This window comes from Micromonospora coxensis (genome assembly GCF_900090295.1).
Lineage (GTDB): Bacteria > Actinomycetota > Actinomycetes > Mycobacteriales > Micromonosporaceae > Micromonospora > Micromonospora coxensis.
Genome location: NZ_LT607753.1, coordinates 1,025,159 through 1,137,312 on the forward strand (window position 1 = coordinate 1,025,159; position 112,154 = coordinate 1,137,312).

The 112,154-nt window shown below is 76.1% G+C and carries 101 protein-coding genes, 2 pseudogenes and 1 riboswitch (1 of these 104 cut by a window edge); of the genes and pseudogenes, 36 read left to right on the forward strand and 67 right to left on the reverse strand.

Annotation, left to right across the window (positions count from 1 at the left end):
* Positions 1–355: 355 nt before the first annotated feature.
* The 7 genes from GA0070614_RS04560 to GA0070614_RS04590 all read right to left on the reverse strand — a co-directional run bounded on the left by GA0070614_RS04560 (position 356) and on the right by GA0070614_RS04590 (position 8,417).
* Positions 356–2,005, reverse strand: coding sequence for a ribulokinase (locus tag GA0070614_RS04560; RefSeq protein WP_088974782.1), 1,650 nt, complete (start codon positions 2,003–2,005; stop codon positions 356–358).
* A 68-nt stretch (positions 2,006–2,073) separates the two neighbouring features.
* Positions 2,074–2,334: a hypothetical protein gene (locus tag GA0070614_RS04565; protein ID WP_088974783.1), complete on the reverse strand. Its 261-nt coding sequence runs from the start codon at positions 2,332–2,334 to the stop codon at positions 2,074–2,076.
* Positions 2,335–2,395: 61 nt separating this feature from the next.
* Positions 2,396–3,715 carry an aminotransferase-like domain-containing protein gene (locus GA0070614_RS04570; protein WP_231933529.1) on the reverse strand — a complete coding sequence of 440 codons (1,320 nt, stop codon included), beginning with the start codon at positions 3,713–3,715 and terminating at the stop codon, positions 2,396–2,398.
* Positions 3,716–3,718: 3 nt separating this feature from the next.
* Entirely contained in the window at positions 3,719–4,858 is a 1,140-nt protein-coding gene (locus GA0070614_RS04575; RefSeq protein ID WP_088974784.1) for an alpha-hydroxy acid oxidase, read from the reverse strand.
* Positions 4,851–5,846 carry an alpha/beta hydrolase gene (locus tag GA0070614_RS04580; protein WP_088974785.1) on the reverse strand — a complete coding sequence of 332 codons (996 nt, stop codon included), beginning with the start codon at positions 5,844–5,846 and terminating at the stop codon, positions 4,851–4,853. Before GA0070614_RS04580 ends, GA0070614_RS04575 begins: the two co-directional genes overlap by 8 nt.
* Before the next feature lie 8 nt (positions 5,847–5,854).
* Complete coding sequence (locus tag GA0070614_RS04585) at positions 5,855–7,072, reverse strand: cytochrome P450 (RefSeq protein WP_088974786.1); 1,218 nt, start codon at positions 7,070–7,072, stop codon at positions 5,855–5,857.
* 61 nt (positions 7,073–7,133) lie between these two features.
* Positions 7,134–8,417 carry an SGNH/GDSL hydrolase family protein gene (locus GA0070614_RS04590; RefSeq protein WP_172892556.1) on the reverse strand — a complete coding sequence of 428 codons (1,284 nt, stop codon included), beginning with the start codon at positions 8,415–8,417 and terminating at the stop codon, positions 7,134–7,136.
* Positions 8,418–8,773: 356 nt separating this feature from the next.
* On the opposite strand from GA0070614_RS04590, the gene GA0070614_RS04595 reads away from it, so the two are divergent.
* Both GA0070614_RS04595 and GA0070614_RS04600 read left to right on the forward strand, forming a co-directional pair.
* Positions 8,774–10,327 (forward strand): class I adenylate-forming enzyme family protein, encoded by a 1,554-nt coding sequence (locus GA0070614_RS04595; RefSeq protein WP_088974788.1) that lies wholly within the window; start codon positions 8,774–8,776, stop codon positions 10,325–10,327.
* Positions 10,324–11,547 carry an MFS transporter gene (locus GA0070614_RS04600; RefSeq protein ID WP_088974789.1) on the forward strand — a complete coding sequence of 408 codons (1,224 nt, stop codon included), beginning with the start codon at positions 10,324–10,326 and terminating at the stop codon, positions 11,545–11,547. Before GA0070614_RS04595 ends, GA0070614_RS04600 begins: the two co-directional genes overlap by 4 nt.
* A 211-nt stretch (positions 11,548–11,758) precedes the next feature.
* On the opposite strand, the gene GA0070614_RS04605 is transcribed toward GA0070614_RS04600, so the two are convergent.
* The 3 genes from GA0070614_RS04605 to GA0070614_RS04615 form a co-directional block, all read right to left on the reverse strand.
* A complete protein-coding gene (locus GA0070614_RS04605) occupies positions 11,759–12,109 on the reverse strand; it encodes a hypothetical protein (protein ID WP_088974790.1) in 351 nt (116 codons plus the stop codon).
* 42 nt (positions 12,110–12,151) lie between these two features.
* The gene (locus GA0070614_RS04610) at positions 12,152–12,628 is read right to left on the reverse strand and encodes an SLOG cluster 4 domain-containing protein (RefSeq protein ID WP_088974791.1); all 477 of its coding nucleotides are present in this window, start codon (positions 12,626–12,628) and stop codon (positions 12,152–12,154) included.
* Positions 12,629–12,742: 114 nt separating this feature from the next.
* A complete protein-coding gene (locus GA0070614_RS04615; protein WP_088974792.1) occupies positions 12,743–13,738 on the reverse strand; it encodes a S1 family peptidase in 996 nt (331 codons plus the stop codon).
* Between the two features lie 169 nt (positions 13,739–13,907).
* Between GA0070614_RS04615 and GA0070614_RS04620 the strand changes: the two genes are divergently transcribed.
* A complete protein-coding gene (locus GA0070614_RS04620; RefSeq protein WP_088974793.1) occupies positions 13,908–14,588 on the forward strand; it encodes an SGNH/GDSL hydrolase family protein in 681 nt (226 codons plus the stop codon).
* A 121-nt stretch (positions 14,589–14,709) separates the two neighbouring features.
* Here GA0070614_RS04620 and GA0070614_RS04625 read toward each other — a convergent pair whose 3' ends face one another.
* The 12 genes from GA0070614_RS04625 to GA0070614_RS04680 all read right to left on the reverse strand — a co-directional run bounded on the left by GA0070614_RS04625 (position 14,710) and on the right by GA0070614_RS04680 (position 26,039).
* Positions 14,710–16,068 carry a hypothetical protein gene (locus tag GA0070614_RS04625; RefSeq protein ID WP_172892368.1) on the reverse strand — a complete coding sequence of 453 codons (1,359 nt, stop codon included), beginning with the start codon at positions 16,066–16,068 and terminating at the stop codon, positions 14,710–14,712.
* Positions 16,065–17,039 carry an alpha-ketoacid dehydrogenase subunit beta gene (locus GA0070614_RS04630; RefSeq protein WP_088974794.1) on the reverse strand — a complete coding sequence of 325 codons (975 nt, stop codon included), beginning with the start codon at positions 17,037–17,039 and terminating at the stop codon, positions 16,065–16,067. The genes GA0070614_RS04625 and GA0070614_RS04630 overlap by 4 nt, the downstream gene beginning before the upstream one ends.
* Entirely contained in the window at positions 17,039–18,010 is a 972-nt protein-coding gene (locus tag GA0070614_RS04635) for a thiamine pyrophosphate-dependent dehydrogenase E1 component subunit alpha (protein ID WP_088974795.1), read from the reverse strand. The genes GA0070614_RS04630 and GA0070614_RS04635 overlap by 1 nt, the downstream gene beginning before the upstream one ends.
* Positions 18,007–18,804, reverse strand: coding sequence for a DUF3050 domain-containing protein (locus tag GA0070614_RS04640; protein ID WP_088974796.1), 798 nt, complete (start codon positions 18,802–18,804; stop codon positions 18,007–18,009). Before GA0070614_RS04640 ends, GA0070614_RS04635 begins: the two co-directional genes overlap by 4 nt.
* Before the next feature lie 2 nt (positions 18,805–18,806).
* Complete coding sequence (locus GA0070614_RS04645; protein WP_088974797.1) at positions 18,807–19,730, reverse strand: phytanoyl-CoA dioxygenase family protein; 924 nt, start codon at positions 19,728–19,730, stop codon at positions 18,807–18,809.
* Positions 19,727–20,836, reverse strand: coding sequence for a 4-hydroxyphenylpyruvate dioxygenase (gene hppD, locus GA0070614_RS04650; RefSeq protein WP_088974798.1), 1,110 nt, complete (start codon positions 20,834–20,836; stop codon positions 19,727–19,729). The genes GA0070614_RS04645 and hppD overlap by 4 nt, the downstream gene beginning before the upstream one ends.
* 70 nt (positions 20,837–20,906) lie before the next feature.
* Positions 20,907–22,166, reverse strand: coding sequence for a beta-ketoacyl-[acyl-carrier-protein] synthase family protein (locus GA0070614_RS04655; RefSeq protein ID WP_088974799.1), 1,260 nt, complete (start codon positions 22,164–22,166; stop codon positions 20,907–20,909).
* Positions 22,163–23,779 carry a class I adenylate-forming enzyme family protein gene (locus GA0070614_RS04660; RefSeq protein ID WP_088974800.1) on the reverse strand — a complete coding sequence of 539 codons (1,617 nt, stop codon included), beginning with the start codon at positions 23,777–23,779 and terminating at the stop codon, positions 22,163–22,165. Before GA0070614_RS04660 ends, GA0070614_RS04655 begins: the two co-directional genes overlap by 4 nt.
* Entirely contained in the window at positions 23,776–24,294 is a 519-nt protein-coding gene (locus GA0070614_RS04665) for a beta-ketoacyl synthase chain length factor (protein ID WP_231933530.1), read from the reverse strand. Before GA0070614_RS04665 ends, GA0070614_RS04660 begins: the two co-directional genes overlap by 4 nt.
* Positions 24,291–25,535 (reverse strand): beta-ketoacyl-[acyl-carrier-protein] synthase family protein, encoded by a 1,245-nt coding sequence (locus tag GA0070614_RS04670; RefSeq protein ID WP_088974801.1) that lies wholly within the window; start codon positions 25,533–25,535, stop codon positions 24,291–24,293. The genes GA0070614_RS04665 and GA0070614_RS04670 overlap by 4 nt, the downstream gene beginning before the upstream one ends.
* Positions 25,528–25,773 (reverse strand): hypothetical protein, encoded by a 246-nt coding sequence (locus tag GA0070614_RS04675; RefSeq protein ID WP_088974802.1) that lies wholly within the window; start codon positions 25,771–25,773, stop codon positions 25,528–25,530. The genes GA0070614_RS04670 and GA0070614_RS04675 overlap by 8 nt, the downstream gene beginning before the upstream one ends.
* A complete protein-coding gene (locus GA0070614_RS04680) occupies positions 25,773–26,039 on the reverse strand; it encodes an acyl carrier protein (protein WP_088974803.1) in 267 nt (88 codons plus the stop codon). The genes GA0070614_RS04675 and GA0070614_RS04680 overlap by 1 nt, the downstream gene beginning before the upstream one ends.
* A gap of 17 nt (positions 26,040–26,056) precedes the next feature.
* Here GA0070614_RS04680 and GA0070614_RS04685 point away from each other — a divergent pair, with 17 nt between their 5' ends.
* Positions 26,057–26,662 carry a 4'-phosphopantetheinyl transferase family protein gene (locus GA0070614_RS04685; protein ID WP_088974804.1) on the forward strand — a complete coding sequence of 202 codons (606 nt, stop codon included), beginning with the start codon at positions 26,057–26,059 and terminating at the stop codon, positions 26,660–26,662.
* 35 nt (positions 26,663–26,697) lie between these two features.
* On the opposite strand, the gene GA0070614_RS04690 is transcribed toward GA0070614_RS04685, so the two are convergent.
* Positions 26,698–28,089 carry a class I adenylate-forming enzyme family protein gene (locus GA0070614_RS04690; protein WP_088979214.1) on the reverse strand — a complete coding sequence of 464 codons (1,392 nt, stop codon included), beginning with the start codon at positions 28,087–28,089 and terminating at the stop codon, positions 26,698–26,700.
* Positions 28,090–28,414: 325 nt separating this feature from the next.
* Between GA0070614_RS04690 and GA0070614_RS04695 the strand changes: the two genes are divergently transcribed.
* The gene (locus GA0070614_RS04695; protein ID WP_172892369.1) at positions 28,415–28,978 is read left to right on the forward strand and encodes a hypothetical protein; all 564 of its coding nucleotides are present in this window, start codon (positions 28,415–28,417) and stop codon (positions 28,976–28,978) included.
* Here the strand turns inward: GA0070614_RS04695 and GA0070614_RS04700 are convergent.
* The 10 genes and pseudogenes from GA0070614_RS04700 to GA0070614_RS04745 all read right to left on the reverse strand — a co-directional run bounded on the left by GA0070614_RS04700 (position 28,956) and on the right by GA0070614_RS04745 (position 38,324).
* Positions 28,956–29,276, reverse strand: a complete 321-nt coding sequence (locus GA0070614_RS04700) for a DMT family transporter (protein ID WP_088974806.1) — start codon at positions 29,274–29,276, stop codon at positions 28,956–28,958. The two genes, GA0070614_RS04695 and GA0070614_RS04700, sit on opposite strands and share 23 nt — an antisense overlap.
* Positions 29,277–30,005: 729 nt before the next feature.
* The gene (locus GA0070614_RS04705) at positions 30,006–30,329 is read right to left on the reverse strand and encodes an antibiotic biosynthesis monooxygenase family protein (RefSeq protein WP_088974807.1); all 324 of its coding nucleotides are present in this window, start codon (positions 30,327–30,329) and stop codon (positions 30,006–30,008) included.
* Complete coding sequence (locus GA0070614_RS04710) at positions 30,326–31,576, reverse strand: beta-ketoacyl synthase N-terminal-like domain-containing protein (protein ID WP_088974808.1); 1,251 nt, start codon at positions 31,574–31,576, stop codon at positions 30,326–30,328. The genes GA0070614_RS04705 and GA0070614_RS04710 overlap by 4 nt, the downstream gene beginning before the upstream one ends.
* The gene (locus GA0070614_RS04715; RefSeq protein WP_088974809.1) at positions 31,573–32,841 is read right to left on the reverse strand and encodes a beta-ketoacyl-[acyl-carrier-protein] synthase family protein; all 1,269 of its coding nucleotides are present in this window, start codon (positions 32,839–32,841) and stop codon (positions 31,573–31,575) included. The genes GA0070614_RS04710 and GA0070614_RS04715 overlap by 4 nt, the downstream gene beginning before the upstream one ends.
* Positions 32,838–33,242: a cupin domain-containing protein gene (locus GA0070614_RS04720; RefSeq protein ID WP_088974810.1), complete on the reverse strand. Its 405-nt coding sequence runs from the start codon at positions 33,240–33,242 to the stop codon at positions 32,838–32,840. Before GA0070614_RS04720 ends, GA0070614_RS04715 begins: the two co-directional genes overlap by 4 nt.
* Positions 33,239–33,988: an SRPBCC family protein gene (locus GA0070614_RS04725; RefSeq protein WP_088974811.1), complete on the reverse strand. Its 750-nt coding sequence runs from the start codon at positions 33,986–33,988 to the stop codon at positions 33,239–33,241. The genes GA0070614_RS04720 and GA0070614_RS04725 overlap by 4 nt, the downstream gene beginning before the upstream one ends.
* Positions 33,989–34,377: 389 nt before the next feature.
* Positions 34,378–35,745 (reverse strand): annotated as a pseudogene (locus tag GA0070614_RS04730) (acetyl-CoA carboxylase biotin carboxylase subunit); the annotation flags it as partial.
* Positions 35,746–35,755: 10 nt separating this feature from the next.
* Entirely contained in the window at positions 35,756–36,250 is a 495-nt protein-coding gene (gene accB / locus GA0070614_RS04735) for an acetyl-CoA carboxylase biotin carboxyl carrier protein (protein WP_231933658.1), read from the reverse strand.
* Between the two features lie 26 nt (positions 36,251–36,276).
* On the reverse strand, positions 36,277–37,989 hold the full coding sequence (locus tag GA0070614_RS04740) for an acetyl-CoA carboxylase carboxyltransferase subunit alpha (protein WP_088974813.1): 1,713 nt from the start codon (positions 37,987–37,989) through the stop codon (positions 36,277–36,279).
* Positions 37,986–38,324 (reverse strand): TcmI family type II polyketide cyclase, encoded by a 339-nt coding sequence (locus GA0070614_RS04745; RefSeq protein ID WP_088974814.1) that lies wholly within the window; start codon positions 38,322–38,324, stop codon positions 37,986–37,988. The genes GA0070614_RS04740 and GA0070614_RS04745 overlap by 4 nt, the downstream gene beginning before the upstream one ends.
* Positions 38,325–38,733: 409 nt before the next feature.
* Here GA0070614_RS04745 and GA0070614_RS04750 point away from each other — a divergent pair, with 409 nt between their 5' ends.
* The 5 genes from GA0070614_RS04750 to GA0070614_RS04770 all read left to right on the forward strand — a co-directional run bounded on the left by GA0070614_RS04750 (position 38,734) and on the right by GA0070614_RS04770 (position 43,175).
* Complete coding sequence (locus GA0070614_RS04750; RefSeq protein ID WP_088974815.1) at positions 38,734–39,543, forward strand: AfsR/SARP family transcriptional regulator; 810 nt, start codon at positions 38,734–38,736, stop codon at positions 39,541–39,543.
* A gap of 185 nt (positions 39,544–39,728) precedes the next feature.
* Positions 39,729–40,076 carry a TcmI family type II polyketide cyclase gene (locus GA0070614_RS04755; protein WP_088974816.1) on the forward strand — a complete coding sequence of 116 codons (348 nt, stop codon included), beginning with the start codon at positions 39,729–39,731 and terminating at the stop codon, positions 40,074–40,076.
* Positions 40,077–40,090: 14 nt separating this feature from the next.
* Positions 40,091–41,440: an FAD-dependent oxidoreductase gene (locus GA0070614_RS04760; protein ID WP_088979215.1), complete on the forward strand. Its 1,350-nt coding sequence runs from the start codon at positions 40,091–40,093 to the stop codon at positions 41,438–41,440.
* Between the two features lie 226 nt (positions 41,441–41,666).
* Complete coding sequence (locus tag GA0070614_RS04765; RefSeq protein ID WP_088974817.1) at positions 41,667–42,674, forward strand: DUF4332 domain-containing protein; 1,008 nt, start codon at positions 41,667–41,669, stop codon at positions 42,672–42,674.
* 294 nt (positions 42,675–42,968) lie between these two features.
* Positions 42,969–43,175 (forward strand): hypothetical protein, encoded by a 207-nt coding sequence (locus GA0070614_RS04770; RefSeq protein WP_088961651.1) that lies wholly within the window; start codon positions 42,969–42,971, stop codon positions 43,173–43,175.
* Between the two features lie 210 nt (positions 43,176–43,385).
* On the opposite strand, the gene GA0070614_RS04775 is transcribed toward GA0070614_RS04770, so the two are convergent.
* From GA0070614_RS04775 to GA0070614_RS04800, 6 genes are all read right to left on the reverse strand, one after another.
* On the reverse strand, positions 43,386–44,906 hold the full coding sequence (locus GA0070614_RS04775) for a right-handed parallel beta-helix repeat-containing protein (RefSeq protein ID WP_088974818.1): 1,521 nt from the start codon (positions 44,904–44,906) through the stop codon (positions 43,386–43,388).
* A gap of 202 nt (positions 44,907–45,108) precedes the next feature.
* Positions 45,109–47,217, reverse strand: coding sequence for an APC family permease (locus tag GA0070614_RS04780; RefSeq protein WP_408630733.1), 2,109 nt, complete (start codon positions 47,215–47,217; stop codon positions 45,109–45,111).
* Positions 47,218–47,316: 99 nt separating this feature from the next.
* Positions 47,317–47,745 (reverse strand): hypothetical protein, encoded by a 429-nt coding sequence (locus tag GA0070614_RS04785; protein ID WP_231933532.1) that lies wholly within the window; start codon positions 47,743–47,745, stop codon positions 47,317–47,319.
* Positions 47,746–48,492, reverse strand: coding sequence for a phosphotransferase (locus GA0070614_RS04790; protein ID WP_088974820.1), 747 nt, complete (start codon positions 48,490–48,492; stop codon positions 47,746–47,748).
* A gap of 72 nt (positions 48,493–48,564) precedes the next feature.
* On the reverse strand, positions 48,565–49,335 hold the full coding sequence (locus GA0070614_RS04795; protein ID WP_088974821.1) for a DUF5995 family protein: 771 nt from the start codon (positions 49,333–49,335) through the stop codon (positions 48,565–48,567).
* A 116-nt stretch (positions 49,336–49,451) separates the two neighbouring features.
* Positions 49,452–52,373, reverse strand: a complete 2,922-nt coding sequence (locus tag GA0070614_RS04800) for a helix-turn-helix transcriptional regulator (RefSeq protein WP_088974822.1) — start codon at positions 52,371–52,373, stop codon at positions 49,452–49,454.
* A 190-nt stretch (positions 52,374–52,563) separates the two neighbouring features.
* Here GA0070614_RS04800 and GA0070614_RS04805 point away from each other — a divergent pair, with 190 nt between their 5' ends.
* Positions 52,564–55,119: an adenylate/guanylate cyclase domain-containing protein gene (locus GA0070614_RS04805; RefSeq protein WP_172892370.1), complete on the forward strand. Its 2,556-nt coding sequence runs from the start codon at positions 52,564–52,566 to the stop codon at positions 55,117–55,119.
* A 142-nt stretch (positions 55,120–55,261) separates the two neighbouring features.
* Here GA0070614_RS04805 and GA0070614_RS04810 read toward each other — a convergent pair whose 3' ends face one another.
* Genes GA0070614_RS04810 through paaI form a run of 3 tightly spaced genes read right to left on the reverse strand, consistent with a single transcriptional unit; the run spans position 55,262 to position 57,489 of the window.
* Positions 55,262–55,837 (reverse strand): dienelactone hydrolase family protein, encoded by a 576-nt coding sequence (locus GA0070614_RS04810; protein ID WP_088974823.1) that lies wholly within the window; start codon positions 55,835–55,837, stop codon positions 55,262–55,264.
* A gap of 56 nt (positions 55,838–55,893) precedes the next feature.
* Positions 55,894–57,003 (reverse strand): nucleotide disphospho-sugar-binding domain-containing protein, encoded by a 1,110-nt coding sequence (locus tag GA0070614_RS04815; RefSeq protein ID WP_088974824.1) that lies wholly within the window; start codon positions 57,001–57,003, stop codon positions 55,894–55,896.
* Between the two features lie 45 nt (positions 57,004–57,048).
* Positions 57,049–57,489, reverse strand: a complete 441-nt coding sequence (paaI, locus tag GA0070614_RS04820; protein ID WP_088974825.1) for a hydroxyphenylacetyl-CoA thioesterase PaaI — start codon at positions 57,487–57,489, stop codon at positions 57,049–57,051.
* A 215-nt stretch (positions 57,490–57,704) separates the two neighbouring features.
* Here paaI and GA0070614_RS04825 point away from each other — a divergent pair, with 215 nt between their 5' ends.
* Positions 57,705–58,787 carry a hypothetical protein gene (locus GA0070614_RS04825; protein ID WP_157744937.1) on the forward strand — a complete coding sequence of 361 codons (1,083 nt, stop codon included), beginning with the start codon at positions 57,705–57,707 and terminating at the stop codon, positions 58,785–58,787.
* A 16-nt stretch (positions 58,788–58,803) separates the two neighbouring features.
* Here the strand turns inward: GA0070614_RS04825 and GA0070614_RS04830 are convergent, their stop codons facing one another.
* The gene (locus GA0070614_RS04830) at positions 58,804–59,766 is read right to left on the reverse strand and encodes a zinc-binding dehydrogenase (RefSeq protein ID WP_088974827.1); all 963 of its coding nucleotides are present in this window, start codon (positions 59,764–59,766) and stop codon (positions 58,804–58,806) included.
* A gap of 312 nt (positions 59,767–60,078) precedes the next feature.
* On the opposite strand from GA0070614_RS04830, the gene GA0070614_RS04835 reads away from it, so the two are divergent.
* The 3 genes from GA0070614_RS04835 to GA0070614_RS04845 all read left to right on the forward strand — a co-directional run bounded on the left by GA0070614_RS04835 (position 60,079) and on the right by GA0070614_RS04845 (position 62,074).
* Positions 60,079–60,549: a FluC/FEX family fluoride channel gene (locus GA0070614_RS04835; protein ID WP_088979218.1), complete on the forward strand. Its 471-nt coding sequence runs from the start codon at positions 60,079–60,081 to the stop codon at positions 60,547–60,549.
* The gene (gene crcB, locus GA0070614_RS04840; protein ID WP_088979217.1) at positions 60,546–60,908 is read left to right on the forward strand and encodes a fluoride efflux transporter CrcB; all 363 of its coding nucleotides are present in this window, start codon (positions 60,546–60,548) and stop codon (positions 60,906–60,908) included. Before GA0070614_RS04835 ends, crcB begins: the two co-directional genes overlap by 4 nt.
* A 221-nt stretch (positions 60,909–61,129) precedes the next feature.
* Positions 61,130–62,074 (forward strand): ATP-binding protein, encoded by a 945-nt coding sequence (locus GA0070614_RS04845; protein WP_088974828.1) that lies wholly within the window; start codon positions 61,130–61,132, stop codon positions 62,072–62,074.
* 70 nt (positions 62,075–62,144) lie between these two features.
* On the opposite strand, the gene cobA is transcribed toward GA0070614_RS04845, so the two are convergent.
* The 13 genes and pseudogenes from cobA to cobN all read right to left on the reverse strand — a co-directional run bounded on the left by cobA (position 62,145) and on the right by cobN (position 80,557).
* Positions 62,145–63,782, reverse strand: coding sequence for a uroporphyrinogen-III C-methyltransferase (gene cobA / locus GA0070614_RS04850; RefSeq protein WP_088974829.1), 1,638 nt, complete (start codon positions 63,780–63,782; stop codon positions 62,145–62,147).
* On the reverse strand, positions 63,779–64,375 hold the full coding sequence (locus tag GA0070614_RS04855) for a precorrin-8X methylmutase (protein WP_088974830.1): 597 nt from the start codon (positions 64,373–64,375) through the stop codon (positions 63,779–63,781). Before GA0070614_RS04855 ends, cobA begins: the two co-directional genes overlap by 4 nt.
* Positions 64,372–65,463, reverse strand: a complete 1,092-nt coding sequence (locus GA0070614_RS04860) for a HoxN/HupN/NixA family nickel/cobalt transporter (protein WP_088974831.1) — start codon at positions 65,461–65,463, stop codon at positions 64,372–64,374. Before GA0070614_RS04860 ends, GA0070614_RS04855 begins: the two co-directional genes overlap by 4 nt.
* Entirely contained in the window at positions 65,460–65,642 is a 183-nt protein-coding gene (locus GA0070614_RS04865) for a 4Fe-4S binding protein (RefSeq protein ID WP_088979219.1), read from the reverse strand. The genes GA0070614_RS04860 and GA0070614_RS04865 overlap by 4 nt, the downstream gene beginning before the upstream one ends.
* An 86-nt stretch (positions 65,643–65,728) precedes the next feature.
* Positions 65,729–67,888, reverse strand: a complete 2,160-nt coding sequence (gene cobJ, locus GA0070614_RS30985) for a precorrin-3B C(17)-methyltransferase (protein WP_088974832.1) — start codon at positions 67,886–67,888, stop codon at positions 65,729–65,731.
* 157 nt (positions 67,889–68,045) lie between these two features.
* Positions 68,046–69,335: a precorrin-6y C5,15-methyltransferase (decarboxylating) subunit CbiE gene (cbiE, locus tag GA0070614_RS04875; RefSeq protein ID WP_172892371.1), complete on the reverse strand. Its 1,290-nt coding sequence runs from the start codon at positions 69,333–69,335 to the stop codon at positions 68,046–68,048.
* Complete coding sequence (locus GA0070614_RS04880) at positions 69,332–70,483, reverse strand: cobalt-precorrin-5B (C(1))-methyltransferase (protein WP_088974833.1); 1,152 nt, start codon at positions 70,481–70,483, stop codon at positions 69,332–69,334. The genes cbiE and GA0070614_RS04880 overlap by 4 nt, the downstream gene beginning before the upstream one ends.
* On the reverse strand, positions 70,480–71,343 hold the full coding sequence (cobM, locus tag GA0070614_RS04885) for a precorrin-4 C(11)-methyltransferase (RefSeq protein WP_088974834.1): 864 nt from the start codon (positions 71,341–71,343) through the stop codon (positions 70,480–70,482). Before cobM ends, GA0070614_RS04880 begins: the two co-directional genes overlap by 4 nt.
* Positions 71,340–72,077 (reverse strand): precorrin-2 C(20)-methyltransferase, encoded by a 738-nt coding sequence (cobI, locus tag GA0070614_RS04890; protein ID WP_088979222.1) that lies wholly within the window; start codon positions 72,075–72,077, stop codon positions 71,340–71,342. The genes cobM and cobI overlap by 4 nt, the downstream gene beginning before the upstream one ends.
* 89 nt (positions 72,078–72,166) lie before the next feature.
* Entirely contained in the window at positions 72,167–73,492 is a 1,326-nt protein-coding gene (locus GA0070614_RS04895) for a cobyrinate a,c-diamide synthase (RefSeq protein WP_172892557.1), read from the reverse strand.
* A gap of 311 nt (positions 73,493–73,803) precedes the next feature.
* Entirely contained in the window at positions 73,804–74,415 is a 612-nt protein-coding gene (gene cobO, locus GA0070614_RS04900; RefSeq protein WP_088974835.1) for a cob(I)yrinic acid a,c-diamide adenosyltransferase, read from the reverse strand.
* Positions 74,415–76,774: pseudogene (locus GA0070614_RS04905) on the reverse strand (putative cobaltochelatase). Before GA0070614_RS04905 ends, cobO begins: the two are co-directional and overlap by 1 nt.
* 114 nt (positions 76,775–76,888) lie before the next feature.
* The gene (gene cobN, locus GA0070614_RS04910; RefSeq protein ID WP_088974836.1) at positions 76,889–80,557 is read right to left on the reverse strand and encodes a cobaltochelatase subunit CobN; all 3,669 of its coding nucleotides are present in this window, start codon (positions 80,555–80,557) and stop codon (positions 76,889–76,891) included.
* A 317-nt stretch (positions 80,558–80,874) separates the two neighbouring features.
* A riboswitch (cobalamin riboswitch) is annotated at positions 80,875–81,004 on the reverse strand.
* A 268-nt stretch (positions 81,005–81,272) separates the two neighbouring features.
* Here cobN and GA0070614_RS04915 point away from each other — a divergent pair.
* On the forward strand, positions 81,273–82,040 hold the full coding sequence (locus GA0070614_RS04915; protein WP_231933533.1) for an MBL fold metallo-hydrolase: 768 nt from the start codon (positions 81,273–81,275) through the stop codon (positions 82,038–82,040).
* A gap of 6 nt (positions 82,041–82,046) precedes the next feature.
* Here GA0070614_RS04915 and GA0070614_RS04920 read toward each other — a convergent pair whose 3' ends face one another.
* The 3 genes from GA0070614_RS04920 to GA0070614_RS04930 form a co-directional block, all read right to left on the reverse strand.
* The gene (locus GA0070614_RS04920) at positions 82,047–82,382 is read right to left on the reverse strand and encodes a hypothetical protein (RefSeq protein WP_088974838.1); all 336 of its coding nucleotides are present in this window, start codon (positions 82,380–82,382) and stop codon (positions 82,047–82,049) included.
* 89 nt (positions 82,383–82,471) lie between these two features.
* A complete protein-coding gene (locus tag GA0070614_RS04925; RefSeq protein ID WP_088974839.1) occupies positions 82,472–83,368 on the reverse strand; it encodes an aldo/keto reductase in 897 nt (298 codons plus the stop codon).
* 80 nt (positions 83,369–83,448) lie between these two features.
* Positions 83,449–84,678, reverse strand: coding sequence for an MFS transporter (locus GA0070614_RS04930; protein WP_088974840.1), 1,230 nt, complete (start codon positions 84,676–84,678; stop codon positions 83,449–83,451).
* 155 nt (positions 84,679–84,833) lie between these two features.
* Here GA0070614_RS04930 and GA0070614_RS04935 point away from each other — a divergent pair, with 155 nt between their 5' ends.
* Positions 84,834–85,820 (forward strand): LacI family DNA-binding transcriptional regulator, encoded by a 987-nt coding sequence (locus GA0070614_RS04935; RefSeq protein WP_088974841.1) that lies wholly within the window; start codon positions 84,834–84,836, stop codon positions 85,818–85,820.
* A 55-nt stretch (positions 85,821–85,875) separates the two neighbouring features.
* Here the strand turns inward: GA0070614_RS04935 and GA0070614_RS04940 are convergent, their stop codons facing one another.
* Both GA0070614_RS04940 and GA0070614_RS04945 read right to left on the reverse strand, forming a co-directional pair.
* Positions 85,876–87,000 (reverse strand): FUSC family protein, encoded by a 1,125-nt coding sequence (locus tag GA0070614_RS04940; RefSeq protein ID WP_088979224.1) that lies wholly within the window; start codon positions 86,998–87,000, stop codon positions 85,876–85,878.
* Positions 87,001–87,048: 48 nt separating this feature from the next.
* Positions 87,049–87,870 (reverse strand): Rossmann-fold NAD(P)-binding domain-containing protein, encoded by an 822-nt coding sequence (locus GA0070614_RS04945; protein WP_088974842.1) that lies wholly within the window; start codon positions 87,868–87,870, stop codon positions 87,049–87,051.
* A gap of 81 nt (positions 87,871–87,951) precedes the next feature.
* Here GA0070614_RS04945 and GA0070614_RS04950 point away from each other — a divergent pair, with 81 nt between their 5' ends.
* On the forward strand, positions 87,952–88,884 hold the full coding sequence (locus tag GA0070614_RS04950; protein WP_088974843.1) for an AraC family transcriptional regulator: 933 nt from the start codon (positions 87,952–87,954) through the stop codon (positions 88,882–88,884).
* Between the two features lie 641 nt (positions 88,885–89,525).
* On the opposite strand, the gene GA0070614_RS04955 is transcribed toward GA0070614_RS04950, so the two are convergent.
* A complete protein-coding gene (locus GA0070614_RS04955) occupies positions 89,526–90,155 on the reverse strand; it encodes a TetR/AcrR family transcriptional regulator (protein ID WP_088974844.1) in 630 nt (209 codons plus the stop codon).
* 67 nt (positions 90,156–90,222) lie between these two features.
* Between GA0070614_RS04955 and GA0070614_RS04960 the strand changes: the two genes are divergently transcribed.
* The 17 genes from GA0070614_RS04960 (at position 90,223) to GA0070614_RS05040 (ending at position 106,483) form a co-directional block, all read left to right on the forward strand.
* A complete protein-coding gene (locus tag GA0070614_RS04960) occupies positions 90,223–91,383 on the forward strand; it encodes an FAD-dependent oxidoreductase (protein WP_088974845.1) in 1,161 nt (386 codons plus the stop codon).
* A 281-nt stretch (positions 91,384–91,664) separates the two neighbouring features.
* A complete protein-coding gene (locus GA0070614_RS04965; protein WP_157744938.1) occupies positions 91,665–92,525 on the forward strand; it encodes an LppM family (lipo)protein in 861 nt (286 codons plus the stop codon).
* A 110-nt stretch (positions 92,526–92,635) separates the two neighbouring features.
* Positions 92,636–92,980: a hypothetical protein gene (locus tag GA0070614_RS04970; RefSeq protein WP_088974847.1), complete on the forward strand. Its 345-nt coding sequence runs from the start codon at positions 92,636–92,638 to the stop codon at positions 92,978–92,980.
* Between the two features lie 14 nt (positions 92,981–92,994).
* Positions 92,995–93,603: a glycine zipper family protein gene (locus GA0070614_RS04975; RefSeq protein WP_088974848.1), complete on the forward strand. Its 609-nt coding sequence runs from the start codon at positions 92,995–92,997 to the stop codon at positions 93,601–93,603.
* Complete coding sequence (locus GA0070614_RS04980) at positions 93,600–94,298, forward strand: carboxypeptidase-like regulatory domain-containing protein (protein ID WP_088974849.1); 699 nt, start codon at positions 93,600–93,602, stop codon at positions 94,296–94,298. The genes GA0070614_RS04975 and GA0070614_RS04980 overlap by 4 nt, the downstream gene beginning before the upstream one ends.
* A 23-nt stretch (positions 94,299–94,321) precedes the next feature.
* Positions 94,322–95,533: a phage tail sheath family protein gene (locus tag GA0070614_RS04985; RefSeq protein ID WP_088974850.1), complete on the forward strand. Its 1,212-nt coding sequence runs from the start codon at positions 94,322–94,324 to the stop codon at positions 95,531–95,533.
* 2 nt (positions 95,534–95,535) lie between these two features.
* Positions 95,536–96,018, forward strand: coding sequence for a phage tail protein (locus GA0070614_RS04990; protein ID WP_088974851.1), 483 nt, complete (start codon positions 95,536–95,538; stop codon positions 96,016–96,018).
* The gene (locus tag GA0070614_RS04995; protein WP_088974852.1) at positions 95,993–97,786 is read left to right on the forward strand and encodes a hypothetical protein; all 1,794 of its coding nucleotides are present in this window, start codon (positions 95,993–95,995) and stop codon (positions 97,784–97,786) included. Before GA0070614_RS04990 ends, GA0070614_RS04995 begins: the two co-directional genes overlap by 26 nt.
* On the forward strand, positions 97,786–98,544 hold the full coding sequence (locus tag GA0070614_RS05000; RefSeq protein ID WP_088974853.1) for a CIS tube protein: 759 nt from the start codon (positions 97,786–97,788) through the stop codon (positions 98,542–98,544). The genes GA0070614_RS04995 and GA0070614_RS05000 overlap by 1 nt, the downstream gene beginning before the upstream one ends.
* Positions 98,541–100,124 carry a phage baseplate assembly protein V gene (locus tag GA0070614_RS05005; RefSeq protein WP_088974854.1) on the forward strand — a complete coding sequence of 528 codons (1,584 nt, stop codon included), beginning with the start codon at positions 98,541–98,543 and terminating at the stop codon, positions 100,122–100,124. Before GA0070614_RS05000 ends, GA0070614_RS05005 begins: the two co-directional genes overlap by 4 nt.
* The gene (locus tag GA0070614_RS05010) at positions 100,124–100,462 is read left to right on the forward strand and encodes a hypothetical protein (protein WP_088974855.1); all 339 of its coding nucleotides are present in this window, start codon (positions 100,124–100,126) and stop codon (positions 100,460–100,462) included. The genes GA0070614_RS05005 and GA0070614_RS05010 overlap by 1 nt, the downstream gene beginning before the upstream one ends.
* On the forward strand, positions 100,459–100,926 hold the full coding sequence (locus tag GA0070614_RS05015; RefSeq protein WP_088974856.1) for a GPW/gp25 family protein: 468 nt from the start codon (positions 100,459–100,461) through the stop codon (positions 100,924–100,926). Before GA0070614_RS05010 ends, GA0070614_RS05015 begins: the two co-directional genes overlap by 4 nt.
* A complete protein-coding gene (locus GA0070614_RS05020; RefSeq protein ID WP_088974857.1) occupies positions 100,923–103,520 on the forward strand; it encodes a putative baseplate assembly protein in 2,598 nt (865 codons plus the stop codon). Before GA0070614_RS05015 ends, GA0070614_RS05020 begins: the two co-directional genes overlap by 4 nt.
* Entirely contained in the window at positions 103,501–104,259 is a 759-nt protein-coding gene (locus GA0070614_RS05025; RefSeq protein WP_088974858.1) for a phage tail protein, read from the forward strand. The genes GA0070614_RS05020 and GA0070614_RS05025 overlap by 20 nt, the downstream gene beginning before the upstream one ends.
* The gene (locus tag GA0070614_RS05030; protein WP_088974859.1) at positions 104,256–105,191 is read left to right on the forward strand and encodes a hypothetical protein; all 936 of its coding nucleotides are present in this window, start codon (positions 104,256–104,258) and stop codon (positions 105,189–105,191) included. Before GA0070614_RS05025 ends, GA0070614_RS05030 begins: the two co-directional genes overlap by 4 nt.
* The gene (locus GA0070614_RS05035) at positions 105,188–105,643 is read left to right on the forward strand and encodes a hypothetical protein (RefSeq protein WP_088974860.1); all 456 of its coding nucleotides are present in this window, start codon (positions 105,188–105,190) and stop codon (positions 105,641–105,643) included. The genes GA0070614_RS05030 and GA0070614_RS05035 overlap by 4 nt, the downstream gene beginning before the upstream one ends.
* An 84-nt stretch (positions 105,644–105,727) precedes the next feature.
* Positions 105,728–106,483, forward strand: a complete 756-nt coding sequence (locus GA0070614_RS05040; protein WP_088974861.1) for a hypothetical protein — start codon at positions 105,728–105,730, stop codon at positions 106,481–106,483.
* A gap of 127 nt (positions 106,484–106,610) precedes the next feature.
* Here the strand turns inward: GA0070614_RS05040 and GA0070614_RS05045 are convergent, their stop codons facing one another.
* Genes GA0070614_RS05045 through GA0070614_RS05055 form a run of 3 tightly spaced genes read right to left on the reverse strand, consistent with a single transcriptional unit; the run spans position 106,611 to position 109,749 of the window.
* Complete coding sequence (locus GA0070614_RS05045) at positions 106,611–107,453, reverse strand: sugar phosphate isomerase/epimerase family protein (RefSeq protein ID WP_231933534.1); 843 nt, start codon at positions 107,451–107,453, stop codon at positions 106,611–106,613.
* Positions 107,450–108,601: a dihydrodipicolinate synthase family protein gene (locus GA0070614_RS05050; protein ID WP_088974862.1), complete on the reverse strand. Its 1,152-nt coding sequence runs from the start codon at positions 108,599–108,601 to the stop codon at positions 107,450–107,452. Before GA0070614_RS05050 ends, GA0070614_RS05045 begins: the two co-directional genes overlap by 4 nt.
* The gene (locus GA0070614_RS05055; protein ID WP_088974863.1) at positions 108,598–109,749 is read right to left on the reverse strand and encodes a Gfo/Idh/MocA family protein; all 1,152 of its coding nucleotides are present in this window, start codon (positions 109,747–109,749) and stop codon (positions 108,598–108,600) included. The genes GA0070614_RS05050 and GA0070614_RS05055 overlap by 4 nt, the downstream gene beginning before the upstream one ends.
* A gap of 155 nt (positions 109,750–109,904) precedes the next feature.
* Between GA0070614_RS05055 and GA0070614_RS05060 the strand changes: the two genes are divergently transcribed.
* On the forward strand, positions 109,905–110,921 hold the full coding sequence (locus GA0070614_RS05060) for a LacI family DNA-binding transcriptional regulator (RefSeq protein WP_088974864.1): 1,017 nt from the start codon (positions 109,905–109,907) through the stop codon (positions 110,919–110,921).
* A 3-nt stretch (positions 110,922–110,924) separates the two neighbouring features.
* Here the strand turns inward: GA0070614_RS05060 and GA0070614_RS05065 are convergent, their stop codons facing one another.
* Together GA0070614_RS05065 and GA0070614_RS05070 are read right to left on the reverse strand one after the other, a co-directional pair.
* Complete coding sequence (locus tag GA0070614_RS05065) at positions 110,925–111,521, reverse strand: bifunctional 4-hydroxy-2-oxoglutarate aldolase/2-dehydro-3-deoxy-phosphogluconate aldolase (protein WP_088974865.1); 597 nt, start codon at positions 111,519–111,521, stop codon at positions 110,925–110,927.
* Positions 111,518–112,154: the 3' portion of a sugar kinase gene (locus tag GA0070614_RS05070; RefSeq protein WP_088974866.1), read on the reverse strand. 425 nt of this gene lie beyond the right edge of the window; only the last 637 of its 1,062 coding nucleotides appear in the window; its start codon lies off the right edge, out of view; the stop codon is at positions 111,518–111,520. The genes GA0070614_RS05065 and GA0070614_RS05070 overlap by 4 nt, the downstream gene beginning before the upstream one ends.

The window sequence follows — 112,154 nt, forward strand, 5'->3', positions numbered from 1 at the left end:
CCCCGCCCGGCCCTGCCGAGCGGGGCGTCGCGCTGTCCCCACCCCGTGCCCCGCCGCCCGGCGTGCCCGCCGACCGGTTGATCCCCGTTGACCCCGCTGACCCGCCCCGCCCCGCCCCCGCCGCCCTGTTGATCAAGAAGTTCTGGGACCGTGGAGCGCTCTCTCCGTGCGCAAACTTCTTGATCAACCGGAGCCGGGTAGAGGCCCGCGCGTCCCGCCGGACACTGGCCGTTGATCAAGACGTTCTGGGACGGTGAAGCGCTCTCCCCGTGCGCGAATCTCTTGATCAACCGGCCGGGGCCGGGGTCGGGCACGCCGGGGCGGGGTGGGGGCGGGTTCCAGGGGTGGGGCCGGGTCAGCGGAGGGCGCGGTGGCGTAGGGCGCGCAGGCGGTGCAGGACCTCGGTGCCGCCCCGGCCGAAGTGGTCGTGCAGGGCGCGGTACTCGGCGTACAGGTCGTCGTAGGCGGCGGCGCGGGCCGGGTCCGGGTGGTAAATCTGGCGGTGCGGGGCGCCCATCGCCGCCGACGCCGCCTCCACGTCCGGGTACGCCCCGGCTGCCGTCGCCGCGTGGATCGCCGCGCCGAGCGCCGCCGGGTGCGCCGCGTCCAGCACGTGCAGCGGCCGGCGCAGCACGTCGGCGTAGACGCGCAGCAGCAGCCGGTTGGCGGTGAGGCCACCCGCCGCGGTCAGCTCGTCCACCGCCACCCCGGCGGCGGTGAACGCCTCGACCACGGTACGGGCCCCGAACGCGGTGGCCTCCAGCAGCGCCCGCCAGATCTCCTCCGGCCGGGTGGCCAGGGTCAGCCCGACCAGCACGCCGCTGAGCTCGTGGTCCATCAGCACCGACCGGTTGCCGCTGTGCCAGTCCAGCGCGAGCAGCCCGTGCCCACCGACCGGCTGGTCGGCGGCGAGGGAGTCGAGCAGCTCGTACACGCTGACGCCCCGGTCGGCCGCGAGCGAGGCGTACCCGGCGGGCAGCGCCCGGTCGACGTACCAGGCGAAGATGTCGCCGACCCCGCTCTGGCCGGCCTCGTAGCCCCACCGGCCGGCGGTCACCCCGCCGTCGACGACGCCGCAGAGGCCGGGCACCTCGTGGCAGCTGTCCGCGTTCATGATCAGGCAGGTGGAGGTGCCCAGCACGGCGAGCATCCGCCCCGGGGCCACCGACCGGGCCGCCGCCGCGGTGACGTGCGCGTCGATCGCGCCGACCGCCACCGGCGTGCCCTCCGGCAGCCCGGTCCAGCCGGCCGCCTCGGCGGTGAGCGTCCCGGCGCGGGCGCCGGCGGGCGCGAGCGGACCGTCCACCTTCGGCAGCAGCCCGGGCAGGTCGGGGTGCACGGCGGCGAGGAAGTCGGCGGACGGGTGGCGGCCGTCCTGCACGAGGCCCTTGAAGCCGGCGGCGGAGACGTTGCGGGTCCGGCGCCCGCAGAGCCGCCAGACCAGCCAGTCCGCCGTCTCGATCCAGCAGTCGGCGGCGTGGAAGACCTCCGGGTCGGCCTGGAGCAGTTCGAGCGCCTTGGCCAGCTGCCACTCGGCCGAGACCCGGCCGCCGTAGCGGGCCAGCCAGGGCTCGCCGCGTTCCCGGGCGACCGTGTTGATCCGGTCGGCCTGGCGTTGCGCGGCGTGGTGCTTCCACAGCTTGGGCCAGGCGTGCGGGCGGTCGCGCAGGCCGGGCAGCGCGCAGAGCGGGGTGCCGTCGGCGCGGGTGGGCAGCACGGTGCAGGAGGTGGCGTCGACGCCGATGCCGATCACGTCGCGCGGGTCGACCCCGGCGTCGGCCAGCGCGGCGGGCACCGCGACGCGCAGCACGTCGAGGTGGTCGGCCGGGTCCTGCAACGCCCAGTCCGGGGGCAGCGGGACGCCGCCGGGCAGCCGGTCGGTGAGCACCCCGTGCCGGTACGCGTGCACGGCGCTGCCGAGTTCCGCGCCGTCGTCGACGGCGACGACCACCGCGCGGCCGGAGAGCGTGCCGAAGTCCACGCCGATGGTGTACCGCCGTGTCACCGCCGACCCTCCCGTCCCCGCCTCCGGCGCTCGCGGGGCGGCCGGGCCACGCTAGCAATCCGGGACGGTCAGCCGATCTGCCGCTTGAGGTGGTACCGGTGCACCTCGGTGCTGCCCTGCACGTTGTTCACGTCCTCGGCGGCGGAGACCAGCTCCCAGCCCTCGCGGCCGGCCCGGTTGAGGTGCGCGATGGCGGTGTCGCCGTACGCCGTGATGTCGGTGCGCGACCCGTCCGGGCCGTACCAGACGAACGAGACGTGGAAATTGCGTCCCTGTCCCTGGTAGCGGCGGACCAGCAGGGCGTACTCCCAAGCGACCATGCGGCCCATTATGACCGTCCGATGGGGACGCGAGTAGCACGGGGGGTGGCGGATCGACGACGGTGTGCCATCAGCGCGCGGGGGCCGGGGCGCGGTCCAGTTCGTCGGCGACGAGGGCGGCGAGCCGGTCCAGGCCGAGGTCGATCTGTTCCGGGGTGACCGCGCTGACCGACAGGCGCAGCGCGTCGACGGGCGTGCGGTCGTCGTAGAAGTGCGCCATCGGCGTCCAGAGCACCCCGTACTCCTCGGCGGAGCGGCGCAGCAGCGCGTCGTCGACCCGGAACGGCACGGTGACCACCACGAAGAAGCCGCCGGCCGGGGCGGTCCAGGTCACCGGCGAGGGCGGCGGGAAGCGCCGCGCCAGGCCGGCGAGCAGGTGCCGCATGTTGCGCGCGTACGCCGCCCGCTCGCGGACGTTCGCGGTCACCAGCGAGCAGTCGTGCTCCAGCAGCGCGCCGCCGATCACCGCCTGGGCCAGCGCGGAGGTGTTCACCGTGACCATGCTCTTGATCTTGGCGAGCTGGTCGGCGAGCAGGCCGACACCGCCGTCGGCGCCGGCCACCCGCTGGTCGGCCACCACGTAGCCGACCCGGGCGCCGGGGAGCACGGTCTTGGCGAAGGAGCCGAGGTAGACCACCCGGCGTCGGGTGTCCAGCGCCTTCAACGTCGGCAGCCGGCCCTGGTCGCCGGCCGGGAAGAGGCCGTACGGGTTGTCCTCGATCAGCAGCAGCTCCTCCTCGGCGGCCAGGTCGAGCAGCCGCCGCCGGTCGGCCAGGCCGATGCTGGCGCCGGAGGGGTTGGCGAAGTCCGGCATCACGTAGCAGGCCCGGGGCCGCAACCCGTCGTCCCTGGCCCGGCGGGCCTGCTCGCGCAGGTCGGCCAGGTCGACCCCGGCCGGTCCGCCGGCCACCGGGCGCACCGGCAGGTCGACCAGGCGGGCCGCGCCGGTCAGCCCGACGTACGTGGGGGCGACGGCGAGCAGCACGTCGCGCGGCCCGGCGCGCAGCGCCCGCAGCACCAGGAACATCGCCTCCTGGCAGCCGACGGTGACCACCACCGCCTCCGGGTCGACGTGCACGCCCTCGTCCACGGACAGGTTGCGGGCGACGAGGTGGTGCACGATGCCCTTGGTGCGCCCGTACTGGAACAGGGTGCGCTGCGCCTGCGCCGGGCTCTGGCCCAGGTCCTCGACGAGGTGCCGGCGGAACCGCTCCAGCCACCGCCGGGGCGCGTCGTCGTCGAAGAACTCCTCGTACGGCCGGCCGGCGGCGAGCGACACCGCGTCCGGCCAGTGCTGCGCGACCTCGTTGAGGAAGTTCATCGAGTTCAGGGCGGGGTCGTCGACCGCCGGGTGCAGGTCGGCGACGGCCAGGTCCACCGGTGCGTCCACGGCTCAACCTCCGGTCAGGGTACGCAGCTGCCGGGCCTCGTCCGGGTCGGCGCAGCCGCTGAGGGTCAACGCGTCGCGCAGCTCGGCGGCGAGCAGGGCCAGCGCGGTCGTGGCCCCGGCCCGGCCACCGGCGGCGAGGGCCCAGAGCAGGGGCCGGCCGAGGAGCACCCCGGTCGCGCCGAGGGCGAGGGCGCGCAGCACGTCGCCGCCGCCGCGCACGCCGCTGTCCAGCAGCACCTCGGCCCGGCCGTCGACGGCGGCCACCACCTCGGGCAGCACGGTGGCGGTGGCCGGGGCGCCGTCGAGCTGCCGGCCGCCGTGGTTGGAGACGACCACCGCGTCCACGCCGGCCCCTACCGCCCGCACCGCGTCGCGCGGGTCGAGGATCCCCTTGACCAGCAGCGGCAGCGGGGTGCGGGCGCGCAGCCACTCCAGGTCGCTCCAGCGCAGCGCCGGGGCGAAGACCGCGCCGGTGTGCGCGGCGATCGCGGAGACCCCCGGGGTGCCGGCGTGCGCCAGGTCGTCCCGGCCCCGGGGCAGGTTGGCGGCGGTGACGTGCGGCGGCAGCGCGAAGCCGTTGCGCACGTCGCGCAGCCGCCGGCCCAGCACCGGCACGTCGACGGTCACCATCAGCGCGGCGCAGCCGGCGGCGGTGGCGCGGTCGAGCAGGTCGGCGACGAGCCCCCGGTCGCGCAGCCAGTAGAGCTGGAACCAGAGCGGGCCGCCGGTGGCGGCGGCGACCTCCTCGATCGGGGTGCTGCTCAGCGTGCTGAGCACGTAGGGCACCCCGGCGGCGCCGGCGGCCGCGGCGAGCGCCGGCTCGCCGTCGGGGTGCAGCAGTCTCTGGTACGCCATCGGCGCGACCGCCACCGGCATGGCCTGCTCGCGCCCGAGCAACCTCGCCCCGGTGCGCGGGCTCTCCACCCCGGTGAGCACCCGGGGCAGCACGGCGACCCGGTCCAGGGCGGCCCGGTTGGCGGCCAGGGTGGTCTCGGCGCCGCTGCCGCCGTCGACGAAGTCCCAGGTGTCCGGGGGCAGCACGGCCCGGGCCAGCGCCGCGAAGTCGGCCAGGCAGGCCGGCGGGGCGTCACCGGCGGGCGGGGCGGCGGTGGGCGGCGGCGGGATGTCGGCCGGGTCAGCCATCGGCCGGTCCGCCCGCCACGGTGACCCCGGGCCGCCCGGCGTCGGTGTCGGCGGGGTCGGGCAGGGCGAAGCGCTCGCGCAGGAAGGCCGCCGCCTCGTCCTGCGCCCGCCGGCCGGCGTCGAAGACACCCGGCATGGCGAAGAAGCCGTGGATCATCCCGTCGTAGCGGCTGGTCCGGGTCGGCACGCCGGCCTCGCGCAGCCGCTGGGCGTAGCGCTCCCCCTCCTCGCGCAGCGGGTCGTACTCGGCGGTGACCACCAGGGCCGGCGGCAGGCCGGAGAGGTCGTCGGCGAGCAGTGGCGAGGCGAGCGGGTGGGTCTCGTCGGCCGGGTCGGGCAGGTAGTGGCCCCGGTACCAGGCCACGGAGTGCCGGTTGAACAGCATCGGGTCCTCGTCGGCGGCCGGCGTCCGCTCGGCCCGCTGGTCGGTGTTCGGGTAGACCAGCAGCTGGCCGGCGAGGCGGGGCCCGTCCGCGCGGGCCAGCAGGGTCACCGCGGCGGCGAGGTTGCCGCCCGCGCTGTCGCCCCCGACGACCAGCCGCCGCGGGTCCGCCCCGAACTCGGCGGGGTGCGCGGCGATCCAGGCGGTGGCGGCGTGACAGTCGTGCACGGCAGCCGGGAAGGGGTGCTCGGGGGCGAGCCGGTAGCCCACCGTCACCACCTGGCAGGGCGTGGCGTTGGCCAGCCGGCGGCAGATCCCGTCGGCGGTGTCGACGCTGCCGAGCGTCCACCCGCCGCCGAAGAAGTAGAGCAGGGTGGGCATCGGGCCGCCGCCGGTCGGCCGGTGCACGCGCACCGGGATGTCCCCGGCGGGGCCGGGGACGTGCGTGTCGCGTACCTCGTGCACCGGCTCGACGTCGCCGCCGCCGGCGCGGATCGCGGCGAGGTCGGCGGCGCGGGCCTCGGCGAGGGTCCGGGTGTACAGCGGCGGGGTGCCGGCCGCCGCCCGCGCGGCCCGGTACGCCACCACCTGGGGGTCGAGGGGCATGTCGGCTCCTATCCGCCGGTCGAGACGAAGAGCTTGTCGATCCCGCGCAGGAAGAGGCTCCCGCTGTAGGTCGGCGTCCGGGTGACGGCCAGGTCGGGGAAGCGGGCGAAGAGCCGGGGCAACGCCACCGTCCCCTCCAGCCGGGACACCGCCGCGCCGAGGCAGAAGTGCAGGCCGACGCCGAAGGCGAGCGAGGGCGGACCGGACCGGCGCGGGTCGAAGCGGTCCGGGTCCGGGAACCGCACCGGGTCGCGGTTGGCCCCGGCGATGATCAGCAGCACGTTGTCCCCCTGCCGCACAGGCACGCCGCCGAGGTCGGTGTCGCGGGGCGCGGCCCGGGCCAGGAAGTGCACCGGGCTCTGCATCCGCAGCACCTCGTCGACGCAGCCGCGGGCCAGCGTGTCGTCGCCGGGCAGCGCCGCGACGGTGTCCGGGTGGGCCAGCAGCAGCGGCAGCCCGTTGCTGAACATGTAGACGGTGGTCACGAAGCTCGCGTTGAACAGCACGATGAGGTTGCTGATCAGCTCGTCCTCGGTCAGGTCGACCTCGCCGGAGTCGAGCGCCTCGACCAGCCCGCTGATCAGGTCCTCGCCGGGGGCGCGGCGACGGTGGGCGATCAGGTCGCGGTAGAACACCCGCAGCTCCTCGGCGGCCCGGTTGGCCAGGGCGAGGCGTTCGGGGGTCTTGCCGGCCACGTCCATGTACTCGTCGATCCACTCGACGCGCTGCCGGTACCAGGTCAGGTCCGCCTCGGGCAGGCCGATGAACTCCGCCATCACCAGCGCCGGGACCGGGTACGCGAAGTCGGCCACGAAGTCCACCTCGGCGCCGCCGGCGCCGGCCTCGGCGATCCGCTCCAGCATGGTGTCGACCACCCGGACGATCACCGGCTCCAGCGCGCCGAGCCGACGCGGGGTGAAGGTCTTCGCGAACACCGCCCGCATCCGGGTGTGCTCCGGCGGGTCGGTGAACATCATCGACGACATGAAGGTGCGCAGGATCTCCTGCTCCTGCCAGCCCGGCGGGGACCCCTTGCGCCACTCGGGGTCGCGCAGCACCGCGTCGACCAGGTCGTACCCGACGGCGACGGCGCCGACGGTGCTGTGTTCGGGCCGGGCCGGGATCGCGCTGATCGGCCCGTGCGTGTGCAGGGCCGCGTACCACGGATAGGGGTCCTGCCGGCCCTGCTCGCTGTAGAGGCCGGACAGGATCTCGTTGACGTCCACGGTGGTGCTTCCTCCCCAGGAATGGACGGTGGGGCGGCGGGTCACCCCGCCGCCCCCGGTGTCACAGGCCGAGCAGGCGTAGCGGCACGGCGTCCGCCATCGCCTTGTTGCCGGCGTCGTTCGGGTGGATGTGGTCACCCGAGTCGTACGCCGGCAGCAGCCGGCTCGGCTGGGCCGGGTCGCGCAGCACGGCGTCGAAGTCGAGCAGGCCGTCGAACTCGGCGGCGCCCTCGCCCCGCAGCCAGGCGTTGACCGCCTGCCGGGTGGCGTCCTTCTCCGGCGTCCACACGCCCGGGTTGCCGTGCCCCTCGTACGGGGTGAGGGTGGCGGCGAGGCTGCGCAGGCCGCGTGCCTTGACCTGCTGGTTGACCTGCCGCAGCGAGGCGATGATGCTCTCGGCGGAGTCGCCGGACATCCAGATGTCGTTGATGCCGAGGTGGGTCACCACGGTCTTCACGCCGGTCTGCGGGAAGACGTCCTCGTTGAGCCGGGCGAGGGCGTTCGGGCCCAGCTCCGGGTAGCCGGGGAAGCCGCCCGCGCCGGGCTCGGGGCCCTCGTGGTTGAGCCGGTTGCCGGCCAGGCTCAGGTTGAGCACGCCGGGGGTGCGCACCTCCGGGCGGGCGTCGACCAGCCGGTCGGCGAGCAGGTCCGGCCAGCGCTTGTGGGCGTTGACGGTGCTGCCGTTGCCGTCGCCGATCGAGTCGCCGAGCACCACGATCGCGCCCGGGCTGTGCCGCCGCTGCACGTCGAGGCCGGACAGGAACATCCAGCAGCAGTTGGGCCGGATGGTGAAGCCGGCGCCGTCGGCGGCGGTGGTCAGGTCGCTGGCCCCGATGAAGTTGGTGACCTTGGACTGGCCGTGGAAGGTGACCGGGCCGGTGAGCACCGGGAAGTGCAGGGTGACGACCAGTTCCTCCTGCTCCTCCACCGGGAAGTCCAGCGGGTCGCTGAGCAGTTCGGCGCCCTTGTTCATGGTGGCCGAGGTGGACCCGCCGAAGGTCAGCTCGCGCAGCGTGGCCGCGTCGATGTCGGAGCGGTCGTCGGGCGTGCCGGTGTTCGGCCGGGCGACGGTGGCGTGGCCGACCTTGACGGCCTGCTCGCCGTAGAGGTTGCTCAGCCGTACCCGCAGCCGGTCTCCGCCGACGCTGGTGCGTACGGTCATCCGGATGCTCTGGTTGTTCAGGCCGGTGTTGGTGAGGCCGACGGTGTTGCCGCGGGTGACGGCGGCGGCCCAGGTGCCCGCCCACTCGGCCCGCGGTTGGCGGGCGCTCTCGGCGTCCGAGGGGCCGGCACTGGCCACCACCGCCGGGGTGCCCACGACCAGCAGCGCGGCCGTGGAAGCTATGACGTGCCATCGTTTCGGGGTCGACATTGAACCTCCATCTGTGGCAGCCCAGGGCCGGCTCCATGATCACCACGGCCCGGGCGATGGACGGAAACCTAGCCGCCGGCTCTGACGGGCGTCAATCGACCCGATCGACATGATCAAATGTCCACTGTGTGGACTCGACCGCCGTTCGGCTCTGTCCGCCGACCCCGCCGCGTGCCTAGGCTCGACGTCGGCGGCGGTGCGGTCGCCATCTCGCGCACCCCGTCGCGTACCGGGCGCTGACCTGCCCGTACGCCTCTCTCGGCCGGTCGCCGCGCGCGTCGCACACCGCCGCCGGCGGCGACCGCCACGCATCGACTGGGGGCTGTGCGATGACCGATCGTCCGACGACCTACGTGCACGACGCGCTGGAGCTGTTCGCCGGTTTCGGCGAGCGGGAGGCACTGGTCGGCGACGGTCGCCGGCTCAGCTACGCCGAGGTCGCCGCCGAGGTGCGCGGCCTGGCCGCGGCGCTCACCGCGCACGGCGTACGGCCGGGCGCGGCGGTGCTGGTGATGCTCGGCAACGCCGTGGAGGGCCCGCTGCTCCAGCTCGCCCTGCACCTGCTCGGCTGCCGGACGATGTGGATCGCCCCGGTCACCTCCCGGCGGGAGATCGACGAGTTCGTCCGGCTGGCCCGCCCCGACGTGTTCGTGCACCACGCCCACGCCGCCGACGGCCTCGGCGCCGAGATCGCCGCCTCGCTGCCCGGGGTGCCGGTGCTGCGTCTGGGCGCGGAGCTGACCCCGGCCGCCGGCGGCCCGCTCCCCGAGGCGGTGCCCGCGCCGGAGTCGTTCCTGCAGACCAGCGGCACCACCGGCACCCCCAAGCTGGTGCACCACAGGGAGAGCTTCTACCGGCAGGTGCTCGCCCTGGCCGCCGACTTCCGCGCGGCCGGCTTCCCGCTGCTGCGCCACCTGTCGCACTCGCCGATGTGGCTGGCCAGCGGTCAGATCACCACGCTGTTCAACCTGTTCACCGGTGGGGTGCTCTTCCTGCGCCAGCAGTGGGACCCGGAGGCGTTCATCCGCACCGTCGACGCCGAACGGCTCACCTCCACCTTCGTCACCCCGCCGATGCTCTACGAGGTGCTCGACCACCCGGCGCTGCCCGGGGCGGACTTCTCCGCCATGTTCATGTTCAACGTGGGTGCCGGGCCCGCCGCGCCCGCCCGGCTGCGGCAGGCGATCGCCCGCTTCGGCCCGTGCCTGCGCATCGTGTACGGCCTCAGCGAGGCCGTGGTGATCTGCGCGCTGCCCGGCCTCACCGACGACCCGGAGCACCCCGAGCGGCTGCGCTCGTGCGGCCGGCCGTACGGCGACGTGACGGTGCAGATCCGCGACGCCGACGGGCGGGTGCTGCCGGCCGGTACGGACGGCGAGGTGTGGGTACGCACCAACCTCAGCTTCCACGGCTACCACGGCCAGCCCGAGCTGACCGCCGAGACGCTCGTCGACGGCTGGGTGCGCACCCGCGACATCGGCCACCTCGACGCCGACGGCTACCTGTACCTGGTGGACCGGTTGCAGGACCGGATCCTCACCCGACAGCGCAGCTGGCCGATCTACTCCCGCCCGATCGAGGACGTCCTCGCCGGGCATCCGCAGGTGCGCGCCGCCGCCGTGATCGGCGTGCCCGACCCGGTGGCCGGCGAACTGCCGTACGCGTACGTGGTCCGCGCCCCCGGCGCGTCGGTCACCGGGGACGAGCTGATCGCGCTGGTGACCGCCGAGCTGAGCGACACCTGGGCCCCGGGCGGGGTGGAGTTCGTCGACGCGCTCCCGCTCAACCGCTCGGCCAAGGTGGACAAGCGGGCCCTGCGCGCCCGGTACACCACCGCGCACCCGGTCACCGAGGAGGTCGCGGCGACCGGCGGGACGCCGTGACCCCGCGCCGGGAGCTGTACGTCCTGGTCTGCGCCGACCTGATCTCCAACCTGGGCAGCCGCATCTCGCTGGTGGCGATCCCCTGGCTGGTGCTGGAGACCACCGGAAGCCCGGCCCGGATGGGCGTGGTGGCGGCGGCGGAGGCCCTGCCGTACCTGCTCTCCAGCGCGCTGGCCGCCCCGTGGGCCGACCGGTTCGGCGTCCGGCGCACCTCGATCGTGGCGGACGCGGCGAGCGCGGCGGCCGTGGCGCTGGTGGCGCTGGCGCCCTGGCTCGGTTTCGGCGCCCTGGTGGCGCTGGTCGCCGTGGCCGGTGGGCTGCGGGGCATCGGCGACCGGGTCAAGCACGTCATGTTCCGCCCGGCCGCGCAGCGGGCCGGGGTGCCGCTGATCCGGCTGACCAGCGCCTACGACGGCCTGGTGCGTGGGGTGTCGCTCTTCGGGGCGGTGCTCGGCGGGCTGCTCATCGACTGGGTCGGGGTGACCCGGGCGATCCTGATCGACGCGGGCACCTTCGCGCTCTGCGCGCTGCTGATCGCCGTCGCGGTCCGGCCGCCCGCCCCGGCGGAGCCGGCGCCCCGGGAGAGCTACCTGCGGGCGCTGCGCGGTGGCTTCGCGTACCTGCGCACCGACCGGACGCTGCTGGCCATGCTGCTGGTGATCTCGGCGTTGAACCTGTTCGCCAACGCCAGCGTCGCGGTCTACATCCCGCTCTGGGTGGCCGAGGTCTTCGGCGATCCGGCCGGGTTCGGCCTGGTGCTGGGGGTCTTCGCCGGGGGCGCGCTGCTCGGCAACCTGATCTTCACGGTCGCCGGACCCCGGCTGCCCCGGCGGACCACCTTCGCGGTGGGCGCGGCGGTCAGCGGCACCCCCCGACTGCTCGCGTTGGCGCTCAGCGACGACCTGGTCGTGGTGCTCACCGTGACCTTCCTGTCCGGGGTGGGGATCGCGGCGGTCAACCCGCTGCTCGGCGCGGCGCTCTACGAGCGGGTGCCGGAGGCGTTGCAGACCCGGGTGATCGGCATCTCCGGCTCGCTGGCGTTCCTGGGCCTGCCGGTGGGGGCCCTGCTCGGCGGCTGGACCGCGGCCGGTCTCGGGCTGGTGCCGGCGCTGTGGGTGATGGCGGCGGCGTGCCTGGTGCTGACCGTGGCGCCGCTGCTGGTCGGCGGGCTACGGGCGGGCGGACGCACCCCGGAGCCGGCGGTCTCCTCCCAGGGTTGAGGGGCCACTCACGACGGGACGTGGGGGATCACGCGGCGTCGTCACCCCGGGCGAGCGTCACAGCCACCATCCGACCCTCGACATGTGGCCACGGCTGATGCCGGGGAGCGGCGGGTGGTGTCGATACTGCGTGGGCACACCGTGCCCCGGACCGCGAACCACTCCCCCGCCGTCCCGGCGGGTGCCGAGGGGTCGCCGGTGGCCGGGGCGTTCACCGGCGCGCCCCGCGCTCGCCGGTGAACCGGGCGACGAGCAGGCCGGTCCGGGCGGGGCCGGGCAGCCAGGTCTCGACGGCATCGGCCTCGGCGCGCAGCCGGTCGTCGTCGACCGGCACCCCGCCGCCCCAGGGGGCCGGCCAGGTGGCGAAGCGACGCACCTCGACCAGCCCGCCGGCCACGAGGCCGGCCAAGGCGTCGGCCAGCGCGGGGACCGCCTGCTCGACCGTGGGTGGGCAGTCTGCGCCGGCCCGCCAGGCGTCCGCGATCTCCGGCAGCGGCGCGTCCCCGTCGGACTCCCGCAGCACGAAGCACTCCACGTCGCTCAGGCCGGTCCGCTCACTCATCCGTCCATCTTCCTACCCGACACCCACGACAGCCGTCCGGGTTCAGTCCCGGTCACGCAGCGCGGCGCGCACCGCCTCGTCGGGGGTGTCCACGTGCCGTGGCCCGTCGACCGGCGCGCCGGAGCCGTCCACCACCCGCCAGCCGCCGAGCACCACCACCGGCACCCCGCCGCGTCGCATCGCCAACGCCACCTCGCTGAGCGTGCCCCAGGACCCACCCACGGCGATCACCGCGTCGGCGCTCCACACCAGCACCGCGTTGCGGGCCTGGCCCAGGTTGGTCAGCAGGGTCGCCGACGCCTCGGCGACCGGACCGGCGCCGGCGCCGTCGTCGGGGCGTACCGCGATCACCAGGCCGCCGTGGGTCCGGGCCCCGGCGGCGACCGCGGCCATCACCCCGCCGCCCCCTCCGCAGAGGACGGTCGCGCCACGCGCCGCCAGCAGCTCCCCCACCCGACGGGCGTGGGCCAGTTCGGCCGGCGTCGCGGACGCCGGCCCGCAGACCGCCACCTGGACCACGTCCTCACCTCCCCCGCCGAGGCTGTCGCCTGGCCGGCCGCCGGCCGGAGGGCACCGTCGCCGGGCGTGGCGCTGCTCCCCGGTGACCGTACCGGGGAGCAGCGTCGGTCGGGATCAGAAGACCGAGACGCGGTACTTGCTCAGGGCCTCCTTGACCGGCTGGAAGAAGGTCTGGCCACCGGTGCGGCAGTTGCCGCTGCCGCCGGAGGTGAGGCCGAGGGCGACGCTACCGGCGTAGAGCGGGCCGCCGCTGTCGCCCGGCTCGGCGCAGACGTTGGTGGCGATCATGCCGCGCACGGTGCCCTCGGCGTACCGGACGGTGGCGTTGAGGCCGGTCACCGTGCCGCTGTGGGTGCCGGTGGTGCTGCCGCGCCGGGTCACCGACTGGCCGACGTACGCGTCACCGGCGCTGGTGATGTCCTGGGAGCCGACGGAGCCGTCGATCGCCACCGAGGTGGTGGTGTAGCGGACGATGCCGTAGTCGTTGCCGGGGAAGCTGGTGCCGGTCCGGTCGCCGAGCCTGGTGCTCTGTGCCGAGTTGGCGTACCAGGTGGCCACCACGTCGGTGCAGTGCCCGGCGGTGAGGAAGTAGTAGGTGCTGCCGCTGCGCACGTTGAAGCCGAGCGAGCAGCGGTACCCGCTGCCGTAGATGGCGTCCCCGCCGGAGATCCGCGTGCTCAGCGTGCCGGCCAGGTCGGTGGTGCGCGCGGCGCCATCGGAGGCGGCGACGGCCGCCCGGATCCGGGCCCGGTCGGCGCCAGCCACCGTGGCGTCGATGCCGACCACGACCTGGTTGGTGACCGGGTCGACGTAGACGGCGGTGCCGGTGACGCCGAGGTCCACCCGGGACTGCGCGCGCTCCAGCGCGGCGGCGCTGCGCTCGACCAGGCGCGCCTGGCCGCCGGCGGCGCGGACGGTGGCGGCGGCGCGGGCGTCGGTGACCGCGACGACGGTACGCCCCGTCCCGTCGACCCAGGAGCCGGCGGTACGGTCGGCGCCGAGGCCGGCCGCGAGGGTGGCGGCGCGCTCGGCGGAGAGCGGTACGGGGGCGGCGTGCGCCGGTGACACGGCGACGACGCCGGTGGTGAGGGCGACGGTGACGGCGGACATCACACCACGTCGAGTGAGTCTCACACGGTCCTCCCGGGATGCTGGCCGGCCAGGGTGAGGCCGATCGATGAATGCTGATGCTCGCACCGGCGTCCGGCCCGGGTCGAGGTCTGCGACGTCCGTTTGTGCACCCCTGGTCGGACCGGGACGGGACCGGTAACGTGCCGGCATGCCATCGACGCTGAGCGAAGCGACGGACCCTTTCTGCCTGCGCGCCGGGGAGAGCACCGAACTGCTGCGCGGCCACCCGTGGCGACGGTTCGCGGTGCTGGGCGACAGCGTCGCCGAGGGGATGTGCGAACCGGTCGACGGGTACAGCGACCTGCAGTGGGCGGACCGGATCGCCGCAGAGCTGCGCGCGGTCGCGCCCGGGCTGGCGTACCTCAACCTGGGCCGGCGCGGCTTGCGGGCGCACGAGGTGCGCGCGGGGCAACTGGACGCGGCGCTGGCCTTCGCCCCCGACCTGGCGCTGGTGGTGTGCGGCGGCAACGACGCGTTCCGCACGTCGTTCGACCCGGCGGCGGTGGACGTCGAGCTGGCCGCGATGGTCACCGCGTTGCGGCAGGCCGGCGCGGACGTGATCACGGTCGGCATGTTCGACGTCTCGCACAGCCCGGCCGTGCCGGCGACGATGCGACCCGGGCTCGGGGAGCGGATGCGTCTTCTCTCATCGCACACGGCGGCGCTGGCGGCGCGGCTGGGCTGCCTGCACGTGCACCTCACCGACCATCCGGCGGTGGCCGACCCGACGCTGTACAGCAGCGACGGCCGGCACGGCAGCGCCCGCAGCGACGCCATCGCCGCGGCGGAGACGGTACGCCGCCTCGGCGCGCATCTCGCCGGCCGCTGACCCGGCCCACCGGGGCGGGTCAGCGGCCGGCCCGTCCGGTGATCGGGTAGCGCTCCGGGGACACCGCCGACGGCGGGTCGGGCCGGGATCCGCCACCCGATCGTGCGGGACGCGGGACCGGTCAGTCGGTGAGCAGGACGCCGGTGAGCAGGACGCCGCGGGCCAGGTTGAGCACCCCCTCGCAGCCGGGGTAGCCGACCCGGGCCAGGGCCCCGGAGCCGGTGCGGCCGAACAGGTACGGGGCGATGCTGTACGGCACGTCGGCGGTGACCACCTCGCCGGTCCCGATCTGCACGAAGTCCATCGCCACCCGATCGGCCGGCATGTACGCCTGCAGGATGTTGCCGCCCCGGGCGATCGCCGCGCGCACCCCGTCGGCCCAGGCGGCCGGGCTCAGCTCCGGGCCGATCAGCACGTCGTGGCCGGCGGAGCCGTCGGCCGGCTTGGCGACCAGGTGCGCCTGCTCGGCGAGGGCCCGGTCCAGCTCGGCGTCGGTCAGCGCCACGGTGTGCGGCACGTAGCGGTGGATCAGCGCCTGGTCGTCGGCGGGGAGCTGGTCGAGGTCCTCGTACAGCCAGGCGAAATTGATCTTGTTGCCGAGCAGCCAGGCGGCGGCGCTGACGAACATCGGCAGGGTGCCGGCCGCCAGCGCCCCGGCCACCGCCTCCAGGCCGGCGCTCGGGGTGACCCGGTTGGGCACGAAGAGCCGGAACAGCGCGTCCACCGGCGCGCCGTCGACCACCAGCCGCTTCGCGTCGTCCAGCCGGGCCGTGGCGACCGGGGCGATGACCAGGTCGATACCGAACCGGGCGGCCTGCCCGACCAGGGGCGACAGGATGCGGATGAACGTCTCCGGGTCGTCCAGGCCCGGGTAGTCGGCGTCGAAGTCCATCAGCAGCGCCACCCGGGCCCCGTCGGCCAGGCCCAGCTCGTCGCGGATCGCCACGAACCGCTGGTCCAGCAGGGACGGCGCGGGCCGGGCCGGCACCCCGTCGAGCAGGCCGCGCTCGCGGTACAGCGCGGCGTACCGCTGGATCACCGTGTCGGCGTCGAAGCCCCCGCCGAGGCTGCTGTCGATGTTGTACTCGACGATCTTCGGCTCGCCGCCGGAGATCAGCACGTCCGGCCGGTACGCCGCCAGCAGCGCCTCGGTCAACGGCTCGTCCTCGTCGAGCAGCCGGGTGTCGCCCTGCGGCACGCCGAGCAGCGCGCGCAGCTCCCCCGCCGTACCGGCCCGCCGCCGGCAGGCGTCCAGGATGAGCTGGGCGATCCGGTCGCAGACCTCGTTGAGTTCCCGGAACGCGTCGGCGGTCAGCACCGGCGGCCGGGCCAGCCGCCACTGCGTGTTGTACGTCGCCCGGCCGTGGAAGATCCGCTCCCACTCCTGCGCGCCGGCGGCGACCATCGCCCGCCGGGTCTGCTCGGGCAGGCCCTGCCACGCCTGCCCGGCCGGCGGCCACGGGTACTTCACGTCGATCATGTTCCGTCCTTGGTGACGAGGTGGATGGCGGCGGTGAGGGCGGCCCGGCCGGGCTGCACGGCCCGGTCCAGCCCGGGGGCGAACGGGAGCACCGCCCCGTCCGGGCGGGTCACCCGCCGGGGCGGGGCGGCCAGCGGCACCCGTTCCACGACGCTGGCGATGATCTCGGCGGCGATGCCGCAGGACCGGTTGGAGTCGTCGACCACCACCAGCCGGCCCGTCCTGGCCACCGACGCGCACAACCCGTCGAGGTCGAACGGGTAGAGCGTGCGCGGGTCGAACACCTCCACCGACACCTGCCCGACCAGTTCCTCGGCGACGGCGAGCGCGTCGTGCACCAGGTGCCCGACGGCGACCACCGTGACGTCGTCGCCACAGCGGCGGACCAGGCCCCGGCCGAGCGGCACCGGGGCGAGGGCGGCGAAGTCGACGTCCTCGCGCACGTCGAGCGCGCCGGCCGGGGCGAAGACCACCACCGGGTCGTCGTGCCGGATCGCCGACACCAGCAGCCCGTACGCGTCGGTCGGGGTGGCCGGCACCGCGGTGACGATGCCGACGTGCGCGAAGAGCGAGTACGGGTGGTCGGAGTGCTGCCCCGCCCAGCCGGTCCGGGAGCCGGAGCCGGGCACCAGGTAGGTGACCGGGGCCGCGCACTGCCCGCCGGTCATCAGCGGGAACTTGTGCGCGTGGTTGACGATCTGCTCGAAGACCAGGAAGAGCAGCGACGGGATCTGGAACTCCACCACCGGCCGCATCCCCGCCAGCGCCGCCCCGGTGGCGAAGCTGGTGAACGCCTGCTCCGACAGCGGGGTGTCCAGCACCCGGTCCGGCCCGAACCGCTGGAACAGTCCGGCGGTGACGTGCGAGGCGGCCACCCGGATGTCCTCGCCGAGCAGGAACACCCGCTCGTCGCGGGCGAGTTCGTCGGCGAGCGCCCGGGTGAGCGCCTTGCGGTACGACAGCCTGGGCATCAGGCACCTCCCGACCGGGCGGTCAGCCCGCTGGCGTACAGGTGGTCGAGCGCCCCGGCCGGGTCCGGTTCCGGGCCGGCCAGCGCGAACGCGACGGCGGCGTCCAGCGTCGCCTCCACCTCGGCGTCGACGGCGGCCCGCTCGGCGTCGGACAGCCGCCCGCCCTGGATGTCGACCGGGTCCCGCAGGCGTCCGGCGGCCACCTCCTGCGGCGGGCGGTAGTCCAGACGTACCGAGTGCTCGAAGGTGTGGTGGGCGTCGAAGCGGTAGGTGCGCGCCTCGATCAGCTCCGGCCCGCCGCCGTCGCGCATCCGGTCGACGGCGGCGGCCGCCGCCGCGCGTACCTGCTGCGGGTCCTGGCCGTCGACGACGACCGCCGGCATGCCGAACGCCTCGGCGCGGCCGGTGATGGTCCCGGCGACCGCGCCGTCGACCGGCATGGTGGTGGCGTAGCCGTTGTTCTCGCAGACGAACAGCACCGGCACCCGCCAGAGCGCGGCCAGGTTGAACGCCTCCAGCAGCATCCCCTCGTTGACCGCGCCGTCGCCGAAGAAGGTCGCCCCCACCACGTCCTCGCCGCGCCGCCGGCGCGCCCACACCGCTCCGGTGAGGATCGCGCCGGCGGCGCCGACGATGGCGTTGGCGCCGAGCACGCCGACGGAGAAGTCGGCGGCGTGCATCGACCCGCCCCGGCCCCGGTTGAGGCCGGTCTCCCGCCCGCACAGCTCGGCCATCATCCGGGCCGGGTCGGCACCCTTCGCGAGCACGTGCCCGTGCCCGCGATGGGTGCCGGTGACCAGGTCCGTCCCGCGCAGCGCGGCGCACACCCCGGCGGCGATCCCCTCCTGACCGAGGTACGGGTGGATGCCGCCGACGATCGCCCCGGCGCGGACCAGGTCGATGGCCCGCTCCTCGAAGCGGCGGATCAGCCGTACCGTGCGGTAGAGCCGGACCGGGTCGGCGTCGGTCACGGGTCGCGCCTCTCCTTCACCGCGGCGAGGATGTCGTCCCAGAGCTTCGCCCGGGCGGTCAGCGCCAGGTTGACCGTGTCGGCGCACTCCTGCCACTTGCCGTCGTCGTCGCCGCAGAGGTCGGCGAGCATCTGCATCGCCATCGGGGTGTGCTGCTCGCCGTCGACCTCGATGTGCCGCTCCAGGTAGTCGACGAACGTGTGCAGCCGGTTGCTGCGCTCGTTGACGGCGACGACCTGGGTGAACATGTCGGGGATCAGGTCCTCCCGGCCGAACGCGAAGGCCGCGGCCTGGCAGTGCACCGGGGTCGACTCGATGATCTTCCAGGTGGTGGCGGCGAACTCGGCCGACGGCCCCGGCACGCCGGCCTCGGCCAGCGCCTCGGTCACCGGCCGGCCGGCCCGCAGCAGCTCGACCAGCCGGTCCACGGCGGTGGTGTCCGCCCCGGCCTCGCGCATGCCCCGCACGTAGAGCTCGAAGTGGCTGATGTACCCCTCGCCCAGCTCGTCGCTCTCCTCCACCATGACGATGTCGTTGATCAGGCGGCGGCTGCCGGTCGGGCCGGTCGGGATCCACGGCACGCTCACGCAGGTGAGCTGCTGCTGCAACGACTTCAGCAGGGACATGAAGTCCCAGACCGCGAAGACGTGGTGCTCCATGAAGGTCACCAGCGCCTGGTGGGTGTCCAGGTTGGCGTAGAGCGGGTGCGTGACGACCACGTCGCGGCGGTCGGTCACCGCCTGCTCCAGCCGCTCGATGCCCGGGTGGGTCCTACCCCAGTCGTACCGTGACATGTTCAGCCTCCCTGTGGGGCGCGCTCGCGCCAGATGACCGGGCAGAATTCGGGGTCGGCGTAGTCCGGCCGCCCGTCGTCGGTGCGGCGGACCAGCACGTCGTGGTTGTAGGACGCGAAGGTGCCGTCCGACAGCGGGAACTCCCGCCAGGCGTTCGCGCCGTCCTGCAGGTGCAGCGAGATGGCGCGGCGGGGGCGACCGCTGACGTTGGCGCCGCTGCCGTGGTAGATGCGGCAGTGGTGGAAGCTCATGTGTCCCTTGGGGATCACCATCGGGATCTTGCGGATCTCCGCGCCGTTGTACGCCGCGTTCTCGGCCAGCATCTCCTCCAGCTGGTCGCGGTCGCGCTCGGCGAAGTGTCGCACCACGGTGTCGTCCGCGCCGATCTCCGACCAGCGGTGCGAGCCGTCGACCATGGTGATGGTGCCCATCTCCGCGCCGCAGTCGTGGAACGGGATGAACGCGGTGAGCATGTCCTCCGACGACGAGGACGCCCAGTAGTGCTTGTCGAAGTGCCACGGCACGATGTTCGACGGCTCGCCGGAGATCGGCGGCTTGTAGATCAGCGTGGACTGGAAGACGCGGATCTCGTCGGCGCGGGCCAGCCGGGCGGCGACCGCACCGATCAGCGGCTTGCGCAGGATCGCGCCGATCGCGTCGTGCTCGTAGTGGACGTAGTCGTTGTGCCGCTGCACCGGACCCTTGGCCGGCTCCCAGTAGGCGAGCTTCGGTGGCCGTACCGGCAGGGTGCGGTCGCGCTCGCCGTCGTAGTAGCGGTCGGTGGCCGCGGTCAGCGCGTCCACCTCCTCGTCGGTGAACAGCTTCTTCGACAGGTACCAGCCGTGTTCGGCGTAGAAGCGCACGTCCTCGTCGGAGGGGAGCAGTGCCTCCTCCTCGGCGGTCAGTGTCGGATGTGTGGTGGTCATGCCCCAACTCCTCGTGCCGTGCCGGCCCCGACGCCGGGGGTCGCCCCCGCCGCGGCCAGCTCCCGTTCCTTGGCTTCGTAGAGCGCCTTGATGTTGCCGCTGCCGAAGGTGCGCGCCCCGCGCCGCTCGATGAGTTCGAGGAAGAGGGTGCGCCGCACGTGCATCGACTCGGTGAAGATCTGCAGCAGCTGGCCGCCGTGGTCGCGGTCGACCAGGATGCCCAGCTCGCTGAGGCGGTCCAGGGGCGCGTCGACCGTGCCGACGCGTCGCTCCAGGTCGTCGTAGTAGGTGGCCGGGGTCCCGGCGAAGCGCACCCCGCGCTCGGCCAACGCGCCGACGGCGGTGACGATGTCGTCGGTGCGCAGCCCGAGGTGCTGCACCCCGGCGCCGTGGTGCTCGGTGAGGAACGCGTCGATCTGCCCGGGCCGCCGGGACGTGTCCGGCTCCAGCAGCACCAGGGTGACCCGCTCGGAGGCGCTCTGCACCACCGTCGAGTTCATCGCCTGCCCGGCGACCTCGATGTGCTCGGTGAAGATCTCCCGGAAGCCGAAGACCCGCGCGTAGTGGGCCACGGTGGTGGCGAGCTGCCCGGGCGGCACGCAGACCGCCAGGTGGTCGACGTCGCACAGCAGCTTCTGCCCGGCGCCGGCCGCCGGGGCCAGCTCCACCGCACCGGGCAGGAACTCCGCCCGGTCACCGCGCCGCTCGACGAGGCGGTGCAGCACGTCGCCGAAGCCGCCGACCTCCGCGGTCACCACCTCGGCGTCCGCGCCGGTCCAGGTGCGCGGCGCGCTCACCCCGGTCGCACCCCGGGCCACCAGCTCCGCGTACGCCCCGGCGGCGTCGTCGACCTCCAGGGCCACCACGGCGATCCCGTCGCCGTGCCGGCGCACGTACTCGGTGGCGGGATGCTCGGCGCTGAGCCCGGTGGTGAGCACCATCCGGATGTCGCCCTGGGTCAGCAGCAGGGAGCGCTGCCCGTCGAGCCCGGTCTCCGGTCCCCCCTGTCCCCGCAGCTGGAAGCCGACGGCGGTGCCGAAGTAGAAGGCGGCCTGCCGGGCGTCCCCCACGTACAGTTCGATGTGGTCTATGCCATGTATGTCCATCTGTCCAGCCCTTCCCCATGTCCCCCCGTGACCGCTGCCCGGGCGCGTGCCGCCCGGGGTGGAGCGTCGATCAGCTGTGCGCCCCGGCCACCCGCGCGCCCGACCCGGCGACGCGCCGCAGCAGCAGGCTGACGTTCTGGCCGCCGAAGCCGAACGAGTTGGTCAGCGCGAACTCCGTGCCGCTCGGCCGGGCCCGCCCCCGGACGTGGTCCGCCGGGCAGTCCGGGTCCGGGTCGTCGAGGTGGTACGTCGGGGGCAGCAGGCCCGCGCCGAGCGCCAGCGCGCAGGCCGCCGCCTCCACCACCCCGGACGCGCCGAGGAGGTGCCCGGTGAGCGCCTTGGTGGAGCTGACCGGCACTCCACCGTCGCCGAAGACCTCGGCCAGCGCAGTCGTCTCGGCGACGTCCCCGAGTCTGGTTCCGGTGCCGTGGGCGTTGACGTAGCCGACGTCGCCCGCCGGCACTCCCCCGGCGGCCAGCGCCCGCCGCATGCACTCGGCCGCTCCCGCGCCGTCGGGGCGGGGCGCGGTCGGGTGGTACGCGTCGGTCGTCGCCCCGTACCCGACCACCTCGGCGTAGCCGGCGACGCCGCGCGCGGCGGCGTGCTCGGCGCGCTCCAGCACCAGCAGCGCCGCCCCCTCGGCCAGGACGAACCCGTTGCGCCGACGGTCGAACGGCCGGCTGGCCTCGGTCGGGTCGTCCCAGCCCCGGGCGAGGGCCCGGGCGTTGCCGAAGGTGTCGGCGAAGGTCGGGAACAGCGGCGCCTCACTGGCCCCGCAGACCACCACGTCGGCCTCGCCGGCGCGGATCAGCCGCACCGCGTCGGCGACCGACTGCGCCCCGGAGGCGCACGCCGTGCCGACCGAGGAGCTGTAGCCGCGGATGCCGTGCGCGATGGCGATCCGCGCCGCCGGCATGTTCGGCAGGATCCCGGTCAGCAGGTACGGGCTGACCGCGGCCCGACCCCGGGCGGTCCGGGCGATCACCTGCGACTCCAGGGTGGACATCCCGCCCACCCCGCCGACGATCACCCCGATCCGCCCCGGGTCGACGTCCCGGCCGACCTCGATGCCGGCGTCGGCGAGCGCGTCGGCGGCGGTGAGCAGGGCCAGCACCACGATCCGGTCCAGCACCTTGGTCTCCGGGCCGGAGGCGACCGTGCGCGGGTCGATCTCCGGCAGCAGCCCGGCGACCTCCAGCGACTCCCGCGCGGGGTGCCCCTCCGGCGGTCGGGTCAACCCCGACTTCCCGCTGGTCAACGCGTCGAAGGTGGCCGTCGCTCCCCGCCCGACGGGGCTGAACAGCCCCATCCCGGTGATGACGGCGCTCATGACGGTGACTCGCTCAGGTAGCGCTCGCGCAGCGCCACCTTGCGGACCTTGCCGGTGACGGTGACCGGGATGTCGTCGGCGCGCACCGGCACCACCCGGCGCAGGGTCGCCCCGACGTCCGCGCCGAGCGCCGCGCGCACCGCCGGGGTGCGGTCGGTGTCCGGGTCAACGCCGGCGGCCAGCTCCAGCAGCACGTCGGTGACCACCGTGTCGCCCTCGCGGACGATGACCACGGTGCAGTCGGTGACGTCGGGGCAGGCGGCGAGGATCCGCTCCTCCGACAGCGCGGTGAAGAACCACCGGCCGTCCCCGGCGTCGACCGAGTCGACCGCCCGGTCCAGGTGGTAGTAGCGGCCGTCGGCGTCGGCGTGGACCAGGTCGCCGGTGAGGTACCAGCCGCGCAGCCGGGACCGGTAGGTGGTGACCGAGTCGTTCCAGTAGCCGCGGAACAGCGACGGCGAGTCGATGCCGAGCCACCCCACCTGCCCGGGCGGCAGTTCGTTGCCCTCGGGATCGAGCACGGCGACCCGGGTGAACCGGTACGGGCGGCCCACGCAGCGGCCGTACCGGTCGGTGTCGACGGTGTGCGTGATGTGGAACATCGAGTGCCCCATCTCGCTGGAGCCGAGCCCGTCGATGAAGACCGAGCCGGGCACCCGGGTCACCCCGTCGCGGGTCATCACGTCCCGGGAGCCGACCGCGACCAGGCGGCGCACGTGCGGCTCGTGCGAGCAGTCTCCGGTGTTGAACCACAGCCGCACCGAGTCCAGGTCGTACCCGGACAGGTCGAAGCGGGCCAGCTCCGCCCAGGTGACGGAGAAGCCGAACACCCCGTCCGGACGCCACCGCTGGATGGCGTCGAGCACCCGCTCCCCGCCCTGCTCGGACAGGAGGAACATCTCCGCCCGGTTGCCCAGCGCCTGGTTGACCATCAGCACCGTCGCGGTGTGCGGGGCGGGCAGCGCGTTGAGGATGCGGCTGGTGCCCTGCGCCTGCGGCATGGACAGCAGGTGCCGGGTGGCGGCGAAGAGGCTGGCGTGCGAGTGCAGCACCGCCTTGGGCACCCCGGTCGTGCCGGAGGTGTGGGTGATGACGATCGGATCGTCGTCGTGGTGGCGGTAGTGCGCGGGGGCGGCTGCCGGGTCGCCGGCGCCGGCCTCGGCGGGCCGGCCGAGCAGCGGCGCGCCCAGGTCGTGGCCGGCGAGCAGGTCGACGTGCGCGGCGTCGGCGAGCACCCCGGCGGCCCGCAGCCGGCGGATGTACTCGGCGGCGATCTCCGGGCGCAGCTTGCCGTTCATCAGCGCCGGGATCGCGCCGAGGCGGGCCAGCGCCAGGAAGCTGAGCACCATGTCGGCGGCGCCGCCGGCCCAGACCGCCACCGGGTCGCGGGGGCGCACGCCCCGCTCGTGCAGCCAGGCGGCCCGGGCGGCGACCCGCTCGTCGAGCTGGCCCAGGGTCAGCGGCTGCTCGGCCGGGTGCCCGTCGACGGCGGTGTCGAAGGTCAACCCCGGCCCCTGCGGATCCGCCCCGTGCGCCAGCACCCGGGCGAGCACGTTGCCGGCGCCGATCTCGGTGTCGGCGGCGAGCGCCCCGCGCAGTCCCTTGGTCCTCATGGACTCGTTCCTCCCCCCAGCAGCACCGCGACCGCCCCGGTGGGGGCGCCGTCGGGTGCCTGTTCGATCAGGACCAGCAACGCCTCGTCGGCGTCGCCGTCGTGCAGCAGCAGTTCCGCCTCGGCGGTGGCGTCGGCCCGCAGGTCCCCCGTCGGGCTCAGGCACACCACCGGGCCGTCCAGTCCCCAGCGCGCCGCGACGTGCCCGGCGACGCTGTTCGGCACCGACTGGAAGAAGAACAGCGGCCCGATCCGGCCCCCGGCGGCGACCGCGGCCCGGACGTGCGCGGCGCTGGGCCGGTCCCCCGCCGCGCTGGCCAGCACCACCGCGCAGCGCACCTGCGGCGGGGCGGGACGCTCGCCGTACCGGCGGGTGAGGCAGCGTTCGGCGACCGCGGCCACCAGCGGGTGGAACGGCGAGTGCACGAACCCGGGCAGCGGCGGCGGATCACCGTCGCCGGGTTCGGGCCAGCGCGCCTCGGCCAGCAGCCGGGTCGTCGCCGACCCCGCGCTCACGGCGCGCCCACCAGCAGGGCGGTGTTCGCGCCGCCGAAGGCCGCGTTGAGGCTGAGCGCGTACGGGCTGCCGACGGGCCGGGGCGCGTCGGTGACCACGTCCAGCGGGCAGGCCTCGTCGGGGCCGAGCCAGCCGGCGTTGACCGGCAGTTTGCCGTGTCGCAGGGCCAGCACGGTGACCACCAGTTCGAGCAGGCCGGAGGCCTCCAGCGCGTGCCCGTGCAGCGACTTGGTGGAGCTGACCGGCACCCGGTCGGCGAGGTCGCCGAGGGCCAGCCGCAGCGCCGCCGCCTCGGAGGCGTCGCTGTACCCGGTGCCGGTGGCGTTGGCGTTGACGTAGCCCACCGCCTCGGCCGGCAGTCCGGCCCGGCCCAGCGCCGCCCCGACCGCCCGGGCCAGCCCGTGTCCGGTCGGATCCGGCTGGCACGGGTGGTACGCGTCCCCGGCCCGCCCCCAGCCGTGCAGGGCCGCGACCGGCTCCACGCCCCGGCGTCGGGCCGCCGACGCGGACTCCAGCACCAGCGCGGCCACCCCGTCGCCGAGCAGCAGGCCCTTGCGCCCGGCGCTGAACGGGCGTACGGCCCCGTCGGCGGCGAGCGCCCGACCGGCGTCGAAGAGCGCGAACTGGTCGGGCTCGACCAGGTACCCGGCGGCGACCACGACCCGTTCCCGGTCGCCCCGGCGGATCATGGCGGCGGCGTCGGCCACCGCCGTGCTCGCCGAGACGCAGGCGCTGGTGTAGGTCCGGGTCGGACCGCCGAGGCCGCAGACCCGGGCCAGGTGCGCGGCGAGCGCGGGCACCGGCGGCCCGCCGGGTACCGGTCGCCCGTCGTCCGGCCCGACGCTGCCGCCGAGGGCCCCGGTCGGGTCGCCGGTGCCTGCGATCCGGCCGACGGGCGTGCTCGCGGTCGTCCCGACCGGCCGGTCGTCGCGGAACGCCACGGGTTGGGACAGCGGGCCACCGTGGGTGGCCAGCAGCAGCCCCGACTCCGCCCGCTGGGCGGCGGTCAGGCCGGCCGCCCGGCAGGCGACGTCGATCGCGTCGGCCAACTCGTCGGGCAGCGTCCCGACGTCGGGCAGGGTCGCCGCGACGGTCACCCGGCGACCGGTGGTGTCGAATCGGCGTACCGGCCGGAACGCCGGTGCTCCGCAGAGCACACCGGCGAGCTGCGCGTCGGCGCCCCTGCCCAGGGCGCTGACCGCGTGCATTCCGGAGATCGGTACGGGCTCCCGCTCACCCATCTGCGGGGCTGGTCAGCGAGGTGCGGAACACCGCCAGGGCGTCGTCGACGGTACGGATCCCGGCGAGCTGGTCGTCGGTGAGGTCCATCCGCCGGTCGTAGCGCTGCTCGACCAGGTGCACGAGCCAGGCGAGTTCCATCGAGCCGACCCGGTGCGGCACCTGGTCGACGGGTTTCGCGGTCAGTTCGGCGAGCATGCTCACCAGGTCAGCTCGCCCCAGGTCGGGCTGACCGGACATCAGCGGTTGTCGCTGGTCGACCCGGCGACCCGGGCGGCGACCATGGTGGTGAACTCCCCGACGGTCATCAGGGCGAGCTTCTCCGACTCGTCGTCGGCGAACTTCACGCCGTAGCGGTCCTCGACCCGGACGGCCAGGTCGGCCAGGGCCAGGGACTCCAGGTCGACGCCGGACGGACCGAGGGTGGTCGTGTCGTCGATCTCCTCGACGTCGTAGTTCATGTCCTCGAGCTGCTCGATGACGAAGGTGCGGACCTCGTCTCGCATGGCTTTAACCTCTCTTCGTGGGCGAGCTACCGGTGTCCGGTCAGGACACCGTGCACGTGTGGGTCGGCCGTACCGCCGGCGGTCGGCCGGAGGTGGCGCGGCGGCTGTTGCGGCGCGCGGGGTCCGCGCTGCTCGGCCAGGTGGAGCGGGAGGTCGTGGTCGGTCACGCGCCGGACGGCCGGCCGTGGGTGCGGGCCGGGGCCGGCGTGCTGCCGGTGAGCGTCAGTCACGGCGACGGCGTGGTGGTGGTCGCCGCCCGCCGGGCCGGAGCGGTCGGGGTGGACGTCGAGCGGCGCCGCCGACTGCCCGCGGTGGCGCTGGCCCGCCGTTGGTACGCCCCGCCGGAGGTCGGCTGGCTGCACGGGCTGCCCGAGGACGACCGGGCGGACGGCTTCCTGCTGCTCTGGACGGCCAAGGAGGCGGTCGGCAAGGCGCTCGGCCGGGGGCTGCGCGACGGCGGGTCGCGGCGGCTCATGCCGGTGCCCGAGCAGCCCCGGTCGCTGCTGCGCCCGGTGCCCGGGCTGGCCGACGTCCGGGTCGGGCACCCGGCGGGCCCGCCGGAGCTGGTGCTGGCCGTCGCGGTCGCCGCGCCGGCCGGCGAGGTGGCCGTGCTCCTGCGCTAGCCCGCCGGTGCTCGGCTGCTCGCCCAGCGGGCCGGTCACGGGACGGCCGCCCGCAGCACGGGCACGGCCCGCACCAGCTTGCCGGTGGTGGTCCGGGGCAGCTGGTCGAGCAGGTGCAGGGTGCGCGGACGCTTGTAGCCGGCGAGCCGTTCGGCGAGCAGCTTCTCCAGCACCTCCTCCGACAGCGGCCCGTCGGGCTGCACGTAGGCGGTGATGCCGTCGTCGAAGACGACCACGGCGGCGGCGACCCCGGGCAGCGCGGCGAGGGTGGCCTCGACCTCGGTGAGGTCCACCTTCAGGCCACCGACGGAGACCTGCGAGTCGAGCCGGCCCTTGATGGTGACCAGGCCGGTGGCCGGGTCGACGATCCCGGCGTCGCGGGTGTGCAGCCAGCCGTCGGCCCACCGGCTGGGGTCGCTGAGCCCGACGTACGGCGAGGCGGGGCAGCTCACCTGGAGTTCGCCGCCGACCTCGCGCACCTCGATGCCGGGGGCCGGCACGATCGAGGGGCGGTGCCGGCCGTACAGGTCGGTGCCGATCACCCCGACCTCGGTCATCCCGTACATGTTGCCCAGCGGGACGCCGAAGCGGTCGGCGAACGCCTGCGCGGTCGCCGCCGGCACCAGCTCCCCGCCGGTGGTCATCCGCTTGAGCTGCGGCAGTGGGCCGTCCGCGCGGGTGGAGGCGAGCAGTCCGATGTGGAACGGCACGCCGAGCACGGTCGCCGGGGTGTCCTGCGCGCGGATCGCGGCGAGGATGGCGTCGCCGCCCAGCCGCTCCGGCGGGACCAGCTCGACGCCGGCGTGCAGGCCGTAGAGCAGGCCACCGACCAGGCCCAGCACGTGCACCATGGACGGCAGCAGGATGATCCGTTCGCCGGGCAGGGCCACCCCGTCGATGCGGGTGTAGCGGTGCACCTCGGCGACCAGGTCCGCGGCGGTGCGCCCGATCACCTTGGACGGGCCGGTGGAGCCGGAGCTGAGCTGGATCACCGCGTGCCCGCTGACGGCGGGGCGCGTCGAGTGCGTGCTGACGCCCTCGGTGACGTCGACGAAGATGCGCAGCGCGCCGCCGCCGCTGCGGACCGGGGCGACGACCACCTGCGGGGTGAGCCGCTCCAGCGCCCGGTCGACCTCGTGGTCGGTGAGCCGGTGGTCGAGCAGGATCGCCTGGGCGCCGCTGCGCCAGGTGGCCAACAGGTTCACCACGTACGCCAGCGAGGGCGGCAGCCGCAGCGCGGCGGCCCCACCGGCACGCAGTCCGGCGGCGGCCAGACGGGTCTGCGCATCGCCGACCAACCGCCGCAAGGTGCCGCGGTCGACCGGTTCCGGAAGTCGCAGACAAATGTCGGCCGCGGGCCCGGCGAGCAACACGTCGTCGACCCAGGACGGGTCCTGTGCCGTAAGATTTTCCGTCGGACGATCCATGGTCACTACCGCCCACCGCTCAGCGTCAAATGGGGCGTTATCCGCCCATCAAGTGCATCTTTCGGAGTGCTGTCGGAACCCTACGACAGCCCCGAGAACCATTGCTAGATGCAAATGGCTAGATCAAAAAAGGCGGCTGGCCGGATTGCCGACGCTCGATCGGACAGGCAGGATCGGGCGCGTACGGTGATCGTGCTGCCACTGTGGATGCATCATGCCCACATGCCCGGGCACGTCGGGTACGCCCGGCCAATACCCGACAGGACGGCCTCCCGGCGACCCGGACCCCGCGCCGCACCGCCGCCCGCGACAGCTTCCGTCCGATGTGGAGGTCGATGGCACCGCCCTGCCGGCGTGGCTGCTCGGCCCGCTGGGCACGCTGCTGGGGGTGCCCCCACCCGGGATCGTCGTGGAGAACGGCGCCACGGACTGCGTCCGCCCGGCGGGCAGCCAGATCGGCCCGGTCCTCACCGGCAACCTCGACGCCTTCGTCCACCCCGACGAGCAGGCAAGCCAGGTGACGCTCGGCGCCGGCCGGGCGGTCCTGCCGCTGACCGTCGCGCCGGCCCCGGCTCGCACGGCTCCGGCATGGCAGCCCACCTCGATCCACCACACCGGTGACGTGCTGTCGCACGGCGGCCACCGCTGGCGGGCCCAGTGGTGGCCGCAGAGCCGGGAGCCGGGCACCACCGGGCAGTACGGCGTCCGGGTCGACCTCGGCCCTGCTGGTCGCACGCCTGCGAGGGGCCCGCGCCGGACGGCCGGCGCGGGCCCACCGGCACCCCGGGCCGGAGGTCCGGCCCCCGGTCGCCGGCTCACCACCGGTCGGCCATCGCCGGTACGGCGCCGGGCGCGCATCCGGGCAGCTAGTGGGCGCCGCCCAGGTTGAGCACCACCACCCCGGCGACCACGAGGCCGACTCCCACCACCTTGGTGACGCTGAGCGGCTCGCCGAGGAAGACCGCGCCGATCGCGACGATCGCCGCCGTGCCCAGCCCCGACCACACCGCGTAGGCCACGCCGACCGGGATGTCCCGCACCGCCAGGGCGAGCATGCCGAAGGCGAACAGGTACGACCCGGCCAGGCCGAGGGTCGGCCAGAGCCGGGTGAACCCGTCGGTCGCCTTGAGCAGGCTGGTGCCGAGGACCTCGGCGGAGATCGCGAGCAGCAGGAAGACGTACGCCATGCCCGTCATCCTCGACGACGACCCACAGCCGGCCGTGCCTGACCAGCCATACCTCCGCCATCGACGCCGCCCGCCACACCGACGCCGACCGCGACGACGGCGACCGCGAGCGCAACGCCGGCGCCCGCGAGGGCACCTGACGCGCCACCACACCACACCACACCGCACCGACCGCACTCACTTTCAGAGAATGAGTGGCCATTTCTCCTCGGATAGCCACTCATTCTCTGAAAGTGCGGCCTCGAAGGCGGCGGGGGCGCGGGGTGCGGAGGCGGGGTGTGGAGGCGGGGGTAGGGGTTGGCGGGGAGGCGGGGAGGCGGCGATGGAAGGGTGGGGCATTGACGCATGTGTCAGAGTCGGCTCGCGCCCTCCCGCGGCCGCACCCGGCTGTGCGGCCCGGCACCGGATGACAGCGACAGTCGCTCACCCGGTGTGACGACGGGGCGAGCGCCGACACCCCCAGCCGATCCGCTTTGCTCTGCACCCACGGACGCGCCGGTCACGGAAAGTAGCACGACAGCGCGGTCGCACCCGACACTCCAACGAGTGAACCCCTGGTGATGGCGTTGGCGCGTCAGTGGGTGCAGAGCAAAGGACGCGCGACGCAGGGGCGGACCCCACCGGGCCGATGACGGGCCGTTACGACCCGGGCGGTGGCGGCCGACAGTGACCAACAGTGACGTCCGCACCGTCGGCCGCCACCGTGCGGAGCGGGGTGGCGGCGGCCGGTCAGACCCGGGCCACCTCCGGGGTCTGCGCGTGGATGACGAAGCGCAACGACCGGGCGTCGCTGAAGCACTCCCGCATCGGCCGCACCAGCTCCCGGTGCTCGGGACTGCGTTCCCACGCCTCGAAATCGGCCAGCGTCTCCCACTCGCTGGTGATCAACCACTGCTCCGGGTCGGCGGCCGAGCGGCACACCTGGTCCACCAGGTGTCCCGGCACGCCCTCGGCGACCAGGTGACGCACCGCCTCGTAGGCGTTCAGGAAGTCCGCCGTGCGGTCCTCGGCGACGCGTACCAGGAAGACGATCCGGGCTCGTTCCACGCTCATTCCGCTGCTCCTCTCGGTGCCGGTGGCGCCCCGCGCAGCACCAGCGCGCTGTTGAAACCGTCGAACCCCCGCGCGCAGACCAACGCCAGCCGGCTGCGCGGCTGCCGGGGCGTACGCAGGAAGTCCAGCTCGCAACCCGGCGCCGGCTCACGGGGGCCGGCGGAGGCGGGCAGCGTGTCGTGGTGGAAGGCGAGCAGCGCGGTCGCCACGTCCAGCGCGGAGCCGCCCTGGTGGGCGCGGCCGGTCAGCGGCTTGTGGGTGCTCACCGGCGGCGGCCGGTCACCGAAGACCGTACGCAGGGCCTCGGCCTCGGCCCGGTCGTAGCGGGGCACCCCGAGGGCGTCGGGCAGGACCACGTCCACCTCGTCCGCGTCGACACCGGAGCGGTCCAGGGCCAGCCGCATCGCCCGGGCGTAACGGTCCGGGTCGCCCGCGCCGTCCGGGCCGGTGTGCGCCGCGTCGTGGGTGGCCCCCCAACCGGTCACCTCGCCGTAGACCCGGGCGCCCCGGGCCAGGGCGTGCCCCAGCTCCTCCACCACGAACACCGCCCCGCCCTCGGCGGGCACGTAGCCCCCGGCGGTGCGGTCGAACGGCCGGTACGCCGACTCCGGATCGGAGACGTCGCTGAGCAGGCCGGAGCGGAGCTGGCAGGCCAGCGCGTACGGGCTCAGCGGGCACTCGGTCGCGCCGGCGAGGACCACCGGCGTGCCCCGGCGCACGGTGCGCACCGCGTGGGCGAGGCTGTCCAGCCCGCCGGCGGACTCGGCGACCAGCACCCCGCACGGCCCCTTGAACTGGTGGTGGATGGAGAGCTGCCCGACGCTTGCCGCGTAGAACCAGGCGATCGACTGGTACGCCCCGACGGTGCGGCTGGCGCCGCCCCACAGCCGTTGCAGCTCCCGCTGCCCGAACAGGTTGCCCCCCGACGAGCTGGCCAGGGTGACCGCCCAGCCGTACGGGTCGGGGGCCCGCTCGGGCAGCCCGGCGTCGGCGAGCGCGAGCCTGGTGGCGGCGAAGCCCAGGTGTGTCCAGCGGTCGGTCTGCACGAGCTGCCGGGCGTCGGCGTACGCCGACGGGTCGAACCCGGGCACCTCCCCGGCCACCCGGGTCGGGTAGCCGGCCGGGTCGAACAGGGTGATCGGCCCGGTGCGCCGGGTGCCCTCGACCACCGTGCGCCAGTGCGCGTCGACGCCGACGCCGCTGGGCGCCACCACGCCGATCCCGGTGACCACCGCCCGGACGCTCACGCGGGCACCGCCAGCCGGCGGAAGACCATCGCGGACTGGAACCCACCGAAGCCGCTGCCCACCGACAGCGCCACGTCCACCGGGGTCTCCCGGGCCACGTTCGGCACGTAGTCCAGGTCGCACTCCGGGTCCCGGGTGGCCCAGTTGGCCGTCGGTGGCACCACCCCGTACTCGATGGCCAGCGCGCAGGCGGCCATCTCGATCGAGCCGATCGCGCCGAGCGAGTGCCCGACCATCGACTTGATCGAGCTGATCGGCACCCGGTACGCCGCCTCGCCGAGCGCCCGCTTGAACGCCGCCGTCTCGTGCCGGTCGTTCTGCCGGGTGCCGGAGCCGTGCGCGCTGATGTACGACACGTCCTGCGGGGACAGCCGCGACTGGCGCAACGCGTCGGTGATGGCCAGCCCCATCTCCACCCCGTCCGGGCGCAGCCCGGTCATGTGGAAGCCGTTGGCGCGGGTGGCGTACCCGGACAGCTCGCAGTAGACGTGCGCGCCCCGGCGGCGGGCGTGCTCCCACTCCTCCAGCACCAGCACCGCGGCGCCCTCGGCGAGGACGAAGCCGTGCCGGTCGGCGTCGAACGGGCGTGAGGCGTGCGCCGGGTCGTCGTTGTCCGGGCTGGTCGCCTTGATCGCGTCGAACGAGGCGACGGTGACCGGGGAGATCGGCGAGTCCGACGCGCCGGCCAGCACGACGTCGGCCTCGCCGTCGACGATGAGCTGGTGGGCGTAGCCGATGGCGTCGATGCCGGAGGTGCAGCCGGTGGAGATCACCTGGGCGGGGCCGTGCAGGCCGTGCCGCACGGCCACGTCGGCGGCGAGGCTGCTCGGCACCAGCGCCGGATAGAGGTACGGCCCGCCGAGGGTGTGGTCGACCAGCCACCGCCGGCCGGAGTCGCTGACCCGCACGTACTCCTGCTCCAGGGCCATGGTGCCGCCCACGGCGGTGCCGAGCACCACCCCGGTGACCTCCCGCTCGGCGTCGGTGAGCTCCAGGCCGCTGTCGGCCAGCGCCTCGGTGGAGCAGGCCAGCGCGAACTGCACGTACCGGTCGGCGCGCTGCCGCTCGGCCAGGGTGATGCCGGCGGCGTCGGGGTCGAAGTCGCACTCGGCGGCGATCTGGGAGCGGAACGGCGACGGGTCGAAGAAGCTGATCCGCCGGGTGGCCGTACGCCCCTCGGTCACGGTCTTCCAGAAGCGGTCCCGGGTGACGCCGCCCGGCGCGACCACCCCGACGCCGGTGACGACCGTGCGGCGCCCGGTCACGACCCGCCCCGCTGTTCGACCAGTTCGGTGTCGACGTGGCCCAGTTCCGGGCGCGGGGCCAGCGGCCCGAGGTGGAAGACCACCTCGGCCGTCGCGTCGCCGGTGTTGCGCAACCGGTGGCGCACGTTGCGCGGCACGAACAGCGCCTGCCCGCCGGCCAGCTCGACCGGCTCGTCGTCCAGGTCGACGGTGATGTCGCCGCGCGCGACGTACAGGAACTCCTCGCTGTAGGGGTGGTAGTGCTCGGCGATCCGCTCCCCGGGGGCGAGCGTCGCCACCCCCATGAACCCGGAGGTGCTGCCGACGGTGCGCGGGCCGAGCAGGACCCGCAGCTCGCCGCCGCGCCGCCGGTCCGCGGCGACGTCGCGGGCGGCCACCGGGCCGGTGGTGATCTCGGTCATCGGGTGCCTCCCGGGTACGCCTGCTCGATCTTGTCCTTGATGACGGCGAGCTGGATCCTGCTGTTGGTGTTGATCCGCTCGGTCATGCCGGCGTCGTCCACCGGCGCGCCCGGCTTCATCGCGAAGTCCTGCACCCAGGTCATCCGGGTGCCCTCGGGCTCCTCGGTGTAGCTCCAGTGGATCCGCATGTACTCGAACGGCCCGGTCTCCACCCGGTGCGCCCGCACCTGCCGGGTCTGCGGGTCGGCGGTGCGTTCGCTGACCCAGCTCCAGGAGATCCCGTTCTCGTCGGGGTGCATGGTGAGCCGGAAGCGCACCGTGTCGCCGTCGCGGTGCAGGATCTCCACCGCGGCGTACTCGGTGAACAGCTGCGGCCAGCCGGCCACGTCGTTGGTGACGTCCCAGACCAGGGGCAGCGGGGCGGCGATGACGATGCTGTTCTCGGTGTGCCCGACGCTGTCCCCGGTGTCGCCGGCGCTCTGCTCGGCCGGCCCGGCCGGCCGGGCGCCCCGGGCGACGAGGTCGGCCACGGCGGGGATGCTGAGCTGCCCGGCCTGTTCGGGGATCTGCACCCGCCACCGGTCGGCGACCACGGCGGAGAGTTCCAGCAGGGCCAGGGAGTCCATGCCCAGTTCCTCCAGCGAGGCGGCGGGCGCGCGGGCGGCCGCGTCGGCGTCCAGGCCGCAGTGCGCCACCAGGATGTCGGTGATCTCGGTGGTGAGTGGCTGGCCGTGCGTGACGGTCATCGTTCCTCCTCGGTCGCGGTCAGGACGGACGGGCGGCCGGCGCCGTGGGTGGCGGCGACCGGACGGGTGGACGGCGGGGGCCCGGCGGGCTCCGGCGCGACGGCGCCGCGCAGCGACGGCACGGCCGGGCGCAGCGGCGGTGGCGCGGCCGGGCGCAGCGGCGGTGGCGCGGCCGGGCGCAGCGGCGGTGGCGCGGCCGGGCGCAGCGGCGGTGGCGCGGACGGGCACGGCCCGGCCGGCGCGGCGGACACCGGCGGCGCGGCGGACGAACGCGCGGCGTCCGCGGGCTCCGATCGGGGTACGGCCGGACGCGGCACGTCGACCGGCCCCGCGAGCACGGACCCCGGCACGTCGGCGGGTTCCGCGGGCGGCACGTCGGCGGGCTGCGGGCGTGGCGCGGGCGGGCGGTCGGCGCCGAGCATCCGGTCGACCAGGGCGGTGGTGTGCCGGGCGGCGCGGAACTCCGGATCGTCGAGGACCCGCTGGACGAAGGGGATGGTGGTGCGCACCCCCGGTCCGGCGATGTCGAACTCGGCCAGGGCGCGGTCCAGCCGGCGCAGCGCCAGGTCCCGGTCGGGCGCCCAGACGGCGACCTTGGCCAGCAGCGAGTCGTAGTGCGGGCCGACCAGGTAGCCCGGGTGGCCGTGGGTGTCGACCCGGGTGAACGGGCCACCGGGCGGGACGAAACGGTCCAGCCGGCCCGGGGTCGGCGCGAAGTCGCGGTACGGGTCCTCGACGTTGACCCGGCACTCCACGGCCACCCCGTGCAGGCGCACGTCCTCCTGCCGGATGCGCAGCGGCAACCCGGCGGCGACGTGCAACTGCTCGTGCACCAGGTCGATCCCGGTGATCATCTCGGTGACCGGGTGCTCGACCTGGATCCGACAGTTGATCTCCAGGAAGTGGAACCGTTCCTCGGCGTCGACCAGGAACTCGACCGTGCCCACCCCGGCGAAGCCGACCTCCAGCGCGCCGTGCAGCGCGATCCGTGCGATCGCGTCCAGGGTCGCGGCGGACAACGCCGGAGCCGGGGCCTCCTCCACCAGCTTCTGGTGCCGCCGCTGCACCGAGCAGTCCCGGGTGCCCAGGTGCACGCCGTTGCCGTGCCGGTCGCAGAGGATCTGCACCTCGACGTGCCGGGCCTCGGTCAGGTACCGCTCGACGTACACCCGGTCGTCACCGAAGGCGGCCTGCGCGGCGGCCCGGGTGCGCGCGTACGCCCGGGACAGCTCGGCCGCGCCGCGGACCACGGTCATCCCCCGTCCCCCGCCGCCGGCGGCGGCCTTGACGATCACCGGGTAGCCCACCTCGGCGGCGATCTCGGCGGCGCGGGCGGCGTTCGACACCGGGCTGACGCTGCCCGGCGGCAACGGCAGCCCGGCCCGGCTCATCAGCGCCCGAGCCGAGGACTTGTCGGCCAGGGCGGCCATCACCTGCGGCGGCGGCCCGATGAAGGTCAGCCCGTTGTCGGCGCAGATCTCGGCGAAGTCGGCGTCCTCGGAGAGGAACCCGTAGCCGGGGTGCACCGCGTCCGCGCCGACCAGCCGGGCGGCCTCGACGATCGCGGCGGCGTTGAGGTAGCTGCGCCGGCTCAGCGCCGGCCCGATCAGCACCGCCTGGTCGGCCAGGCGCACCGCCGCCGAGTCGGCGTCGGCGGTGGAGTAGACGACCGCCGTACGGATGCCCAGCTCACGGCAGGCGCGCAGCACCCGCACCGCGATCTCGCCCCGGTTCGCGACCAGCACTGTGGAGAACATCCGCACCACCTCACGCCGGGTCGAGCGCGACCAGCGGCTGGTCGTACTCCACCGGCCGGCCGTCGTCGACGAGGATCTCGACCACCCGACCGGCCCGCTCGGCGGTCACCTCGTTCATCAGCTTCATCGCCTCCACGATCCCCACCACCTGACCCGGCCGGACCGTGTCGCCGACGCGGACGAACGGCGCGGCGCCCGGCTCGGGCGCCCGGTAGAAGGTGCCGACGATCGGGGAGCGCACCTCGATCCGGCCGGACGCGGCCACCGGCGCGGCGGGCGGGGCCGGCGCAGTGCCCGGGGACGGTGGCTCCGGGACCCGGACCGGCTCCGCCGTGGCGGCGGCCCCGTGCCACTCGACCTCCAGCACGGTGTCCCCGCTGCGCAGCCGCACCCGCCGCAGCGGGCCGGCGACCTCGGCGACGAGCTGCCGGGCGTGCCGGCGCAACCCGGCCAGCACGGCGTCCACGTCCGGGGCCACCGCCGCGTCGTCGGCCTCGGTGGCCACGGCGTCGGCCGGGACGGTGCCGGCGCTCACCGGGCACCCGCCCGTACGCCGGTGCGGGCGGCGCCGAAGCGCCGGAAACGCTGCCGGCGACGACGCACCAGGGTCGCCCTCGGCACGTCCAGCAGCGGCACCAGGTGGGCCAGCACCGCCTCGCGCAGCAGCCGCGCGGCGGCCTCCGGATCGTGGTGGGCGCCCGGCGCCGGCTCCGCGACGACGTCGTCGACGACGCCGAGTCGGCACAGGTCCGGCGCGGTCAGCCGCAGCGCGCGGGCCGCCTGCGGGGCGGCGCCCCGGTCCGGCCACAGGATCGCCGCGCAGCCCTCCGGGCTGATCACCGAGTAGACCGCGTGCTGGAGCATCAGCACCCGGTCGGCGACCGCCAGGGCCAGCGCGCCACCACTGCCCCCCTCACCGGTGATCACCGCGACGACCGGGGTGGGCAGCACACTGAGCGACAGGATGTTCTCCGCGATGGCCGCCGCCTGGCCCTGCTCCTCGGCGTCGACGCCCGGGTCCGCCCCGGGGGTGTCCACCAGGGTCACCACCGGCAGTCCGAGGCGGGCCGCGAGCCGCATCAGCCGCAGCGCCTTGCGGTGCCCGGCCGGGCTGGCCATGCCGAAGTTCCGCGCGACCAGCTCACCGGTGGTGTGCCCCTTCTGGTGGCCGATCACCATGACGTGCCGGCCGTCGAGCCGGGCCAGCCCGCCGACCACGGCCGGGCAGTCCCCGCCGAGCCGGTCGCCGTGCAGCTGGACGAACCCGTCGAAGGCGGTGTCCAGGTAGTCCAACGTGGTCGGCCGGCCGGGATGCCGGGCCAGCCGGACCGTCTCCCAGGCGTCCCGGGCCTCGGCCGGCGGGGCCGGGCGGGCCGGGGGGTCGGCCGGGCACTCCGGCCCCGGCGGCGGCTGCTGCCCGGGGACGCCCGGCGCGCGGCGGCCGGCCTCGGCGGCGGCCAGCAGCGCCACCAGCCGACCGCGCAACGCGTGCCGGGGCACCACCATGTCGACCTGGCCCTGGCGCAGCAGGAACTCGGCGGTCTGGAACCCCTCGGGCAGCTCCCGACCGGTGACCTGCCGGATCACCCGGGGCCCGGCGAAGCCCATCCGCGCCCCGCTCTCGGCGAGCACCACGTCGGTGTTGGTGGCGAACGACGCGGCCACGCCCCCGTACGTGGGATCGGTGAGCACGCTGACGGTGAGCAGCCCCGCCTCCCGCAGGCCGGCGACGGCCTGGCTGACGGTGGCCATCTGCATCAGCGACAGTGCGCCCTCCTGCATCCGCGCCCCGCCGGAGGCGGTGACCAGCACCAGCGGCAGCCGCTCGGCCAGGGCCCGTTCGGCGGCGCGGGTGATCAGCTCGCCGACCGCCGAGCCGAGGCTGCCGCCGAGGAACCGGAAGTCCATCACGGCCAGCGCGCACCGGTGCCGGCCGATGGTCGCGGTGCCGCAGACCACCGCCTCGGCCAGCCCGGTGCCGGCCCGGGCGGCGCTGAGCCGGTGCGGGTACGGCAGCACGTCGACGAAGCCGATCGGGTCCACCTCGGCCGCCCGCTCCGGCAACGGGGTGAACGACCCCGGGTCGACCAGCTGGGCCACCCGCTCGGGCGCGTCGAGGCGGGCGTGCTCGCCGCACTCGGGACACACGTCGAGGTTGCGGCGCAGCCGCTTGCGGTACAGCAGCGTGGCGCAGCCGCCGCAGCGGGACCAGAGCTGCCCCTCGCGAGGGGCGGTGGCGGTCACGACCGCCGCCCGACAGCGGTGGCGTCGAAGCGGTAGAAGCAGCGGGCCATCGCGTCGCGCGGCTCCCGCCACGTCGGCAGGTACGGCGAGACGTAGGGCCGCAGCCGCTCGCTGACCCGGACGAACTCGGGATGGCCCCGGGCCGCCTCGACCGCCGCGTGCGTCGGCGTGTCCGTCTCCAGCAGGTGCACGTACAGGTCGTGCAGCCGGTAGAGCGACCGGTGCCGGACCCCGACCAGCCCGGGCAGCTCGGTCGCGTCGGACTCCGCGAAGATCTCGGCGACGCGCGCCTCGGCGGTCGGGACCACCTTCGCGACGATCAGCGAACGGTCCATGGATGGGCCTCCCCCCACGGCCGCCGGCACGGTGTGCACCGCGCCGGCCGGGCCGGACGACTGGCGTCACGATGCGCCGGGGCCCGTCACGGGGGCGTCAACGACCACCCACCAAAGGCGACAGTTGGTGACGGTGCGTTGACGCAACCTGTGTATGAGCTGTGCGAAGATCCATTGCCCCGCCATCCCCTCTGACCAGTTCAGAGTGGCATTCACGGAAGCGCCCTGACCTGCGCCTGAGCAACAGCAACATTGACCGAGAGTGACCACGATTGATAATCTTCGTCACGGTCAGCCCGGTGGCCGCGGCGCGACGCCGCGCCGCGGCGCGAGCAACGCCGACAGTGGAGTCATGGGCAGCCGCGCCGGGGACACAGAATCGGGACCAGGGTTCCACAGGGGGTGCCGCGTGGCCGCTGATCCGTCGAGGCCGACCACCGGGCCACGCCCCGGCACACCGATCTCGCTGCACCTGCTCGGCGGCTTCCAGCTGCAGCACGGCGACCTGCCGATCGTGGTGCCCCGCGGTCTGCAACGGGTGATCGCGCTGATCGGCCTGCGCCCCGGCGCCACCCGCAGCCACCTGGCCGGCCTGCTCTGGCCCGACGCGCTGGAGGAACGCGCCCTGTCGTCCCTGCGCACCGCCCTGTGGCGGCTGCGCCAGGACCCCTGCTGCCCGCTGCTCACCAGCGGCGACACCGTCCGCCTCGACCCGGCCGTCCAGGTCGACGTGGACGCCCTCGTCGGCACGGCCGCCCGAGTCCGTGACGGTGACGACCCGTGCACCGCCGCGGCCCTCGCCGCCGGCCGCCACGACCTGCTCCCCGGCTGGTACGACGACTGGGTGCTCGCCGACCGGGAACGGCTGCGCCAGCTACGCCTGCACATGCTGGAGGACCTGGCCGACCAGCACCTGGCCGCCGGGCGGCACGGCGAGGCCCTCGAGGCCGCCCTGGAGGCGATGGCCGCCGAGCCGCTGCGCGAGACCCCGCACCGCCTGGTGGTCCGCATCCACCTCGCCGAGGGCAACGCCTTCGAGGCCGTGCACGCCTTCTACGTCTACCGCGACCTGCTCCTGCGCGAGCTGCGGCTGGAGCCGTCCACCGCGATGACCGCCCTGCTGCAGGACACCCTCGCCCCCATCCGCGAGGCCACCCGGGAGCGCGCCGGCGGCCCCGGCCGGGCCCCGGGCGCCCGCCTCGCCCCCCGTACCCCCTGACCCACGCTCCCGGTCGGCCATGCCCGCGCGGGGCGTGGTCGAGCGTGACCACCGGCCGCCGTGGGCCGGGGCGTCACCGGGGGACGGCCAGGAGTGACGGCCAGGTGACACACGGCGGGCAGGGTGGGGCGCACAGCAGTCCGTGGCGTCCGAACTGGGCGGAGCCACCGGCGAGAGGGGTCCCCATGAGTCGTCTACTGATCGTCAGCAGGATCATCCCCGGCTCGGAGGGGCGGGTGGCGCAGATCTTCGCCGAATCCGACGCCACCGAGCTGCCCGCCCTGACCGGTGTCCGGCACCGGTCCCTGTACTGCCTGCACGACCTGTGCGTGCACCTGATGGAGACCGAGGACGTGGACCCGGACGCGTTGGCCGAGGCCCGCAACCATCCGCTCTACCTCCAGGTCAACGAACGCCTCTCCGCGCACACCTCGCCGTACCTGCCGACCTGGCGCTCGCCGCGCGACGCGATCGCCGGCTGCTTCTACCGCTGGGACGCCGCCGACGTGCCGTCGCCGCGGCCGGCCGGATGACCGGGACGGCCGCCATGGCATCCGGACCACCGCACGTCCTGATCATCGGGGCCGGCACCGGCGGGCTCTGCCTCGCCCACGGCCTGCGCCGCGCCGGCATCAGCGTCGCCGTCTACGAGCGCTACCGCACCCGGGGCGAGGGGCTGCTCGGCTACCGCGTCGGCATCGGACCGACCGGCAGCAAGGCCCTGCGTGAATGCCTGCCGCCGGAGCTGTTCGACGTCTACCTCGCCACCTGCGCCCGCTCCCCCCGCTACTTCAACGTCATCACCCAGCGTCTGCGCCGGACCGCCTCGTTCACCCTCCGGCCGGACACCGACCCGGTCGAGACCGAACGCTCGGTGGCCCGGATGACGCTGCGGCAGGTCCTGCTCACCGGCATGGAGGACGTGGTCCACTTCGACAAGACCTTCACCCGGTACGAACAACGCGACGACGGCACCGTCACCGCGCACTTCGCCGACGGCAGCACCGCCACCGGCGACCTGCTGGTGGCCGCCGACGGCACGCACTCCGCGGTCCGTCGCCAGTACCTGCCGCACGCGGTCGTCCGCGACGCCGGCACCATCAACATCGCCACCCGCGTCCCGCTGACCCCGCACACCCGCCAACTGCTGCCCGAACGCGTCGAGAAGGGCATCTCGCTCATCTTCGGCGCCGGCGGGATCATGGGCGTGCTGCACGTGATGGAGTTCAAGTGGGACCGCGACGGCGAGATCAAGCCGGACGTCGCCGACGCCGACGCCGAACTGCTGCGCAACTGGCCCGGCCGCCGGCACGACAACACCCGCGACAACATCAACTTCATCATCTGGAGCACGGCCCGCCGGTTCCCGCCGGACGTCATGCAGCGCCGTGGCGAGGACCTCGTCCAGGTCGCCCGCGGCCTCACCCGGCACTGGCACCCGAACCTGCGCGAACTGCTCGCCCGCAGCGACCCGGGCAGCGCCCTGCCGATCCGGGTGGCCACCAGCGAACCGGTCCCGGCGTGGAAGGCCAGCACCGTCACCCTGCTCGGCGACGCCATCCACACCATGACCCCCGGTCGCGGGGTGGGCGCGAACACCGCCCTGCGCGACGCCGCCCTGCTCTGCCGGCAGCTCCGCCAGGCCGCCGCCGGGGACAAGACGCTGGTGCAGGCGGTCGCCGACTACGAGGCCGCCATGGTGCCGTACGGCTTCGCCCGGGTCGCCGACTCGCTGCAGCGCAGCGGCACCAGCGGTGACGACCGGATGTACAAACCGGTCGTCGGCCGGCTCGCCCTACTCGGTGCGCGCGGCTACTTCGGCGTCACCAGCCGGGTGCCCCGGCTGGCCCGCAAGTTCGTCAACGACTTCTACACCTACCGGGGCGAAGAGGACTGACCTCCCGGTCGGGTCGCGGCGACGGCACCTCGTCGCGGCCCGGCCGGGCCGGTCACCGCGACCGCCGGCCGGTACCGTCGGTCATCCCGCCACCACCGCCCGACACCGACCGTCCCACCTGCGACGTCGTTACCGGACCTCTCTGTCGCCCGACGTGCGCGTGTGCAAAGCTGCGGCGAGTTTTCTTCGCCACTTTTCACCGACGTACGCATAAGGGAGGTTCGCCGTGCCGTCGAGTTTCGGGCAATGGCTGATCGTGATCCTGGCCCTGGCGCTGGGCGGGGCCGCCGGCTGGCTGGCCCGTGGCCGGCAGTCGGCGGCTGCCGCGCCGAGCGCACCCATCGTGGAGGGTGACCCGGTCGTCGGCCTCACCGAGGTCGAGAAGGCCGAGGCCACCACCGCCACCCTCGACACGCCACGGCCCGAGGCCACCGTGGACCACTCCCCCGCGCCCGCCGCGGTCGTCGACGAGCCGGCCGGCCACGACCTCACCGTCGCGCCGGCCGCCGCCACCCTGACCACGGCGACCACCGACGAGCCGGTGAGCACCGGCGCCGACGGGACGCCGGCCGACCACCGGTCCGCCGCCGAGGAGCCGGCCGCGCCGGCGCGGGACGCCCGGGAGGCGGCCGACGACACGCCGCGGGCCACGCCGGAGCAGGACGAGCCCGTCCGGGCCGACGCCGAGTCCGGCACGCCGCTCACCGCCGACCCGACCCCGCAGCCGGCCGACGCGCCGGACTCGGTGACGGCCGAGGTCGACGGCCCGGCCGAGAAGGCCACGCCGGCCATCCCGGCGCCGCGCGCCGCCGCCGACGACACCGCGCCGGTCGCGGACGGCGACGACCTCGCCTCGACGACCAGCACGGCGGCGGCGAGCACGCCGGAGCCGGCCACCGCTCCCGCCGCCGAGCCGGCTGCCGCTCCCGCCGTGGCGGAGCCGGTCGTCGCCGCCGGGCCGGCGGTGGCGGACGAGGAGACGGCGGACGACTTCCGCCGGATCCAGGGCGTCGGGCCGAAGATGGCCGCCGCGTTGCAGGCCGCCGGCATCCGCACCTACCGCCAGCTCGCCGAGCTGGACGAGGCCGCGCTGCGGGAGACCATCCGCGCCGCCGGGCTGCGGACCGCGGCGAGCCTGGCCACCTGGCCGCAGCAGGCGAAGGTGCTGGCCGGCGCCGGCGCCGAGGCCGACGCGGTGCTGCCCGTCCCGACCGGGGCCGGCGAGCAGGGCTGACCCGTCCCGGTGGGCGTGCCGACCCCGGCCCGCCCACCGGGCTCCGCCCGACCTCCGCGTCACCCGCCCACCGCGCCCCACCCGACCTCCGCGTCAGGGGCCGGTCGCCTGCCGACTGCGCCGTCCGCGCCCTCGGCACACCCGCCCGGACCGCTCGGTCCTCCGGACCGCTCGGTCCCCCGCGCCGCCCGGTTCACCCACGCCGCCCTGTCCGGAACGGACGCCGTTTATCCGTTCGCCGTGTCTGGGTACACAGGCGTCACCCTCGAACCACCACGACCCGGGAGGCCCCCCATGCGCGGAACGTCGATATTCGGAGTCCTCGTCGTCATCTGGCTGCTCATCGGCGCCATCGCCGCAGGCCAGCGCGGCTACTACAGCAACGACGACACCAACTGCGCGGAGGCCGGCACCATCCTGGTGACCATCGTCGCCGGGCCGCTGAACTACATCGGCGCCAACCCCAAGGTCGACTGCAAGCTGCCCGAGCCGTCCAAGTAGGCGTTCGCACGTCCGTCCGGCCCGCGCCCACACCCCCGGGGCGCGGGCCGTTCCGTGTCCGCGAACGACCATCACCGTCACCACCCCTAGAGCGACCTAGGAGGCTGGGTCAGGGGGTGGCCAGGGTTCGCGCGGCAGCGCGCACGGCAGGGGCGCGCCCGGCCCGGACCGTGGTCCGGGTGGGCGCGCCCCGGTGACAGCGAGCGGCCGTCAGCGGAAGCAGTGCGCGATCGGCACCGCGCTGCCCTCGCAGTTGCTCGGGGTGTTGGCGACGATGTCGGTCTCGTCGTCGACGCGGACCCCGGCCCGCGCGGCGAACAGCCCGCCCGGCTTGAGCGTGGCGGCGTTCTCGAAGATGCTGCTCTTGAAGATCGAGAGCTTGCCCAGGGTGGCGAAGATGCCGCCGCCCTTGGACAGGTTGCCGACCGCGTGGTTGCGGTTGACGTCGGTCGTACGCACCAGCAGGTTCGACTTCTCCGCGTAGATGCCGCCGCCGTGGCCCCGGGCGGTGTTGCCGGAGACGACACTGTCGTCGATCGGGAGCAGGCCCTGCACGCTGGAGATCCCACCGCCGTTGACGGTCGCGGTGTTGTCCCGGATCTTCATGTCCCGCAGGACGATCACCGCGTCGCTGTTGGCGATGCCGCCGCCGTACTGGGCGCTGTTGCCGATGACCGCGGTGTCGGCCACCTTCGTCCGGGCCGAGAAGCTCGCGATGCCACCGCCCTGCGCCGCGTTGTTGTGCACGAAGGTGGTGCCGTCGACGTCCGCCGCCGCGCGGTAGTTGCCGAGACCACCGCCGTACGCGACGGCGCTGTTGTCGCGGAACTGGGACTTGCGCAGGGTGAGCACGCCGCCGTTGAGCAGGCCCCCGCCCTTGCCCGCGGCGCCGGCGGCCCGGTTGCCGACGAAGGTGCTCTCCTCGACCACCATGTTGCCGTCGTTGAAGACCCCGCCGCCGCCACTCTCGGCCGAGTGGGACGTGCTCCCGACGACGGTCACCCGGGTCAGCACGGCGGTCGCGCCGTGCACGACGTGGACACTGCCGCCCTCCCCGGTCGACCTGCCGTTGCGCAGGGTGACGTCGTTGAGGAACAGCTCCCCGCCGTCGCGGACGGTGAAGAACCGGAACGCCTCGGCGTTGCCACCCCGCGCGATGGTGGCGCCGGCGCCCTTGATGGTGATCGGCTGGTAGACGATCGGCAGCCCGGTCGCGTCGTCCCGGGGGTGGCGGGGCGGCGCCTCGGCGTCACCCGGCTGTTCGGCGGCGTCGTTGGCCTCCCGGGCGTCCCGGACGCCGCCGTCCCAGTCGTCCTTCTGCACGAAGGCGTGCCCGAGGGTGTACGTGCACTTCGGCGCGAGCTGGAGCACCGCCCCGCCCTCGGCGTTGGCGCGGACCAGCGCCGCGATCAACTTGGTCGTCTCGCAGGGCACGAAGATCGGCTTGCGGTCGTCGTGCCGGCCACCGGGCCGGGCGGGTCCGTCGTGCTTCCGGCCCTGCTCGCGACCGGCGTCGGGGCGTTCCCACCGGCCGCCGTCGTCCTTGCTGACGGCGCGGATCGGGGCGCCCAGGTTGGCGAAGGACAGACCGCGGTCGGCGGCCATCGCGGCGGCACCGGTCAGCCCCGCCGCTCCCGCCACCAGGCTTCCCGCCACCAGGCCGCCCGCCAGAAACCACCCGGGCCGGCGCCCGGGGCGTGCCGCCCGCCGGCCTCCTCGGTACGTGGACATGGCGCTTCCTACCTCTCGTGCGTGCGATACACGGCCGCACCGAATCGGGCGCGGGGTAACCGAGATCCCCTCAGCTACCGAAGGTCACCATACGACCGCAGAACGGGCAGAAGTCGTGAAAGCGAATAAAGCTGAGTTTCGCGTTGAAAGCCTCATCCGGGGAGAATCAGGCGTAGCGTCGGGGCGAACCGCACGACCGGGCTCAACCGCCGACGTGGATGCCCGGTCGCCGGGACGGGTCCGGCTCGGACTTGCGGATGATCTCCCGGACCACCGGCGGCGTGTCTCCCCGGCCCAGGATCAGGTACCGCAGCAGGTGGGCGATCGGGTTGCCCTCGGACCACTCGAAGTGCGCGTGCGGGCGTACCCCGGTGGCGTCGCGCAGGGCGAGCAGGATCGCGGCGATGGCGTTGGGCACCGCCGGGCTGCCCGCCCGCAGCACCCGGTGCCCGCCGACCTCCACCCCCCGTACCCGCAGCACCTGGCTGAACTGCGACGGGTCCACCACGTCGATCTCCAGGAACAGCACGTCGGCCGCGCCGGGCACCGGGTTGAGGCCGCGCTGGGCCCGTTCCTTGACCCGGTACTCCTTCAACGCGCCGCTGTCGCGCTTGTGGGCGATCAGGTGCAGCCGGCCGTCGTGGGCCAACGACTCGCCGACGAACCGTCGGGCGGCCTCGTCGAACTCGATCCGCTCGGCTCGCAGCTCGGTGGTGCGCGACACCCGGGACACCAGCGACACGACGATGATGCCGGCGATGAACAGGGCGGAGATGGCGATCCCGTCCGGTTTCTCGATCACGTTCTCCACCAGCGCGTAGAGCAGCACGGCGACCAACACGCCGAACCCGACGCCGGCGGCCCGGTGCCGGGCCCGCACCGCCGCGATGGTCACCGCCACCGCCCCGGAGACCATCATCGCCAGGATCCCGGTGGCGTACGCGCCGGCCTGGGCGTTCACGTCCGCCCGGAAGGCCACCGTGATCAGGATGCTGACCACGGTGTACACCAGCACCACCGGGCGCACCGCCCGCCCCCACTCCGGGGCCATGCCGTACGACGGCAGGTAGCGGGGCACGATGTTGATCAGACCGGCCATCGCCGACGCGCCGGCGAACCAGAGGATCAGCACGCTGCTGACGTCGTACACCGTGCCGAACGCCTCACCGAGGTGCTCATGGGCGAGCCAGGCCAACGCCCGTCCGTCGGCCGCGCCGCCCGGGCGGAACTCCTGCGCCGGGATCACCACGGTGGTCACGAACGTGGTGGCGAGCAGGTAGACCGACATGACGAGGGCGGCGGTGGTGAGCAGTTTGCGGGTGTTGCGGATCCGCGCCTCCAGCCGCTCCTGCTTGGCCGCGCCCTCCCCCTTCACCAGGGGCATCATGCTGACACCGGTCTCGAAGCCGGAGAGCCCCAGCACCAGCAGCGGGAAGGCCAGCACCGCCGGGCCGACCAGGTCGCCGACGCCGGCGCCGCCGGCGGTCAGCGCGGCGGTCCAGTCCGCCAGCAGCGACGGGTCGGCGACCACCTCGGCCAGACCCGCCGCCACGATCACCGCGTTCAGCCCGAGGAAGGCCACGACCAGCGGGATCGCCACGCGCACCGCCTCGCTGAAGCCCATCAGGAACACCCCGCCGAGCACGAGCAGCAGCACCACGGTCACCACCACCGCCGCGACGTCGCCGTGCGGGACGGCGTCCGGCAGGTACGGGTTCTCCAACAGGTGCACCGTGGCGTCGGCGGCGGACAGGGTGATCGTGACGATCCACGAGGTGGCGACGAAGCCGAGCAGCACCAGGACGAAGACCTTGCCCCGCCAGAACGGCAGCAGCCGCTCCAGCATCGCCACCGAACCCTGCCCGTGCGGGCTCTCCCGGGCCACCCGCCGGTACATCGGCAGCATGCCGAACAGGGTCAACGCCACGATCAGCAGCGTGGCCAGCGGGGAGAGCGCCCCGGCCGCCAGCGCCGCGATGCCGGGCAGGTAGGACAGCGTGGAGAAGTAGTCGACCCCGGTCAGGCACATCACCTGCCACCAGGGGTGGCGCTGCTGGGTGCCCTCCTCGGTCTCCGGGCCGACCGGCTGGACGTGGTGGGCGAAGAGCCAGCGGCGCAGCGCGCCGGCGGGCGGCGCCGGGCGCACGTGACTGTCCACGCAGTCGGGCACCACCGACGGCCCCGGTCGGGTCCGCTCCCCCTGGCCCGGCCGGCGCGCCTCGCGCACCGCCCGGCCCGGGACAGCCGGCGTCGACGGGCCGCGCCGCCGGTGACCGCGCCGCCCCGCCGCCCCGTCCCGCCCGTGCGCCATGGCCCTCCCGCTCTCGCGACCCTGCACCGACCGTAGGGGTCCGTCCGACGGCAGCCGGGCGGAATGGGGCAAAGCCCGGGCCGTCCGCCACCACGGCGGTCAGGCCGGCGGCGGCTCGCGCAGGGCCCGCACCAACGCCTCGGGGTCCCCGACGGTCACGGTGGCCGCCGGATGCCGCAGCCACGGCCCCGGCGCCAGGGCCCGGACGCCGTCGACGAAACGGACACAGACCCCCGCCGCGGTGCTGCTGCCGAAGGTGACCCCGCCGTCGGCCAGCGACAGGTGCGGCCCGACCGCCCGCCACCAGCGGTACGGCCCGCCGAGTTCCGCGCCGGCGACGTTGGCGCGCGGGGTGCGCAGCCGCCACGGGCCGAAGCGGATCTCCACCGCCTCGTCGTCGACGAGCACCCAGGAGGTCTCCGGCCGGACGCCGAGCAGCGCCAGCGGGACCCGGAAGGCCGGGTCGAACCGGAACGCCGAGCGGTGCGCGGGCATGCCCCGGCGTACCCGGTGCGCGGCGGCCGACACTCACCGCAGGGCGCGGAGCCAGACCTCGGTGTGCGCGGCGAGGTACCCGGCGACCCCCTGCCAGTACGGGCCGTCCTCGGTGAAGATCCGGGCCCAGGGCTGCACGCCGTCGCGCGCCCCGTCGCGCAGCAGCGAGTACATCGCCCCGGCGCGGCGCGCCAGCGTGGCGGCGAGCGCCGGACGGTCCGCCTCGGCCAGGCCGTACCCCTCGACCACCAGGGCGCGCAGCCGCCGGGCCGACTCCTCGACCGGGCGGTCCGGCCGCATCCCCGCCATGCTCTGCCCGGCGTAGGCGAGTTCCCACCCGCGGGTGCCGGGGCCGGCGCCGTCCCAGTCGATGAGCACCCAGCCCCGGGCGGCCCGGACCAGGTTCCACGGCGCGGCGTCGTGGTGGCAGATCAGCTCCGCGCCGTCCGGCGCGATGGCGGGCCGCCAGCCCGCCGGCTCCGGGGGCACGAAGCCGGCCGTCGCGTCGTGCAGGTCGCGCAGCATCCGGCCGATCGAGACCAGCTCCGCCAGGGGGTACGTCCCGGTGTGGTCGCCGCACTCCCCCGGCACGTACTCCAGCACCTGGCGGCCCTGCTCGTCGCGGCCGAGCGGCCGGGGCGCGCCGGCGAAGCCGACGTCGCGCAGGTGCGCCAGGAGGGCGTCGACGGCGTCGGTCCACGGACCTGCCGGCCGGCGCACGGTGTCGCCGACCCGGACCACCCCGGTGGTGACGTTGCCGGGCAGCGGCTGCTCGATCATCCCGCCATCCTGCCCCGGACGGACGCGTCCCCGCGCCCCGGTTTCCCGGAGCGCGGGGACCCCCCGTCCCGGCTACTGCAGGAACGCCCCCAGCGGCGAGAGCAGCAGCCGGCCGAGCGCGGCGGCGTTGTCGTCCAGCCGCGCACGCTCGCAGTCGCGGGCGTTCGGGTCGTGCCGGCAGCGCCAGATCTTCTGCGCGTTGCGCCAGGCCACGTCCCGGGTGTACTCCACCAGTTCGCCCTGGTACCAGTCGTCGATGTCGCCGTTGAGCATGTCCAGCAGGAGCTGCCAGCGCTCCAGGTAGCCGCGGCGCAGCGACGGGATCTTGTCGGCGAAGATGTCGTTGATCTTCAGGTAGTCGCGGTGCTGGTCGCTGCCGTCGACCGGCTCCGACTCCAGGTGGCCGAAGGTGGTCACCAGCGCGAACGGCAGGTCGAAGTTGATGTGGGCGTTCACCCCCGCCGCGGCCGAGGGCAGCGGCCGGGCGTCCGGGCCGCGCATCCGCCTGAACAGGCAGGCCCACGCCTTCGGGGTGGTCGGGCTGGACTCCGTCCACATGCGCAGCGCGTCGAAGTAGCGCGCGGCGAACTCCACGTCGAGCCGGGAGAGGAAGACCGGGTCGGCGAAGAAGTCGTCGTACAGCCCCTCCAGCACGCTGGTGGTGATGGTCAGGTACAGCTCGTTGAAGTCGGCAAGCGGGCAGCTGCGCTCCAGCGGGGGCAGCCGGACCAGCAGGTCCTGGAGTTTGGTGAGGTGGTCCACCACCGCAGGCACGTCCTCCGGATGGTCGGCGAGCAGGCCGACGATGTCCGCGTGGACCGGGCCCCAGACCGGCTCCGTCATGTCTCCTCCACTGTGGTCAGGGGCATCCCCGTGCCGTCGCCTCCGGTGCAGAGCCTGCCAGCGGGCGGCGCCGGTGGGATCAGTAGAACGACGTATTCGCGCCGGACGGGCGTACGTCACTCGCCCCGGGTACGCAGGAAGATCGCGCTGGCCTGCACCCGGGTGCGGACCTGGAGCTTGTCGAAGATGTGCGAGACGTGCACCCCGATGGTCCGTTCGCTGATGAACAGCCGCTGGCCGATCTCCTTGTTGGTCAGCCCCTCGGCGACCGCGGCCAGCACCTCACGCTCCCGGGCGGTGAGCACCGCCAGCTCGTCGCCGGCCGGCTCGCCCCGGCCCGCGGACCGGCCGGCCGGCCGCACCCGCTCCTCCAACTCCACCCGGGCACGACCGGCGAGGGTGGTGATCTCACTGGTCAGCGGCGCCGCGCCGAGCGCCTGCGCCATCTCGTACGCCCGACGCAGCAGCTTCGCGGCGGTGGCGCTGCGGCTGCGCCGGGCCAGCAGCGCCTCGGCCTGCCGCAGCCGCGAGTACGCCGCCGGGTACGGGTGGTTGCGCCGGTCCCACTCGGCCGCCGAGCGGGCCCAGGCGTCCGGGTCACCGCGTCCGTCGAGCCGGCTCAGCTCCGCCGTGCACAGGGCGAGGAAGCCGTCCGCGACGTAGCGGACCGGACGGGCCGCCGTCACGCTCTTCGTCGTCACCCGGTCGACGGCGTCGCGCAGCCGGCGCAGGGCGGTCTCGTCGACCGGCACGCTCCGGCTGGCGTGCGCCTCCGCCTCCGCCCGCAGCCCGTGCCAGGCCAGCGTGGCCAGCAGCACCACGTCGTCGGAGCGGCTCTCGGTCAGGCCGCGCTGCACCGCCTGCCGGGCGACGTCGTGCCGCCCCTGCCACATGGCCAGCCCGGCGCGCAGGATCAGCATCGGCAGCACGTGCCGGGGCGCGCCACCGCCGGCGAGCATCGTCGCCACCGCCTCCAGGTCCCGGTCGGACGCCTCGACGTCGCCGTACCCGACGGAGAGCCGGCAGCGGGCCAGCAGCAGCTCCACCGCGTCCGCGCCGGACGGGCGGTGCCGCAGCGCCGCCGCGACCACCTTCTCCGCCTCGGCCCACTGCCCCACCCGGAACAGCCCGTTGGTGGCGATGGCCAGCAGCCGGGTCTCGTAGGTGCGCCCCAACCCCAGCTCGGCGACCCGCTCGGCACCCCGCCGGGCCACCACCACCCCCTCCTCGAGGATGTTCAGCGGCCCGGTCAGCAACTCCGCCAGGTGCAGGTACGCGCATGCGACGTCCTCGGGTCGGCCGGCCCGCTCGGCGATCTCCAGCGCCCGCCGCACCACCGCCAGCCCGGCGTCCGGGTCCTCCAGGAACGCCTCGCTGAAGCCGAGCGCCGAGCTGGCGAGCACCACCTCCGTGGTGCTGCCCTCGACCTTCGCCGCGAGCTCCAGCGCCTCCCGCGCGCGCCGACCGGCGTCGGCGTACCGGCCCAGGTGCAGCAGCAGCTCGGCCAGGTGCGCCGCGGCGGTGGCCCGTTCCCGGGCGGTGCAGTCGGCGGCGGCCAGGACCTGCTGGTACTCCGCCTCGGCGGGGGCGGACCGGCCGGCGGCGGCGAGGTAGCGGGCGCGCCGGATACGGACCGCGCAGGACGGCTCGGCCTCCTGCGCGCCGGCCAGCTCCGCCAGCAGGGACAGCGCCCGGGCGTGCTCACCGCACTGGTGGGCGGTCTCGGCGGCGTGTTCCAGCAGCGCCGCCCGGTCGACGTCGTGCGGGGCGGGACCGGCCGGGCCGCTCGCCGGGGTGGACGCCAGCTGCAGCGCCACCGACCAGTGCCGGTGCGCCTCGGCGAAGCCGTGCAGCCGCTCGGCCTCGCGGGCGGCGGCGATGGCGGCGGGCAGGGCACGGCCGGGCTCACCGGCCAGCCGCCAGTGGTGGGCCAGCCGGGCCTGGTGCAGCTCGGCCGGCGCCCGGGTGAGCGCCTCCGCGTACCGCCGGTGCAGGGCGGAGCGCTCCGCCGGGAGCAGCTCGTGCTCCAGCACCTCGGCGACGAGCCGGTGCCGCAGCCGGTAGCCGTCGTCGGCGGAGACGACCAGGCGGTGCGCGACGGCGGCACGAGCCGCCTCGATCAGCTCCTGCTCGGGCAGCGCCAGCACCTCGGCCAGCAGCCAGTGCTCGACCGGCTCCACCCCGGCGGCGACGGCGTGCACCACCGCGTGCGCGTGCTGGGGCAGCGCGTCGACCCGGGTCAGGAAGATCTCCCGCAGCGTGTCGGAGAGCCCGTCACGGCCGTCCCGCAGGTCGCGGGCCAGCTCCTCGACCACGAACGGGTTGCCGCCGCTGCGCTGCCAGACCTGCTCGGCGGCCTCCGGGGCCAACGGGGTGCCGACGATCGCGGCGGCCAGCCGGTCGGTGTCCGCGCGGTCCAGCGGGGCCAGGTCGAGCACCCGCACCGAGCGCAGCCGGCGCAGCTCGGTGAGCACCCGACGCAGCGGGTGGGCGCCCTGCAACGACTCGGCCCGCACCGCGGCGAGCACGGAGAGCTGGAGGTCGCCCAGCCCGGCGAGGAGGTAGAGCAGCAGTTGCCGGGTGCTCCGGTCGACCCACTGGAGGTCGTCGAGGACCAGCACCAGGGGGCGGCCCTCGGCGATCAGGCTCAGCCCCCGGGAGACCCGTTCGAGCAGCGCTCCGCCGTCCGGCGTCGCCGGCTCCTCGGCGAACATGCCCAGCAGGCCACGGACCGCCGACGAGGTGCGGGCGTGGGTGGCGGTCAGGTCGGCGTCGAAGCGGCGCAGCGCCTGCAACACCGGGTGCAGCGGCGAGGCGTCGCCGATGTCCAGGCAGGAGCCGGTCAGCACGACGGCTCCCGCGTCGCGCAGCCGCGCCCCGACCTCGTGCAGGAGGCGGGACTTGCCCACCCCGCTCTCGCCGCTGACGAAGACCGCCGCCGTCTGCCCCGGGCCCAGCTCGTCGAGGAGCGCGGAGCGCAGCATGGTCAGTTGGTCGGCACGGCCGACGAGCGGTGCGGTGTCCACATCGCTGGCCATGGTCGCAGCCTAGTCACAGGTCCCCGGACCGTTCTACGGGCTTAATCCCGCTGTGGTACCTCTCGCGTCGACATTGCGACTAAAGGTTGCGGCCGGCCGACATACGTCGTTCTGCAGATCCCCCGTCGGCCCGGTGGTGACAGTCTCCGGAGGTCGTCAGGCACCGCGGCTGGGGGGAAAGGTGGGTGCGATGCCACTGTCCACGATCGTCACCGGTCGGGAGGACGTCACCGGTCCGGCCTGGCCGGTGCCGGAGGAACGTCGCACGGTCACCGTGCTCTTCGCCGACATCGTCGGCTCCACGTCGCTGACCGAGCGGCTCGACCCGGAGGACGTCCGGGCCCTGCAACGGGCGTACTTCGACACCGTCGCCGGGGTGCTGCGGCGGTGGCACGGCGTGGTGGAGAAGTACGTCGGCGACGCGGTGATGGCGCTGTTCGGCGCCCGCCGCTCCGACGGGCTCGACGCGTACCGGGCGGTGCGGGCCGGGCTGGAGATCCAGCGCGCGCTGGACCGGCGGCCGATGCCGGGGGGCGTCCGGCTGCGGGTGCGCGTCGGGATCGCCACCGGCGAGGCGGTGGTCGACCTGGCCGCCGCCCGCGACGGCGGCCACTTCGCCGCCAGCGGCGCGGTGACCAGCACCGCCGCCCGCCTCCAGGAGCACGCCACGGCCGGCGGCGTGGTCGTCTGCGCGGCCACCCACCGGGCCACCGCCGGGCTGGTCGACCAGCACGCGCTCGCCCCGGCGGCGCTGGCCGGCAAGGCGCTGCCGGTGGACGTCTGGCGGGTCACCGCGGCGACCCGGCCCCGGCCGGCCCGGCACGAGGGGCCGCTGGTGGGCCGACGACGCGAGCTGGCCACCGCCCGGGACCAGCTCGTGCGCGCCGCCCGGGAACGCCGGCCGCGCTGGGTGTCGCTGGTCGGCCCGGACGGCATCGGGCGCAGCCGGCTGCTGCACGAGCTGCGCCGCACGGTGCGGCAGGTGGACGGCACGCCGGTGCGCTGGGGCGTGACGCGCTGCCCGCCGTACCCGGACGGGGTGCTCGCCCCGCTCGCCGACCTGGTCCGCGACCTCGCCGAGGTGGGCACGACGGACCCGGACCCGCTGGTCCGCCGGCGGCTGACCGCGCTGGTCGAGGGCCTGGTGCCGCCCGCCCGGTCGGCGCCGACCGTGGCGGCGCTGGCGGCGCTGCTGGCCCGGCCGGACGACCCGGTGAGCGCGGCCCGGGGTGCGGCCGCCTGCCGGCAGGTGCTGCTGGCGTGTGCCGCCCGGCAGCCGTTGGTGGTCGCGGTCGACGACCTCGACCGGGCCGCCCCCGAGCTGGGACGGTTCCTGCACACCCTGTTCGCGGCGGCGACCCTGCGCGGGCTGCCGCTGGCGGTGGTGGCCACCCACCGGCCGCACTGGGCCGACCTGCTGCCCGGCCCCGCCGACCGCTGCCGGGTGGCGCTGTCGCCGCTCGGCACGGTCGACAGCGGACGGCTGCTGCGGCGGATGCTGACCCGCGCCGGCCGCCCGGCCGCGCTGGCCGCCCGGCTGCTGCCACTGGTCGCCGGCATCCCCGGCTACGCCGCCGCGTACGTGGCCGACGCCGGCCGGGGCGAGGGGGCCCGGCCGGCCGGCCCGCCGGATCCCGCCGCACGCCCGTCGGGCAGCGCCGCCAGGGCGGAACCGGCGCTGCCCGAGGCGGTACGACGGGTGGCCGACGCCCGGCTGGACCGCCTCGACGGGGCGGGCCGGGCGGTGCTGATGGCCGGCGCGACGCTCGGCGCACCGTTCACCCCGACCACGGTCGACGGGTTGCTCGACTGGCCGAGCGGCCGGGCGGCGGCGGCGCTCCGCCGGCTCGCCGGGGAGGGACTGCTGCGACGCGCCCCGGGCGGCCGGTACGCGATCGTGGACCCGGCCCTGTGCCGGGCCGCGTACGACCGGCTGCCGCGCGCGGTGCGGGCGGAGTTCACCCGGCGGGCCCGGGCCGGCGGCGCACCGATCGTCGTCGCCCGGGACGACCGCGCACCGGCCACCGGGGCGGCGCAGGACGTCCTGCCGGACCCCGGCCTCCGCCCCGAGGGCCCGGTACGCCGGCCCGTCGTCTCCGTGACGGCCACGGCCGACGCCCGCCGGCCGGGCGGCCCGGCCGGGCACGCGGGGACCGTATCGCGCGCCGGTGCCGCACTCACGCCGGTGTCCACGATGGCCGGCCGGACCACGACCGGGCCCGACGAGCCGTCCGGGCAGCCGCACCCACCCCGCTCGCCCGGCTCCGCGCCCGCCGTCGTCGCGCTCCCGCCGATGCCGGCCATCGTCGCGTCCTCGCCGACATTGGCCATCGTCGCGTCCTCGCCGACATTGGCCACCGTCGCCCTCGCGCCGGCACCGGCGGCCCCGGTCGTCGTCGCCCTGCCCCGGTCACCGGCCGCCCCGGACGCCGTCCTCGCGCCGGCACCGGCCGCCGCTGTCCTGCCGCCGGTGTCGCTCGCGGCCGGGCGGGCGGGCGCCCGGCCGGCGTCGACCGGGCCGGTGGCGACGGTCCGGGGCGGGACCGGGGACCGGGCGTGGCGCGCTGCGGTGAACGGCGACGACCGCCCACCGGGCCCGGGCAGCGGTCGACCGCGCCGGCAGTCCGACGCGGGCGGGGTCCCGGCGGGCAGCCGCCCGAACGCCCGTCCTGCGCTGACCGTGGTCGGCACGGGCCACCCCGCGCCACAGCCCTGGGCGACGGCGACCCACGCCCGCGCGGCATGACGGCCGGCGAACCGCTGCCGGACGGGCGTCCCCGCGCACGACCACGACCGCGCGGCGCGACGCACCACGACCGCGAAGGCGTGACGCACCACGACGACGCGGCGTGACGCACCGCGACCGCGCGGTGTGACGGGTCGGGCCGTCAGCCGGCGGGGAGGGCGGCGAGGAACGCCTCGACGCGTTCCCAGGTCAGCGCCGTGGCGTCCGGGTCGTGATCCGGCACGCCGGGATCGGTGAAGAGGTGGCCGGGGCCCGGGTAACGGAACACACCCAGCCGCGCGCCGGCGGCGGTCATCGCCCGTTCCCACTCGTCGATCTCGGGCTGCGGCTCGTACTCGTCGGGATCGGCCAGGTGCAGCTGCACCGGCAGCCCCGGGCGCACCGCCGCCGGGTCGCCGCCGGTGCCGTGCAGGAGCAGCAGCGCGGCGGCGGCGGGCCGTTCGGCCAGCAGCGCGCCGGCCACGCCCGCGCCCATCGAGTAGCCGGCGAGCACCGTCTGCGGCGGCAGTGGGGCGAGCGCCGCCCGGGCCCGCCGCAGCACCTCGTCCTGGCCCACCTTCTCCAGCAGGGCGAAGCCCTCCTCGACGGTGGTGGCGGCGGGCACGCCGTACAGGTCGGGGGTGAGCACCCGGTTGCCGGCGGCGCGCAGCCGCTCGGCGTCGGCCAGCACGGCGGGCCGGAGCCCGAAGACGGAGTGCAGGAGGACGATGTCGGCCATGACCCCCATCCTGCCCCGCCCGGGCGATGGTGTCCGGCCACCACGACCGGGGCCGGTCAGACCAGCGACTCCAACCGGGGCACCAGCTCGGCCGGGGCCGGCATCGCGGCCATCTCCCCGGCCACCTCGCGGGCGGCCGAGGCCAGCGCGGCGTCGGTGACCAGCCGGGTCAGCATGGCGGCGGTGACGGCCCGGGCCGGCGCGGCGAGCCCCGCGCCCCGGGCCGCCACCAGCTCGGCGTTGTGCCGGCGGTCGCCCGGCCCGACCGTCGCCAGTTGCGGGGCCCCGGCGGCCAGGGCGGCGTAGACGCTGCCGGCGCCGCCGTGGTGCACCAGGGCCGCACCGGCCGCCAGCGCCGCGCCCAGCGGGATCCAGCCGACGGTACGCACGTTCGGCGGCAGGCTGGCCCGGGCCAGCCGGGGCTCGGGGCGGACGAGCACGACGTCGGCGTCGACCCGTCCCGCCGCAGCGACCACCGCGCGCATCGGCCCGGCCGCGCCCGGACCGGGCACGGTGCTGCGGCTGACCAGGATCCGGGGCCGCTCGCCCGGCTCGCGCAGCCAGTCGGGCAGCTCCCCCGCGCCGCCGTGCGCGGCGTACCGCATCGGCCAGCCCTCCTGGACCAGCACGCTCGGCGGGGCGACGGCGATCGCGGCGGCCGGGGGCGGCAGGGCGTCGAGCCCGTGCCGCGCCAGCGCCCCGCCGAGCCGTTCGGTGGTCGCCCGGACGAGTTCCCGACCGTCGAACAGGGAGTTCTCCTGACGGACCGCCGGCACGCCGGTGCGGGCGGCGGCGAGCGCGCCCGCCACCGCGAGTGGCTCGTGGACGACCAGGTCGGGCCGCCACTGCCGGGCCAGCGCGACCAGCCCGTCGGCCAGCTCGTCGTTGACCCGCCCGAAGAGCCGGGCGACGCCCCGGGTGCCGGCCGTGCCGGCCAGCTCGGCCCGGGCGAGCAGTGGGTGACGCAGCAGCAGGGACCGGGCGATCGGCCCGAACGCGAAGCGCGGCGCGACGTCGCGCACCGGCAGGCCCGCGTCCGGCCCGGGGAGGCCGTCGGCGGCGCTGGCGACGAGCACGTCGTGGCCGGCGTCGCGCAGCGCCACGGCGAGCGGGACCATCGGCAGGACGTGCCCGGTCATGGGTGCGGAGACCACCAGGACGCGCATCCGGCCGATGGTAGGCCGCGCCGGGGCGGCCGTGGGGGCGGCGCGTCAGCCGGGCGGGCCGGCGGCGGTGTCCGGGGCGAGGGTGCGGCTGCGACCGCGGAACTCGGCGACCACCTCGTCGCCGCGCCGGACGGTGACGTCGTAGATGCCGCTGCGGCCGTACCGGGTGCGCTCGGTGGCGTACGCGGTGAGCAGGTCACCCTCGCGGACCGGGCGCAGGAAGCTGATCTCGCCCCCGGCGGCCACGGTCACCGGGCCGTGGCTGTTGCAGGCCAGCGCGAACGCCGTGTCGGCGAGCAGGAACACGTAGCCGCCGTGGCCGATGGCGTGCCCGTTGAGCATGGCCGAGGTCACCCGCATCCGGGCCACCGCCGCCCCGTCACCGGCGTGGACCAGCTCGATGCCGAGGCTGCGCGACGCGACGTCCGCGTCGAACATGTCGTGCGCGGCGGTACGCGCCGACGCCGCGCCGTTCTCCGCCGCCATCAGCCCACCCGCCGGTCGACGGGGTCGCTCGGGAGTCGGGGGCTGCGCTCCTGCACGGCGCTCCTCCTGCCAGTCGTCGCCGGCACCCGCGCCGGCCGCCCCGGGTACCGTACGCCGCCGCGCAGGTCAGCCCGGCGGCGGCGGGTCACCGACGCACGTCACCGACCGGCGCGGCACAATGACGGACCGTCGGACCGTAGCGGGAGGGAACGCCGATGACGCGCAGCGCAGTCGCACCGGACCCGGCAGGACGCGAGGCGGGCCGGTCGACGCCGACCGCCGGGCCGGTGGTGCGCCCGGCCAGCCGACGCGACGATCTGGTCACCGTCGTGCTGGGCGCCTGCCTGATCGCCGGGGCGATGTCCGACGGCTGGGCGCACGCCAACATCGTCGACACCATCGAGGGCTTCTTCACCCCGTGGCACGGCCTGCTGTACGCCGGTTTCGCCGGCACCGCCGGCTGGGTGCTCTGGCTGGCGTACCAGCGGCGGGACGCGGCGCCGCGCTGGTGGCGGGACGGCTGGCCGGCCGGTTACCGGGCCGGCGCGCTGGGCATCGCGGTGTTCCTCGTCGGCGGCCTCGGCGACATGGTGTGGCACGAGACGCTGGGCGTGGAGGTCGGCCTGGACGCCGCGTTCAGCCCGAGCCACCTGCTCATCGACGCCGGCGCGGTGCTGCTGCTGACCAGTCCGCTGCGCTCCTGGTGGGCCAGTGGCGAGGGCGGTACGCGGGCGGTGACCGGGGTGCTGTCCATGACGCTGGGGGTGATGGCTCCGACCATCCTGCTCACCCACTCCTCGGCGTTCCTCACCGCCGCGCCGACGGAGGCGATCGGCGCGTACGGCAACCAGGGCCCGGCGATCCTGGGCGTCGACGCGTACCTGGTGACCACCGTGCTGCTGGTGGTGCCGTTCCTGTGGGCGCACCGGCGGCGGGCCACCGTCGGCGCGGGCACCGCCCTGGTCGCCGGCGTCGCCCTGTTCGACCTGGTGATGTTCGAGTTCCCGGCGCCGCAGACCGTCGCCGCGCTCACCGCGCTGCTCGGCGCCCTGCTGGCCGACGTGGCGCTGCTGCGGCTGGACGCGGTCCGGGGCCGGGACGCGGCGCTGCGGCTGCCGATCGCCGGCGCGCTCTACGCCGGCCTGGTCTGGGCGGGGCACCTGCTGGGGCTGGCCCTCACCGACGGCCTGCGGTGGACCCCGGAGGTGTCCGGCGGCCTGGTCACCCTCACCGCGATCGTCGGTGCCGTCCTGGGTGGACTGGCGGCCCGGCCCTCGCCCGCGGACCGGACCGCCTGAGCACCCGGGCGGCGGGTCAGACGGTCAGCAGGGCCTTGCCGACCACGGCGCGCTCCTCGATCGCCCGGTGCGCGTCGGCGGCCCGGTCGAGGGGGAAGGTCCCGCCGACGAGCGGCCTGATCCGGCCGGCGGCCACGGCCGCCAGGGCGCTCGCCAGGTGGCGGCGCATGGTGGCGGGGTCGAACTGGACGTCCCTGATGCCGGTGACGGTGATCTGCCGGGCGTCGGCCTGCGCCGGGTCGGGGACGGCGAAGCCGCCGGCGGGCGCGCCGTGCGCGGAGAAGCGGCCGCCCGGGCGGAGCAGGGCGAAGGCGGCCCGGCCGTGGTCGCCGCCGGCGCCGTCGTAGACCACGTCCAGGTCGCCGGCCTCCGCTCGGACCCGGTCGGTCCAGCCCGGCTCGGAGTAGTCGACGACCACGTCGGCGCCGAGCCGGCGTACCGCCTCGCGCTTGCGCGCGCCCCGGGCGGCCGCCACCACCACGGCGCCGGTGGCGTGCGCGGCCTGCACGAGCAGGGCCCCCAGGCCACCGGCGGCGGCGGTGACCAGCACCCGGTCGCCGGGGCGCACCGGCACCAGGTCGAGCAGGCCGAAGGCGGTCACCCCGTCGTGCAGCAGCGCGGCGGCGTCGGTCAGGGCGACCGGGTCGGGCACCGGCACCAGCGCCTCGGCGGGCACGACCACCCGGTCGGCGTAGCCGCCAGCGGCGGTGTGGGCGACCACCCGCCGTCCGGTCCAGCCCGGGTCGACGCCAGCGCCGACCACGTCCACCGTGCCGGCGACACCGGCGCCCGGGCGGTACGGCGGCCGGATCGGGAACCACTGCTCCGCGTGGCCGGCCCGGATCGCCGTGTCGACCCAGAGGGTGTCGGCGACCGCGACGTCCACCGCGACCTCCCCCGCCCCGGGCGACGGGGCCGGCGCCTCGACCAGCCGCAGCTCCTCCGGCCCACCGAACCGGTCCACCTCGATGACTCGCATGTCGTCTCCCCGTCGTCGTCGCCGTCCGTCCACCCGGAACCCTCCGACCTCAAGTGAGGTTGAGGTCAACCCCGGCCGGACCCGCGCGGACCGTGAGCACCCCCACACCCGCCTGACCCGGCCAGTCGATCAAGAGGTTCGGGTCCGGATCCGGCCGTGCCGCCGCCGCACACTTCTTGATCAACGCTGGGAGGGCGCGGGTGCGGGGGCGCGGGGGTGGGCGGGGTTAGGGTGGGTCGGCCGGGCGGGAGGGCCGGGAGGTCCGGGAGGTCCGGGCTCGGCCGGTGGTGCGCGTACCGGTGGGAGGGGCAGGTGTCGGAGCCGCGTCGGGTCGACCCCGACGTCGACCTGCGGGTCCCCGCCGACCGGGCCGAACTCGGCGCGCGTCCGGCGGCGGTGCTCGGGGCCATCGCCGTGGGCGGGGTGCTCGGCGCGCTGGCCCGGGCCGGCCTCCAGGCGGCCCTGCCGCACTCCCCCACCGGGTTCCCCTGGGCGACCTTCGCGGTCAACGTGACCGGGTGCCTGCTGATCGGGGCGTTGACGGCGGTGCTCGACCGGCGTCGGGTCCCGCCGCTGACCCGCCCGTTCCTCGGCGTCGGGGTGCTGGGCGGGTTCACCACCTTCTCCGCGTACGTGGTCGACGTCCACGCGGCGCTCGCCGCCGGGGCCCCGGTGACCGCGCTGGCGTACCTGGCGGCGACCCTGGTGGCCGGGTTGCTCGCCGTGCTCGCCGGGGACGCGCTGGCCGCGCGGGCGCTGGCGGAGCGCGGAGGTGGGCGGTGACGGTGCTGCTCGTCGCGCTCGGGGCCGCGCTCGGCGCGCCGCTGCGCTACCTCGTCGACCGGGCCGTGCAGGCCCGGCACGGCGCGGCCTTCCCCCGGGGCACGGTGACCGTCAACGTCGTCGGGTCGCTGCTGCTCGGCGTGCTCGTCGCGATCCCGGCCGGGCCGGCCGTCACCGCGCTGCTCGGCACCGGGTTCTGCGGCGCGTTCACCACCTGGTCCACCTTCGGCTACGAGACGGTGCGGCTGGCCCGGGCCGGCGAGCGGCGTCGCGCCCTGGCCAACGTCCTGCTCAGCGTGGCCGGCGGACTCGGCGCCGCCGCGCTCGGGTACGCGGTGACCCGGTGGGCGGCCGGCTGACCGTCCCCCTGCCGGCTGTCCGTCCACCCCTGCCGGCGGTCGGGCGGGCCGCCGTACGGGCCATCGGGCCGGAGCAGGCGTATGGTGGGCCCACGCGGTCGTCGCCAGGACACCCGCACACCCGACGGATCCGGGGACCGACCGACCAGCCACGGCCAACCGGACATCGTTCCGGCCGACGAGGCGTCCGACCGGCACGACGCGGGGATCGAGGTGGCGCGATGGAGTGGTTGCTCGCACCGGCGACCCCGGCAGCGGCGAGCGCCCTGCGCACCGAGCTGACCGCGTTCCTGCGCCGGCACGCCCAGGAGCGCGACGAGGTCGAGGACGCCGGCCTGGTCGTCTCCGAACTCGTCGGCAACGCGGTCGAGCACGCCGGCGGTCCGGTCTGGGTGGGTCTGGACTGGTCCGCGGCGCGGCCCGCGCTGGTGGTGCACGACCTCGGCCCCTCGTTCGACCTCGCCGAGCTGCCGCCGCCGGAGTTCGGCAGCGTCCGTGGCCGGGGCCTGTGGCTGGTCCGCCAGCTCGCCGCCGAGCTGGAGGTGGTGGCGAAACGGGGCACCGGCAAGCGGGTCCGCACCGTGCTGCCGGTCACCCGTCGGGTCGAGCCGACCTACGACCCGCCCCGCCGCGAGGTCAACGCGCTGCCCGCCCCCGACGAGGCGGGCCCGGGCGGCTTCGGCCGGGAGTCGTTCCTGCGCGCCCTCGTCGTCGAGTTGGCCCGCACCGCCGAGAACCGGCAGGGCCCGGCCGTGGCCGAGGAGATGGTGGCCCAGGTGGGCGCGACCGTCGGCGGGCAGATGGAGGACGAGTACCGTCGCGCCCGGGAGCTGACCGGCCGACTCACCGCCGAGCAGCTCGCCGACTCCTACCTGCGGCTCAAGTCCGCGCTCGACGGCGGCTTCTACGTCATCTCGGTCGACACCGACCGGGTCGTGCTGGGCAACCGGCGGTGCCCGTTCGGTGAGACGGTGCGCCGGGCGCCCGCGCTGTGCCGGATGACCTCCAGCGTGTTCGGCGGCATCGCCGCGCGCAACCACGGGGAGGCGGTGGTGCTGCTCGACGAGCGGATCGCCGTCGGTGACCCGGAGTGCCGGGTCACCGTGCTGCTCGGCGAGGCCGCCCGGAACAGCCCGGGCGGCCACCACTACCGACAGGATTCCTGAGCCCGCTGCGGGCCGCGCCGACCGGCTCGCGCCCCGGTCGACGGCGCCGACGTCCCGGCCGGTCCGCTGGTCAGCCGCGCAGCCCCACCACCGGACCGAGGACGAAGACCGCCGGCGGCCGGACGTCCTCCCGGGCGGCCAGCTCGCCCACCTCGTCCAGCCGGGACGCCCAGGCCCGCTGCTGCGGGTGTCCGGCGTCGCGCACCACCAGCACGGGGGTGTCCGGGACACGGCCGTGCTCCAGCAGCACCGCCGCGATCTTGGAGATGGTGTCGACCGCCATCAGCAGCACCAGGGTGCCCCGGGCGCGGCCCAGCGACGCCCAGTCCACCAGCGAGTCGGGGTGACCCGGCGGCAGGTGCCCGGAGACGACGGTGAGGTCGTGGGCGACGCCCCGGTGGGTGACCGGCACCCCGGCCAGGGCGGGCGCGGCGAGCGCGCTGCTGACCCCGGGCACCAGCACGGTCTCGATCCCGGCCGCCGCACACGCCTGGACCTCCTCGTGGCCCCGGCCGAAGACGTACGGGTCGCCGCCCTTGAGCCGGACCACCCGCCGTCCGGCGCGGGCGTGCGTGACCAGGGCGTCGTTGATGGCGTCCTGCGTCATCGACGGCCCGCGCGGCACCTTCGCGGCGTCGACGACCAACACGTCGGGGCGGAGCCCGGCGAGCAGCCCCTGCGGGGCGAGCCGGTCGGCCACCACCACGTCCGCGCTGTCCAGCAGCGCCCTGCCGCGTACGGTGATCAGGTCGTCGGGACCCGGGCCGCCACCGACCACGGCGACCTGCCCGGGGCGCAGGCCCGGCCCGTGGTGGTGCCGGCCGCCGTCGTGGTGATGGTGGTGGTGGCCGCCTACCGGGTCGTCGGGGTGGTCGTGCGGGGTCTGCGGCCGGCCCACCTTGTCGGCGAAGCCCGGCATCAGCACCCGGTACGCGCAGGTGTCGCAGTTCATCCGGATGTCCCCGCCCAGCGCCTCGGCGTGCCGTTCCAGGACGAGGTCGGCCAGCGCGTCGCAGTCGCCGATCAGGTCGGCGACCCGCACGTCCAGGTCGGGGTGCGCGGCGGCGTACGCCTGCGACTGCGCGACGATCCGGTCCGGCAGCACCCCGGCGAAGAGGAAGTACGGGGCGACGACGACGCGCCGGGCGCCGAGCCGGCGCAGCCGCTCCAGTACCGCCGGCACGGACGGCTCGGCCAGCGAGATGAAGCCCGGCTCGACACCGGCGTACCCGCGCCCCTCCCAGAGCAGCCGGGCCACCTTGGCCACCTCGGCGTTGGCGTCCGGGTCGGTGGAGCCCCGCCCGATCAGCGCGACCCAGGTGCCGGCCCGGTCCGCGCCGGCCAGCGCCGCGTCGATCCGCTCCTCGAGCGCGGCGTGCAGCAACGGGTGCGGGCCGAGGGGCCGGCCGTACCGGTAGGTCAGGCCCGGGTGCCGCTCCTGCTCGCGGGCCATCGCGGCGGGGATGTCGCCCTTGCCGTGCCCGGCGGCGGTGAGCACCAGCGGCAGCGCGACCAGGTTGCGGTGTCCCCGCTCGACGAGCGCGGTCACCGCGTCGGTGAGCGGTGGGCGGGACAGCTCGATGAAGCCGCCCTCGACGTCGCCGACGCGGTCGGCGGCCCGACGGCGGACCCGGTCGACGAGCGCGGCGAACTGGTCGACCCCGGCCGCGCTGCGCGTGCCGTGCCCGACGATGACCAGCGCGGTCATGGCGTCTCCTCCTGGTAGAGCAGGGCGTTGAGGGCGGCGGCGGCGACCGCCGAGCCGCCCTTCTCGCCGACGTTGGACACGGCGGGCAGGCCGCTGGCGCGCAACGCCGCCTTGGACTCGGCGGCCCCGACGAAGCCGACCGGCAGCCCCACCACGAGGGCGGGCGCCGCGTCCAGGGTGATCAGCTCCTCCAGCGCGGTCGGCGCGCAGCCGACCACCCAGACCGCTCCGGGGCCCACCCGGTCCAGGGCGATGCGGACGGCGGCGGCCGAGCGGGTCAGCCCGGTGGCGGTGGCCCGCTCGGCGGTGGCCGGCTCGGCCACCGGGCAGACGATCTCCCGTCCGGCCCGGGTGACGCCGGCGGCGACCATCCACACGTCGGTGACGATCGGCGCCCCGGCGCGCAGCGCGGCCAGGCCGCCGGCCAGCGCCGTCTCGTCGCAGACCAGCTCGGTGACGTACGCCAGGTCGGCGCTGGCGTGCACCACCCGTTCGGTGACCGCCCGGGTCAGCGGCGGCAGGTGCGTCAGGTCGACCCGCGAGCGCAGGATCCGGTACGACTCCGCCTCGATCGGGTGCACGACGCGGGTCACGACCCCGCCTCCGCGCCGACGCCGGGGCCGTAGCGCCGGTCGTGCCCGCGCAGCTTCCACAGCGCCACCGCGCCACCCCAGGCCAGCGCGAAGAGCGCCACCACCACGTAGCCGAGCTGCTCGAAGTGGTCGCCGAGCGCGGCGTAGCCGGACAGCGCCGTCACGCCGAGGTGCTCGACCAGCAGGCCGGACAGGTAGACGCTGGCGACCAGGGCGCCGACGACGACGGTCATCCCGGTGGTGGCGAGGTTGTACCAGAGCCGCCGGGCCGGCTGCCGGTACGCCCACGAGTAGGCCCGGGCCATCAGCAGGCTGTCCGCGGTGTCCATGGCCGACATCCCGGCGGCGAAGAGCAGCGGCAGGGTGAGCAGGGCCAGCACCGGCAGGCCACCGGCCGCGGCGGTGCTCGCCGACAGCGACAGCAGGGTGACCTCGCTGGCGGTCTCCAGGCCGAGCCCGAACAGGAAGCCCACCGGGGCCATGTGCCAGGAGGATCGCACCAGCGAGCGGGCGCGGGAGCCGAGGATCCGGTGCACCAGGCCCCGGTTGAGCATCAGCAGGTCCAGTTCGGACTCGTCGAGTGTGCCGGCCCGCAGCCGGCGCCACAGCTTCACCAGCCCGGCCAGCACGGCCGCGTTGAGCCCGGCGACCAGCAGCAGGAACGCGGTGGCGGTGGCCGCGGCGACCACCGCGCCGACCTCGCGGACCCCGGCCATACCCTGCTCGGTCATGCTCGCCGAGGCGAGCCCGATCACCAGGGCGAGCAGCAGCACCACCGCGCTGTGCCCGAGGGCGAAGAAGAAGCCGACGCCGACCGCGCGCCGACCGCGCAGCAGCATCAGCCGGGTGGTGTCGTCGATGGCGGCGATGTGGTCGGCGTCGAAGGCGTGCCGCACGCCGAGCGCGTACGCCAGCGCGCCCGCCCCGGCCAGCCCGCCGGCCGCCGCCGGCTGGTCGTTCCAGTACAGGTAGAGGGTCCAGCCCGCGACGTGCAGGGCGGCGACGGCGAGCACCACGCCGCCGAGGCGTACCCGCTCGGCACGGCTCCACCGGCCCACCGGCGGGGCTGCGGTCGGGATCGGGTTCATCGCTCTCCTCGGGGTTCGGCGGTGGCGCGGATGGCGTCCACCGGGCAGATCTCCAGGCACTCCAGGCAGCCGGTGCACCGGTCGGCGCGGACGGTCAGCCCGAGCGGGGTGGGACGGATGGCGTGCGTCGGGCAGGTGAGCAGGCAGGCGCCGCAGCCCTGGCAGGCGCCGATGCTCACCGGCGCGGACGGGTCCGGCGCGGCGGCCGTGGGCGGGTCCGGCGCGGCGACGGCGCTCGGCGGGGCGGTCGGCGCGGTCGGCGCGGTCACCGCTGCCACCGGTAGCCGCGCGGGGTGACCATCCGGCCGGCGACCACCCGGGTCTGTGAGCTGCCGACCACCACCACGCTGTACATGTCGACCACGGCGGGGTCGAGGGTGGCCACGGTGGCCAGGTGGACCTGTTCACCGTCGCGGCTGGCGTTGCGCACCACGCCGACCGGGGTCGCCGGCGGACGGTGCGCGGCGAAGGTCTTCAGCACCGCCCCGAGCTGCCAGTCCCGGGCCCGGCTGCGCGGGTTGTACAGCAACGCCACCAGGTCCGCCTCGGCGGCGGCGGCCACCCGCCGCTCGATGACCTCCCACGGGGTGTGCAGGTCGGACAGGCTCAGGTACACGTGGTCGTGGCCGATCGGCGCGCCGAGCAGGGCGGCGGCGGCGAGCCCGGCGGTCACCCCGGGCACCCCGACCACGTCGATGCGCCCGTCGGCGTACTCCAGGGCGGGGCTGGCCATCGCGTACACCCCGGCGTCGCCGGAGCCGACCAGCGCGACCGCCTGCCCGACGGTGGCCTCGGCGACGGCGGCGCGGGCCCGCTCCTCTTCCGCGCCGAGGCCGCTGGCGAGCACCCGGGTGCCCGGTCGCAGCAGGTCGCGGACCTGGTCGACGTACTGGTCGAGGCCGACGACCACGGCGGCCCGGCGCAGCTCGGCGACCGCGCGGGGGGTGCGCAGGTCGGGCGCGCCCGGCCCGAGACCGACGACCGCCAGCCGGCCGCGCGGGGCGTGCCGGGCGACCGCGACGGTCGCCATCGCCGAGGCGGTCTTCGGCACCAGCAGGGTGCCGCCGCCGGCCAGCGCCGCCGCCTCGGCGACGCTGGGGGTGCCGACCACGGCGCGGACCACCTCGCTGGGGTGCGGCACGTCGACCGCCGCCAGCTCCGCCGCCGGCCGGGTCTCCAGGGGTACGCCGAGCGCGCGGGCGGTCGCCAGGATGCCCTCCTCGTCGGCCTTGAGGTCGACGCTGGCCAGGCAGCGCAGGCTGGCCGGGGCCAGGCCGGCGTCGGCGAGCGCCCGGTGCAGCAGCGCGGAGACCTCGGCGGCGGCGACGCCCCGGCTGGAGCCGATCCCGGCGACCAGCGAGGGTGGGCGCAGCACGGCGGTCCGCTCGTCCAGCGGCACGATCCGGTCGGTGACCAGCAGCCGCCAGCCGCCGTCGCTGGTTCCGACGTCGCTGGTCCCGCCGTCGCTGGTCCCGCCGTCGCTGGTCCCGCCGTCGCTGGTCCCGCCGTCGCTGGTCCCGCCGTCGCTGGTCCCGCCGTCGCTGGTCCCGCCGTCGCTGGTCCCGCCGTCGCTGGTCCCGCCGTCGCTGGTCCCGCCGTCGCTGGTCCCGCCGTCGCTGGTCCCGCCGTCGCTGGTCCCGCCGTCGCTGGTCCCGCCGTCGCTGGTCCCGCCGTCGCTGGTCCCGCCGTCGCTGGTCCCGCCGTCCGGGTCGGCGCCGTCCGGGTCGGCGCCATCCGGGTCGGCGCCATCCGGGTCGGCGCCGTCCGGGTCGGCGCCGTGCGCCCGGTGTCGGCCCGCGACACCGGAGCCGGCCGCACCGTCCGCACCGGCCGGCGGGCTCGGGACAGCCGGATCGACGGGGGTCGCCGGGATCTCCGAAGTCGCCGCATCGGTGGGAGTCGCCGCGTCGTTGGCAATGGTCTCGATCAGGACGTTCGGCGGGAGGGCGGGCAGCGGCCAGGTGGCGTCGGCGAGCAGCCGGACCGGCTCACCGTCGAGGATCGCCCGGGACACCGCCGCGACGGCCCCCTCGACCGGCCAGCCCAGGGCGTCCAGTCCGGGCAGGCCGACGGCGTCGGTGGCGGTGGTGACCACCGGGCGGGCGTCGAGCAGCGCGGCCACCTCCCCGGCGAGCGTGTTGGCACCACCCGCGTGCCCGCCGAGCAGGGCGACGGCGTGCCGCGCCGCCTCGTCCACGACCACCACCGCCGGGTCGGTGCGCTTGTCGCCGAGCAGCGGCGCGAGGATCCGCACCACCGCCCCGGTGGCCAGGAACGCCACCACCGCGCCGCACTCCGTCCACGCGGTGCGCAGCGCGTCGGCCACGCCGGTCGACTCGACGAGCCGTGCGTGCGGCCAGGCGTCGGCGAGGATCCGGGCGTGCCGGCGGCCGGCGGCGGTGGCCGCCACGAGTCCGACGGTCATCGGGCCGCCCGGCGTAGTGGCCGTCACGGTCCGGTCCTCACCGGGCCGCGCGGCGCGGTGGCCGTCCCGGACCCGGTGGTCGCCGGGCCGTCCGCGGCGGTGTCGACGGGGTGGTCCACGGGCGCTCCTGGTCCGATCGGATGGCGGTACGGGCGGGTCACGGGCGCTCCCCGGTGAGTACGACCACCGGGTTGGTGGCGGCGAGCCGCACGGATCCGCCGGGCAGGTCGGCCAGGCGGGCGGCGGAGAGTTGGCTGCCGTCGACGGCGTAGCCGGCGTCGCGCAGCAGGTGGACGGCGGGCGCGACCCGGTCCAGCGCGGCGAGGGTGTGCACCACCCGCGCGGGGCGGCGGGCGACCACCGCGGCGAGCACGTCGGTGCCGCCCCCGCCGACGAAGACGGCGTCCGGGTCGGGCAGGTCGCGCAGGGCCGCCGGCGCGTGGCCGGTCACCACCCGCACGTGCGCCCCGTGTCGGGCGGCGTTCGCCGCGACCGGCGCGTCCGGGTCCCGTTCCACGGCGATGACGGCCGCGCCGAGCAGGGCGCACTCGATGCCGACCGAGCCGCTGCCCGCGCCGACGTCCCAGACGAGCCGGCCGAGACGCGGACGCAGCCGGGCCACCGCGAGGGCGCGTACCTCCGACTTGGTGATCATGGAGTCACGGTGGTGGTACGCGGTCTCCGGCAGCGCCCAGCCGCCGGCCGGCGCGGCGGCCGGCTGGTTGTCCGTGCGCACCGGCCCGACGGCGGGCGGGGCGGACCCGTCGGTGGCGAGACTGAGCAGCACGTGCGGGTCGGCCCAGGCCCGCCGGGCGGCCTCCTCCGGCGTGGTCCAGGTGACCCGCTCGGCGTCGGTGCCGAGGTGTTCGGCGACCACCAGGCGGCGGGGCCAGCCGGCCAGCCCGGCCCCGATCTCGGCGGCCCCGGCGCCCGGGGCGGTGAGCACGGCGACGGCGGGCAGCGCCCGGCAGGCGTTGAGGGCGGGCCCGGGGTCACGGCCGTGCGCGGTGAGCACCGCCGCGCCGTCCCAGTCGAGCCCGGCGCGGGCGAACGCGGCAGCCACGCTGGAGACCGCCGGCAGCACCCGCAGCGGCAGCCCGGCGGCGCGCAGCCGGCGGACGATGCCGAAGAGCCCGGGATCGCCGCTGGCCAGCACGACGGCCGGCGCTCCGGCCGCGACGGCGGCGGCGAGCCGGTCCAGCGCGGGGGCGAGCGGTCCCAGCACGACGCGGGGGCAGTCCGGCGGCGCGGGCAGGGCAGCCAGGTGGCGGGCCGCGCCGACGACGAGCCGGGCCCGGGCCAGCGCGTCGCGCGCGCCGGGGTGCGGCGGTCGGCCGGCGGCGTCGATCCCGACCACGGTGACCGCCGGCCGCGCCGTGCCGGTCCGGTCCGCCGGCCCGACGGCGCGGGGGTCGGCGTCCGGGCCCACGCCGGTCGCGGCGGTCACCCGGACCACCGCCCGGAGGAGGCGACCACCCGGGAGCCGGTGAAGTCCACCATCGCCACGTCGACGGTGACGGCGTGCCCGGCGAAGCGGCGCAGCACCTGACGTACCCGGCGGCAGAGCAGGTCGCCGGCGGGGCCGAGCAGGCCGGCGGCCTCCCACAGCTCGTACGCGTGCCGCCCGGTGTTGGCCGCCGCGACCGCCGCCACCAGGTCGGCGTCGCCGCCGGCCTCGGCGGTGACCGCGCCGAGCAGCGACAAATCCACCTTGGAGCGGGTGTAGTGGGTCATCAGGATCCCGGCGGCGAGTTTGGCGAGCTTGCCGGCCATGCCGACGAAGACCACACCGGTCATCGCGTCGCCGACGGCGGCGGTGACCGCCGCGCCGGTGAAGTCGCCGACCTCGACGAAGCACACCTCGGGCAGCTCCGGCAGGAGTTCACGGGCGGCCCGCTCGGTACGCCCACCGGTGCACAGCACCACGGTCCGCTCCCCCTGCGCGGCCATCACGTGCACCGCCTGCACCACGCTGGCCCGCCAGGAGGCGGTGGAGAACGGCCGGACGATCCCGGTGGTGCCCAGGATGGAGATGCCGCCCAGGATCCCCAGCCGCCGGTTGGTGGTCTTGCGGGCCATCACCTCGCCGCCGGGCACGCTGATCACCACCCGGACGCCCACCTCGGCCAGGTCGACCACCTCGGCGACCGCCTCGCCGATCATGCGGCGCGGGGTGTCGTTGATGGCCGGGCCGCCGACGGACAGGCCGAGCCCCGGCCTGGTCACCGTCCCGACGCCGGGTCCCCCGTCGAGCTGGAGGCCGGGACGGTCGTGCCAGCCGACGGTGGCGGTGAGGTGCGCGCCGTGGGTGACGTCCGGGTCGTCCCCGGCGTCCTTGACCACCACCGCCTCGGCGTGCGCGTCCGGCAGCGGGCTGAAGTCGCAGCGGTGCACGGTGAAGCGCACCCGCCGGCCGGCGGGCAGCCCGATCTCCACCTCCCGCTGCGGGGCGCCGGTGACCAGCGCGGTCACCGCCGCCTTCGCCGCCGCCGTCGCGCAGGCGCCGGTGGTCCAGCCGGTGCGCAGCGCGGTCGGCCGGACCTTCGCGGTCCGCGGCAGGTCCGGCTCGCGCAGCGGCGGCTCGGCGTACGTCATCGCGGCGGCCCGCCCGGCTCGGGTGCGGTCGGCCGGTCGGCGGCGACCGGCGGGTTCGCCGCCCGGGTGCGGCGCAGCTCGGCGCGGGCGGCCGGCTCGGCCCGGCGGAAGGTGTGGAAGTGCCCGGGGTGGTACAGGTGCGAGCGGGTGCCGCTGGCGGCGAGGGCCGGGCCGACCAGGAAGAGGGTGTGCTTCCAGAGCTTGTGCTCCTTGACCGTGGCCTCCAGCTCGCCGAGGGTGCAGCGGACCACCAGCTCGTCCGGCCAGGTCGCCTGGTACGCCACCACCACCGGGGTGTGCGCGGGGTAGCCGCCGGCGAGCAGTTCGGCCTGCGCCTGCCCGGAGCGGGCGGCGGAGAGGAAGAGCGCCATGGTGGTGCCGTGCCGGGCGAACTCGCGGACCCGCTCCCCCGGCGGCATCGGCGTCCTGCCGCCCTCCAGCCGGGTGAGGATGACCGACTGGGCGACCTCGGGGATGGTCAGCTCCCGGCCGACGATCGCGGCGACGGCGGTGAACGAGGAGACCCCGGGCACGATCTCCACCGCCAGGTCGAGGGCCCGGCAGAGGTCGAGCTGCTCCTGCACCGCGCCCCACAACGCCGGGTCGCCGGAGTGGATCCGGGCCACGGTCAGCCCCTCGGCGGCGGCCCGCCGGTACAGCGGCAGCACCCCCTCGATGGGCAGCTGGGAGGAGTCGACGATCTCGGCGTCGGGGCGGGCGTGGGCGAGGACGTCGGCGTGCACCAGGCTGGCCGCCCAGATCACCACGTCGGCCTCGGCGATCACCCGCGCGGCGCGCAGGGTGAGCAGGTCGGCGGCGCCGGGGCCGGCCCCGACGAACCACACCTTCGCGGTGGTCACAGCTTTCCTCCCCGCCGGTCCCGGCGGGCCGGGACCAGCAGCGTCGACAGGTAGGGCAGGTCGTCGTCGGCCCGGTCGACCGGGCCGATCCGCTCGTCGGGCAGGCCCAGGCCCCGGCCCAGCACGGCGTCGGGGAGCCGGCCGTGCCGGCGCAGCGCGTCGACCAGTTCGGCGTGGCGTCGCCAGCCCTTGTAGACCACGACGGTGCCGGGGCCGGCGAGGGCGTCGTCGACCAGCGCCGGCCCGGCGGTGGCCGACAGCAGGGTGAGCGGTTCGCGGCCCTCGCAGAGCGGCACGCCGCTGCGGGCGGCGAGTTCCTGCATGGCGGTGATCCCGGGCACGGTGCGCACCTCGACCGCCGGGCGCAGGGCGCGCACGCTCTGCGCCAGGTAGCCGAAGGTGGAGTAGACGTTCGGGTCGCCGATGGTGGCGAAGGCGATCGCGCGCGCCCCGTCGTCGAAGGCGGCGACCACAGCCGCCGCCGCCGCGTCCCACGCGGCCTCCCGGCGGGTGGTCACCCCGCCCCGGTCGTCGAGGGCGAACGGCAGCCGGCGCAGCCGGTCGGCCGGGACGTGCGCCCGCACCGTGGCCTCGGCGCGGCCCCGGGGCGCGTCGCCGTCCGCCCCGGTCCGGTCCATCACCGGTACGACCACCAGGTCGGCCTCGCGCAGCACCCGGACCGCCCGGAGGGTGAGCAGGTCCGCCTCGCCCGGTCCGACGCCGACCCCGGTCAGGGTGCCGGCCCCGGCAGCGCCCGCCCCGGCGCCGCTGGGGCTGTCGTGGGGCCGGCCGGCGCTCGGGTGGCCGGCGTCGGCGTGGGCGGTCACCGGCTCGCCGCCTCGACCAGGCGGCGGGCGGCCGACGGGCGGCCGGCCCAGTGGGTGTGCAGGTAGGAGGCGTGCACCCGGTCGGTGACGAAACCGTGCGGGCTGCCGTCCCAGCGCCACGCCGGCCGGTCGCCGTACCCGGGGTCGGTGGCGGTGCGGTGGAACTCGTGCCCGCGTACCGGCTCACCGGCGGGGTGGACCGGGGAGTCGGTGGCGGCGACGGCGTCGCGGTAGCCCAGGGTGAGCCGGCCGGTCATCCGGGCGGTGTGCGGCAGCCGCCCGCACATCGGCACGCCGTCGAGGGCCTTGCCGAGGTAGAGCAGCCCGGCGCACTCGGCGACGATCGGCCCGTCGAAGTCGGCGAGTTCGGCGCGCAGCGCCGTGTTGGCCGCCAGGGCCTCGGCGTGCACCTCGGGGAAGCCCCCGCCGATGACCACGGCCCGGGTGCCGGCCGGCAGGGCGGGGTCGCGCAGCGGGTCGAAGGTGACCACGGCGGCGCCGGCCGCGGCGAGCAGTTCGGGTGTCTCGGCGTACGAGAAGGTGAAGGCCGGCCCACCGGCGACCGCGACCACCGGACGGCCGGCGCCGGCCGGGCCGCCGACGGCGAGGCCCGGGTCCCAGGGCGCGACGGTCAGTGGTGGGGCCGAGCGGGCCAGGTCGAGCACGGCGTCGAGGTCGACGGTGGACTCGACCAGTCCGGCCAGCGCGTCGACGACGGCCAGGGACTCCGGGGCCCGCTCGGCGACCGGCACCAGCCCGAGGTGGCGCGCGGGCGCGGCCACCTCGACGGTCCGGGTGACCGCCCCGAGCACCGGGACGCCCACCTCGGCGAGCGCGTCGCGCAGCAGTTTCTCGTGCCGGGGGGAGCCGACCCGGTTGAGGATCACCCCGCCGACGCGCACGCCGGGGTCGAAGGCGCGCATGCCGAGCACCAGTGCGGCGGCGGAGCGGCCCTGCGCGGTGGTGTCGAGGACCAGCACGACCGGCGCGTCGATCAGCCGGGCGACGTGGGCGGTGGAGGCGTACCCGCCCCGGCCGACCGCGCCGTCGTGCAGGCCCATCACGCCCTCGACGACGGCGATGTCGGCGGGGGTGGGGACGCGGGCGCCGTGGCGCAGCAGCGGCGCGATCCGCTCCTCGCCGACCAGCCACGGGTCGAGGTTGCGCCCGGGCCGGCCGGCGGCGAGCGCGTGGTAGCCGGGGTCGATGTAGTCGGGGCCGACCTTGTGCGGGCTGACGGTCAGGCCCCGGCGGCGCAGCGCGGCGAGCAGCCCGGTGGCCACCGTGGTCTTGCCGTGCCCGCTGGCCGGCGCGGCGACCACCAGCCGGGGCAGCGCCCACGGCGCGGCCGGACCCGCCCCGGCACCGCCGGCGTCGCGGGCGGCCCGGCCGGCGGCACCGTCGCGCTCGGCGGCATCCGCCGGGCCGGCGGCATCGGCCGGGTAGGCCGGGCCGGTCGGGTCGGCGGCGTCGGCCGGGTCGGCCAGGTCGGTCGGGTCGGCGGCGTCGGCCGGGTCCGCGTCGAAGGGCGGGCGGCCGGCGTCGGGGACGGCCGGGGCGGGGTGGCCGGGGTGGCCGGCCGGGGCGGACGGCCCGTCGGGGCGGCGCTGGTCGGTGCGGCGGGTCGGTCCGGTCACCACTCGATGCCCTTCTGGCCCTTCTGGCCGGCGTCCATCGGGTGCTTCACCTTGGTCAGCTCGGCGACCAGGTCGGCCGCCTCGACCAGGCGCGGGTCGGCGTCCCGGCCGGTGATCACCACGTGCTGGAAGCCGGGCCGCTCGGCGAGGGTCCGCACCACCTCGTCGACGTCCACCCAGCCCCACTTCATCGGGTAGGTGAACTCGTCGAGCACGTACAGGCCGTAGCGTTGCGCGGCGAGGTCCCGCTGGATCTGCCGCCAGCCCTCCAGGGCGTCGGCGGCGTGGTCGGCCTCGCCGCCGCGCTGAATCCACGACCAGCCCTCGCCCATCTTGTGCCAGGCGACCGGTGCGCCCTGGCCGGTGCGCTCGTGCACCTCGCCGAGGGCCCGGAACGCGGCCTCCTCGCCGACCCGCCAGCGGGCGCTCTTGACGAACTGGAACACCCCGATCGGCAGCCCGGCGGTCCAGGCGCGCAACGCCAGCCCGAACGCGGCGGTCGACTTGCCCTTCATCGCTCCGGTGTGGACGACGACCAGCGGACGGTTGCGCCGCTGCCGCGTCGTCAACCCGTCGGCCGGTACGTGGGACGGCTTGCCCTGCGGCATCAGGCGACACTCCTCGTGGTGGTGGGGACGGTGGCGGACGGCGATGCCGGCCGCGTCCGGGGACGCGACGGCGCGGCGGCGAGGCCGGCGAGCGGGTCGGCGGCCACCGCGTCGAGCCGGTGGTGCTCCGCGCCGAGCTGGGTGGCGAGGCGGCGGGCCAGGCCGAGGTGGACCGGCCCGGACTCGCAGTCGACGACGACGCAGGGCGCGCCGGTGGCGGCCAGCACGGCCGCCGCACGGGCGGCCCGGTCCAGCGGGCGGGTCCCGGCGGTGGCCCGGCCGTCGGTGACGATCAGCACCAGGGGGCGGCGGCGCGGGTCGCGCAACCGCTCCACCCGCAGCAGGTCGGCGGCGGCGAGCAGCCCTTCGGCGAGCGGGGTGCGCCCGCCGGTGGGCAGCTCGGCCAGCCGTGCCGAGGCGGCCAGCACGGAGGAGGTGGCCGGCAGCAGGACCTGTGCGCCGGTGGCCCGGAACGCGACCACCGCGACCTTGTCCCGACGCTGGTAGGCGTCGGTGAGCAGGGCGAGCACCGCGCCCTTGACGGCGGACATCCGCTGCCGGGCCCCCATCGACCCGCTGGCGTCGACCACGAACAGCACCAGGTTGCCCTCGCGGCCCTCCCGGACCGCCTCGCGCAGGTCGTCGGGGCGCAGCACGAGCGGCCCGTCGTGCCGGCCCCGGCCGGCCTGGCGCGGGGCGGCGGCCCGCAGCGTCGCCGGCAGGTGCAGCGCGCCGGGGCGGCCGGCGGGCACCCGGGCCCCGGTGGTCCGGCCCCGGCCGGTCCGCGCCCGCGACCGCCGCCCGGGCACGCCGTCGCCGACCCCGGGCGCGGTGAACAGCCGCGCCGTCAACCCCGGCTCGGGTACGGCGACCGCCTGCGCCCGGCGCGGGACGTCCCCGGTGCGCGACCGGCCGTCGTCACCGTCGCGGGCGCCTGCCGTGCCGTCGGCCGGCCCGCCGGGCTGGTCCGGCCCGCCGGCCCGCCCGTCGCGCCGGTCGTCGTCCACGTCCCACCGGTCGGCCGCCTCCGGCCACCGGTGCGCGGGGTCGCCGTCGCGCGAGAAATCGCGGTCCTCGGGCTGCGGCCCGGGGCCGTCCCCGTGCCGTGCCGAGGGGTCGCCGGCGTCCGGTCCACGGTCCTGCCCGGTCGTAGCCGGACCCGCGTCAGGGTCGACGTCCGGGTCCCGGCCACCGTCGCCACCGGGTCCACCCGGTCCCTCGGGGCCACCCGGACCACCGGGCGCCGGCCCGCCGCCGGGGCCGTCGTCGTCCGGGTCGTCGGGGTGTTCCTCGCGGGCCCGCTCCAGCGCCTCGTCGAGCCGCTTGTCGTCCAGGCCGGGGGTGTCGAACGGATCCCGGCGACGCCGGTGCGGCAGGGCCAGCCGGGCGGCCACCCGGACGTCCTCGGCGGTCACCCGCTCCCGCCCCTGCCAGGCGGCGTGCGCCACGGCGGCACGGGCGGTGACGATGTCGGCGCGCATCCCGTCGACGTCGAACGCGGCGCACACCTCGGCGATCTGCCGCAGCGCCGCGTCGGGCAGCAGCACGTGCTCCAGCCGCGCGCGGGCGGCGGCCACCCGGCGGGCGACCTGCGCGTCGGCGTCGACCCAGCCGGCGGCGAAGCCGGCCGGGTCGGCGTCGGCGGCGAGCCGGCGGCGGACCACCTCGACCCGGACGGCGGGGTCGCGGCTGGCGGCCACCTCGACGGTGAGCCCGAACCGGTCGAGCAGCTGCGGGCGCAGCTCCCCCTCCTCCGGGTTCATCGTGCCGACCAGCAGGAACCGGGCGGCGTGGCTGACCGAGACGCCCTCCCGCTCGACGTGGCAGCGGCCCATCGCGGCGGCGTCGAGCAGCAGGTCGACCAGGTGGTCGTGGAGCAGGTTGACCTCGTCGACGTAGAGCACGCCGCGGTGGGCGGCGGCGAGCAGCCCCGGCTCGAAGGCGCGTACCCCCTCGGCGAGGGCCTTCTCCAGGTCGAGCGAGCCGACCACCCGGTCCTCGGCGGCGCCGACCGGCAGCTCGACCAGGCGGGCCGGGCGGCGCTCGGCCGGCGACCCGGCCGGGTGCGGACCGTCCGGGCAGCCGGGGTCCACGGCGGCCGGGTCGCAGCCGAAGCGGCAGCCGGCCACCCGGTCCACCGGGGGCAGCAGCGCCGCGAGGGCCCGCACGGCGGTGGACTTGGCGGTGCCCTTCTCACCCCGGACGAGCACCCCGCCGATGGCCGGGCTGACCGCGTTGAGCAGCAGGGCCAGACGCATGTCGTCCATGCCGAGCACCGCCGAGAAGGGGAACCCGCTCACTGCGACTCCTCCGTTCGCGACTGCGGGGCTCGCAGAACCGGCTCACTCCTCGCGCTCACTGCGACTCCTCCGTTCGCGACTGCGGGGCTCGCAGAACCGGCTCACTCCTCGCGCTCACTGCGACTCCTCCGTTCGCGACTGCGGGGCTCGCAGAACCGGCTCACTCCTCGCGCTCACTGCTTGTCCTCCAGGTCGCCCTCGCTGGCCAGGTACGTCTCGCGCAGCCGGTCGAGGGTGGCCGGCTCGGGTTCGGCCCACAGCCCCCGGTCGGCGGCCTCCAGCAGGCGTTCGGTGATGCCGCGCAGCGCCCACGGGTTGGACTGCTCCAGGAAGGCGCGGGTCTCGGCGTCGAAGACGTACGCCTCGGCCAGGTGCTCGTACATCCAGTCGTCGACCACCCCGGCGGTGGCGTCGTAGCCGAACAGGTAGTCCACGGTGGCGGCCAGCTCGAACGCGCCCTTGTAGCCGTGCCGGCGCATCGCGGCGATCCACCTCGGATTGACCACCCGGGCCCGGAACACCCGCCGGGTCTCCTCGCCGAGGGTGCGGGTACGCACGTCGTGCGGCATCGCCGAGTCCCCCACGTACGCGGCCGGGGCGGCACCGGTGAGGTGGCGGACCGTCGCCACCATCCCGCCGTGGTACTGGAAGTAGTCGTCGGAGTCGACGATGTCGTGCTCGCGGGTGTCCTGGTTCTTCACCGCCACGGCGATCCGGGCGAAGGAGCGTTCCATGTCGGCGCGCGCCTCCCGCCCGTCCAGCCCCCGGCCGTAGGCGTAGCCGCCCCAGACGGCGTACACCTCGGCCAGGTCGGCGTCGGTGCGCCAGTTGCGGGCGTCGATCAGCGGCAGCAGTCCGGCCCCGTACGCCCCGGGCTTGGAGCCGAAGATCCGGGCGGTGGCCCGGCGCTCGTCGCCGTGCCCGGCCAGGTCGGCGGTGACGTGCGCCCGCACGTAGTTCTCCTCGGCCGACTCGTCGAGGGCGGCGGCCTGCCGCACCGCGTCGTCGATGAGGGCGACCACGTGCGGGAAGGCGTCGCGGAAGAAGCCGGAGATGCGGACGGTGACGTCGACGCGGGGACGGCCCAGCTCGGCCAGGGGCACCACCTCCACGCCGGTGACCCGGCGGGACCGGTCGTCCCAGACCGGCCGGCAGCCGAGCAGGGCGAGGATCTCGGCGATGTCGTCGCCCTGGGTCCGCATCGCGCTGGTGCCCCAGACGGTCAACCCCACCGAGCGCGGGTACGCCCCGGTGTCGGCGAGGTGCCGGGCCAGCAGCGAGTCGGCCAGCGCCACCCCGACCTCCCAGGCGTTGCGGCTGGGGATGGCCTTGGGGTCGACGGAGTAGAAGTTGCGGCCGGTGGGCAGCACGTTGACCAGGCCCCGGGTGGGCGAGCCGGACGGGCCGGGCGGCACGAACCGGCCGTCCAGCGCGCCGAGGAGCCGGTCGATCTCGTCGGTGGTGCGCGCCAGCCGGGGCACCACCTCACGGGCGGCGAAGCGCAGCACCTCGGCGGCGTCGGGGACGGCCCGGCCGGCGACCTCCTCGACCACGGCGTCGACCGCGCCGGCGTCCCAGCCGAGGGTCTCCATGCCGACGACGAGGCGGCGGGCCAGCCCTTCGATCAGGTCGATCGCGTCGGCGGCGGTGGCCGAGGGGCCGTCCACGGCGTCGGTCAGCGTCTGCGGCACGGCCACCCGCTGCCCCGGGGCAGCGAGCAGCGCCTGCTCGTCGAGGCCGTGGGCGGCGGCGATCGCCTGGCGCAGGCCGGGCAGGGCACGGGTGCCGCCCCAGACCTGTGGGGCGCGCAGCACCGCGAGCACGAGGTTGACCCGGGCCTCGCCGGTGGGGGCCTCGGCGAGCACGTGCAGGCCGTCGCGGATCTGCACGTCCTTGACCTCGCAGAGGTAGCCGTCGAGGTGCAGCACGAAGTCGTCGAAGTCGTCGGCCGCCGGCATGTCCTGCTGGTGCAGGTCGTGGTGCAGTTCGGCGGCGCGGACGAGCTGCCAGATCTGCTGCCGCACGGTGGGCACCTTGGCCGGGTCGAGGGCCTGCACGGTGGCGTACTCGTCCAGCAGCTGTTCGAGTTTCGCCAGGTCGCCGTAGGTCTCGGCGCGGGCCATCGGCGGCACGAGGTGGTCCACGACCACGGCGTGGGCGCGGCGCTTGGCCTGGGTGCCCTCGCCGGGGTCGTTGACGATGAACGGGTAGACCAGCGGCAGGTCGCCCAGGACGGCGTCGGGGGCGCAGTCGGCGGCGAGCCCGAGACCCTTGCCGGGCAGCCACTCCAGCGTGCCGTGCTTGCCGAGGTGCACCACCGCGTCCGCGCCGAACCCGCCGTCGGACACCGGCGCGGCCAGCCACCGGTACGCGGCCAGGTAGTGGTGGCTCGGCGGCAGGTCCGGGTCGTGGTAGATGGCGATCGGGTTCTCCCCGAAGCCGCGCGGCGGCTGGATCAGCAGGGTGACGTTGCCGAAGCGCAGCCCGGCCAGCACGATGTCGCCGCCGTCGGTGTACAGCTCGCCGGGCGGCTCGCCCCAGTGTTCCCGCATCCGCTCGCGCAGTTCGGCCGGTACCTGCGCGAACCAGCGTCGGTAGGTGGCCTGCGGCACCCGGGCCTCGGCGGCGGCGAGCTGCTCGGGGGTGAGCCACTCGACGTCGTGTCCGCCGGCGGCGATCAGCGCGTGGATCAGCGCGTCGCCGTCGGTGGGCGGCGGCGCGTCACCGAGGTGGTAGCCGGCGTCGGCGAGGGCGGCGAGCAGCCGTACCGCCGAGGCGGGGGTGTCCAGGCCGACGGCGTTGCCGACCCGGGAGTGCTTCGTCGGGTAGGAGCTGAGCACGACGGCGAGCCGCTTCTCGGCGTTCGGCACGTGGCGCAGCCGGGCCTGGCGTACGGCGATCCCGGCCACCCGGGCGGCCCGTTCCGGGTCGGCGGCGTAGACCGACAGCCCGTCGGCGTCGATCCGCTTGAACGAGAACGGCACGGTGACGATCCGACCGTCGAACTCGGGAATGGCCACCTGCATGGCGGCGTCCAACGGGGAGAGTCCGGCGTCGCTGTCGGCCCACTGCTCGCGGGTGCTGGTCAGGCAGAGCGCCTGCACGATCGGCACGTCGAGGGCGGCGAGCGCGCCGACGTCCCAGGCGTCCTCGTCGCCCCCGCCGGAGGCGTCGGCGGCGACCGCCCCACCGGCGGCGAGCACGGTCACCACCAGCGCGTCGCAGCGGGCGAAGAGCTCCAGCGGGCCGTCGCCGGGGACGAGTCCGCGCAGCGAGCCGCAGAAGATCGGCAGCGGGTCGGCGCCGGCCGCGTCCACCGCGTCGGCGAGCACGTCGACGAAGCCGGTGTTGCCGGCCAGCGCGTGCGCCCGGTAGAAGACGATGCCGACGATGGGCCGCCCCGGACGGGTCGGCCGGTCGCCGTGGATCCCGTACGCCGGGCCGGGCGCGGGCGCGGCGAAGCCCTCGCCGGTGAGCAGGACCGTGTCGCCGAGGAACCGGGCCAGCTGGGCCAGGTTCTCCGGCCCCCCTTCGACCAGGTAGGACAGCGCCTCGGCGGCCACTCCGGCGGGCACCGTGGAGGCCGCCATCAGCGCCGCGTCGGGCACCGCCTCGCCGCCGAGCACCACGGTGGGCACGCCGGAGGCGAGCACCGCGGCGAGCCCGTCGGGCCACGCCTGCCGGCCGCCGAGCAGCCGTACGACGGCCAGGTCGACCCCGTCGAGCAGGGCCGGCACGGCGTCGACGTCGACCCGGGCGGGGTTGGCCAGTCGGTAGTCGGCGGCGCTGGCGCGGGCGGCGAGCAGGTCGGTGTCGGCGGTGGAGAGCAGCAGGATGCGCACGGACGGCTCCGGAGAGTGACACCCGGACCGGCGCGGAGGCGGTCGGGCGGGGCGGGGGGCGGGCGCGGTTCAGCGGGTACGACGAGCGGCCGACCGGGTCACCGGCGGTGAGCCGGTGGGCGCGGACGGCGCGGTGCGGGACTCAGCGGTGAACGGCGCAACGGGCGGCGCGTGGGCCGGGAGCGGCCCCGGCACGGCCGGGCAGGGGCGCGGCGGCGCGCCCGGCACGGGTACGACGGGTGTCGTCGACGGTGGAGACGCTGCGCGTCATCGGGTCCTCCTCGGGTGTCCACGCCCTGGGGTCACTCCGACGGCCGAAGTATCCTGGCTCCCGGATCGACGCTCTCCCCCGGCCTTCCAACCGCAGACACACGGCCGTGACTCACGAGGGGGGATCGCTCCCCGGTGACAGTGGCGGGACCGCGCCGGAATCGCACCGGCTTCCTTCACTGCCGTCAGGCCGCGAATGCTGCCACACCCGTCGCCGCCGGGTCAACGCCGCCCCACCACCGGTCGACGTCGACAGCGGTCGATCGCTTCGGTGCCCGCTCCGCAGTGGACACCGGCGCGCGATCGATGCGTCCGCACCCCGCGCCGGGACACCCGGACACCGCGCGGCCGGCCGCCGGGGCCGGCTGGCGGGGCCGGGCGACCGACCCGACGCGACGGCGTATCGGCCGGTCAGCGAGGTCCACGGGGCAGCGGGGCGGCGGCGGTGCGCCTACCATCGGCCGGGATCGTCCACCACGGTCGCGCGGAGGAGGGCCAGGCCATCAGCGGCACGACGTTCCAGCACCTGACCGGGCGGGTCTGGCTGCTGCCCGGTGACGCGGACCCGCTCGCCGTGCAGGCCGGCGTGGCGCTGATCACCGACGAGCGGGGCGCCGTGCTGGTCGACGCCGGCCAGAGCCCGGCCCACGCCCGCGAGATCCGCGCCGCACTGGACGCGACGGGGCTGCCCGCGCCGCGCTGGCTGGTCTACACCCACCACCACTGGGACCACGTCTGGGGCGCCTGCGCCTGGCCGGACGTGGAGATCGTCGGCCACGTCGCCGGGGAGTCGCTGCTGCGGGCCGAGGCGGCCCGCCCGTGGAGCCACCGCTACCTGCGCGAGCAGGTCCGCGCCGAGCCCCGGCTCGGGCCCAGCTTCCGGGCCCGGGCCCTGGCCATGGAGACCTTCGACGACTTCGCGATCCTGCCGCCGACCCGGACCTTCACCGACGAGCTGGAGCTGCCCACCGGCGTACGACTGCGGCACGTCGGTGGCCGGCACGCCCCGGACTCCACGGCGGTGCTGGTGCCGGACTCGGGGGTGATGCTGCTCGGCGACTGCTGGTACCCGCCCCCGGCGCACCTGCGCGGGCCGGACGACGGCCCCGACCTGGCGCTGGTCGGGCGGCTGCTCGACGACGCCTACGGCTGGTACGTCTCCAGCCATTCGCCGCCGATGACCCTGGCCGAGGCGCGCGCCGCGCTGGCCTGAGCCGGGTCAGCGCATCCGGCGCTCCGGGTGGGCCCGGTTCCAGGCGCGCATCCGCTCCGGGTAGCCGGTCCGCGCCGCCTCGTACAGCGGCACCGCGTGCCGGTGGGCCAGCTTCGCCGCCGTCCGCGGCGAGCCGGTCCGGCGGCGGATCCACTCTCCGTCGTGGGCGATCGCCATCACCGTGGTGTCGGTGGCGGTGGTCTCCGGTTCGAGGTAGAACTCCACGCCGTGCCGGCTGGCGACGAACGCCTCCAGCGCGGCGAGGTCCTCCCGGGTGGCCTCCCGGTCGAGCCTGGTCGGGCTCCCCTCGGCGGCCCGGGACCGTCGGCTGAACCAGCCCATCTCCCGCTCCTTCCCTGTCGGCCTGTCCTCCAGTGCAGCACCCGAACCTGGCAGGAGGCTGCGAGCCCGGTGACAACGACCTGACCGGGTCAGCCGAGCGCGGCCATCTCCTCGTCGCCGAGGCGCAGCGCCCCGGCGGCGATGTTCTGCGCCAGGTGCTCCGGATCGCCGGTGCCGGGGATGGCCAGCACGTGCGGCCCCCGGTGCAGGGTCCAGGCGAGGCGCACCTGGTGCGGGGTGGCCCCGTGCGCGCGGGCGACGGCGTGCACGGCGGCGGCGTGCTCGGCCACCGCGCCGGACTCCCGCCGGGTCCCGGCCAGCGCGAAGAACGGCACGTACGCCACCCCCCGTGCCCCGCACTCGCGCAGCAGCGGGTCCTGCTCGCCCCGGTTGTCGACGGCGTAAGCGTTCTGCACGCAGACCACCGGGGCGATCGCCTGCGCCTCGTCCAGGTGGTCGAGGCGGACGTTGGACAGGCCCAGGTGCCGGATGAGCCCGGCCTCGCGCAGGTCGGCGAGGACACCGAACGCCTCGGCGACCGAGTCCCGGCCCGGCCGCCGCACGATGCGCAGGTTCACCACGTCGAGGTGGTCGCGGCCGAGCCGGCGCAGGTTCTCCTCCACCTGGGCGCGCAGCCCGGCCGCCGAGGTGTCCTCGTACAGGCCGTGCGTCGGGTCGTACCCGAAGCCGACCTTGGTGGTGATCACCAGGTGCTCCGGGTACGGCGCGAGGGCGGCGCGGATCAGCTCGGTGGCGTACCGGGCGGGGCCGTCGCCGACGTTGAGGGTGCCGCCGGGCGAGACGTAGAACGCCGCCGTGTCGATGTGGTTCACGCCCAGCTCGACGGCGCGGCGCAGCACCCGGATCGCGCGCGCCGGGTCGGGGTCGGGGGTGGTGCGCATGGAGCCGAAGCCCATCCGGTGCACGGTCCTGTCACCCAGGGTCCAGCTGCCCGCGGCGGCCGCGGTGATCTCGTCGACTGGCATCCGGCGACCCTAGCCAGCCCTGCCGGGCCGCGCAGTCGGCCGCGCACCCGATACCGCGATCGACCGCCCACTGTTAGGTTCTATGTGCTGGAGCGGTGCGCCGGCGGGCGGGTCGCCGGCACCAGGGCCAGCGTCGGGATCAGCAGCAGCGGCACCACCAGCAGGGCGCGCAGCGTCCCGACCCGGTCGCCGAGGAGGCCGAGCAGCGGCGGGCCGGCCAGGAAGGCCGTGTAGCCGATCGCCGCGACCACGCTGACCCGGTACGGCGCCCGGTCCTCGTCGTCGGCGGCGGCGCTCATCCCGACCGGGAAGCCGAGTGAGGCGCCGAGCCCCCAGAGCGCCACCCCGACGATCGCCACCGGGCCGTTGCCGGCGAGCACCGCCAGGCCCGCGCCGGCGGCGGCGAGCAGGATCGTGCCGAGCAGCACGGGCACCCGTCCCCAGCGGTCGATGGCGACCGTGCCGGCGGTGCGGCCCAGGGTCATGCCGACGACGAAGACGCCGAAGACGGCCGCGCCGGTGGCCTCGCTGACGCCGTACCCGTCGACGAAGGCGACGGCGACCCAGTCGTTGGCGGTGCCCTCGGTGAACGCCATGACCATGACCAGCGCGCCGACGAGCAGGGTGCGCGGCTCCCGCCATGCGGCGAGCAGCCCGCCGCGCCGGGCCTTCGCGCCGGCCCCGCCGGGTTCGGGGCGCTGCGCGGGCAGGAACGCCCGCGCGCCGAGCAGGGTGCCGCCGAGCACCACCACGGCCAGCAGGCCCAGGTGTACGCCGATCGGCGCGCCGAGCCGCGCCGCGCCCGCGCCGATCCCGGCGCCGGCGACCGAGCCGAGGCTCCAGGCGGCGTGGAACCGGGGCATGACCGTGCGGCCGAGTCGCCGCTCCACCGCCGCGCCCTCGACGTTCATCGCCACGTCGCAGGTGCCCGAGCCGTAGCCGAGCGCGAAGAGGCCCACCGCCACGCCGGGCAGCGAGCCGGCGACCCCGGCGGAGAGGCCGACCACGACCAGGCCGAGGGAGACCAGCACCGTGGCGAACACCACCGCCCGGGCCGCGCCGAGGCGTTGGGCGACCAGCCCGGCGGTCGGCAGCGCGAGCATCGCGCCCACCGACATGGCGAGCAGCAGCAGGCCGAGCCGCCCCGGGCTGAGGCCGAGGGACTCGCGTACGGCGGGGACCCGGGCGAACCAGGACGCCACGGCGAGACCGTTGAGGGCGAAGACCACCGCCACGCCGGTACGGGCGGCGAGGACCGCCGGCGGCACGGCGGGCGCGGGCGGTGCGCTGACCGGGTGGGCTGACCTCACGGTGTTCCTCTCGTCGGTGTCGTGCCCGACGATCGCACACCTGGAAGCGCTACCAGCACAAGCCGTCCCGCCCCTTACCGGCACGCCGCCCGGCAGGGCATGATCGGAGGCGGGAGAGCGCTCCCATCACCGTCCCCGACGAGGTGGAGGACCACATGACGTCGCCGCACCGCCCGGCCACCCTCGACGACGTGGCCCGGCTGGCGGACGTGTCCCGTTCGACCGCGTCCCGGGTGGTCGCGGGCACCGGGTTCGCCTCACCGGCCGCCCGGGAACGGGTCCGCGCCGCCGTCGACCGGCTCGGGTACGCGCCGAACCCGGCAGCCCGGGCGCTGGCTCGCAGCGCGGGCGTACGGCTGGTGGTGGCGGTCTCCGGCGCCACCCGGGACGTCCTGGACGACCCGTACGTCGACCGGGTCGTCGGCGCCGCCGCGGCGGCCTGCGCGCCGTACCCGGCCGGGGTGGTGCTGCACTGGCTGCCGCTGCACGACCCGGCCGCCCTGGGACGTGTCGCGGAGGACCGGGGCGTGGCCGGGGTGGTGCTGGTGAACACCACCGAACCGCTGCTCGACGCGATCCCGGCCCGGCTGCGCGGGCGGGTCGCCTCGATCGGCATCGGCTCGGCGACGGTGCCCAGCTTCGACGTGGACAACGCGGGCGGGGCCAGCCAGATCGTGCACCACCTGTACGCCTCCGGCCGCCGCCGGATCGCCATGGTGACCGGCCCCCGGTGGTTGTCCTGCGCGGGCCGCTCGGTCGGGGCGTACCGCCGGATCATGCGGGCGGCCGGGTTGCCGGTCCGGCTGGTCACCGGTGACTTCACCGCCGCCCGGGGGCGGGCCGCCGCCGGTGAGCTGCTGGCCCGGTGGCCCGACACCGACGCCGTCTTCGCGGTCAGCGACCTCACCGCGCTGGGCGTGATCGCCGGGCTCCGGGAGACCGGCGTACGGGTGCCCGGCGACGTCGCGGTCGCCGGCTTCGACGACATCCCGCACGCCGCGCTCAGCTCACCCGGCCTCACCACGGCGAGCCACCCGGTCGGCCCGATCGCCGCCGCCGCGGCCACCGCCGTGCTGGAGGGCCGGCCCGTCGCGCCGGTGACCTCGTTCCCGTCGACGCTCGTCCGCCGCACGAGCGCCTGAGGCCCGACGCACCGGCCGGTGGTGTCGGTCACCCCCGGATCCGCCGGGCGCCCGGTCAGAGCGCCGGCAGCCCGAGCGCCTCGTCCACCCGGGCCAGCACCGCCGCGTCGTCGTCGGTGCGTACCCCGCGCAGCAGGTCGATGGCGGTGGCCCGGACCTGACCGACGATCACGGCCAGCGGCAGGGTCTGCCCGGGGGTGAAGAGCCGGCCGACGGCGCGTACCGCCGCCAGGGCGGCGTCGTCGGCGCGCTCGGCGTGCCGGTCGGCCTCGGCGTCCGCGCCGTCGAGGTCGGCGGCGAGCGCCGCGCCGGCCTCGCGGACCGCCTCGGCAAGCACCCGCAGCGCCGCCACCAGCTCGGCCGGCACCGGGCCGGGCAGCCGGTTGAAGGTCACCCCGGCCCGGGCGAGGACCCGCACGTTGCGCACCGCGTAGTCGATCTGGCCGACCGAGGCGTCCACGGTGCGCAGCCGGCCGATGTGCCGGTGGCGGCGCACGTGCAGCCGCAGCGCCTCCCCGGCGGCGAGGACGGCGGTGCGCAGCCGCTCCACCCCGGCGTCGAGCCGGCGGGCCCGGTCCAGGGCGGCCAGGGCCGCCGCCTCGTCCCGGTCGGCGAGGGCGGCGGCGACCTCCTCCAGCGCCTCGGCCATCCCGTCGAAGGTGCGCCGGAACTCGGCCACCAGCGGGGCCAGCGGCCGGCGGACGTCGACGAGCTGGCTGGCCACCAGCGCCACCACGCCACCGATCAGCGCGTCGACGAAGCGGAACGGCACCAGCGACTCGGTCGGCGGGGAGACCACCACCAGGTACAGCGCCGACACGGCGGCCTGGACCACGGAGACGCTGCTCGCGCCGATCGCCACCGCCAGGGCGACGGTCAGCAGGATGACCGTGAAGACGGTCCAGGTGGTGCGGGGCCCGAGCGCCTGCACCACCAGGTCCGCGACGAGCACGCCGGCGGCCACCCCGAGCACCACCTCGACCGCGCGACGCACCCGCTGCCCACGCGCCTGGCCGAGGACGATCAGCGCGGCGGCCGGAGCGAAGAACGGCTGCGGGTGCCCGACCAGCCGGGTGGCGAGCATCCAGGCCACCGTCGCGGCCAGGGTCGCCTCGACCACCGGCAGCCAGCCCTGCCGCAGCCGTCCGGCGGCGTCCCGCCACCAGCCCCACCGGAGCATCGCCGCCTCCTCCCACCGGGTCGGCCCCACCGTAGCCCGGCCGGCGGGTCAGGCCCGCCAGACCCCGGCGGCCTGCGCGGCGTACGCCCGGAAGTCGCGCGGCGGGCGGCCGAGGATCCGCTCGACGCCGTCGGCCAGGTGCGCGTTGCGCCCGTCGAGCAGGTCGCTGAACAGGTACGTCAGCAGCGCCACCACCTCGGCCGGGACACCTGCGGCGGCGAGGTCGGCCGCGTACGCCTCGACGGCGACCGGCACCAGGCGCACCGGCCGGCCGGCGGCCGTGGCGATCTCGGCGACCGCCTCGGCGAAGGTCAGCAGCCGGGGGCCGGTCAGCTCGTACGTCGCCCCGGCGTGCACGTCGGTGGTGAGGGCGGCCACGGCCGCCTCGGCGATGTCGTCGGCGTCGACGAACGGCTCCGGCACCGCGCCGACGGGCAGCGCCAGCACCCCGGCGCGGACCGGCTCGACCAGGTGCCCCTCGCTGAAGTTCTGCGCGAACCAACTGGCTCGCAGCACGGTGGTGGGGACGCCGCTCGCGGCGACGGCCCGCTCGGCCCGGGCCGCCTCCGGCTCGCCGCGTCCGGAGAGCAGCACCAGCCGCCGTACCCCCTCGTCGGCCGCGAGCCGGGCGAGGCCGCCGACCGTCTCCACCGCCCCGGGGACGGCCAGGTCCGGTTGGTACGCCAGGTAGACCGCGCCGACGCCGCGCAGCACCGGCTGCCAGGTGTCCGGGTCGGTCCAGTCGAAGGGCGGCGTGCCGGCCCGGGAGCCGATCCGGTGCGGTACGCCGCGCGCGGCCAGCCGCGCCGCGACCCGCCGTCCGGTCTTGCCGGTGCCGCCGAGGACGAGTGTCGTCAGGTGTGCTGCCATGCCGCCCAGTCAACCCGCCGGCGGTGAGACGCTGAATGGCTCGGACGCGCAACGGCATTCGCCGGCGTCTACGATTCGCTCGTGGATCCATTGACCGGCCTCCTCGACGGCCCCCGGGCCCGGGGCGCGTTCCTGCTCCGGTCGCTGCTGGACCCGCCGTTCGCGCTGCGCATCGAGGACCGCGCCCCGCTGACCGTGGTGGCCCTGGTGCGCGGGAGCGCCTGGGTGGTGCCGGACGACGGCACGGCGCAACTGCTGCGCCCCGGGGACGTCGCGGTGCTGCGCGGTCCCGACGCGTACACCGTCGCCGACGACCCGGGCACGCCGCCGCAGGTGGTCGTCCACCCCGGGCAGCGCTGCACCGACCTGCGCGGCGAGTCGCTGGCCACCACGTGGGGGCTGGGGGTACGCACCTGGGGCACCGGGACGCCGGGCGACACGGTGCTGCTGACCGGCACGTACCAGCTCCCGGGTGAGGTCGACCGGCGGCTGCTCGGCGCGCTGCCGCCGCTGCTGGTGGTCCGCGCGCAGGAGTGGCACAGCCCTCTGGTCGGCCTGCTCGCCGAGGAGGTGACCCGGGACGCCCCGGGCCAGGAGGCGGTCCTGGACCGGCTGCTCGACCTGCTGCTGATCGCGGTGCTGCGCCACTGGTTCGACCGGCCCGGCGGCGGCCCGTCCTGGTACGCGGCCACCGCCGACCCGGTGGTCGGGCCGGCGTTGCGGCTGCTGCGCGCCGAGCCCGCCCGGGCGTGGACGGTGGCCTCCCTCGCCGCCGAGGTGGGCGTCTCCCGGGCCGCGCTGGCCCGCCGCTTCACCGAACTGGTCGGCGAGCCACCGATGACCTTCCTGACCGACTGGCGGTTGAGCCTCGCCGCCGACCTGCTGCGCGAGCCGGACGCCACCCTCGCCTCGGTGGCCCGCCGGGTCGGCTACGGCAGCCCGTTCGCGCTGAGCACCGCCTTCCGGCGGGTACGCGGCATCAGCCCTCGCGCCCACCGCACCCGCACCCCCTGACCCCCCACCACCCCTCCCAGCCGAGCCACCCCGCCCCTCCCGCCGGCCAACCGCCCGCCCCCAGCCACCCCTACCCCACACGCTCCCGAGCCGACCCCGCCCCGCCCTCACGCTGCCCCCGTCCCCCCTCGCGCTGCCCCCCGCTGCCCCCGCGCGCCCCGCACCTCGCACTGCCCCTACCCCGCCCTCACGCGCCGCCCCCCCACCCCGCCCTCCCACACGCCGCCCTCGCACGCCGCTCTCGCGCCGCCCTCGCGCCGCCCTCCCACGCGCCGCCCTCGCACGCGCCGCCCTCGCACGCGCCGCCCTCGCACGCGCCGCCCTCGCACGCGCCGCCCTCGCACGCGCCGCCCTCGCACGCGCCGCCCTCGCACGCGCCGCCCTCGCACGCGCCGCCCTCGCGCTGCGCTTTCAGAGAAAGAGTGGCTATCCGAGCCGGAATAGCCACTCTTTCTCGGAAAGTGGCCGCACACGGCGGGGCGGTGGCATGCCCCCGGAGCGGCGCACGCATGGAGCGGCGCACGCACGAGGCGGCGCACGCACAGGGCGGCGCACGCACAGGGCGGCGCACGCACGGAGCGGTAGCGGCGGGGGGGCGAAGTGGAGGGCGCAGCGGAGGGGGGTGCGCGGGACGGGGCGGGTCAGGTGCCGGTGAAGGCGTGCAGCAGAGTGCGCACGGCCGCCCGCAGATCGGCGCGGCTCTGCGGGGTGCCGGGCGGCGGGGCGCTCAGCGCCCCGGCGCCGACCAGGCGGTCGAAGAGCAGCCCGTCGACGAAGGCGACGAACTGGTCGCCCTGCCGGCGCGGGTCCGTCGCCCCGGCGCCGGCCAGCAGCGCCCGGGCCTGCTCCCGCAGCGCGGTGCCGTGTTCCAGGATGGAGCGCAGCTCGGGGCGGTGGACGGCCTCCAACAGGCAGGCGTACCGGGCGAGGGTGCGGTCGCGGTCGGTGGTGAGCCAGCGGTCGAGCACCTCGGCGGTGCCGGCGGCGAGCCGGTCGAGGTCGGCGGCGGTGAGCCGGGGCGGCGGGCCCGGTGGCGGCGTACCGGTGGGCAGCGAGCGTGCGGCCAGGTCCTCCCGGTCCCGCTCGGCCAGGCGTCGGACCACCGCTTCGATGAGCGCCTGCCGGGTGCGCAGGTACGCCGAGGTGGTGCCGAGCGGCACGCCGGCGCGGGCGTCCACCGCCCGGTGGGTCAGCGCCCGCATGCCGCCCTCGGCGAGCAGCGTGATGGCCGCGTCGGCGAGCGACGCGACCCGCGCGTCCCGAGCGTTCATCCTGGGCCCCCTCCATACGTTCTACGCCTGTAGTATGAGTTTCTACAGTTGTAGAAGGGCGGTCGGGATGGACGGACACGCGGTGGTCGTCGGCGGCGGCATCGGCGGCCTGGCCGCCGCGCTCGCCCTGCACCGGTCGGGCTGGCGGGTCACCGTGCTGGAACGCGCGCCGGAACTGGGCGAGGTGGGCGCGGGGCTGGCCCTGATGGAGAACGCGCTGCGCGGGCTGGACGCGCTCGGCGTCGGCCCGGCGGTCCGCGCGCACGGGCGCGTCGACGGCTCGGGCGGGCTGCGCAGCCGCACCGGCCGCTGGCTGTCCCGGGTCGAGGCGGCGGGGATGACCAGCCAGCTCGGCACCACCATGGTCGGCATCCACCGCGCCGACCTGCACGGCATCCTGCGTGACGCCCTGCCGCCGGCCGCGCTGCGCACCGACGCCGAGGTCCTCGACGTGACGACCGGCCCGCACGGGGCCGAGGTGCGCCACCGCCGGCACGGGGAGCCGGCCACCCTCGCCGCCGACCTGGTCGTCGGCGCGGACGGCCTGCGCTCGACGGTACGGTCCCGACTCTGGCCGGACGTCCCGCCGCCGGTGTACGCCGGGGCGACGGCCTGGCGGGCGGCGATCGCCTGGACCGACCCACTGCCGACCGCGGTGAGCTGGGGCGCCGGGGCGGAGTTCGGCATGCTGCCGCTCGCCCCGGGCCGCATCTACTGGTACGCCGCGGTGACCGCCCCGCCCGGCGGGCGGGCGCCGGACGAGCTGGCCGCCGTGCGGGAGCGCTTCGGCGACTGGCACGACCCGATCCCCGCGCTGCTCGCCGCCACCGCGCCGGAGCAGGTGCTGCGCCACGACCTGTACCACCTGGCCACCGGGTTGCCCTCCTACGTGCACGGCCGGGTGGCGCTGCTCGGCGACGCGGCGCACGCGATGACCCCGTACCTCGGTCAGGGCGCCGCCCAGGCGATCGAGGACGCGGTGACCCTCGGCGCGGCGTGCGCCGGCGGGCCGGCCGACCTGGACGCCGCCCTGGCCCGGTACGACAGCCGGCGCCGCCCGCGCACCCAGGCGCTCGCCCGGGCCTCGGCCCGCGCCGGCCGGTACGGGCAGCAACTGCGCCACCCGGTCGCGGTCGCCCTCCGCGACACCGCCATCCGGCTCACCCCGTCCCGGGTGGCGCTGCGCCAGGCCGCCCGGTACGCCGACTGGCATCCGCCGCGCCCCTGACCCAGCACCCGACAGGACGGCACGCCCACCGACGCATGCCAGCCCGAAGCGCCGGCCGGGACCCGGGCGCGCCCCCGGCGCATTGACAGGAGCCAGCCGCAGGAGCCGGCCGCAGGGGCAGGCACCGGCACCGGCACCGGCACGATCGAAATCGGACCGGAAATCGTCACCGGCCCAACCCTTCAGATTATCGACCGCGTACGTTTTTCCGGCTCCACCGAATGGGAGATCACGTCGGTAAGATCGGCGACACCGATCTGACTGATCATTGACTGCTCACCGTGACCGCGATCACACACACTGCTGGCATGAATACGAGACTCACACGCGGCAGGGCATTCCGCGTCGCGGTGTGTCTCGCCCTGGTGGCCACGCTCGCCGGATGCATGCAACTGCACGTCGGGCTCACCGTCCACGCCGACGACACGGTCGACGGGCAACTGCTCCTGACCGCCGAGAAGCGGTTGCTGACCACCAGGAACAGGACGGTCCAGGTCGGCTTCGCCGAGCTGCGGCAGAACATGCCCTCCCTGCCTCCCGGCGAGGAGAGCGTCTACGAGAACCCGACCCACTACGGTTCTCTGATCGATTATCGGCGCACTCCGCTGGCGGATTTCCGCAGCGACAGCCTGAATCTGGTGCGCGACGGCGACCTGCTCCGCTTCCACCTCTCGCTCGATCCGCGGAAATACGGCGGGAAGGTGGCCGAGCAGGATCCGCGCAACCAGGCCCTGTTCCTCCAGTCGGCGTCGTTCGAGATTTCCGTGACCTTCCCCGGCCGGGTGATCGATTCCAACGGCGCGGTGACCGGCCGTTCGGTCACCTGGAAGGTCGGGCCGGGCCGCGACAAGCCGACCGAACTACGGGCCGTTGCCGAGGCCCCGCCCCCGGCCACGCCGACGGCCGCCGGTCCGGGCGGCGCGGCCACCACCGACGACGACGGCGGCGTCCCGTGGCTCGTGGTCGGCGTCGGTCTCGGCGTCGTGCTGCTGCTGGCCGCGGTGGGCGTCGTCGTCCTGCTGCGCCGCCGCCGGGGCGCTGCCGCCCCGGCGACCCCGACGGACACTCCCGTCGTCCCGAGCCCGTCGACCCCGACGGACACTCCCGCCGCCGCGGCGGCGGAGCATCCGGGGTCGGTCTGACCGACGCCGGTCCGACCGCCCCACCACCGTCACCCGGACGTCCGCCCGTCGGCCGTCGCACCTCCCCACCACCCCACCCGCTCCACCGCACCGTCCGAAGGGAGATCGCCGTGAACGATCTCTTCACCTGGGCCGCCCTCGGCAGCCTCACCGGCGCCAGCGCCGCCACCCTGCTGACCGCCAACGTCGTCGGCGGGCTGATCGGCCCGAACGGCGACAAGGCCCGCAAGTGGATCGCCCTGGGCGTCGCCCTCGCGCTCTCCTACGCCACCGCGGCGTTCGCCGCCGACGCCGGCGCCGAGAAGTGGATCATCGCGTTCTTCAACGGGCTGGTCATCTTCTCCGCCGCCCTCGGCGCCAACCAGCTGCCGCCGGGCAACCGACAGGCGACGCAGGCGTCGCCCACCCAGCTCGCGCAGGGCCGCGAGCCCCGCTTCATCCGCTCGTGGGTCTGAGAGAGGTGAGTCCCATGATCTTCGGAATCGTCAGCGCCGCCGTCCACGTCGTCCTCGGCGCGCTGCTCGGCGGCCTCGCCGGCGGGGTCCTCGGCACGGTGATCGGCGGCGTCGTCGGGCTCCTCGTCGGCGCCCCGTTCGGCTGGGCGGTCGCCTCGGCCCGGGTGTACGGCGCGGACGCCCGCGGCATCGCGCTCTTCGTCGTCGACCACACCTGGAGCCTGCCCAACACCGCCGCCGGCGCGCTCTTCCTCGCCGCGCACCTGGTCTTCGGCCACCGGCTGGACCGGACCGTGTCGCAGCACAGCTGCCGGGTCAACGTCGTCGAGGGCGTGTCCCCCCGGTACGCGACCACGATCGGCACGGTCTGCGCCGGTTCCAGCCCCGGCATCCAGCGCCACGAGGACGTGCACATCCTCCAGGGCCGGCTGCTCGGCCCGCTCTACCTGCCGCTGGTGGCGCTGAACTACGTGCTGTTCACCATCGCCCCGGTCTGGCTGCTCTGGCACGACCACACCAACGCGCCGATCAACCGCTTCACCCGGTACTTCGAGATCGGCGTCTACCCGCACGTCTGGAACGAGGCCATCGCGTACCGGATCCAGGGGACGCCGCCGCGATGACCGACGACGGGCGTGGACCGATCGAGGCGGCCACCGCCGACCTGGCGGCGTGGCTGGCCGGGGCGGCCGGTGCGGCCGTCCCGGTCGGCCCGCCCGGCGACGGCGGGGCCGCCGACGGGCTGACCGTGTGGCCGCTGGAGCTGCGGCCCGCCCGGCAGACCCAGGGCAGCGCCGGCCGCCAGGCGTACCGGTTCCAGGTCCGACACCTGCTCGCGGCGGCCGGGCCGGCGGCGCTGCCCCGGCTGGACCGGGTGCTCGCCGCCGCCGTCACCGCCGGGGAGCCGGAGGTGCTGCTGGAGGCCGGCGACCCGGGGCTGTGGCGCGCGTTCGGGGTGCCGCCCCGGCCCGCGCTGCTGATCGACGTGCCGGCGCAGGTGGCCCGGCCGGCGTCCGTCGCCCCGCCGGTGCTGCGCCCGCTGCGGCTGCGGCAGGTCGGCATGCGCCGGCTGGACGGCCGGGTCGTCGGCCCCGAGGAGCAGCCGCTGGCCGCCATGCGGGTCGAGCTGGCGGGCACCCCGTACGCCACGCACACCGACGCCGCCGGCCGGTTCCGGCTCGACGGCGTGCCGCACGACCCGGAGCAGCCCGGCCGGCCGGTCCGACTGCGCCTGGTCGGCCGCGGTCACACCCACACCGCCGAGGTGGACCCGGCCGACACCGACCTCGTCATCGTCTGCGCACCGCCGGCCCGCTGACCCGAAGAGCACCAGGAGGACCGATGCCCCACTACTTCTCCCCCGGCATCTACGTCGAGGAGGTGCCGGGCGGCGCCCACCCGATCGGGCCGGTCGGCACCAGCACCGCCGCGTTCGTCGGCGTCGCCCCGGACCGCGCCGCGCACGTGGACCGGGCGATGCCGGTGAACAGCTGGTCGGAGTTCCTGCGGCTGTACGCCTCCGGTGAGCGTCCGGAGAGCACCCCGCTGGCCCGCGCGGTCTTCGGCTTCCTGGACAACGGCGGCACCCGCTGCTGGGTGGTCAACGTCGGCGAGGGCGGCCGGCTCACCGGCTCCGGCCAGCGGCGCACCGGCCTGCAACTGCTGGAGGCGGTCGACGAGGTCGCCATCCTCGCCGCGCCCGGCTTCCACGACCCGGTCTCGCACGAGGCGCTGCTCTCCACCGCCGAGCGGTTGCGCACCATGGTCGCCATCTGCGACCCGCCGCCCGGCGTCGACGACGTCTCCGCGCTGACCCGGGTCGCCACCGCCCGGGACGGCAAGCCCGCCGGTGGCGCCGGCAAGCCCGACGACGACCAGACGCCGACGGCGTACCGGCCCCGGCAGTCGGACTTCGGCGCGTTCTACTTCCCCTGGCTGCGGGTGCGCGACCCGATCAGCGGCGAACTGGTGGCCACCCCGCCGAGCGGGCACATGGCCGGCATCTGGGCCCGCACCGACGCGCTGCGGGGGGTGCACAAGGCCCCGGCCAACGAGCCGGTACGCGGCGCGGTCGACCTGGACTACCTGGTCACCCGCCCCGAGCACGACGTGCTCAACCCGAAGGGCGTCAACGTGATCCGCTACTTCGCCGGCGAGGGCATCCGGGTGTGGGGCGCCCGTACGCTCGCCGCCGAGGCCAGCGAGTGGCGGTACCTCAACGTGCGGCGGCTGTCCATCTCCATCGAGCAGGCGATCGCCAACGGCACCCGGTGGATGGTCTTCGAGCCGAACGACTTCTCGCTGTGGCGCTCGATCCGCCGGGACATCGGGGCGTTCCTGACCCGGGTGTGGCGCGACGGCGCGCTGCTGGGCCGTACGCCGGAGGAGGCGTTCTTCGTCAAGTGCGACGAGGAGACCAACCCGGCCGACGTCCGCGACGCCGGGATGGTGGTGGCGCACATCGGCATCGCGGTGGTCAAGCCCGCCGAGTTCGTGGTGTTCAAGCTGAGCCAGTGGGCCGGCGGCGCCGAGACCGAGACGATCGGAGGCTGACCATGACCACCCCCGCCACGCCGCAGCCGGGCGCGCCGGTCGACCCGTACCGGGCCTACAACTTCAAGCTGCTCGTCAACGGCATCACCAACGGCCACTTCACCGAGGTCAGCGGACTGGAGGTGACCATCGGGCGGCGGGCGTACCGGGAGGCCGGCAACGACCGGATCCGGGCGATCCCCGGCCAGGTGGACTACGCCCCGGTGACCCTGCACTTCGGACTGACCTCGTCGCGGGAGCTGTGGGACTGGGTGCAGACCGCCGCCCGGGGCGCGGTGAGCCGGCGCAACGTCTCGGTGGTGCTGCTGGACGCCGCCGGCACCACCGAGGTGCTGCGCTGGAACATGATCAACGCGTGGCCGATGCGGTGGCGCGGCGCGCACCTGCACACCCTGTCCCAGGAGATCGCCATCGAGGCGTTGACCCTGGCGTACGAGGGTCTGGAGCTGGAGGCGGGCAGTGCCGCCGCGCCCCGCACCGCGTAGCTGGCTCGCCCGCCGGCTGCGGGACGCCGCCGACGCGGCCGAGCGCTGGGCCGCCGGATCCGGGCCGGCCGACGCCGACCCGCCGGTCGACGTGCCGCCACGCCGCCCGGGTCAGCCGCCGGAGCACTGGCTGCGGCTGGTCGCGGAGCACGCCCCGGGCCTGCTGCGCGACCTCGACCTGCCGCCCCACGCCTCGGACGCCGGGTCTGCGTGGTCCGCGCCCTCCGGGGTACCCGGGCAGGCCACCGCCCCGGGCCACGCGCCCGAGCCGCACCCGGCCGGTCGGGCCACCGCCGCCGCCCACCGGCCCGGCGCCGGCCTCGCCGGCCTCGCCGGCCCGGCCGCCGCACGACCGCACGACCACCGCCCCGACCGGTCCGGTACGCCCGGCGCCGCCCCTGCCGCCGTCCCACGCGCCGGCCTCGACCCGGTCGGCCTGCCCGCCGGAGCGGATGGTCAGTCCCTCCGGCGGGTCGTCGCGTCCGGCCGCCCCGCCGCCCCCGGGGACGGCGCGGACCACGCAGACCCGGCGTCCGAGGCGTGGGCCGGCCCACCGGCCGGGTCGTGGGGGACCGCGTCGTCGACCGAACCGGGTGGCGTCGGCCCTGCGCAAGCGGGGTTCCCCGTACGCCTCCGCCCGGCGGTGCCCCCACCGGGCTGGCTGCCGCCGGGCAGCGCACCGGACTGGCTGCCGCCCGTCACCGGCAGCACGCCGGAGCGCGGAGGGCGGCCCGGCGCCGGACCGGACGCCGGGGCCACGTCGCCCGGGCTCCCGTTGCCGCACGCCCGCCCCGGCCCGGTGGACGCCGTCGCGCTCGGGCTGTCGGGTGGACCGCACGTCGCGACGGCGGCACACCCGCTCGGCTCCCGGTCCGCCGGTCCGGACGACGCCCCGTCCGCAGCAGGCCGGGGCAGCCCCGCACCGCACGCCTCGGCAGGCGGGGCCGACCGCTCCGGCGGTGTCGGGTTCGCCGGGATGCCCGCCCCGAACGGCCCCGACGGCACCGGGACCGGCCGCCCCGGGTTCTCCCCCGCCGACCCGACCGGCAGCGGACACGCCCCGCTCCCGACCGGCAGCGGACACGCCCCGCCCCCGGCCGTAACCGGGTACGGCCCGCCCTCCGCCGGAACCGGCTACGGCCCGGCCCCGACCGGAACCGGGTACGGCCCGGCCCCCGGACACGTCCCGGCCCGGTTCACCGGTGCCGAGCGGTTCCCGCCCCCGCCGAGCGGCCCCGGGTGGCCCTCGCTCCCGGACGGCGGGCCCCGGCGGGCGGCCACGGAGGGACGGCAGTCGCACCGGAACGACCCGACCGGCGGCGAGGCGCTCCTCTCCCGCGCCGCCGGCCCCGACGGCGTCCCGTCCCACCCTGACGGCCGCCGCGTCGGCGGGGCCCGTGTCGGCCGGCGGCCGGAGGGCGGTCCGCTCCCGGCCGGCACGCTGCCCGGCCACCCGGACGACCCGCGGGGCGCGCCGCCGGCCGGCCGGCCCGGTCCGGCTCGCCCACGCCACGACGGCCACCACGGCGGCGACGACCCGGACGGGTGGTGGGCGCACCCCGGGGACCCGTGGCCGGCGCTGCCGGACGAGTCGCCCGGCCCGGGGCGGGACGCGGTGGTCGTATCCCCGGGAAGGAGGACCACGACGGCCCGGTGGTGGCGTGACGACCCGTGGCCGGCGCTGCCGGACGACCGGGACCGGCGGCCGGCGGTGGACGCCGACGACGCGCGGTGGCGTCGGCTCGACTCCGAACAGCGGGGCGCCTGATGGAACGGGTGGCCTTCCTGGTGGACTCCTCGGGGCTGCGGGTCGACTGTCTGCTGAACCCGGAGACCGTGCAGGTGACCCGGCTGGCCGGGGTACGCCCGCGCGGCGTCGCCGACACCCGGCTCACCGGTGCCGGCCTGGCCGACGACCCGCTGGTCTTCACCGGCGGCGGACGCACCGAGCTGGTGCTGGACCTGCTCTTCGACACCGACCTGGTGGAGGGGCCGACCCGCCCGCCGGACGTCCGCGCCCTCACCCGTCCGCTGTGGATGCTCGCCGAGAACTCGGCGGCCGAGCACGGCTGGCTGCGCCCGCCGCTGGTGCGGCTGGTGTGGGGCAAGACCTGGAACGTGCCCGGAGTGATCGTCGCGATCGCGGAACGGTTCGACGCGTTCGGCCTCACCGGCTCCCCCCGCCGGTCCTGGCTGCGGCTGAAGCTGGTCCGGGTGGCGGAGTCCGCCGACGAGGCGCAGGAGGGCTTCGCCGACGAACTCGCCGCCGCGAGCACCCCCACCGCCGCGCCCGGCTCGGCGGTGGTCGCCACCGGGGACGGCTCGGCGACGCCGGGGCACTCCGGGGTCCGCTTCGACCTGCTCGCCCACGACGCGCTCGGCTCGCCGCTGCGCTGGCGGCTGCTCGCCGAGCACAACCGGATCACCGACCCGCTCGCCGTGCCGGCCGGCACCACGCTGGCCGTGCCGCCGCTGACCGCCGCGCCCCCGGCCGACGGCCCGACGTCGGGAGGGGGTCAGCCGTGAGCCCGTGGCCGACCGTGCTGCTCGACGGCGTGCCGCTGGACGCCGCCGCCCGGCGGCTGCGCGTGGTGCGGGTCGCCGCCCGGCTGGACCAGCCCACCCAGTGCGAGCTCACGTACGCCGCGCATCCCGGCCCGGACGCCCTCGACCTCGGCGGCGGCGCGGCGGTGCCCACCGGGGCGGCGCTGGCGGTGCGGCTCGGCGACCGTCCGCTCTTCACCGGCGAGGTCACCTGCGTCGAGGTCGAATACGCCCCGGACGGCGCGGCCCTGCTGCGGCTGCGCGGGTACGACCGGCTGCACCGGCTGCGCAAGCGGCAGCAGCTCCGGGTGTTCGAGTCGGTGACCGCCGCCGACCTGGCCCGCGACCTCTGCGCCGAGGTCGGGCTCGACGTCGACGCCGAGGCCGACGGGCCGCGCCTGGACCGGCTGCTCCAGCACCGGCACAGCGACCTCGACCTGCTGCGGGAGGTCGCCGGCCGAGCCGGGCTGCACCTGGCCGCCGCACCCGGGCGGCTGCGTCTGGTCAGCCTGGACGGGCACGGCGAGCCGGTGCCACTGACCCTCGGCCGGGGCCTGCACTCGGTGCGGGTCGCGGCCAACCTGGACCGGGCCGCCGGTGGCAGCGCGGCGCTGGGCTGGCACCCGCAGCGGGCCGAGCCGATCAGCCAGCGCGTCGACACCGCCCGCACCGGCCGGCGCATCCCCCTGGACCCGGATCCGGCCGCGGTCGGCGCGGACGGGGTGCGCACCGCCGTCGACCAGCCCGGCCGCAGCGACGACGAACTGGCCGCCCTGGCCCAGGCGGGCCTGGACGCCCGGGTGGCCGCGCTGGTCACCGCCGAGGGGGTCGCCGAGGGTGACCCGGAGCTGCTGCCCGGCCGCCGGATCGCCCTGGCCGGCGTCGCCGAGGACCTGGCCGGGGTGTACGTGCTGACCGAGGTGGTGCACACCGTCGACGGCGACGGGCACCTGGCCCGCTTCACCACCGCCCCGCCGCCCGCGCCGGGCCCCGTGCCGGCGCCCGGCGCGGTGGTGACCCTCGGCGCGGTCACCGACGTCGACGACCCCGACCGCCTCGGCCGGGTCCGCCTCACCCTGCCCGGGTACGGGGACCTGGACGCCGGCTGGCTCGCCGTGCTCTGCCCCGGGGCGGGGCGGGACAAGGGCATCGTCGCGCTGCCCGACCCGGGCGACACGGTGCTGGTGGCGCTGCCCGGCGGCGAGCCGGCCTCCGGGATCGTGCTCGGCTCGCTCTTCGGCGCGGTCGCGCCGTACGACGCCGGGATCACCGAGGGGCGGTCCCGGCGCTGGTCGGTGCGGACCGCCGGCGGGCAGAGCATCGTGGTCGACGACGCGGCGCGGACCCTGCGGCTGTCCACCGAGGCCGGCAGCTTCCTGGAGCTGACCCCGGAGCTGACCACCCTGCACGCCGCCACCGACCTGGTGCTCTCCGCCCCCGGCCGGGCGATGGTCGTCCGGGCGCGCAGCGTCGACTTCCTGCACGCCGACGCCGCCGAGGACCCGGCCACCGCCCGGGACCGGGCCGGCGCGCTCGCCCGCGACGCCTCGGGAGGTGGCTGATGCGCTGGCTGCACCTGCACTCCGTGATCACCTGCGACCACGACGGCCGGGTGACGAACCGGGCCTCGCAGCGGTGGGTGACCGTCACCGGCGTGCCGGTGCTGGTCGACGACGACCCGGAGGGACGCCGCATCGTGGCCTGCCCCAACTACGGCCCGACGGTCAAACCGTGCGCGAAGACCCTGCCGGTGCGGGTCGGCTACAGCGACTGGCTGCGCGTCGACGGGCGCCGCATCGTGCTGTCGCACCTGGACGGGCTCACCGACGGCACCCCGCCGGCGCTGGTCCACCACACCGTCCGCGACCCGCGGCAGAACCTGGTGGAGGCGGACCGATGAGGGCGTTCCGGTTCGTCGGGGCCGGCTTCGACGCCGGCCGCACCGGTGGCCTGGCGTTGACCGCGGCCGGCGGGCTCGCCATGACCGACGGCGACGAGACGGTACGCCAGGCGCTGTACCTGCTGCTGTCCACCACGCCCGGCGAGCGGCTGATGCGCCCCGGGTACGGCTCCCGGCTGCACCGGCTGGTCTTCGCGCCGAACGACGACACCACCGCCGGGCTGGCCATCCACTACGTCCGGCAGGCGATCCGGCGGTGGGAGCCCCGGGTCGAGGTGCTCGACGTCGACGCCGGGCCGGACCCCGACGATCCGTGGCGGTTGGTGATCCGGCTCGACTACCGGGTACGGGCCAGCCTCACCCCCGGCCAGCTCGTGTTCTCCGTCGACCTGCAACCCGCCACCGCCGACGATCCGCCGGCCGGCGCGCCCGGCTCCGAGCCCGCCGAGGGGACCCCGTCATGACGCTGCCCGTGCCGCACCTGGACGACCGCACCTTCCTCGACCTGGTCACCGAGGCCAGGGAGCGGATCCGGCAGTCCTGCCCGGCCTGGACCGACCTCTCCGCGCACGACCCGGGCATCGCCCTGGTCGAGGCGTTCGCGCACCTGACCGAGGTGATGATCTACCGGCTGAACCAGCTGCCGGAGAAGGCGTACGTGCAGTTCCTCAACCTGCTCGGGGTGAGCCGGCACGCGCCCAGCGCCGCCTGGGCGGACGTGCGGTTCAGCCGGACCGGCGCCGACGGCGGCGCGGTGCGGATCCCGGCCGGCACCCGGGTGGCCGCGGCCCGGGGCGCCGACCCGCGACCGGTCGTCTTCGTCACCACCGAGCCGGCGGTGCTGCCCGCCGGGCAGGGCGAGGTGACCGTCCGGATGCACCACTGCGAGCCGGTGGAGGCGGAGCTGCTGGGCACCGGCACCGGGCAGCCGGGGCAGGTGCTGCGGGCGGCGCGGGCCCCGCTGGCGCGTACCGCCGAGCCGCTGGACCTGCTGCTCGGCGTGGAGGTGCCGGCCGGCTCGGTGGAACTCGGCGCGGCGGCCCGGGAGCACGACGGGCGCAGCTACGAGATCTGGCGGCCGGTGGACAGCTTCGCCGGCCTCGGCGGGCAGGCGAAGGTGTACCTGGTGGACCGCTGCTCCGGGGTGGTCACCTTCGCTCCCGCGCTGGACCTGCGCCCGCCGGCCGGCGCGCCGGGCGGCGGCGACCCGGTCACCGTGGCGGCGGTGCCGCCGGCCGGGGCGCAGATCCGGCTCTGGTACCGGGCCGGCGGCGGGCGCGCCGGCAACGTGGCCGCCGGCACGCTGACCGGCCTGCGCGACCCGCTGCCCGGGGTACGCGTGACGAACCCGGAGCCGGCCGGCGGTGGGCGGGACGTGGAGACGCTGGACTCGGCGCTGCTGCGCGGCCCGTACGAGTTCTTCGCCCAGCAGCGGGCGGTGACCGCCCGGGACTTCGAGATCCTGGCCGTCTCCGCCGGCCCGGTGGCGAGGGCGCGGGCCTTCACCCGGGCCGCCGTGTACAGCTTCGCCCGCCCCGGCGAGGTCGAGGTGGTGCTGGTGCCGGACGTGCCGGAGCAGGCCCGCCCGGGTGGGCGGCTGCCGGTGTCGGTGCTGCGCGCGCACGAGGTCGAGGAGACCCGCCGCCGGGTGGAGGCGGACCTGGACCGCCGCCGGGCCCTCGGCACCACCTGCCGGGCCGGCTGGGCACGCTACAAGGCGGTCTCGGTACGGGCCCGGGTGGTGGTGCGGCGGGAGGAGGACGTCGAGGCGGTGCGCCGGCGCATCCACGACCGGCTGCACCGGACGCTGAGCCCGCTGCCGACCGCGGTCAACCCGGCCGGCTGGGCGTTCGGCGAGCCGCTGCGGGCCTCCAACGTGTACCGGCTGCTGGAGCACGCCGAGCCGGGCGTGCGCTACGTCGAGTCCGTCCGGTTCGTGGTGGACGAGGCGCCCGACGCGGCGGTCCGCGCGGTCGCCGTCGACCAGTACCAGGCGCGGACCTGGTACGCCGGCCGGGGCGAGGTGCTGTTCCGCTCCACCGACGCCGGAGCGGGCTGGGAGCCGGCCGGCCGGTTCCCGGGCGAGACCGTGGTCCGGGTGGCCCCCGCCCCCGCCCCGGTACGCCCCGGCGTCGTGCCCCGCCCCGGCTCGGTGGCGTGCGTGACGCTGGCCGACGGCGGTGGCTCCCGGGTGCACCTGAGCACCGACCTCGGCGAGACGTGGTCGCTGCTGACCGACCTCGGCTCCCGGATCACCGACGTCGCCTGGATCGACCGGGACGGCGCCGGGGCGCTGCTGCTCGCCACCGACACCGGCCTGTACGAGGTGTCGCTGCTGCCCGGCTCGGTGCCGTTGCAGATCCTGGTCGACCCCGCCGACGCCGACCGCGGCTTCTACGCCGTCCGGTCGTTCGTCTCCGAGCGGGGCGCGCCGGGCGTGGCGGTCGCCGCGCAGGCCGGCTTCGGGGTGTACCTCTCCACGGCGGCGGGCCGCCCCGGCACCTTCGGCCACGTCGGTCTGGCCAACGTGGACAACCGGGTGCTCGCCGTCCAGTACGACGGGCCGGCCACCCTGCTCTGGGCGGGCGCGGGCGAACCGGACCCGAAGAAGCCCGGGCAGGGCTGCCACCGCACCCGGCTGTTCGAGTCCGACGTGAAGTGGCAGCAGGTGCAGGCCGGCTGGATCGGCGGCACCTGCCGGGACGTCGCCTTCGTCGGCGCCCTGGCGGTGGCCGCCACGCAGTCCGGCGGGGTGCTCCGGCTGGACACCCTCGCCCCGCAGCCGCAGTGGCAGCCGGTGATGGTCAACTGCGGGCTGCCGCTGCGGGACCGGTCCCGCTTCGTGCCGGTGGACGCGGTCGCCGCCACCGCCGGCCCGCAGCGGCTGATCCTGGCCGGTGGCGAGCGCGGGGTGTACCGCAGCGGCGACGCCGTCGACTGGACGGCCGGCGCCAACCAGGCCACCGCCGACGTGGTGACCGTTCCCGACACCTGGCTGCTCTGCTCCGGCGAGCACGACATCGAGGTGGTGCGGCAGGATGCGCCGAGCGTCGATTGAGCGGCTGTTGCCGGCGGCGTACCAGCGGGCCGCCGTCGACGGCAGCGTGCTGGCCGCGCTGCTGGAGGTGATGGAGGCGCTGCACGCCCCCGACGAGGCGGTGCTCGCCGACGTCGACGCGCTCTTCGCCCCGTACCGGGCGCCGGACGCGCTGGTGGCGTACCTGACCCGGTGGGTGGCGATGGACCACGTGCTCGCCCCGCCCCGCCCGGACGCGCCGCTGCCGCTGCCGGTGGGGCGGCTGCGGGACCTGGTGGCGCACGGCGCGCACCTGGCCCGCTGGCGCGGCACCCCGTACGGGATGCGCACCGCGCTGGAACTGGCCACCGGCGTGACCGGGTTCGTGCTGGACGAGCCGGCCGAGCGCCCGTTCCACCTGGTCGTCCGGGTGCCGCCGGACGCCGCCGGCCTGCTCGCCGTCGTCACCCGCATCGTCGAGGCGGAGAAGCCGGCCGCGGTGACCGTCGAGGTGCTGCCGCTCGACGGCGTGCCCGCCGAGACGCCGTCGGGCGGCCCGTCCACCGTGCCCACCGCCCCGGCCGTACCCACCGGGTCCACGGAGCCGGCCGTACCCACCGGGCCCGCCGGGCCCACGGAGCCCGCCGTGCCCGTGGAGCCGGCCGTGCCCGTGGAGCCGGCCGTGCCCGTGGAGCCGGTCGTGCCCACCGGGCCGGCGGTCGGCCGGGCCGCCGTCCCCCGTCACGCACCACCCGCACCGTCCGCAGAGGAGCCGTCATGACCACCGAATGGGCCGTCGTCGCCGCCGCCGAGCAGTTCAACCTCGACGCCGGCAACCGCGGTGAACTCACCTTCACCGTCACCAACCCGGGCGCCGCTCCGGACACCGTGGTCTTCGACATCGCCCCGGGCGAGGGCAGCCAGCGCTCCTGGTTCACCGTCGCCGAGCCTCAGCGGGTGGTGCCCGGGCAGGGGTCGGTCTCCTTCCTGGTCCGCCTCGCCGTGCCGCCGGGCACCGCGCCCCGGCGGTACGACATGACCGGCTTCGCGTACTCGGCGAACACCGCGCCGGAGGAGAGCTCCCGGCCGAGCAACCGGGTGACGTACGAGGTCCGGGCCGTCGCCCCGCCCCGGCGCGCGCCCTGGCCGTGGATCGCCGCGGCGGTGGCGCTGGTGGTGCTGGTCGGCGCGGTGGTCGGCTGGCTGGTGACCCGCCCGGAGGACGCCCCCGCGCCGCCCGGCGAGCCGCAGGTGGTCACCCTGGAGGCGGAGAGCCTGGTCGCCACCGCGACCGTCGAGTCCCCCACCGGCGGGACGGTGGCGGTGGACGTCCAGCCCAACTGCTGCGGGGTGACCTGGTCGGACGACAAGCAGCTCTTCTTCCAGGGACGCGCGCAGGGCGACCAGGTGACGATGACCGTCGACCTGCCGGTCTCGGCGGCCTGGCGGTTCTCCGCCGCGCGCACCACCTCGTTCGACTACGCCAACACCATCTGGCAGATCGACGGGGCGCAGGTCGGCGGGACGTTCCTCGGCTTCAGCCGGGCGGTGGTCGCCCGCGACTTCGAGGACGTCGGCACCATCCGGCTCGACAAGGGCCGGCACACCCTCACCCTGATCGCGGTGGGCAAGACCCAGGGCTTCGACCGCTACTTCGCCGGCGTCGACCGGATCCGGTTCACCGAGGTCCGTGCGGCGGCGGCGCCGCGATGAGCCGCCGCCGGGCCCTCCTGCTGGCGGGGCTGGCCGTCCTGCTGGTGGTGCTCTTCGCGGTGGCGACCGGCACCGGGCGCGGCGACCGGGGCGATCCGGGCGACGCCGGGGCGGTGCGCTGGCTGGGCCGGCTCGCCGGGGGCGGCGCCGTGGTGGACCCGGCCACGGTACGGGCCGACTGCGACCGGGAGGGCGACACGCTGCGGGTCGTCGGCGGCTGCGTGCTGCGGGTGGCCGACCCCGGCGGCCTGCGGACGCTGGTGCTGCGCGGCCCCGGCCGGTTCACCGTCACCGCCCCCGCCCCCGGCGACGCCGACCTCACCGTGCGCGACGAGGTGGAGCCGGGTGACGACGGGCAGGCGGTGGCCCGGATCGCCGTCGACGCCGCGACGGAGATCGCCGTGAGCTGCCCGGGAGGTGCGCCGTGCGTGGTCACCATCGCCACCTCCTGACCCGCCCGACCGCACCGCCCGACCCGTTGCTCGCCGCGCCGGTCCACCACCGGGGGCGAATCCGCCCGGAGGAGGAGATCCGTCATGGGTGAGCTGCGCAAGCCGTTGCTGTTGCTGGCGTTGCTGGCGATCGCGCTGGTGGTCGGGGTGGAGCTGGGCGCGTCGCTGCTCGTCGGCGGCGGGGACGCCGGCGGGGCGCTGCGGGCCAGCGCCGGGGACCTCGGTGTGGACGTCGGCGAGGTGGGGCGGATCAGCGAGCCGTCCGGGCGGGGCACCGGCCACCTGGCGCTGATCGACGTGGTGGCCCTCTGGACGACCGGGCTGTTCTGCCTGAGCCTGGTGCTGCCGGACCGGGTGCAGGGCCGGATCCAGGGCGTCGCGACGCTGGTCTTCGCGGTGCTGCTGATCCTGGCCGCGCTGGTGCTGCTGGTGACGGCCTTCGTGGAGCTGACCGTGATGGTCTCGCTCTTCCTGGCCCCGCCCTTCGGGACGCTGGCCTACCTGGCGTTGTGGGGGTTCTTCCCGGTCGGGGAGGCCAGCCTGCTGCTGGGCCTGGTGCTGCTGCTCAAACTGGTCTGGGCGGGGCTGCTGATCGCCGCACAGCCGCGTTTCCTGCAGAACAAGGGCCTGGTCCTGCTGGCGCTGACCACCCTGCTCTGCACCGTGCTGCTGGAGTTCCTGCACCGGCTGGCCCCGGTCGTGGTGACGAGCATCCTGGACGACGTGGGCGCGGTGGTCTTCGCCGTGGTCGCCCTGATCTGGGCCGTGGTCCTGCTGGTCGGCTCGATCCCGGCGATCGTGAAGGCCGTCCGCGTCACCGCCGCCCTCCCCACCCGCTGACCCGGCTCCGGCGGGCCTATCCCGGTCCCCGGCCCCGGCCCCCACTCCGTCGATCATGAAGTTGTCGCCACGGGGAAGCGCGTTCCACGGCGACAACTTCATGATCAACGAGCCCCGGGGGGTGGGATCAACGGACGTGGGTGAGGTAGCTGTCGATCGTGGCGGCGAGGATGTCCGGGCCGGGGCGGGACCAGAGGTCGGCGTGGAAGACCTCCACCTCGACGGGACCGGAATAGCCGGAGGCGTCGACCGCCTCGCGCAGCCGGCGCAGCTCGACGGTGCCCTCGCCGGGCAGGCCCCGGCCGAGCAGCACCCCCTCGGGCAGCGGGGTGACCCAGTCCGCCACCTGGAAGGCGGCGATCCGGGCGCCGGCCCGGGCGATCTGGTCGTAGACGGTGTCGTCCCACCAGACGTGGTACGTGTCGACCACCACCCCGACCACCTCCGGGGCGAACCGCTCGGCGATGTCGAGGGCCTGGCCGAGGGTGGCGACGACGCAGCGGTCGGCGCAGAACATCGGGTGCAGGGGCTCGATGGCCAGCCGTACGCCGGCGGCGGCGGCCTCCGGGGCGAGGTCGGCGATCGCGTCGGCGACCATCCGACGGGCGCCGTCGACGTCCCGGCTGCCCGGGGGGAGCCCGCCGGAGACCAGCACCAGTTCACGGGTGCCGAGGGTGGCGGCCTCCTCGATCGCCCGGCGGTTCTCGTCGCGCCACCCGGGGGTGGTGAGGAACCCGCCGCGACACAGCGAGGTGACCCGCAGCCCGGCGGCACGGACCAGCGCGGCGGCGCGGTCGAGCCCGTACTCGGCGACCGGCTCCCGCCACAGGCCGATGCCCGGCACGCCGGCCGCGACGCACCCGGCGACGACCTCCTCCAGCGGCCAGTGCTTGGCGGTCGCCTGGTTGAACGAGAGGCGCTCCAGCCCGGCGGCCGGCGCCACCCGGGCGGCCGGGGCGGGCGCGCTCACTGCGCCACCCCCGCCACGGTGAAGTACGCCCGGGCCCGGGCGGCGGCCAGGTCGGCGTCGGGCAGCAGGCCGGCGGCGTCGGCGAGGACCAGCAGCCGGGCCAGGTGCGCCGGCGATCGTCCCGCCTGCTGCCCGGCGAGCATGGTGAAGTGGTCCTGGTGGCCGGCGAGCCAGGCGAGGAAGACGATGCCGGTCTTGTAGTGCCAGGTGGGTGCGGCGAACAGGTGCCGGGCCAGCGGCAGGGTCGGGGCGAACACCTCGTCGTAGGTGGCGAGGTCGCCGGCGTCCAGGGCGGCGAGCGCGGTAGCGGCGGCCGGGGCGATGGCGGCGAAGACGCCGAGCAGCGCGTCGGAGTGCCCCTGGGCGTCGCCACGGATCAGTTCCGGGTAGTGGAAGTCGTCGCCGGTGTAGAGGCGCACCCCCTCGGGGAGCCGCCGTCGCAGGTCGACCTCGCGCTCGGCGTCGAGCAGGGACACCTTGATCCCGTCGACCCGCCGCTGGTGGTCCTTGATCAGGTGCAGCACCGTCTCGGTGGCCTCGTCCAGGTCGGTCGAGCCCCAGTAGCCGGCCAGGGCCGGGTCGAACATGTCGCCGAGCCAGTGCAGCACGACGGGTTGGTCGGCGGCGGTGAGCAGCCGGTCGTACACCCGCAGGTAGTCCTCGGCGTGGGTGGCGGTGGCGGCGAGCTGCCGGCTGCACATCAGCACCGGCCGGGCCCCGGCGGCGGCCACCTCGGCGAGCTGTTCGGTGTACGCGTCCGCGATCAGGGTCAGCGAGGTCGGGCCGGGTGGGAGCTGGTCGGTGGCGACCCCGGCGACGATCCGCCCGCCGGTGGCGCGGGCCTCGGCGGCGCTGCGCCGGATCAGCTCCCGGGTGGCGGCGTGGTCCAGGCCCATGCCGCGCTGGGCGGTGTCCATCGCCTCGGCGACCCCGAGCCCGTACGACCAGAGGTGGCGCCGGAAGGCCAGGGTGCGGTCCCAGTCGACGGCGGCCGGGGCGCCCGGCACGTTCTCCGCCCCGGGGTCGGCGACGACGTGTGCCGCCGCGTACGCCACCCGGCTGGTCGACGGCCCGGCGGGACGCGGGTGGCCCGGCCCTCCGCGCAGCCGGTACGCCTCACCGCCGGGCAGGTGGACGGTGGCGCTCACCGGGTCAGCTCCGGCACCTCGACGCGGCGCCCCTCGCGGGCCGAGCGCAGCCCCAGCTCGGCGAGCTGCACGCCGCGCGCCCCGGCGAGGAAGTCCCAGCCGAAGGGCGCACCGGCGACGACGTGCCGCAGGAACGCCTCCCACTGCACCTTGAAGCCGTTGTCGAACTCCTCGTTGTCGGGCACCTCGGTCCACTGGGCCCGGAAGTCCTCGGTGGCGGGCAGGTCCGGGTTCCAGACCGGCTTGGGGGTGACGGCGCGGTGCTGCACCCGGCAGCGGCGCAGCCCGGCGACGGCGCTGCCCTCGGTGCCGTCGACGTGGAACTCGACGAGTTCGTCGCGGTGCACCCGGGTGCACCAGGACGAGTTGAGCGCGGCGACGATCCCGCCGTCGAGTTCGAAGATGCCGTACGCGGCGTCGTCGGCGGTGGCCGGGTAGGGGCGGCCGGCCTCGTCGACCCGCTCGGGCACGTGGGTGGCGGCGAGGCAGGTGACCGCCCGCACCGGGGCGAAGAGTTCCTCCAGCACGTACTGCCAGTGCGGGAACATGTCCATGACGATGCCGCCGCCGTCCTCCACCCGGTAGTTCCAGGAGGGACGCTGGGCGGGCTGCCAGTCGCCCTCGAAGACCCAGTAGCCGAACTCGCCGCGCACGGAGAGGATCCGGCCGAAGAAGCCGCCGTCGACGAGCCGCTTGAGCTTGCGCAGGCCGGGGAGGAAGAGCTTGTCCTGCACGACGCCGGTGCGGATGCCCGCCGCGTCGGCGGCCCGGACCAGTTCCATCGCGGCGGCGCTGGACTCGGCGAGCGGCTTCTCGGTGTAGATGTGCTTGCCGGCGTCGATCGCCTGCCGGATGGCCTTCTCCCGCTGCTGGGTGACCTGCGCGTCGAAGTAGATCTCCGCGTCGTCGCGGGCGAGCGCGGCGGCGAGGTCGGTGGTCCAGTCGGTGAGCCCGTGCCGCTCGGCCACCGCGCGCAGCCGGCCCTCGTCGCGCCCGACGAGGATCGGCTCCGGCCAGATCCGGGTGCCGTCGGGCAGCGCCAGGCCGCCCTGTTCGCGGATGGCCAGCAGCGACCGGACGAGGTGCTGGCGGTATCCCATCCGGCCGGTGACGCCGTTGACGATGATGCCGATCGACCTTCGGGACATGGTCGTCCTTCCCTGGGAGACAACGCAGGTAAGCGCTTTCCTGGCAGCGTAGGGGGCGGGAGCCGGAGCGGGCAAGGGCTTTCCTGATGATCTTGCGGTAGCCTGTCCGCGACCCGCGCGGCACGCGGGACCGGGCAGGCACGGGGGGTGACTCGTTGGCGACGCTGGCCGACGTGGCACGCCGCGCGGGCGTCTCCCCCGCCACGGCGTCCCGGGTGATCAACGGCAGCAGCAAACCCGTCGCCGACGAGCTGCGCGAGCGGGTGCTGCGCGCCGTCGCCGAGCTGCGGTACGTCCCCAACGCGCACGCCCAGCTGCTGGCCCGGCCGCAGCGCAGCGTCGTCGGCGTGGTGGTGCACGACGTCTCCGACCCGTACTTCGCCGAGGTGACCCGGGGCCTGCAACGGGTGGCCACCGACCGGGGCCGGCTGGTCATCATCTGCAACAGCTACCGCGACCCCGAGCGCGAGCTGGAGTACGTCGAGATGCTGCGCGGCCAGCAGGTCGCCGCGATCGTGCTGGCCGGCTCCGGCTACCACGACGCCGACTTCACCGCCCGGCTCACCGAGAAGCTGGCCGCGTACGAGGCGACCGGCGGCCGGGTGGCGGTGATCGGCCGCCACGAACACCCGGGCGACGCGGTGATGCCCGCCAACGACGTCGGCGGCCGGCTGCTCGGCGAGGAACTGCTCCGCCAGGGCCACCGGCAGATCGGCGTGATCGCCGGTCCCCGGGTGCTCACCACCATCACCGACCGGTTGCGCGGGCTGCGGGCCGCGCTGGCCGAGGGCGGCGTCACCCTCGCCGACGACCACGTCCGGTACGCCGACTTCGACCGCGACGGCGGCGCCCGCGCCGCGGCCGAACTGCTCGACACCGTCGACGGGTTGACCGCGCTGGTCGCCCTCAACGACTCGATGGCGGTGGGCGCGCTGGCCCTGCTGCGCCAGCGGGGTGTCCGGGTGCCCGAGCAGGTGTCGGTGGCCGGTTTCGACGACATGCCCGTCGCCGCCGACGTCACCCCGGCGCTGACCACCGTCCGGCTGCCCCTGGTCGAGCTGGGCGCCCGGGCGATGACGCTCGCCCTGGACCCGGCGGCCGACCGCTCCCGGGTCGAGGTGCTCCCCGCCGAACTGGTCCGCCGGGAGAGCCTGGGCCCCGCCCCGCGCTGAGCCTCAGATCAGCGCCGCCAGCCGGGGGATCTGCCTTGGGTCGGACAGCGCCGAGCCGACCGCCACCACCTCGACGCCCGCCGCGAGGAAGTCCGCCGCGTTGTCCGCGTCGATCCCGCCGGTGGCCACGAAGCGCAGCTCCGGCAGCGGCCCGCTGATCGCCTTGAACCACTGCGGCCCGAGGCTCACCGCCGGGAACGCCTTCAGCCAGACCAGCCCGTGGTCGAGGGCGCGCTGCGCCTCGGTCGGGGTGGCGACCCCCGGCAGGTGCGGGATGCCGTAGGTGACCGCCGCGTCGGCGACCGCCAGGTCGAGCCCGGGCGCGACGGTGAACGCCGCGCCCGCGCTGGCGGCCTGGCGTACCTGGGCCGGGGTGCGGACCGTGCCGGCCCCGACCCGCTTGCCCCGCTCCCGTCCGGCCTGCACCGCGGCCCGCAGGGACAGCACCGCGTCGGCGGTGCGGATCGGCACCTCCACCACGTCGATGCCCAGCTCCCACGCCTGCTCGGCGAGGCGGACGGTCTCCGTCGGCGGCAGGTCGCGCAGGATCACCATCACCCGCGCGTCGGCGAAGATCGGCGCGAAGTCGTGCGACGTCATCCGTCGCTCCTTCCCTGTTCGGTGCGGTTCGCGGGACGGACGAGCCCCACCGCCACCGGGTCCAGCGCGGCCCATCCGGCGTCCGGCAGGGCCAGCAGACGGTCGACCAGGTCCCGATCCGCCGGCGGCGCGGTGTCCCCGGCCACGGTGAGGGTGGGCGCGGCGCAGAGGTGCCCGAGCCGCAGGCAGTCGCGCGGGGCGAGCCCGCGCAGCAGCCCGGAGAGGAACCCGGCGGCGAAGGCGTCGCCCGCGCCGACCGGTTCGCGGACCGGCACCGGCAGCGCCGGCACGAAGACGGGCGCGCCGGCACGGGGCAGCGTGGTCGCGCCGACCGCCGCGTCCTTGACCACCACCAGCTCCGGGTCGGGCAGCAGCGCCCGCACCGCTTCCGGATCCGGGGTGTCCCAGAGCGTCCGCGCCTCGTCGAGGCCGACCAGGACCACGTCGGCGTGCCCGGCGAGTCGCCGCAGCACCGGGGCGGCGGTGGCGGCGGGCCAGAGCCGGGCCCGGTGGTTGACGTCGAAGCTGACCCGGGCGCCGGGCAGCGGTCGCTCCACCAGCGCCCGCTGCGTCAGCGCCGCGCAGGACGGCGAGAGCGCGGCGGTCACCCCGGACAGGTGCAGCAGCCGGACC

Excerpts from the sequence above, each read along its gene's own strand:
- GA0070614_RS04565 (WP_088974783.1), bottom strand. The coding sequence starts at position 2,334 with ATGGGCCGCATGGTCGCTTGGGAGTACGCCCTGCTGGTCCGCCGCTAC.
- GA0070614_RS04575 (WP_088974784.1), bottom strand. The coding sequence starts at position 4,858 with ATGGCTGACCCGGCCGACATCCCGCCGCCGCCCACCGCCGCCCCGCCC.
- GA0070614_RS04580 (WP_088974785.1), bottom strand. The coding sequence starts at position 5,846 with ATGCCCCTCGACCCCCAGGTGGTGGCGTACCGGGCCGCGCGGGCGGCG.
- GA0070614_RS04595 (WP_088974788.1), top strand. The coding sequence starts at position 8,774 with ATGACCGATCGTCCGACGACCTACGTGCACGACGCGCTGGAGCTGTTC.
- GA0070614_RS04605 (WP_088974790.1), bottom strand. The coding sequence starts at position 12,109 with ATGAGTGAGCGGACCGGCCTGAGCGACGTGGAGTGCTTCGTGCTGCGG.
- GA0070614_RS04615 (WP_088974792.1), bottom strand. The coding sequence starts at position 13,738 with ATGTCCGCCGTCACCGTCGCCCTCACCACCGGCGTCGTCGCCGTGTCA.
- GA0070614_RS04620 (WP_088974793.1), top strand. The coding sequence starts at position 13,908 with ATGCCATCGACGCTGAGCGAAGCGACGGACCCTTTCTGCCTGCGCGCC.
- GA0070614_RS04625 (WP_172892368.1), bottom strand. The coding sequence starts at position 16,068 with ATGATCGACGTGAAGTACCCGTGGCCGCCGGCCGGGCAGGCGTGGCAG.
- GA0070614_RS04630 (WP_088974794.1), bottom strand. The coding sequence starts at position 17,039 with ATGCCCAGGCTGTCGTACCGCAAGGCGCTCACCCGGGCGCTCGCCGAC.
- GA0070614_RS04640 (WP_088974796.1), bottom strand. The coding sequence starts at position 18,804 with ATGTCACGGTACGACTGGGGTAGGACCCACCCGGGCATCGAGCGGCTG.
- GA0070614_RS04645 (WP_088974797.1), bottom strand. The coding sequence starts at position 19,730 with ATGACCACCACACATCCGACACTGACCGCCGAGGAGGAGGCACTGCTC.
- hppD (WP_088974798.1), bottom strand. The coding sequence starts at position 20,836 with ATGGACATACATGGCATAGACCACATCGAACTGTACGTGGGGGACGCC.
- GA0070614_RS04655 (WP_088974799.1), bottom strand. The coding sequence starts at position 22,166 with ATGAGCGCCGTCATCACCGGGATGGGGCTGTTCAGCCCCGTCGGGCGG.
- GA0070614_RS04660 (WP_088974800.1), bottom strand. The coding sequence starts at position 23,779 with ATGAGGACCAAGGGACTGCGCGGGGCGCTCGCCGCCGACACCGAGATC.
- GA0070614_RS04670 (WP_088974801.1), bottom strand. The coding sequence starts at position 25,535 with ATGGGTGAGCGGGAGCCCGTACCGATCTCCGGAATGCACGCGGTCAGC.
- GA0070614_RS04675 (WP_088974802.1), bottom strand. The coding sequence starts at position 25,773 with ATGTCCGGTCAGCCCGACCTGGGGCGAGCTGACCTGGTGAGCATGCTC.
- GA0070614_RS04680 (WP_088974803.1), bottom strand. The coding sequence starts at position 26,039 with ATGCGAGACGAGGTCCGCACCTTCGTCATCGAGCAGCTCGAGGACATG.
- GA0070614_RS04690 (WP_088979214.1), bottom strand. The coding sequence starts at position 28,089 with ATGGATCGTCCGACGGAAAATCTTACGGCACAGGACCCGTCCTGGGTC.
- GA0070614_RS04700 (WP_088974806.1), bottom strand. The coding sequence starts at position 29,276 with ATGGCGTACGTCTTCCTGCTGCTCGCGATCTCCGCCGAGGTCCTCGGC.
- GA0070614_RS04705 (WP_088974807.1), bottom strand. The coding sequence starts at position 30,329 with ATGAGCGTGGAACGAGCCCGGATCGTCTTCCTGGTACGCGTCGCCGAG.
- GA0070614_RS04720 (WP_088974810.1), bottom strand. The coding sequence starts at position 33,242 with ATGACCGAGATCACCACCGGCCCGGTGGCCGCCCGCGACGTCGCCGCG.
- GA0070614_RS04725 (WP_088974811.1), bottom strand. The coding sequence starts at position 33,988 with ATGACCGTCACGCACGGCCAGCCACTCACCACCGAGATCACCGACATC.
- GA0070614_RS04745 (WP_088974814.1), bottom strand. The coding sequence starts at position 38,324 with ATGGACCGTTCGCTGATCGTCGCGAAGGTGGTCCCGACCGCCGAGGCG.
- GA0070614_RS04755 (WP_088974816.1), top strand. The coding sequence starts at position 39,729 with ATGAGTCGTCTACTGATCGTCAGCAGGATCATCCCCGGCTCGGAGGGG.
- GA0070614_RS04760 (WP_088979215.1), top strand. The coding sequence starts at position 40,091 with ATGGCATCCGGACCACCGCACGTCCTGATCATCGGGGCCGGCACCGGC.
- GA0070614_RS04770 (WP_088961651.1), top strand. The coding sequence starts at position 42,969 with ATGCGCGGAACGTCGATATTCGGAGTCCTCGTCGTCATCTGGCTGCTC.
- GA0070614_RS04775 (WP_088974818.1), bottom strand. The coding sequence starts at position 44,906 with ATGTCCACGTACCGAGGAGGCCGGCGGGCGGCACGCCCCGGGCGCCGG.
- GA0070614_RS04780 (WP_408630733.1), bottom strand. The coding sequence starts at position 47,217 with ATGGCGCACGGGCGGGACGGGGCGGCGGGGCGGCGCGGTCACCGGCGG.
- GA0070614_RS04790 (WP_088974820.1), bottom strand. The coding sequence starts at position 48,492 with ATGATCGAGCAGCCGCTGCCCGGCAACGTCACCACCGGGGTGGTCCGG.
- GA0070614_RS04795 (WP_088974821.1), bottom strand. The coding sequence starts at position 49,335 with ATGACGGAGCCGGTCTGGGGCCCGGTCCACGCGGACATCGTCGGCCTG.
- GA0070614_RS04800 (WP_088974822.1), bottom strand. The coding sequence starts at position 52,373 with ATGGCCAGCGATGTGGACACCGCACCGCTCGTCGGCCGTGCCGACCAA.
- GA0070614_RS04805 (WP_172892370.1), top strand. The coding sequence starts at position 52,564 with ATGCCACTGTCCACGATCGTCACCGGTCGGGAGGACGTCACCGGTCCG.
- GA0070614_RS04810 (WP_088974823.1), bottom strand. The coding sequence starts at position 55,837 with ATGGCCGACATCGTCCTCCTGCACTCCGTCTTCGGGCTCCGGCCCGCC.
- GA0070614_RS04815 (WP_088974824.1), bottom strand. The coding sequence starts at position 57,003 with ATGCGCGTCCTGGTGGTCTCCGCACCCATGACCGGGCACGTCCTGCCG.
- paaI (WP_088974825.1), bottom strand. The coding sequence starts at position 57,489 with ATGGCGGCGGAGAACGGCGCGGCGTCGGCGCGTACCGCCGCGCACGAC.
- GA0070614_RS04825 (WP_157744937.1), top strand. The coding sequence starts at position 57,705 with ATGACGCGCAGCGCAGTCGCACCGGACCCGGCAGGACGCGAGGCGGGC.
- GA0070614_RS04830 (WP_088974827.1), bottom strand. The coding sequence starts at position 59,766 with ATGCGAGTCATCGAGGTGGACCGGTTCGGTGGGCCGGAGGAGCTGCGG.
- GA0070614_RS04845 (WP_088974828.1), top strand. The coding sequence starts at position 61,130 with ATGGAGTGGTTGCTCGCACCGGCGACCCCGGCAGCGGCGAGCGCCCTG.
- cobA (WP_088974829.1), bottom strand. The coding sequence starts at position 63,782 with ATGACCGCGCTGGTCATCGTCGGGCACGGCACGCGCAGCGCGGCCGGG.
- GA0070614_RS04860 (WP_088974831.1), bottom strand. The coding sequence starts at position 65,463 with ATGAACCCGATCCCGACCGCAGCCCCGCCGGTGGGCCGGTGGAGCCGT.
- cobJ (WP_088974832.1), bottom strand. The coding sequence starts at position 67,888 with ATGACCGTCGGACTCGTGGCGGCCACCGCCGCCGGCCGCCGGCACGCC.
- GA0070614_RS04880 (WP_088974833.1), bottom strand. The coding sequence starts at position 70,483 with ATGACGTACGCCGAGCCGCCGCTGCGCGAGCCGGACCTGCCGCGGACC.
- cobO (WP_088974835.1), bottom strand. The coding sequence starts at position 74,415 with ATGCCGCAGGGCAAGCCGTCCCACGTACCGGCCGACGGGTTGACGACG.
- GA0070614_RS04920 (WP_088974838.1), bottom strand. The coding sequence starts at position 82,382 with ATGGGCTGGTTCAGCCGACGGTCCCGGGCCGCCGAGGGGAGCCCGACC.
- GA0070614_RS04925 (WP_088974839.1), bottom strand. The coding sequence starts at position 83,368 with ATGCCAGTCGACGAGATCACCGCGGCCGCCGCGGGCAGCTGGACCCTG.
- GA0070614_RS04935 (WP_088974841.1), top strand. The coding sequence starts at position 84,834 with ATGACGTCGCCGCACCGCCCGGCCACCCTCGACGACGTGGCCCGGCTG.
- GA0070614_RS04940 (WP_088979224.1), bottom strand. The coding sequence starts at position 87,000 with ATGCTCCGGTGGGGCTGGTGGCGGGACGCCGCCGGACGGCTGCGGCAG.
- GA0070614_RS04945 (WP_088974842.1), bottom strand. The coding sequence starts at position 87,870 with ATGGCAGCACACCTGACGACACTCGTCCTCGGCGGCACCGGCAAGACC.
- GA0070614_RS04955 (WP_088974844.1), bottom strand. The coding sequence starts at position 90,155 with ATGAACGCTCGGGACGCGCGGGTCGCGTCGCTCGCCGACGCGGCCATC.
- GA0070614_RS04960 (WP_088974845.1), top strand. The coding sequence starts at position 90,223 with ATGGACGGACACGCGGTGGTCGTCGGCGGCGGCATCGGCGGCCTGGCC.
- GA0070614_RS04975 (WP_088974848.1), top strand. The coding sequence starts at position 92,995 with ATGATCTTCGGAATCGTCAGCGCCGCCGTCCACGTCGTCCTCGGCGCG.
- GA0070614_RS04980 (WP_088974849.1), top strand. The coding sequence starts at position 93,600 with ATGACCGACGACGGGCGTGGACCGATCGAGGCGGCCACCGCCGACCTG.
- GA0070614_RS04985 (WP_088974850.1), top strand. The coding sequence starts at position 94,322 with ATGCCCCACTACTTCTCCCCCGGCATCTACGTCGAGGAGGTGCCGGGC.
- GA0070614_RS04990 (WP_088974851.1), top strand. The coding sequence starts at position 95,536 with ATGACCACCCCCGCCACGCCGCAGCCGGGCGCGCCGGTCGACCCGTAC.
- GA0070614_RS05000 (WP_088974853.1), top strand. The coding sequence starts at position 97,786 with ATGGAACGGGTGGCCTTCCTGGTGGACTCCTCGGGGCTGCGGGTCGAC.
- GA0070614_RS05010 (WP_088974855.1), top strand. The coding sequence starts at position 100,124 with ATGCGCTGGCTGCACCTGCACTCCGTGATCACCTGCGACCACGACGGC.
- GA0070614_RS05015 (WP_088974856.1), top strand. The coding sequence starts at position 100,459 with ATGAGGGCGTTCCGGTTCGTCGGGGCCGGCTTCGACGCCGGCCGCACC.
- GA0070614_RS05020 (WP_088974857.1), top strand. The coding sequence starts at position 100,923 with ATGACGCTGCCCGTGCCGCACCTGGACGACCGCACCTTCCTCGACCTG.
- GA0070614_RS05025 (WP_088974858.1), top strand. The coding sequence starts at position 103,501 with ATGCGCCGAGCGTCGATTGAGCGGCTGTTGCCGGCGGCGTACCAGCGG.
- GA0070614_RS05030 (WP_088974859.1), top strand. The coding sequence starts at position 104,256 with ATGACCACCGAATGGGCCGTCGTCGCCGCCGCCGAGCAGTTCAACCTC.
- GA0070614_RS05035 (WP_088974860.1), top strand. The coding sequence starts at position 105,188 with ATGAGCCGCCGCCGGGCCCTCCTGCTGGCGGGGCTGGCCGTCCTGCTG.
- GA0070614_RS05040 (WP_088974861.1), top strand. The coding sequence starts at position 105,728 with ATGGGTGAGCTGCGCAAGCCGTTGCTGTTGCTGGCGTTGCTGGCGATC.
- GA0070614_RS05055 (WP_088974863.1), bottom strand. The coding sequence starts at position 109,749 with ATGTCCCGAAGGTCGATCGGCATCATCGTCAACGGCGTCACCGGCCGG.
- GA0070614_RS05065 (WP_088974865.1), bottom strand. The coding sequence starts at position 111,521 with ATGACGTCGCACGACTTCGCGCCGATCTTCGCCGACGCGCGGGTGATG.